The 96,471-nt window shown below is 57.3% G+C and carries 93 protein-coding genes, 1 tRNA gene and 10 pseudogenes; 64 read left to right on the top strand and 40 right to left on the bottom strand.

Annotated elements, in window-relative coordinates; genetic code table 11:
- The 4 genes from FGL94_RS16515 to FGL94_RS16500 all read left to right on the top strand — a co-directional run.
- The coding region (locus tag FGL94_RS16515) for a heavy metal translocating P-type ATPase (RefSeq protein ID WP_144927651.1) at positions 1-1,089 on the top strand (1,089 nt) is incomplete at its 5' end.
- A 174-nt stretch (positions 1,090-1,263) separates the two neighbouring features.
- Positions 1,264-4,080 (top strand): aconitate hydratase, encoded by a 2,817-nt coding sequence (locus FGL94_RS16510; RefSeq protein WP_092635704.1) that lies wholly within the window; start codon positions 1,264-1,266, stop codon positions 4,078-4,080.
- Positions 4,081-4,440: 360 nt separating this feature from the next.
- Complete coding sequence (locus tag FGL94_RS16505) at positions 4,441-4,932, top strand: hypothetical protein (RefSeq protein ID WP_092635773.1); 492 nt, start codon at positions 4,441-4,443, stop codon at positions 4,930-4,932.
- A gap of 3 nt (positions 4,933-4,935) precedes the next feature.
- Positions 4,936-5,301, top strand: coding sequence for a DUF7568 family protein (locus FGL94_RS16500; RefSeq protein ID WP_092635706.1), 366 nt, complete (start codon positions 4,936-4,938; stop codon positions 5,299-5,301).
- A gap of 24 nt (positions 5,302-5,325) precedes the next feature.
- Here FGL94_RS16500 and FGL94_RS16495 read toward each other — a convergent pair whose 3' ends face one another.
- Both FGL94_RS16495 and FGL94_RS18855 read right to left on the bottom strand, forming a co-directional pair.
- Positions 5,326-5,751, bottom strand: a complete 426-nt coding sequence (locus FGL94_RS16495) for a hypothetical protein (RefSeq protein WP_144800164.1) — start codon at positions 5,749-5,751, stop codon at positions 5,326-5,328.
- Positions 5,752-5,792: 41 nt separating this feature from the next.
- Positions 5,793-5,915, bottom strand: a complete 123-nt coding sequence (locus FGL94_RS18855) for a hypothetical protein (protein WP_255409719.1) — start codon at positions 5,913-5,915, stop codon at positions 5,793-5,795.
- Positions 5,916-6,046: 131 nt separating this feature from the next.
- Between FGL94_RS18855 and FGL94_RS16490 the strand changes: the two genes are divergently transcribed.
- From FGL94_RS16490 to FGL94_RS16445, 11 genes are all read left to right on the top strand, one after another.
- Entirely contained in the window at positions 6,047-6,442 is a 396-nt protein-coding gene (locus FGL94_RS16490; protein ID WP_092635708.1) for a DUF7567 family protein, read from the top strand.
- Positions 6,443-6,521: 79 nt separating this feature from the next.
- Positions 6,522-6,923 carry a DUF6166 domain-containing protein gene (locus FGL94_RS16485; protein ID WP_092635710.1) on the top strand — a complete coding sequence of 134 codons (402 nt, stop codon included), beginning with the start codon at positions 6,522-6,524 and terminating at the stop codon, positions 6,921-6,923.
- Positions 6,924-6,946: 23 nt separating this feature from the next.
- On the top strand, positions 6,947-7,225 hold the full coding sequence (locus FGL94_RS16480) for a DUF7389 domain-containing protein (RefSeq protein ID WP_092635712.1): 279 nt from the start codon (positions 6,947-6,949) through the stop codon (positions 7,223-7,225).
- Between the two features lie 49 nt (positions 7,226-7,274).
- The gene (locus tag FGL94_RS16475) at positions 7,275-7,496 is read left to right on the top strand and encodes a hypothetical protein (RefSeq protein WP_092635714.1); all 222 of its coding nucleotides are present in this window, start codon (positions 7,275-7,277) and stop codon (positions 7,494-7,496) included.
- A gap of 53 nt (positions 7,497-7,549) precedes the next feature.
- Positions 7,550-7,849, top strand: a complete 300-nt coding sequence (locus FGL94_RS16470; RefSeq protein WP_144800163.1) for a hypothetical protein — start codon at positions 7,550-7,552, stop codon at positions 7,847-7,849.
- Between the two features lie 157 nt (positions 7,850-8,006).
- Positions 8,007-8,693: a DUF6166 domain-containing protein gene (locus tag FGL94_RS16465; RefSeq protein ID WP_144800189.1), complete on the top strand. Its 687-nt coding sequence runs from the start codon at positions 8,007-8,009 to the stop codon at positions 8,691-8,693.
- Positions 8,693-8,848, top strand: coding sequence for a hypothetical protein (locus FGL94_RS18450; RefSeq protein ID WP_186311048.1), 156 nt, complete (start codon positions 8,693-8,695; stop codon positions 8,846-8,848). Before FGL94_RS16465 ends, FGL94_RS18450 begins: the two co-directional genes overlap by 1 nt.
- Complete coding sequence (locus FGL94_RS16460) at positions 8,845-9,375, top strand: hypothetical protein (RefSeq protein ID WP_144800162.1); 531 nt, start codon at positions 8,845-8,847, stop codon at positions 9,373-9,375. Before FGL94_RS18450 ends, FGL94_RS16460 begins: the two co-directional genes overlap by 4 nt.
- An 81-nt stretch (positions 9,376-9,456) precedes the next feature.
- Positions 9,457-9,846, top strand: a complete 390-nt coding sequence (locus FGL94_RS16455) for a hypothetical protein (protein ID WP_144800161.1) — start codon at positions 9,457-9,459, stop codon at positions 9,844-9,846.
- Between the two features lie 197 nt (positions 9,847-10,043).
- Positions 10,044-11,204 (top strand): hypothetical protein, encoded by a 1,161-nt coding sequence (locus FGL94_RS16450; protein WP_144800160.1) that lies wholly within the window; start codon positions 10,044-10,046, stop codon positions 11,202-11,204.
- 97 nt (positions 11,205-11,301) lie between these two features.
- Positions 11,302-11,613 (top strand): hypothetical protein, encoded by a 312-nt coding sequence (locus FGL94_RS16445; RefSeq protein WP_144800159.1) that lies wholly within the window; start codon positions 11,302-11,304, stop codon positions 11,611-11,613.
- A gap of 54 nt (positions 11,614-11,667) precedes the next feature.
- Here the strand turns inward: FGL94_RS16445 and FGL94_RS16440 are convergent, their stop codons facing one another.
- Positions 11,668-12,021, bottom strand: a complete 354-nt coding sequence (locus tag FGL94_RS16440; RefSeq protein ID WP_144800158.1) for a winged helix-turn-helix transcriptional regulator — start codon at positions 12,019-12,021, stop codon at positions 11,668-11,670.
- A 78-nt stretch (positions 12,022-12,099) separates the two neighbouring features.
- Between FGL94_RS16440 and merA the strand changes: the two genes are divergently transcribed.
- Positions 12,100-13,554: a mercury(II) reductase gene (gene merA / locus FGL94_RS16435; RefSeq protein ID WP_144800157.1), complete on the top strand. Its 1,455-nt coding sequence runs from the start codon at positions 12,100-12,102 to the stop codon at positions 13,552-13,554.
- A 117-nt stretch (positions 13,555-13,671) separates the two neighbouring features.
- Positions 13,672-15,048: a dihydrolipoyl dehydrogenase gene (gene lpdA, locus FGL94_RS16430; protein ID WP_144800156.1), complete on the top strand. Its 1,377-nt coding sequence runs from the start codon at positions 13,672-13,674 to the stop codon at positions 15,046-15,048.
- A 58-nt stretch (positions 15,049-15,106) separates the two neighbouring features.
- On the opposite strand, the gene FGL94_RS16425 is transcribed toward lpdA, so the two are convergent.
- Positions 15,107-15,661, bottom strand: a complete 555-nt coding sequence (locus FGL94_RS16425) for an ArsR/SmtB family transcription factor (RefSeq protein WP_144800155.1) — start codon at positions 15,659-15,661, stop codon at positions 15,107-15,109.
- A 131-nt stretch (positions 15,662-15,792) separates the two neighbouring features.
- On the opposite strand from FGL94_RS16425, the pseudogene FGL94_RS16420 reads away from it, so the two are divergent.
- The 3 genes and pseudogenes from FGL94_RS16420 to FGL94_RS16410 all read left to right on the top strand — a co-directional run.
- Positions 15,793-17,205, top strand: a pseudogene (locus FGL94_RS16420) (heavy metal translocating P-type ATPase); the annotation flags it as partial.
- A 173-nt stretch (positions 17,206-17,378) separates the two neighbouring features.
- Positions 17,379-17,567 carry a hypothetical protein gene (locus tag FGL94_RS16415; RefSeq protein WP_143114505.1) on the top strand — a complete coding sequence of 63 codons (189 nt, stop codon included), beginning with the start codon at positions 17,379-17,381 and terminating at the stop codon, positions 17,565-17,567.
- Between the two features lie 159 nt (positions 17,568-17,726).
- Positions 17,727-18,602 (top strand): annotated as a pseudogene (locus FGL94_RS16410) (heavy metal translocating P-type ATPase); the annotation flags it as partial.
- Here FGL94_RS16410 and FGL94_RS16405 read toward each other — a convergent pair.
- The gene (locus tag FGL94_RS16405; RefSeq protein ID WP_144800153.1) at positions 18,599-18,805 is read right to left on the bottom strand and encodes a heavy-metal-associated domain-containing protein; all 207 of its coding nucleotides are present in this window, start codon (positions 18,803-18,805) and stop codon (positions 18,599-18,601) included. The pseudogene FGL94_RS16410 and the gene FGL94_RS16405 sit on opposite strands and share 4 nt — an antisense overlap.
- Positions 18,806-18,937: 132 nt before the next feature.
- Between FGL94_RS16405 and FGL94_RS16400 the strand changes: the two genes are divergently transcribed.
- From FGL94_RS16400 to FGL94_RS16380, 5 genes are all read left to right on the top strand, one after another.
- Positions 18,938-19,153: a hypothetical protein gene (locus FGL94_RS16400; protein WP_144800152.1), complete on the top strand. Its 216-nt coding sequence runs from the start codon at positions 18,938-18,940 to the stop codon at positions 19,151-19,153.
- 226 nt (positions 19,154-19,379) lie between these two features.
- Positions 19,380-20,597 carry a homing endonuclease associated repeat-containing protein gene (locus FGL94_RS16395; protein ID WP_144800151.1) on the top strand — a complete coding sequence of 406 codons (1,218 nt, stop codon included), beginning with the start codon at positions 19,380-19,382 and terminating at the stop codon, positions 20,595-20,597.
- Between the two features lie 139 nt (positions 20,598-20,736).
- Complete coding sequence (locus tag FGL94_RS16390) at positions 20,737-21,084, top strand: hypothetical protein (RefSeq protein WP_115821801.1); 348 nt, start codon at positions 20,737-20,739, stop codon at positions 21,082-21,084.
- Positions 21,085-21,171: 87 nt separating this feature from the next.
- Positions 21,172-22,119 (top strand): ArdC-like ssDNA-binding domain-containing protein, encoded by a 948-nt coding sequence (locus tag FGL94_RS16385; protein WP_144800150.1) that lies wholly within the window; start codon positions 21,172-21,174, stop codon positions 22,117-22,119.
- Positions 22,120-22,209: 90 nt separating this feature from the next.
- Positions 22,210-23,025: a hypothetical protein gene (locus FGL94_RS16380; protein WP_144800149.1), complete on the top strand. Its 816-nt coding sequence runs from the start codon at positions 22,210-22,212 to the stop codon at positions 23,023-23,025.
- An 11-nt stretch (positions 23,026-23,036) separates the two neighbouring features.
- On the opposite strand, the gene FGL94_RS16375 is transcribed toward FGL94_RS16380, so the two are convergent.
- Positions 23,037-23,840 (bottom strand): DUF6036 family nucleotidyltransferase, encoded by an 804-nt coding sequence (locus tag FGL94_RS16375; protein WP_144800148.1) that lies wholly within the window; start codon positions 23,838-23,840, stop codon positions 23,037-23,039.
- A complete protein-coding gene (locus FGL94_RS16370) occupies positions 23,837-24,763 on the bottom strand; it encodes a helix-turn-helix transcriptional regulator (RefSeq protein WP_144800147.1) in 927 nt (308 codons plus the stop codon). The genes FGL94_RS16375 and FGL94_RS16370 overlap by 4 nt, the downstream gene beginning before the upstream one ends.
- Positions 24,764-24,901: 138 nt before the next feature.
- Between FGL94_RS16370 and FGL94_RS16365 the strand changes: the two genes are divergently transcribed.
- Both FGL94_RS16365 and orc4 read left to right on the top strand, forming a co-directional pair.
- Complete coding sequence (locus FGL94_RS16365; RefSeq protein WP_092893735.1) at positions 24,902-25,225, top strand: hypothetical protein; 324 nt, start codon at positions 24,902-24,904, stop codon at positions 25,223-25,225.
- A 630-nt stretch (positions 25,226-25,855) separates the two neighbouring features.
- Entirely contained in the window at positions 25,856-27,088 is a 1,233-nt protein-coding gene (orc4, locus tag FGL94_RS16360) for a DNA replication protein Orc4 (RefSeq protein ID WP_049908454.1), read from the top strand.
- A 138-nt stretch (positions 27,089-27,226) separates the two neighbouring features.
- Here orc4 and FGL94_RS16355 read toward each other — a convergent pair whose 3' ends face one another.
- From FGL94_RS16355 to FGL94_RS16340, 4 genes are all read right to left on the bottom strand, one after another.
- The gene (locus FGL94_RS16355) at positions 27,227-29,395 is read right to left on the bottom strand and encodes a type B DNA-directed DNA polymerase (RefSeq protein WP_144800146.1); all 2,169 of its coding nucleotides are present in this window, start codon (positions 29,393-29,395) and stop codon (positions 27,227-27,229) included.
- A gap of 269 nt (positions 29,396-29,664) precedes the next feature.
- Positions 29,665-30,042, bottom strand: a complete 378-nt coding sequence (locus tag FGL94_RS16350) for a hypothetical protein (RefSeq protein WP_144800145.1) — start codon at positions 30,040-30,042, stop codon at positions 29,665-29,667.
- A gap of 32 nt (positions 30,043-30,074) precedes the next feature.
- Positions 30,075-30,395, bottom strand: coding sequence for a hypothetical protein (locus FGL94_RS16345; protein WP_144800144.1), 321 nt, complete (start codon positions 30,393-30,395; stop codon positions 30,075-30,077).
- A gap of 2 nt (positions 30,396-30,397) precedes the next feature.
- Positions 30,398-31,342, bottom strand: coding sequence for a hypothetical protein (locus tag FGL94_RS16340; protein ID WP_144800143.1), 945 nt, complete (start codon positions 31,340-31,342; stop codon positions 30,398-30,400).
- Between the two features lie 278 nt (positions 31,343-31,620).
- Here FGL94_RS16340 and FGL94_RS16335 point away from each other — a divergent pair, with 278 nt between their 5' ends.
- Entirely contained in the window at positions 31,621-32,169 is a 549-nt protein-coding gene (locus FGL94_RS16335; RefSeq protein WP_144800142.1) for a hypothetical protein, read from the top strand.
- 69 nt (positions 32,170-32,238) lie between these two features.
- Positions 32,239-33,465 (top strand): hypothetical protein, encoded by a 1,227-nt coding sequence (locus FGL94_RS16330; RefSeq protein ID WP_144800141.1) that lies wholly within the window; start codon positions 32,239-32,241, stop codon positions 33,463-33,465.
- 249 nt (positions 33,466-33,714) lie between these two features.
- Here FGL94_RS16330 and FGL94_RS16325 read toward each other — a convergent pair whose 3' ends face one another.
- The 3 genes and pseudogenes from FGL94_RS16325 to FGL94_RS16320 form a co-directional block, all read right to left on the bottom strand.
- Complete coding sequence (locus FGL94_RS16325) at positions 33,715-35,115, bottom strand: hypothetical protein (RefSeq protein WP_144800140.1); 1,401 nt, start codon at positions 35,113-35,115, stop codon at positions 33,715-33,717.
- 21 nt (positions 35,116-35,136) lie between these two features.
- A complete protein-coding gene (locus FGL94_RS18850; protein WP_008528531.1) occupies positions 35,137-35,259 on the bottom strand; it encodes a hypothetical protein in 123 nt (40 codons plus the stop codon).
- An 87-nt stretch (positions 35,260-35,346) separates the two neighbouring features.
- Positions 35,347-36,375 (bottom strand): annotated as a pseudogene (locus tag FGL94_RS16320) (Cdc6/Cdc18 family protein).
- Between the two features lie 243 nt (positions 36,376-36,618).
- On the opposite strand from FGL94_RS16320, the gene FGL94_RS16315 reads away from it, so the two are divergent.
- From FGL94_RS16315 to FGL94_RS16275, 9 genes are all read left to right on the top strand, one after another.
- Positions 36,619-39,249: an ATP-binding protein gene (locus tag FGL94_RS16315; protein WP_144800139.1), complete on the top strand. Its 2,631-nt coding sequence runs from the start codon at positions 36,619-36,621 to the stop codon at positions 39,247-39,249.
- Between the two features lie 525 nt (positions 39,250-39,774).
- The gene (locus tag FGL94_RS16310) at positions 39,775-41,796 is read left to right on the top strand and encodes a DEAD/DEAH box helicase family protein (RefSeq protein ID WP_144800138.1); all 2,022 of its coding nucleotides are present in this window, start codon (positions 39,775-39,777) and stop codon (positions 41,794-41,796) included.
- A gap of 44 nt (positions 41,797-41,840) precedes the next feature.
- Positions 41,841-42,044 carry a hypothetical protein gene (locus FGL94_RS16305; protein WP_144800137.1) on the top strand — a complete coding sequence of 68 codons (204 nt, stop codon included), beginning with the start codon at positions 41,841-41,843 and terminating at the stop codon, positions 42,042-42,044.
- Positions 42,037-44,037 (top strand): AAA family ATPase, encoded by a 2,001-nt coding sequence (locus tag FGL94_RS16300; protein ID WP_144800136.1) that lies wholly within the window; start codon positions 42,037-42,039, stop codon positions 44,035-44,037. The genes FGL94_RS16305 and FGL94_RS16300 overlap by 8 nt, the downstream gene beginning before the upstream one ends.
- Positions 44,034-44,492: a hypothetical protein gene (locus FGL94_RS16295; RefSeq protein WP_121513343.1), complete on the top strand. Its 459-nt coding sequence runs from the start codon at positions 44,034-44,036 to the stop codon at positions 44,490-44,492. Before FGL94_RS16300 ends, FGL94_RS16295 begins: the two co-directional genes overlap by 4 nt.
- 96 nt (positions 44,493-44,588) lie before the next feature.
- Positions 44,589-45,953: a DNA-methyltransferase gene (locus FGL94_RS16290; RefSeq protein WP_144800135.1), complete on the top strand. Its 1,365-nt coding sequence runs from the start codon at positions 44,589-44,591 to the stop codon at positions 45,951-45,953.
- Positions 45,950-46,558 (top strand): hypothetical protein, encoded by a 609-nt coding sequence (locus tag FGL94_RS16285; protein ID WP_144800134.1) that lies wholly within the window; start codon positions 45,950-45,952, stop codon positions 46,556-46,558. Before FGL94_RS16290 ends, FGL94_RS16285 begins: the two co-directional genes overlap by 4 nt.
- Entirely contained in the window at positions 46,551-47,012 is a 462-nt protein-coding gene (locus FGL94_RS16280) for a hypothetical protein (protein ID WP_144800133.1), read from the top strand. Before FGL94_RS16285 ends, FGL94_RS16280 begins: the two co-directional genes overlap by 8 nt.
- 74 nt (positions 47,013-47,086) lie before the next feature.
- Entirely contained in the window at positions 47,087-47,521 is a 435-nt protein-coding gene (locus FGL94_RS16275) for a TRAM domain-containing protein (RefSeq protein WP_144800132.1), read from the top strand.
- 649 nt (positions 47,522-48,170) lie between these two features.
- Here the strand turns inward: FGL94_RS16275 and FGL94_RS16265 are convergent.
- The gene (locus tag FGL94_RS16265; protein ID WP_144800131.1) at positions 48,171-49,541 is read right to left on the bottom strand and encodes a hypothetical protein; all 1,371 of its coding nucleotides are present in this window, start codon (positions 49,539-49,541) and stop codon (positions 48,171-48,173) included.
- Positions 49,528-50,073: a hypothetical protein gene (locus FGL94_RS16260; protein ID WP_144800130.1), complete on the bottom strand. Its 546-nt coding sequence runs from the start codon at positions 50,071-50,073 to the stop codon at positions 49,528-49,530. Before FGL94_RS16260 ends, FGL94_RS16265 begins: the two co-directional genes overlap by 14 nt.
- A 126-nt stretch (positions 50,074-50,199) precedes the next feature.
- Here FGL94_RS16260 and FGL94_RS16255 point away from each other — a divergent pair, with 126 nt between their 5' ends.
- A complete protein-coding gene (locus FGL94_RS16255) occupies positions 50,200-51,384 on the top strand; it encodes a restriction endonuclease (RefSeq protein ID WP_144800129.1) in 1,185 nt (394 codons plus the stop codon).
- A gap of 65 nt (positions 51,385-51,449) precedes the next feature.
- Here the strand turns inward: FGL94_RS16255 and FGL94_RS16250 are convergent, their stop codons facing one another.
- A complete protein-coding gene (locus FGL94_RS16250) occupies positions 51,450-52,124 on the bottom strand; it encodes a helix-turn-helix domain-containing protein (RefSeq protein ID WP_144800128.1) in 675 nt (224 codons plus the stop codon).
- 493 nt (positions 52,125-52,617) lie between these two features.
- On the opposite strand from FGL94_RS16250, the gene FGL94_RS16245 reads away from it, so the two are divergent.
- The 5 genes from FGL94_RS16245 (at position 52,618) to FGL94_RS16220 (ending at position 56,674) form a co-directional block, all read left to right on the top strand.
- Positions 52,618-53,490, top strand: coding sequence for a ParA family protein (locus FGL94_RS16245; RefSeq protein ID WP_004594451.1), 873 nt, complete (start codon positions 52,618-52,620; stop codon positions 53,488-53,490).
- On the top strand, positions 53,483-53,968 hold the full coding sequence (locus FGL94_RS16240) for a hypothetical protein (RefSeq protein ID WP_004594450.1): 486 nt from the start codon (positions 53,483-53,485) through the stop codon (positions 53,966-53,968). Before FGL94_RS16245 ends, FGL94_RS16240 begins: the two co-directional genes overlap by 8 nt.
- A gap of 427 nt (positions 53,969-54,395) precedes the next feature.
- Positions 54,396-54,977 (top strand): DUF7342 family protein, encoded by a 582-nt coding sequence (locus tag FGL94_RS16230; RefSeq protein ID WP_058365912.1) that lies wholly within the window; start codon positions 54,396-54,398, stop codon positions 54,975-54,977.
- A gap of 3 nt (positions 54,978-54,980) precedes the next feature.
- Positions 54,981-55,439 (top strand): hypothetical protein, encoded by a 459-nt coding sequence (locus tag FGL94_RS16225; RefSeq protein WP_058365911.1) that lies wholly within the window; start codon positions 54,981-54,983, stop codon positions 55,437-55,439.
- Positions 55,436-56,674 carry a phage integrase SAM-like domain-containing protein gene (locus FGL94_RS16220; protein ID WP_144800126.1) on the top strand — a complete coding sequence of 413 codons (1,239 nt, stop codon included), beginning with the start codon at positions 55,436-55,438 and terminating at the stop codon, positions 56,672-56,674. The genes FGL94_RS16225 and FGL94_RS16220 overlap by 4 nt, the downstream gene beginning before the upstream one ends.
- A gap of 9 nt (positions 56,675-56,683) precedes the next feature.
- Here the strand turns inward: FGL94_RS16220 and FGL94_RS19015 are convergent, their stop codons facing one another.
- From FGL94_RS19015 to FGL94_RS16210, 3 genes and pseudogenes are all read right to left on the bottom strand, one after another.
- Positions 56,684-56,800: a DUF6293 family protein gene (locus FGL94_RS19015; protein ID WP_379765143.1), complete on the bottom strand. Its 117-nt coding sequence runs from the start codon at positions 56,798-56,800 to the stop codon at positions 56,684-56,686.
- A gap of 6 nt (positions 56,801-56,806) precedes the next feature.
- A pseudogene (locus FGL94_RS19010) lies at positions 56,807-57,087 on the bottom strand (IS6 family transposase); the annotation flags it as partial.
- 290 nt (positions 57,088-57,377) lie between these two features.
- Positions 57,378-58,157, bottom strand: coding sequence for a hypothetical protein (locus FGL94_RS16210; RefSeq protein ID WP_058365910.1), 780 nt, complete (start codon positions 58,155-58,157; stop codon positions 57,378-57,380).
- Positions 58,158-58,259: 102 nt separating this feature from the next.
- On the opposite strand from FGL94_RS16210, the gene FGL94_RS16205 reads away from it, so the two are divergent.
- A complete protein-coding gene (locus FGL94_RS16205) occupies positions 58,260-58,670 on the top strand; it encodes a CopG family ribbon-helix-helix protein (RefSeq protein WP_058365909.1) in 411 nt (136 codons plus the stop codon).
- Here the strand turns inward: FGL94_RS16205 and FGL94_RS16200 are convergent.
- The 4 genes and pseudogenes from FGL94_RS16200 to coxB all read right to left on the bottom strand — a co-directional run.
- A pseudogene (locus FGL94_RS16200) lies at positions 58,671-59,051 on the bottom strand (cation transporter dimerization domain-containing protein); the annotation flags it as partial.
- A 66-nt stretch (positions 59,052-59,117) separates the two neighbouring features.
- A pseudogene (locus FGL94_RS16195) lies at positions 59,118-59,948 on the bottom strand (IS5 family transposase).
- Between the two features lie 102 nt (positions 59,949-60,050).
- The gene (locus FGL94_RS16190) at positions 60,051-62,549 is read right to left on the bottom strand and encodes a cbb3-type cytochrome c oxidase subunit I (RefSeq protein WP_144800188.1); all 2,499 of its coding nucleotides are present in this window, start codon (positions 62,547-62,549) and stop codon (positions 60,051-60,053) included.
- On the bottom strand, positions 62,546-63,337 hold the full coding sequence (gene coxB / locus FGL94_RS16185; RefSeq protein WP_058365907.1) for a cytochrome c oxidase subunit II: 792 nt from the start codon (positions 63,335-63,337) through the stop codon (positions 62,546-62,548). The genes FGL94_RS16190 and coxB overlap by 4 nt, the downstream gene beginning before the upstream one ends.
- Positions 63,338-63,820: 483 nt before the next feature.
- On the opposite strand from coxB, the gene FGL94_RS16180 reads away from it, so the two are divergent.
- Positions 63,821-64,816, top strand: coding sequence for an arsenic resistance protein (locus FGL94_RS16180; RefSeq protein ID WP_144800187.1), 996 nt, complete (start codon positions 63,821-63,823; stop codon positions 64,814-64,816).
- A 66-nt stretch (positions 64,817-64,882) separates the two neighbouring features.
- On the opposite strand, the gene FGL94_RS16175 is transcribed toward FGL94_RS16180, so the two are convergent.
- Positions 64,883-65,704: an IS5 family transposase gene (locus FGL94_RS16175; RefSeq protein ID WP_080508277.1), complete on the bottom strand. Its 822-nt coding sequence runs from the start codon at positions 65,702-65,704 to the stop codon at positions 64,883-64,885.
- Positions 65,705-66,060: 356 nt separating this feature from the next.
- On the opposite strand from FGL94_RS16175, the pseudogene FGL94_RS16170 reads away from it, so the two are divergent.
- The 5 genes and pseudogenes from FGL94_RS16170 to FGL94_RS16155 form a co-directional block, all read left to right on the top strand.
- A pseudogene (locus FGL94_RS16170) lies at positions 66,061-66,393 on the top strand (arsenic resistance protein); the annotation flags it as partial.
- Between the two features lie 191 nt (positions 66,394-66,584).
- On the top strand, positions 66,585-69,089 hold the full coding sequence (locus tag FGL94_RS16165; RefSeq protein ID WP_058365062.1) for a heavy metal translocating P-type ATPase: 2,505 nt from the start codon (positions 66,585-66,587) through the stop codon (positions 69,087-69,089).
- 451 nt (positions 69,090-69,540) lie between these two features.
- On the top strand, positions 69,541-69,921 hold the full coding sequence (locus FGL94_RS18515) for a hypothetical protein (RefSeq protein ID WP_206664951.1): 381 nt from the start codon (positions 69,541-69,543) through the stop codon (positions 69,919-69,921).
- A gap of 41 nt (positions 69,922-69,962) precedes the next feature.
- Positions 69,963-71,069 carry a transposase gene (locus FGL94_RS18510; protein ID WP_206664950.1) on the top strand — a complete coding sequence of 369 codons (1,107 nt, stop codon included), beginning with the start codon at positions 69,963-69,965 and terminating at the stop codon, positions 71,067-71,069.
- 240 nt (positions 71,070-71,309) lie between these two features.
- Complete coding sequence (locus FGL94_RS16155; RefSeq protein WP_058365063.1) at positions 71,310-71,495, top strand: DUF7333 family protein; 186 nt, start codon at positions 71,310-71,312, stop codon at positions 71,493-71,495.
- Between the two features lie 159 nt (positions 71,496-71,654).
- Here the strand turns inward: FGL94_RS16155 and FGL94_RS16150 are convergent, their stop codons facing one another.
- The 6 genes from FGL94_RS16150 to FGL94_RS16125 form a co-directional block, all read right to left on the bottom strand.
- Positions 71,655-72,848 (bottom strand): hypothetical protein, encoded by a 1,194-nt coding sequence (locus tag FGL94_RS16150; RefSeq protein WP_241659220.1) that lies wholly within the window; start codon positions 72,846-72,848, stop codon positions 71,655-71,657.
- 145 nt (positions 72,849-72,993) lie between these two features.
- Complete coding sequence (locus FGL94_RS16145) at positions 72,994-74,148, bottom strand: multicopper oxidase domain-containing protein (RefSeq protein WP_058365064.1); 1,155 nt, start codon at positions 74,146-74,148, stop codon at positions 72,994-72,996.
- A 163-nt stretch (positions 74,149-74,311) separates the two neighbouring features.
- Positions 74,312-75,040 carry a CPBP family intramembrane glutamic endopeptidase gene (locus tag FGL94_RS16140; protein ID WP_080508278.1) on the bottom strand — a complete coding sequence of 243 codons (729 nt, stop codon included), beginning with the start codon at positions 75,038-75,040 and terminating at the stop codon, positions 74,312-74,314.
- Positions 75,037-75,552 carry a disulfide bond formation protein B gene (locus tag FGL94_RS16135; RefSeq protein ID WP_343771647.1) on the bottom strand — a complete coding sequence of 172 codons (516 nt, stop codon included), beginning with the start codon at positions 75,550-75,552 and terminating at the stop codon, positions 75,037-75,039. The genes FGL94_RS16140 and FGL94_RS16135 overlap by 4 nt, the downstream gene beginning before the upstream one ends.
- Positions 75,542-76,285, bottom strand: a complete 744-nt coding sequence (locus tag FGL94_RS16130) for a DsbA family protein (RefSeq protein ID WP_206664949.1) — start codon at positions 76,283-76,285, stop codon at positions 75,542-75,544. Before FGL94_RS16130 ends, FGL94_RS16135 begins: the two co-directional genes overlap by 11 nt.
- Entirely contained in the window at positions 76,282-76,833 is a 552-nt protein-coding gene (locus tag FGL94_RS16125) for a COX15/CtaA family protein (RefSeq protein ID WP_080508279.1), read from the bottom strand. The genes FGL94_RS16130 and FGL94_RS16125 overlap by 4 nt, the downstream gene beginning before the upstream one ends.
- Positions 76,834-77,012: 179 nt before the next feature.
- Here FGL94_RS16125 and FGL94_RS16120 point away from each other — a divergent pair, with 179 nt between their 5' ends.
- The 4 genes from FGL94_RS16120 (at position 77,013) to FGL94_RS16105 (ending at position 79,711) form a co-directional block, all read left to right on the top strand.
- Positions 77,013-77,972 (top strand): transcription initiation factor IIB, encoded by a 960-nt coding sequence (locus FGL94_RS16120; RefSeq protein WP_080508280.1) that lies wholly within the window; start codon positions 77,013-77,015, stop codon positions 77,970-77,972.
- 451 nt (positions 77,973-78,423) lie between these two features.
- Positions 78,424-78,801 (top strand): winged helix-turn-helix domain-containing protein, encoded by a 378-nt coding sequence (locus tag FGL94_RS16115; protein ID WP_080508281.1) that lies wholly within the window; start codon positions 78,424-78,426, stop codon positions 78,799-78,801.
- Positions 78,798-79,076, top strand: coding sequence for a DUF7521 family protein (locus FGL94_RS18680; RefSeq protein ID WP_080508282.1), 279 nt, complete (start codon positions 78,798-78,800; stop codon positions 79,074-79,076). Before FGL94_RS16115 ends, FGL94_RS18680 begins: the two co-directional genes overlap by 4 nt.
- 77 nt (positions 79,077-79,153) lie before the next feature.
- Positions 79,154-79,711, top strand: a complete 558-nt coding sequence (locus FGL94_RS16105; RefSeq protein ID WP_125919944.1) for a hypothetical protein — start codon at positions 79,154-79,156, stop codon at positions 79,709-79,711.
- A gap of 155 nt (positions 79,712-79,866) precedes the next feature.
- On the opposite strand, the gene FGL94_RS16100 is transcribed toward FGL94_RS16105, so the two are convergent.
- Positions 79,867-79,941: transfer RNA gene (locus FGL94_RS16100), tRNA-Glu, on the bottom strand.
- A 266-nt stretch (positions 79,942-80,207) separates the two neighbouring features.
- Between FGL94_RS16100 and FGL94_RS16095 the strand changes: the two are divergent.
- Positions 80,208-81,064: pseudogene (locus FGL94_RS16095) on the top strand (IS1595 family transposase).
- A 30-nt stretch (positions 81,065-81,094) separates the two neighbouring features.
- The gene (locus FGL94_RS16090; RefSeq protein WP_080508283.1) at positions 81,095-81,400 is read left to right on the top strand and encodes a CPBP family intramembrane glutamic endopeptidase; all 306 of its coding nucleotides are present in this window, start codon (positions 81,095-81,097) and stop codon (positions 81,398-81,400) included.
- Positions 81,401-81,438: 38 nt separating this feature from the next.
- Here the strand turns inward: FGL94_RS16090 and FGL94_RS16085 are convergent, their stop codons facing one another.
- A complete protein-coding gene (locus FGL94_RS16085) occupies positions 81,439-82,287 on the bottom strand; it encodes a cation diffusion facilitator family transporter (protein ID WP_280921423.1) in 849 nt (282 codons plus the stop codon).
- A 386-nt stretch (positions 82,288-82,673) separates the two neighbouring features.
- Positions 82,674-82,853, bottom strand: a complete 180-nt coding sequence (locus tag FGL94_RS16080; protein ID WP_058365068.1) for a hypothetical protein — start codon at positions 82,851-82,853, stop codon at positions 82,674-82,676.
- Positions 82,854-82,970: 117 nt separating this feature from the next.
- Here FGL94_RS16080 and FGL94_RS16075 point away from each other — a divergent pair, with 117 nt between their 5' ends.
- From FGL94_RS16075 to FGL94_RS16065, 3 genes are all read left to right on the top strand, one after another.
- Positions 82,971-84,407 (top strand): cytochrome ubiquinol oxidase subunit I, encoded by a 1,437-nt coding sequence (locus tag FGL94_RS16075; RefSeq protein ID WP_144800185.1) that lies wholly within the window; start codon positions 82,971-82,973, stop codon positions 84,405-84,407.
- A gap of 68 nt (positions 84,408-84,475) precedes the next feature.
- Positions 84,476-85,477, top strand: a complete 1,002-nt coding sequence (locus tag FGL94_RS16070) for a cytochrome d ubiquinol oxidase subunit II (RefSeq protein ID WP_144800184.1) — start codon at positions 84,476-84,478, stop codon at positions 85,475-85,477.
- A 2-nt stretch (positions 85,478-85,479) separates the two neighbouring features.
- Positions 85,480-85,758 carry a hypothetical protein gene (locus FGL94_RS16065; RefSeq protein WP_241659219.1) on the top strand — a complete coding sequence of 93 codons (279 nt, stop codon included), beginning with the start codon at positions 85,480-85,482 and terminating at the stop codon, positions 85,756-85,758.
- 21 nt (positions 85,759-85,779) lie between these two features.
- Here FGL94_RS16065 and FGL94_RS16060 read toward each other — a convergent pair whose 3' ends face one another.
- Complete coding sequence (locus FGL94_RS16060) at positions 85,780-86,016, bottom strand: hypothetical protein (protein ID WP_058365397.1); 237 nt, start codon at positions 86,014-86,016, stop codon at positions 85,780-85,782.
- Between the two features lie 315 nt (positions 86,017-86,331).
- Here FGL94_RS16060 and FGL94_RS16055 point away from each other — a divergent pair, with 315 nt between their 5' ends.
- Positions 86,332-88,926, top strand: coding sequence for a heavy metal translocating P-type ATPase (locus tag FGL94_RS16055; RefSeq protein WP_058365396.1), 2,595 nt, complete (start codon positions 86,332-86,334; stop codon positions 88,924-88,926).
- A 16-nt stretch (positions 88,927-88,942) separates the two neighbouring features.
- Here the strand turns inward: FGL94_RS16055 and FGL94_RS18930 are convergent.
- Positions 88,943-89,416: pseudogene (locus FGL94_RS18930) on the bottom strand (S49 family peptidase).
- A gap of 605 nt (positions 89,417-90,021) precedes the next feature.
- Positions 90,022-90,345 carry an archaeosortase A gene (gene artA, locus FGL94_RS16045; protein ID WP_241659218.1) on the bottom strand — a complete coding sequence of 108 codons (324 nt, stop codon included), beginning with the start codon at positions 90,343-90,345 and terminating at the stop codon, positions 90,022-90,024.
- Between the two features lie 495 nt (positions 90,346-90,840).
- On the opposite strand from artA, the gene FGL94_RS16040 reads away from it, so the two are divergent.
- The 3 genes from FGL94_RS16040 to FGL94_RS16030 are packed head-to-tail and all read left to right on the top strand — an operon-like array spanning position 90,841 to position 95,032.
- Complete coding sequence (locus FGL94_RS16040; RefSeq protein ID WP_058365394.1) at positions 90,841-91,170, top strand: hypothetical protein; 330 nt, start codon at positions 90,841-90,843, stop codon at positions 91,168-91,170.
- Positions 91,167-93,248, top strand: a complete 2,082-nt coding sequence (locus FGL94_RS16035; RefSeq protein WP_144800181.1) for a cation:proton antiporter — start codon at positions 91,167-91,169, stop codon at positions 93,246-93,248. The genes FGL94_RS16040 and FGL94_RS16035 overlap by 4 nt, the downstream gene beginning before the upstream one ends.
- Positions 93,245-95,032, top strand: a complete 1,788-nt coding sequence (locus FGL94_RS16030) for a Na(+)/H(+) antiporter subunit D (protein ID WP_058365967.1) — start codon at positions 93,245-93,247, stop codon at positions 95,030-95,032. Before FGL94_RS16035 ends, FGL94_RS16030 begins: the two co-directional genes overlap by 4 nt.
- 30 nt (positions 95,033-95,062) lie before the next feature.
- Here FGL94_RS16030 and FGL94_RS16025 read toward each other — a convergent pair whose 3' ends face one another.
- From FGL94_RS16025 to FGL94_RS19070, 3 genes and pseudogenes are all read right to left on the bottom strand, one after another.
- A complete protein-coding gene (locus tag FGL94_RS16025; protein WP_058365968.1) occupies positions 95,063-95,266 on the bottom strand; it encodes a hypothetical protein in 204 nt (67 codons plus the stop codon).
- Positions 95,267-95,588: 322 nt separating this feature from the next.
- Positions 95,589-95,849: pseudogene (locus FGL94_RS16020) on the bottom strand (HVO_A0114 family putative DNA-binding protein); the annotation flags it as partial.
- A 287-nt stretch (positions 95,850-96,136) separates the two neighbouring features.
- On the bottom strand, positions 96,137-96,343 hold the full coding sequence (locus FGL94_RS19070; RefSeq protein WP_449405033.1) for a DUF7333 family protein: 207 nt from the start codon (positions 96,341-96,343) through the stop codon (positions 96,137-96,139).
- Positions 96,344-96,471 lie beyond the last annotated feature (128 nt).

Raw genomic sequence — 96,471 nt, 5'->3', positions numbered from 1 at the left:
AACCACCTCGAAGCGATGGGCGAGGTGGACGCCATCGCCCTCGACAAGACTGGTACCCTCACCAAGGGCGAACTCGCGGTCACGGACGTCGTAGCGCTTGGCGGTACGAACGACGAGACGGTACTCCAGCACGCGGCTGCACTCGAGCAGCGAAGCGAACACCCAATCGCCGAGGCGATACTCGAACGCGCCGAAAAGGATGCCGGCGATGACGTGCCGAGTATCGAGAAATTCGAGAGCATCACCGGAAAGGGGATCAGCGCAGACATCGACGGCGAGACGTACTATGCAGGCAAGCCCGCCCTCTTCGAGGAGTTGGGTTTCGACCTGTCGCACGCCCACCTCCGTGCCGACGGCGGCGCAGTCGCCGAAGTGGCCCACGAGCAGTGCGAACGCGAGGACTGTGCCGACCTCGAGGACGGCGCGATCTCGCGGTTCGAGAATGAGGGGAAGACGGTCGTCCTCGTCGGCACGGATACCGAATTGATCGGCATTATCGCCATTGCCGACGAGGTGCGGCCGGCCGCCGAACGGGCGGTCGCACGGCTGCACGAACTCGGCGTCGCGCACGTCGTGATGCTGACCGGCGACAACGAGGGGACGGCCCGTGCGATCGCCGAACAGGTCGGCGTCGACGAGTATCGCGCAGAACTATTGCCCGACGAGAAGGTCGATGCCGTGGAGGCGTTACAGGCGGAGTACGGCGACGTGGCGATGGTCGGCGACGGCATCAACGACGCGCCCGCGCTGGCGACCGCTGAGGTCGGCATCGCGATGGGCGCGGCCGGAACGGACACCGCAATCGAGACCGCCGACATCGCGCTGATGGGCGACGACATCAGCAAGCTGCCGTATCTCTACGGGCTGTCGCACACGGCGAACGGCGTGATCCGCCAGAACATCTGGTCGAGCCTCGGCGTGAAGGCCCTGCTTGCACTCGGCGTCCCGCTGGGACTGGTGAGCGTCGCGGTCGCGGTCATCGTCGGCGACATGGGGATGAGCCTCGGCGTCACCGGGAACGCGATGCGGTTGTCACGAATCGCGCCTGAACGCATGGACAGTAAGACTGGCCAAGAAACGGGTGCCTGAACCCATGAACACTAGCGAGGAAGGCAGTGCCACCTTATGCAGAACTGTACCACTCGTCGAACGCGAGAGCAACGAGCTCTCTGAACCCCTTCGGGCAGGTCCAACTGCTCGAATCCCGTCTCCCGAGAACGGGGACAAGAATAACCGTTACTCCGTTTGAAGTATTCCACAATAATGAACCCCTTCAATGCGATCCGCGAGTTCGAAGCCGATGGAACGACCTACAAGATGGCCGACCTCACCGTCCTCGAAGAGGAAGGCCTCTGTGAACTTGATAAACTCCCGGTTAGCATCCGTGTCATGCTCGAATCCGTCCTCCGAAACGCCGATGGGGAGGACATTACCGAGGACGACATCCGTGACCTCGCTGGCTGGCAACCGGACGTTTCCGACGCCGACATTCCGTTCCAGCCGTCCCGGGTCATCCTCCAGGACCTCACAGGCGTCCCTGCCGTCGTAGACCTCGCGGCGCTCCGGTCGGCCGTCGACCGCAAGGACCGCGACCCAACTCTCGTCGAACCCGAGGTGCCCATCGACCTCGTGATCGACCACAGCGTCCAAGTGGACTACTTCGGTAGCGAGGACGCCTACGAGAAGAACGTCGAACTGGAGTACGAGCGCAACAGCGAACGGTACCGGGCACTGAAGTGGGCGCAAAACGCCTTCGACGACTTCAGCGTCGTCCCACCTGGAACGGGAATTGTTCACCAGGTGAACCTAGAGTATCTCGGGCAGGTCGTCCACGAACGCGAGCAGAACGGCGAGAACTGGCTGCTTCCGGACACGCTCGTCGGCACGGACAGTCACACGCCGATGATCGGCGGCATCGGCGTCGTCGGCTGGGGCGTCGGTGGCATCGAGGCCGAAGCCGCGATGCTCGGCCAGCCCATCACGATGAACCTCCCCGAAGTCGTCGGCGTCAAACTTACGGGTGAACTCCCCGAGGGTGCGACAGCGACCGACCTCGTACTGCACGTCACCGAACTGCTCCGGGACGTCGGCGTCGTCGACCGATTCGTCGAGTTCTACGGCCCCGCCGTGGAGACGCTGACCGTCCCTGACCGGGCGACCATCGCCAATATGGCCCCCGAGCAGGGCTCGACCATCAGCATGTTCCCCGTCGACGAGGCCACCCTCGACTACCTCGAACTGACGGGCCGCGACGAGAAACACATCGAACTCGTCCGGAACTACCTGGACGCCCAGGGGTTGTTCGGCGAGCAGAATCCCGAATACACCGAGACAGTCGAACTGGACCTCTCGACAGTCACTCCAAGCCTCGCCGGCCCCAAGAAGCCCCAGTCCCGCGTCGAGATGGGTGACATGCGGGGCCACTTCCGGGAGTTACTCCACGGCGAGTTCGAAGAAGCCCTCGATGAAATCGATGAGGAGGCGCTGGCCCGGTGGCTCGGAGAGGGCGGCAACACCCAGGCCGAGTTGACCGGAGAACCAACCGACGCCGAACGAACTGACGGCGGCGTTCAACAAGCGGGCGACACTGAAAAACAGAATCTGGGACCCCTCACGAAGCGCGCTACAGTGAACCTCGACGGCAACGAAATCGAGATCGGGCACGGGAGCGTCGTCGTTAGCGCCATCACCAGCTGTACGAACACGTCAAATCCGTCCGTGATGCTGGCAGCCGGGCTCCTGGCGAAGAACGCCGTCGAGCGCGGCCTCGACGTCCCGGACTACGTCAAGACCAGCCTCGCACCCGGCAGCCGCGTCGTCACCCAGTACCTCGAAGCATCGGGACTCTTGCCGTACCTCGAAGACCTGGGTTACAACGTCGTGGGCTACGGCTGTACGACCTGCATCGGAAACGCAGGGCCACTCCCCGAACCGATTGAGACCGCGATCGACGAACACGACCTCTGGACGACGAGCGTACTCTCCGGGAATCGGAACTTCGAGGCACGCATCCATCCAAAAGTGCGGGCGAACTACCTCGCCAGCCCACCGCTGGTGGTGGCATACGGGCTGGCCGGTCGGATGGACATCGATCTGGAGCACGACCCGCTGGGGTACGACGAGGACGGCAACCCGGTCTATCTGTCGGACCTCTGGCCGGACAGCGACGAGATCCACGAAGCCGTCCACGACTTCGTCGACCCGTCGATGTTCGAGGAGAAGTACGCCTCCGTGTTCGAGGGCGACGAACGATGGGAGGCGTTGGATGCGCCGACTGGCGAGGTCTACGAGTGGGACGAGGACTCGACGTACATCCGGGAACCGCCGTTTTTCAAGGACTTCCCACTGGAGAAACCTAGCGTCTCCAACGTCGAGGATGCACGGTGTCTGTTGACACTGGGTGATACGGTGACGACCGACCACATCAGCCCCGCAGGACCGTTCGGCTCGGACCTCCCCGCCGGGCAGTGGCTGATGGACCACGGTGTCGAGCCTCACGAGTTCAACACGTACGGTGCCCGCCGGGGCAACCACGAGGTGATGATGCGGGGGACGTTCGCCAACGTCCGCATCGAGAACCAGATGCTCGACGACGTCGAAGGCGGCTACACGATTCACCAGCCGACGGACGAGCAGACGACCGTGTTCGAGGCCAGCCAGCGCTACCACGAGGAGGGGACGCCCCTCGTCGTGATGGCGGGCGAGGAGTTCGGAACCGGCTCGAGTCGTGACTGGGCGGCGAAGGGAACCGACCTCCTCGGCGTTCGCGCAACCATCGCCGAGAGCTACGAGCGCATCTACCGGGACAATCTCGTCGGGATGGGCGTGCTGCCGTTGCAGTTCCAGGACGGCGACTCGTGTGAAGCGCTCGGACTAGACGGGTCAGAAGTCTTCGCTATCTACGGGTTGGACGACGGGCTGGAGCCGATGGCCGAGTTGACGGTGACTGCGGAGCGGTCGGACGGGTCGTCGGTCGAGTTCCCGGTGACGGCCCAGGTCGGGACGCCCGCCGGTGTGCGATATGTTGAACACGGCGGTATCCTGCACTACGTGCTTCGGCAACTTCTGACCGACTCGTGACGCGTTCCGGGTGAAATCGCGTAGGATCGACTGCTTTCAGGTATCTGGTTTTGTATTTGGAACTACTTAGAATCGAAAACAGCAGTACTGTGTTGAGGAGAAGTCCGATTTGGTTGCGATCCTCATTTCATTCCAAACACATTCAGCCGTAAAAGTTCCCTTCTGTTCTAATCAATCACACACCCAATATAGCTCAAGCCACTCATACTACGTTCAGCCATTCACACAGCCTCAGATGCCAATCATCAGTTATGAGTTCTCATGAGAGCCGTGTTTGTTATTGCACCGGCGATGGGTGCCGGCGCAGCAGGAGCGAGCGAGCAATCACTCCCGATGCGTCGGCGTTTCGAGGTGTTCGAGATGCATATGGTGATTTACGCACTGGTAGAGGCATCGACGCACGACGACGCGCTGGTCACCGGAAAGACGGTGTTCGATCGCCTGGTCGGCGCGGACCCACATGCCGGCGCCGTCTTCGACTACTATGTGACCTTCGACGAGGAGGACACGTCCGTTGCGGGGAAGGCACGATGGGGGGAGTTGCCGACGGCAGCCCCCGTCGACTCCGATGACGGCGAAGACCTGCTCGAGCGTGGCTGGGAGGCGACGAAGGAGGAATTCGAGCGTAATCTCGACCGGGTGAAAGAGGCCATCGAGGAGCTCTCCAACGAGGAGATCATGCGCGACGAAGATCTCGCTCGGCACGCGTTCCACCAGGTCGGTGCCTACGACGGGCCAACGATATTCCTGTACAACGAATATGGGAACGGTATCCGTCACCGTGACCACCTGGATCGAGTGCTGGAGGAGAGCGAGGAGCTCTGGATCGTGCCCGCCGACGTCCACTTCTAACAGATGTCCCGGATCACAAATTGGAAGCGCGAGAGCCGCACACCCACACTCGCATACCGGAATACCGAGACCGGCGCTCGGGCTGTCCTACACCGAGCCCCGGACTCGTACCGCTACAAGTGGCGTGGCGCAATCCTCGTCGACGGCTACCCAGTGTGGTCGCGGGGGTACGAGACGAAAGACGCGAACGCGTTCAGGAACGTTCTCCGCGACCAACCTGCTCCCGAGATGAGTTGTCGGGAGTGTCTGGACGGTGACGTGGTCGTCGGTGATAAATCGGCTGACGGTGCGAAGGTCCAGCGCTGGTTCGAGTGTCGGAACTGTGGGTACGAAGCGCCCTCAAGGATCGTGTACGGCGCCGAGCGCTGAGGGGACATCCCCGCCTTTACCGTGCTAAATATCGGTTTCGTCGAGAACTTTTCTATCGGAATTGTTCCGCTGGTCTTCCAGCCAAGTGCCGATATCTGAAGGAGACTTACTATCAAGTGTTCTATTTAATGACTTTGCACGAGAATTGAATGCCTTCTGTTGGAGATTGAACTTGTCCTCGTTATTCTTTTTGAACGTTACCAGCACAAGCGCGATGTTGTGTTCGTCACCGGCAAAGTACCCAGAAAACGCTCTCGCACCGCTACCATTTCTAGGAGACCATTTGAACTGCCATAAATCACTCTGCAGCGGTTTTGCAAAAGCGGCCTCAGGGCGCCAAGCATCAAGAAAATCCGTGATTTGGTTTTCCAGCCGTGTCGCCATATGATTCCCCATCGCATCAAGATTCGTCAGAGCTGGCTCAAAGAACACGACGTATCGTCGGCCCATCTATACGAACAGCAAGCAAACAGGAGTAATAAAGGCGAGTGTTAGAATTCGGCCTCAAACTCGTCTTCGTCAGGCAGCATCTCAAGTGCCTCCTCAGGAGAAACAGCTTCAGGAGACTCATTATCGGCTTCGTCTCCGGCTTCTCCGGCCGTGGGAGCGGACATACAAAACCATACACAGTGTGGTCTGATAAACCTTTGCCAGCAGTACAGCACCAATCGACATCCCTCACGGCGAATGACGTTTATTTGTGGGCCGGGATGGGTGGCCCGTCTCAAGCGGGCCAGATCCACAGATGAGTCTGGAAGTCATCGACCGCCACAGCGAAGCACTGTTCGAGTTCCTCTGGTGTCCGGTCTGCGGGCACGAGATATTCAGTCACATTCCCTTCGAGGGAGTGTTCTGCAAGAACTGCAACACGCAGGTCATCCTCCGGGAATCCAGAGAAGACCGTGGCTACGAGGAGGCTGTGCTCGCGTGCTTCGACACCGACTCGACGTGGAACCTTCACGTCGACGAGAAGTTCCGTCGTGACCTACCCGATGGATCGGCACGGGTGAAAATCCTCGGCGCACCGGGGGCCTACAAAGTCGACTGGTGGAGTCCAGCACCTGGGGAGGATTGGGAGCCGGTCGAGCGTGGTGAATTCGACGACGTGGAGGAACCAGCCGATATCTCCCATCTCGCGTAGGGGCAAGCAGTCCCTGTGACTGTTTTTCACCCCCTGAGCGGTGCGGGGGTGCTCGAACGAGTAGCTCCCGAACAGACCGATGAGTAGACCTAGCGACACACACTCGATTGAACAGACACGCCCAGCGAGCGGCTGCGACATCGTCTACGTCGGGTATCGGCAGAGCGGGCAGGCTATCGTTGAGAAACGTCCCGGCCAAGAACGGCTCACACCAGAACGGAGTCTCGCGCTGGTGAATCACAGTCCCTCGGGATTCGAATGGGGATATGGTGGTAGTGGTCCGGCACAACTCGCGCTCGCACTCCTCCTCGACTACACGGGAGACGAGGCGTTCGCCCTCGACCACTACCAGGCATTCAAAACCGAGGTCGTGAGCCAACTGGACTGTGCTGGGTCTGCTGGACGCTGGCGACTCACCGGGCCCGAGATCGACGCAGTCCTTCACGAAACACCCGGCGAGCCGGCCGCACCGTCCATCTAAATACCAATCACCGAAAGAAATCCATGTCAGAACATACCCAACCATCTCGTACGGATGGCGAATCGGCTGAATCGAGCGAACAGACGACACGAACGGAGTACGTCGAACGAAGTGACGTCGGCGTCTCCCTCACCGTAAAGCTCAAGCGTGGAACCGGTACCAGAGATCAGGACGAGGTAATCGCGAAAGCGAAAGGCAAGACCCTCGAAGACGCTCGCGAGGACATGGAAACCCTCAGAGAATACATCCACGATCTCGCGGAGGACGCTCGCCAGATCCAACCCGAGGAAGAAGACGGGTAACGGCGAGGGGAGTTTTTTGTCGCCTCAGCAGTGGCGGAGGCGATTATCAGTGAGCAATCCAGACGGTCAAACAACAGACGAAGGCGAGCTTTCGCCAGAACAACGGCTCGAGCCATCGAATACGCGACTCATCAACGCTGGTATCGTGACGATCAACGATATGGAGACGCTGCGAGCCTGCGTCGCCTACGAGAACGCGAATCAGCAACGGGTCCAAATCCTCCGCCGGCTTGAACAGCGGGCCAGCGAAATCCGCGCACAAGACGATTGACCCAACGCCCGGAGGTGTCTGTCGGAGCCTCGGTGGGTGGAGGCTCAATCCAGATGAGCGATCGACCAGAGATCGAGATTCAACGACAGACCGCATTCCGTGACGATGGCCAACTCGAAGTAACCGAAACAAGCGTTGAGACCTCGCTTGAGGACTTCGGCGCTGACGTGGATCATCGTGACCGGGATTCGCGTCTTGATCACCCCGAGGCGAGTGAGTTCGGCGTCGACGATCGACCCGAAGTTGAGCAAACATCCGAGGGAGATCAGTCAACACTCTTCGCTGATACGGACGAGGATCAGCAGACCCTCACTGGCGACGATGCAGCCGCTCGCTGTCTCTTCGAAGAATAGACTTGCCTCTATCGATTGATTGTCTGATGAATTGTTGTAGTCTGGACTATAATAGTCTGAATTCTAATTTTGAAGCGACGCTGAGGGACTAATAGCCGGTGGTGGTTTTTCGACCCCCAGCAGGGGCGCGGGGAATCCGAACGCCCGCATGCAACCGATGGAGATGAATTCGACTACCGACCCACGAGCAGTCGTACAGGATACGGATGAGCGATGTCAGGCGAGTACAGACCGCGTCGAGTACGTCGGGATGCGTGTCGACGGAACGCCAGTTGTCCTGAACCTCACCGCACACGAACGCCTCTCCCCCAATCGAAGTCTCGGTCTCGTGCGGCATAGCCCGGCGGGATTCGACTGGGGCTACGTTGGGAGCGGACCGGCACAGCTCGCCTGTGCGCTCCTCCTCGATTACACCGACAACGAAACCGTCGCCCAGCAACACTACATCCAGTTCCGCAACGACGTAGTCAGTCAGTTGGTGTGTGATGGCCCGGCCGACTGCTGGCACCTCACCGGGAAGGATATCGAGGCGGCACTCGCCGAATTCGAAGAGTACCGAGTACTCACGCCAGATGGTGGGACGCCGTCATCGTCACTGCCGGCAAACTGGAGTGCGGTGAGCCGGACAGATCGGACAGTCTTCCAACGTCGGGAGATCGACCACTACGTCGTCCTCGCCGAAGGGAGCGAAGAGTGGTTGATCATACTTTGTGCGCAGGGGGATCGGGCGTATCCCACCCCGCTTGACCATCGAACGCTTCCGGTCGAGAACGATCCTGCTTCAGCCGTTCAGGCACTCGTCGCTGAGAGTAACGACCTCGTCGAGCCAGAGGAGGAGACCTAATGGAAAACATCCGACTCTCGCGGGCCACATACCAACTCATCGAACGCGCCGTCACGGCGCTGGAGTGCATCGGCCGAGAACTCGAGCGATACAACGACCGGCACGAGCGAACAGATGGGAAAGACACAGACGAGACGAATCCCAGCGAATCATGACTGACGAAGCGACGCTTGACGATTTCGAGATCGAGGATTCGGCCGGAGAGTCCCGCTCGCTCACGCTGGAAGAGCGACTCCTCTCACCCATCTCCCGGTCCATCGGTCTGCGGGTGATTGCCGGACGCGGCGATCCGCTCTATCTCCAAAATCAGGGAGCAGAACGGTATCTCTTCCGCGACGATCATGACCGGTGGTTCATCCTTCAACCCTCGGCGAAGGACTCAGAGAAGGCGTTCGTCCGGTGGGTGTATCTCCCAGCAGACCGGCCCGAACGGCTGGCGCAGTCGGCGCTTCGTCGACGGACAGTGATCGGCTATGATTACGTTCAGCGGTCGGCTGCACCAGATCCAGTCAGGTCGACGGTGACAGCGATGTTCGTCACGGAACGCTGGCCCGAGACCGCCTACGAGTGTGGGTCGTGTGAGGCGCTGTTCGACACGCCACGAGAGCACGCCCTTCACTGCTGGGACGCCCATCCGTGGGTACCGAATCCTGAGCAGGTGCGCCGTAGGCGGAGAGATTGAAGGACAGAAGGGACAATAATCGATACGGCGATGTTATTTCTTTGCCCTACACCTATGATGAAAGAGACACGAGTTGCTAATATGGCGACAAGGATGGCCACTCGGCTCGAGAACTTCTTCGAACAACGAACTGACGGGAATCTCCGGAGTATCGTGAAATACGAGGAAGGCACGTACGAAATCGTCCATCTCAGGGATGACGTCGCTGAGCAATATACGACAGATGAGCTCGAATCTGCAATCGACGAATCCCGAATGGAGTCGTTAACGGCACCAATCTACGAAAACACCTTCTCAGAAGACCACGGACAGCTCACGTGCCTGGTTCAGTGCTTCGAGAACGTTATCGAGATGAATTTCGTTCTCGAAGACGGGATTGGAGCCGCAGTCGCACTTGATGCGGAAGCGATGGTTGATGCCCACGGGCTTGTAGCTGAAGCAAGGCGGATCGTCCTCGAAGAACGGGAATAGTCGCGGTCAGAAGGCCATCCTACCGCCTTTTGAAAGGTACTTCTCGTCCATCAGCAAAACCTGATTAACCAACTAGTTCCGGCGATCGAGGTCAGTGTTGGTTAACGTGGTGTTGTTGTTGCGCCCGGGAGAGGGGCGCAGGGCGCGAGACGATGCAGGCGTCCGTCGACGAGGATTCCTGAAGTGAGGTGACTGAGATGAAAGATCCAGAGTCCAGAACCATCTTCGCTGGCGTCGATGGACGTACCGACACCGAACTGCCCGAGTGGTACCGAGAGCGTCACGGGGATGCAGACCCCGTGACATTCGCCGAGGCGGTCCGCGATCTTCCGCAGGCCGTCGAGACGACCGTGGCGTACCAAAATCCGTACACCGACGAGTGGGTCGAGACGGAGCGGTTCAATGCGCTCGTCGAGCCGAGTCAAGCTCGGGAGCAGGCCCGAGATGAGGACGCGGAGACGGACCCGTTGTTCCACGTTCCCACAGACAGTTACGCGATCATCAACCCGGTCGACATCTACGGGCCGCTGGAGGAGGTCCTCCGGGAGGAGACCATCGACGGGACGCCGCTGGGCGAGGTGATGTTCGGCGAGATTCGACGCTACCGGGGCGGCGGCGAGGTCCACATGGACGTGATGTTCGACGGCCTTGAGGTGCGCCTGCCCGGTCGGTCGGACCCGATTACGATGGGCGTCACGTCGGGCTACGACTTCTTCGGCGAGCACGCCGTCTACGTGGAGGGGTTCGCCCAGGATGGCTACTGCTCGAACACGATGCGCTCGCTCACCGACAAGGAGGTTATCAAGCACGTCGGCGACGGGAGGAACTTCCGCACCTGGTGGGAGGAACTCCTCGCACAGGTCGAACTCGTCGCCGCCGACCTCTTCGAGTTCATCCGAGACGCCCAGGATATCGACCTCGACTTCTCGGAGCTCCCGTTCACCGTCACGGAGTTCTACACCCTGCTGGGCTTCCCGGACTACCTGGCCAAGCGTGCCGCCGGCGATGCAGAAGCCAATGCGGCGTCCCCCTTCGAGATCGATATGTGGACGCTGCATTCCGGCGCGACGTACGCGCTCACCCACTTCTTCCAGGGGAAAGAGGGGGCGTCCCTCGATCAGTACGTTCGGATTGCCAACGACATCCTGTTCAACCCGGAAAGCACGATCGAGCGCGTCGAGCAGGCCTACGAGCAGCAGCTAGAGGCAGACGGTGACGACGGGTCACAGGCCTCATTGGCCGGCGAACGAGCGCTGGCGAGCATCGAACGGGTCAGCGACGACCTGCAGGAGAAAGTCGAGCAGTTCGAAGAACGCGAGGACGCGCTGCGTGAGCGGTTCCAAGAGGCAATGGGCTAAGAGCAATCGGAGAGAAGATTCGCCAGGCGTGCTTCCGTTCTAGCGGCTGGAATCCACTGCTGACAGTATTAAGTGAGTAGGGGCGCACCCAGAGACCATGTCTATTGAGCATAATCCGACTCTCGACGCGCGAGAGCCACAGCAGGGGGATATAGAGACCTTTGAAGAGTTGGAGCCTGGTGACTCGGTCAAATTCTTTGAATGGCCCGTCGAGCCGTTGACCGTCATCGGCTGGGAAGAAGACGATAATGTCGGGAAGCGGGTGAGAGTAGAAGCAGAAGGCAGCGAGTCGTTTCTCTACCAGGTAAACGGCCACCTCTGGCATTACGTCCCTGAGGACGAGTTCGCCGGAGAAAGCAATCCCTTCCCAGTCCAGAATCTCACAGTACTCGAATCCCCAGAGGCCTAACCAGACTTGAGGGGAGTCCGTGGAGAATTGGTTTCTCTTTTGGAATGGCTCGGTTTACGCATTTCCGCTATTTTCTGTCGCCCACTCGAGTAACGGTTCCAGTCGTGTTCGAACCTCGTCGCCATCCTCTGTCAACGCATATTCGACACGCGGTGGGATTTCGTTGTACTGCGTCCGTGAGACGAGCCCTGCCTCCTCGAATTCGTTCAGGCGTTTCGAGATTGTCGACGTGCTCGCTGTCGGGAGGTGGTCTTCGATCTCCGCGAACCGCAGTGAGTCATGTGCGCCGATGATGCTAACGAGTTGCATCGCGTATTTTCGGCTCAACGTGTCGATAACTCCTGTGAGCGGACAGTAGCACGTCCCCTCAACATCGCACGTTGGCGCCGGTGAAGTAGTATCTGCCATAGCTTCGTAGCCTCCAACCTACTCTATAGCTTCGGACTCTGGAGCATAAGAACTTCCCGTCGTAAAGTATAGGCACTGATGACCCACACCTCCGACTATGATCTCGTGATTCTCGGCGGTGGCGCCGCAGCGTTCGCCGCGATCACTGAAGCGAGCCGGCGGGACCTCTCGACTGCGATGGTGAACACAGGCTTGCCGATTGGCGGGACCTGCGTGAACGTCGGCTGTGTCCCGAGTAAGCATCTTCTCGCCGTCGCCGAGAGCGGCGCTGCAGCGTCGGAGAATCCCTTCGACGCCGTTCGATACTCCGAGGAGCCGACCGTCGACTGGGCCGACGCACTCGACGGCACCGACGAACTCGTCGAACGGTTCCGGCAGGAGAACTACGTCGATATCGCCGAGCACTTCGAGACCGACATCTACGAGGGCTACGGCCAGCTGGTCGGCGACACGACTATCGAGGTCGTCGACGGCGCTGACGAGGGCGCGCGCATCACTGGGCAGAAGGCGCTCGTCGCGACCGGAAGTTCGCCCTGGGCGCCGCCCATCGACGGCCTCGGCGGCGTTGACTACTACACGAGCGAGACCATCCTCGAGGAGCGCGACCTCCCCGAGAGCATCGTGATGCTTGGTGGCGGATACATCGCGCTGGAGTGGGGCCAGATCCTCCACCGCGTCGGCGTCGACGTGACCATCCTCCAGCGCTCCGACCACGTCCTCTCGGACATGGAAAGCCAACTGGGTCGCGAGATGCAGCGCACGTTCGAGGAGGACGGCATCGAGGTAATGACCGGCAACGACTTCCAGCGCGTCCGCAGGCGAGCAGCCGACGGTGGAACCGAAGCGGTTCAGTCAATCGTCGCCGTCGAAACAGTCGTCGACGGCACCGAGCGGACAGTTACAAGGGACGCGCTGTTCGTCGCGACCGGCATCCAGCCGAACAGCGAGGGCATCGGCCTGGAAACGGTAGGGGTCGAAACAAACGACGACGGGACGATTCGTGTCGACGAACATTTCCAGACGACCAATCCCGACATCTACGCGGCGGGCGACGTGATCGGCGAACCCGAACTGGAGACGGTCGCCGCCAAGGAAGGCAATCAAGCCGTCAAGAACGCCTTCGGCGACGAGGGCGTCAGCATCGACTACGACGCAGTCCCGGCAGTCGTCTTCACCAGTCCCGAAGTCGCCGCAGTCGGCACGACCGAACTGGAGTACATGGACGAGCACGGCACCTGCTCGTGCCGAACCGTCCAGATGGAGGATGTCCCGCGGGCGAAGGCAGTCAAGAACACAGATGGCCTCGTCCAGGTCGTCAAACACCACGAGACTGACGAGATCGTCGGCGTCCACATGGTCGGCCCCCGTGCCGCTGACATGATCATGGAAGCGACGCTGGCGGTGAAGTTCAGCCTCACCGTCGATGACATCATCGACACCGTCCACCCGTTCCCGACGTTCTCCGAGGCGTTCAAACAGGCCTGTCAGGCGTTTCGGCGGGACACGTCGACGATGAGCTGCTGCGTTGAGTAATCCCCACCAGCATTATCCGAATTATGACCGTATCCAAGAATACAGTGATTCTCGTTCAATGTACCACCCGAGAAGCAACGGCAGACCACAATACAATCCAGATCGGGAGCCAGAGCGATGAGTAACGGATACGACTACGATCTGCTCGTGCTCGGGGGTGGGATGGCCGGCCTCCCCGTCGCGATGAAGTGTGCCTATTCGGGCATGGAGACGGCCCTTGTCGAGGAGGATCTCCTCGGTGGAACGTGTCTCAATCGCGGGTGTATCCCAACAAAGACTATGCTCCGGAGCGCGGAGGTCGCGAATCTCGCCCGCCGCAGCGAGGAGTTCGGCATCGACATCGACAGCGCAATCGAGGCCGACATGGAAGCGATTCTCGATCGCAAAGACGACATCGTCGAGAGCATCCGTGAGGGCGCCTATGAAAATGTCGAGGAAAACGAGAACATCGATTTCATCGAAGGCCACGGCGTCTTCACGTCACAAGACGAAGTCCAGGTCGACGACCAGACACTCTCGGCCGACCGGGTCATTATCAATACGGGGGCACGCCCGGCGAAGCCGCCGATCGACGGTCTCGACGCCGTCGAGGTCCACGACAGTACAGATTTGCTCGAGCTTGACGCAGTTCCCGATTCGCTTGCCGTCATCGGCGGGGGGTACGTCGGCTGCGAGTATGCCCAGATGTACAGCCGATTCGGCGCTGATGTCACCGTCTTCCAGCGCGGTGACCACCTCCTCCCGAACGAGGACCCCGAGGTGAGCGAGGTTATCGAGAGCGCCTTCGAAGACGAAGGAATCACCGTCCAGGCAGACGCGCCCGTGACGGCACTGTCGGAGACTGATTCCGGCATCCGAGTCGATGCCGATGGTGCCGGCGCCGTCACCGTCTCAGACGTCGCGCTCGCCGCCGGGCGGACGCCGAATACGGACGGTCTCCGCCTCGAAGATGTCGACGTGTCGCTCGATGAGCGAGGATTCGTCGAGACCGACGACAGCTTCGAAACGACTGCCGACGGTATCTACGCCATCGGCGACGTGAGCGGGCCACCGATGTTCACTCACTCCGCGCGCGACGACGCCGACCTCCTGTATCGACACCTCGCGAAAGACGAAACGATCAGCACCGAGGACCGAACCGTCCCGTGGGCTGTGTTCACCGACCCGCAGGTCGGCCACGTCGGACTGACCGAACAGGAAGCACGAGACGAAGGGTACGAGGTGGGCATCGGCCGCCAGGACTTCGCCGACCAGGGCAAGCCGAAGGCACTCGGTGAGACCGAGGGATTCGTCAAACTGGTCACCGACGCCGACACCGACGAACTCCTTGGTGCCCACGTCGTCGGCGAACAAGGGGCTGAAATCGTCCACGAACTCATCCTCGCCATCGAACTCGGCGCGACCGCCGACCAGATCGCCGACACGATGCACATCCACCCCACGCTCCCCGAGAGCATCAACTCAGCCGCCGGAGGTGTTCACAAACCCTCGTAACGCGTCTTGAAGCGAGTTATTACGTCACAGAGCAGGCGATATTTCACCGCGGAATCGGTCACTCAGCTGTCGATAAGAGTTCGTCGAGCTCCCCAGTTTCGCCGAGGTCGATGAGCGCGCGATTGAGCAGTTCTCGAACGACGAACTCCTTGTAGTGCTGGGATTCGCAGTATTCACACGGTTTCATCTCCTTGGCTACGGCCTCGATCTCGTCGCCGTGTTGCTCGGCGAGGGTCTCGATCAGCGCAGCTAGCTCTTCACGAGTCGTGTCCTGCGCCGGAGCAAGTTGCTCTCCGCTGCTTTCTGGAAGGTCGTACGAGAAGACCCGTGTGTTCGACTTGTAGTACTTCCGTGTCCCACCACCAGCTTCCTCGAGCCGCGCGATTTCGACCATCCCGGCGTCCTTTAGGACGTTCACATGGTGGCGGACCGTTGTTTCCGCCTTCTCCTCGCCGCGACGATGCAGTTCGTCGTGAATCTCCTCGATCGTCATCTCCTCGGTCGCGAGCATATCGAGGATCTTCGCCCGGACATCGTTCTCCAGCGCCTTCGCTTTCTCCGGGTCGGTGGTTACGACTTCCCGGATCGGTACGTCAGATTCAAGGAGCGCCATTCTTGTGAGGAGGTAGACGGACAACGACAGTAAGAGTAACGCCACTCACCCCACAGTGGTAGTATAACATCGAGACCGCTATAACTATCGTCGTAATGGTTATCCGCGTCGCACGGTAACCACCATCCACGATGGGAACGACACACGAACAATTCAACGTCGGGGGAATGTCCTGCTCGTTCTGTGCCGAGAGCATCAAGAAGGCCTACAGCCGAACCGATGGTGTCGAGGACGTCGACGTGAGTCTCGCCCACGAGGAAGTTCTCGTCGAATACGACAACGACCTGCTGAGTGAGGTCGAGGTGAAGGACACGCTCCGGGATCTCGGGTACACCATCCGCGACCCGGACAAAGCGAAGCGGTACGAGCAACAGCAGGCCGAACTCGCCGACGGCAAGCGCCGCCTCCTCCTCGCAGGTGGCGCATCTATCGTGGTCGCTGCCCTGATGGGGTGGATGATTCTCGTGATGGGACGCTTCGAGTCATCATCTCTTGTGATGGATCTGGTGACACTGGGGCTGGCGCTCGGGACGATGTTCGGTTCTGGACGGTACATCAAAGAGAAAGCCTACCAGAGCCTGCGCCGGGGGATCTTCAATCAGCACGTTCTCTTGGAAGCAGGTGCATTCGCAGGGTTACTTGGTGGGCTGCTCGGCCTGTTCGTGTTCCCTGGCTTCCCGACCGTCCACTTCTTCGCCGTTTCCGTGTTCATCACCACCTATCACATCCTTTCGGAGTACACCAGCCTCATCGTCCGCACGCGAGCTTCCCAAGCCGTCCAAGGCCTTCTCGACCTCCAGCCCGACACGGCACGCCGCGTCAGTGATGACGGTGATGTCGAGGAGGTTCCTGTCGACGACCTCGACATCGGTGATCGCGTCCGGGTCAAGCCCGGCGAGAACATCCCCGTCGACGGCGAAGTCGTCGAGGGTGAGTCTACAGTCGACGAATCGGTCGCCACCGGGGAGTCCATTCCCGAGGAGAAAACGGGCGGCGACACGGTGATCGGTGGCAGCGTCAACGAGACCGGGGCGCTGCTCATCGAGGTAACTGCAACCGGGGAGGACGCGTTCCTAAACCAGATCGCCCGCGAGATCGAGGAGGCGCGGGCGATGAAGCCCGGCATCATCCAGCTCGCCGACCGCGTGCTCAAGTATTTCGTCCCCGGCGTCTTGACGATCGCTGGGTTGTCGTTCCTCTTCTGGGTGGTCGCCCCCCTCGCGTGGGGAGCAGCCCCAAACGTCCAGCGCGGGGCGTTCGCGGCGCTGGCGGTCCTCGTGCTCGGCTATCCGTGTGCGCTCGGGATGGCGACACCGCTGGCCCTGATCCGGGGCGGCGGGAAGGCCGCGAACCGTGGCATCCTGATGCGCTCCGGTGACGCCTTCCAGATATTTCCCGACGTCGACCACATCGTGTTGGACAAGACCGGCACCATCACCGTCGGCGAACCCGCCGTTAGTGAGGTCGTCGCGTTCGGTGCCGACGAGGTGGATGTACTCACGACTGCGGCCAGTGCGGAGGCCTTCTCCGAACACCCGCTCGCCATTCGTCTTTAGTTAAGGAATCGCAAGACAGCAGCACGATTGCTTCGCTGTGCAAGTAGCAGCTGAGATCTATTATGACAATCTTTTGATCTAAATTGGAATGAGACGATAAGCTTACCGTGCACCTAGTGCACGTATTTTTGAGAACGTCTAAGATTATGACTCGAACCAAAATGGGCGTCTCCGTCCGAACTGAACTCGTTGAAGAGCTCGATACACTTGTCGATGAGTGCTCAGATCTCGGAGCAAGCCGCTCCGAGATCGTTGAAGCGATCCTCGCAGCATATTTGCAGAATGATGAAGAGAGAATAGAAAAGACCCGAGAGCTGGTTATCCGCAATAGGAAACGATCTAACTCGTAGAGAAGTCCGTGCACCAAGTGCACGGACTTCTTAGAGCGTTATTTGAAATCACAAATTGACTGTGTTCATATCGACACCGTCTTAGACGAATAGAAGACTACTCTCTGCCATCTGATCCCGTCGCTGTACCGCGATTTTGCTCTTAACTAAAGACGAATGCACCCGCTCGCTGATGCGATCCTCGAGGCCGCCGACGAGCAGGGCGGCGAGTACGCGGATCCTGACGCCTTTGACTCGGTGACCGGCAAGGGCGTCCGAGCGACCGTGGCCAGCGACGACGTGCTGGTCGGGAAAACGGGATGGCTCAGCGACGAGGGGATCGACCTGTCGAAGGAGAGCGACGACATTGAACGACTTCAGGGCCGCGGCCTCACCGTCGCCGGCGTTGTCCGTGACGGTGACCTGATCGGCTTGATCTGCATCGGCGACGAAATCAAAGCCGACGCCGCGGAGACCATCCGGCGGATGCGCGACGCCGGTATCACACCCATGATGCTCACCGGCGACAACGAACGCACCGCGCAGGCTGTCGCCGAGGAGGTCGGCATCGATCGCGTTATGGCCGACGTCCTGCCCGACGAGAAACGTGAAGAGATCGGTCACCTGCAGGAAGCCGGCCACCGCGTAGCGATGGTCGGCGACGGCATCAACGACGCCCCCGCACTCACGCAGGCGGACATCGGGATCGCGATCGGCGCAGGGACCGACATCGCCATCGAATCGGCGGACATCGTCCTGATGGGTGACCGGCTCGGCGGCGTGATGGACGCCTACGACATCGGGACCGAAAGCTACCGGAAGACCCGCCAGAATCTCGCGACGGCGTTCGCCTTCAACGGCATCGGCGTCGCCGCTGCGACCACCGGGCTCGTTCACCCGGTGTTCGCGATGCTCGCGATGGTGCTGTCGGTCTCGGCCGTCCTCGCCAACAGCTTCGCTGGTCAACTCCTCTCGGGCGAGGGTGTCAACACCGAGTTCGCCCTCGACGAACGCACGGACGATAACGTGAGCGACGGCCGAGCGGCGGCCGATTAGGCCACGACGTCGTAGCCAGCCTGTTCGATTGCCGCGTTCACATCGTCATCTGAGACCTCATCCTCGAGGACCACGTCGACCGTGTCAGCTTTGTGGTCGGCCTCGACCCGAGTCACACTATCGAGGTTTCGCAGGGCGGTCTCCACGTTCTGTTCGCACCCGTTGCACGACATCCCGGTGACTGAGATCGTCTTTCGCTCCATACGGGACTGTAAACACTCGCGGGGGATGGCCATTACGGTAACTGTTGTATCGGTTTTACCCTATGAGAGGTGGGGCGTTATCGTCCGGAGAGTTGTTTGTGTCGGCCCCAACGGGGGTGGAGGCTCTTTGAGATGGGGTCCACTGACGAGCAAGAGAGTAACGAATTCTCGCCAGAGAAGCGGCTTGAAGCATCGAACACGCGCCTGATCAAGGCAGGAATCGCGACGATTCCGGATATGGAAACCCTCCAAGAGTGTGTTGCCTACGAGAACGCCAACCAGAATCGAACGCAGATCCTGCGCCGGCTCAAGTGGAAGGCTGAAGAGCTACGTGAGGGCGAAGAGTAAGCTCTATCCTTAACCAACACACTCCACGTGGGTTTCCCCATTGTTGGTTAACAGGGTGTGCCTCAGTTTTTCGGCCCCCTCGATGGGTGCGAGGCAGCCAGCAGCGGCCTCGCGGGATCGAATAGAAGCTCAGTCAGCATCAACAGGTAACGACTCACAAACACGAGAACTGACATTCAAATACCAAGCCGGGACCAAACTGAGTGATTCAATCACATCACAAATCATGGGCAAGAAGCTGTACTCAGACGAAGAACTCCTCAATCGTCTCCGGGAATTCGCGTCGGAACTCGGGCGGCCCCCGTCGCAGAATGAGATGAACGAGTCCGGCACTCATGCCGCAAAGACCTACGCGGACCGTTTCGGGTCGTGGAATGAAGCGCTCAAGACTGCCGACCTTGAGACGGGAACAAACGAACCAAACGGAAGACCAGCGACACCGAAAGCCGATCTTCTTGTGGACCTCAAATCAGTCGCTGAAATCGTAGGAGAGGCACCTTCAGAGCGAACCTACAGAAGTTACGGGAAGTACTCGGTGAAAACGTACTGCAAGCGATTCGGCGGGTGGAACTCAGCTCTACGGGCAGCTGGGTTGGAGCCCAACGTTGAACTGAATCTCTCCGAAGAAGCACTTATTGCTGCTCTACAGGAGTTCGCTGAGGAACTTGGCCGCCCACCCACGACAGACGAGATGGATCAAGATGGTCCGTACACCTCGGATCCGTACAAACGGGCCTTCGGAAATTGGAATCAGGCTCTTCAGAGGGCTGGCTTAGAAATAAACTATACACGAAACGTGAGTGAAGACACTCTGCTGTCTGAACTCAAGAGACTCAGCGAAGAGTTGGGACACATTCCGCGCAAAGAGGAGATGCAGGACCAGGGAAAATGGAGCGGATCGGTCTACCAGAAGCGGTTCGGTTCTTGGAACGAGGCGCTTACAGCCGCTGGCTTCGAGCCAAATACCCGGTGGCGAATTCCACGTGAGGGTTTATTGACCGAATTGCGAGAGCTCGCCGAAGAGTTGGGTCATCCGCCGACAACGGGTGAGATGATTAAACACGGGGAATTCACGACCCAGCCGTATCGGCGCGTATTCGGATCATGGCGAACAGCCCTACAGGCGGCCGATCCAGACTATTTAGACGACTACCGCCAGTCAAATACCGAGACAGTACCGTTCGGCTCGAACTGGCCACAGATTCGTGAGGAAATCATTACCCGTGACAATGAATCCTGTCTGCGCTGCGGTATGGGCCGCGAAGCTCACCGCGATAAATTCGGACGTGATCTCCCGGTTCATCATAGGATCCCTCGACGCCGGTTCTACAACGACCCAGACCGGTCGGTCGACGATGCAGATGTACCGAGTAACCTGTTGACTCTCTGTATCCCGTGCCACCGCCGCCTCGAACGGCTTCCAGTCCAACCAGTGGTTGACTAACAAGCGAAGTTCCACGTTCAGCACGATAGTCTGCCGGCGAGCAGAGCGTCTACCTCCCGCCGGCGTGACTTCGCGACCTGTTTTTCGTGCCCCCAGAGAGGGCGAGGGCTCCTTCGAGAGCCCTCAGAGGTGACTTCCAGTGAGTCAACAACAGCGTCCTGACAACGTCTCGATCGACGAGATCCCGGTCGACATCGACAACACGCAATCAGCGGAGGTCGATTCCGCCGATGTCCCCGACGAAATCGAGTCCATCACCCGTGGGCTCGCCGGTGAGCAGCCGCCGACGAATCCCATAGTGGTTCTCAAGGCGGCCCGGTGGTGGTACATTCACGGCAAGGGCGGCACGGATCCCGCCTTCCAGTGGGCCATCGAGTGGGCGCGTCATCTTGCGACCGACACGCCCAGTGACGTCGAGCGGTTCGACGAGTTCCTCGAGTACCTCGTCACGGTCGGCTTTGCGGACGAACGCCACGAGCTCCGCTGACCGACAGAGCGGTTTTTTGAACGCCCCTGAGGGGTGCGGCGCGGTCTGAACAGACGCAGTCGCCGTGAACTTGATTCGGTGAACACGATGTCCACGATCAGAGACTCGTCGGTCTCCTTCGACCAGACCGACACACGATCCGACGAGATGAACAGTACCATCGAACAGTGGATCGACGACCTCGTCGCCGGCGTCGACAACGCGCAGGCCAGCGTGGAGTTCCAAGAGTGGCTCGACGTCCAGAGTCGCTTCCACGACTACTCCTACCGGAACACGCTCCTCATCAAGCGGCAGTGTCCCGAGGCGAGCCGGGTGGCGGGCTACCGGACGTGGCAGGAGGAGTTCGACCGCCACGTCAAGGAGGGTGAGTCGGCCATCTGGATCTGGGCGCCGATCATCACCAAGCAGTGCCCGGAGTGCGAGAATTCGCCGAGCTACCACGAGGACAGTGATTGTGAGTACGACGAGACGCCGCCCGAGGAGTGGTCCGAGGGCCTGGTCGGGTTCAAACCCGCACCGGTGTTCGACATCTCCCAGACCGAGGGCGAGCCGCTTCCCGACCTGGACACGGAAGCGACCGGCGACGCCGGCGACCTCGTCGAACAGTTGACTGGCGCCGCTGACGACCTCGGCGTGACGGTGCAGATCGTTCCAGCCGAGGAGTGGACCCACGGCGAGGCAAAGGGCATCTGCGAGCAGCTGAGCCTCGTCGACGTTCAGCCGCTCGTCGAGGTGCGTGATCGGGAGAACGAGGCCGACCTCGCGCGGACGCTAATTCACGAGTACGCCCACGCTCTGCTCCACTTCGACGTCGACGACGACACCGAGCGGGCGAAACGCGAGGTCGAGGCCGAAGCCGTCGCATATGTCGTCGGGCGGTACTGTGGGTTGGACACTAGCGGGTCGGCGTTCTACCTCGCTGCGTGGGAGTCGGACGATCCCGAGGTCGTTCGCGAGCGGCTCGGACGGATCAGTTCTACAGCAGAAGAGCTCATCGACGTGCTCGAAGGAGACTCCTCGTCCCAACATAGTTAACCAACAGAGTGATGGATTCCTTCCGTTCTGTTGGTTAAGTTTTTCAGCGCCCGCCGAGGGGCGGAGGCGCATTCAGACCTCCGTCGAATGATGACTGAACCCAATCTCACGACGGTCCTCGAGGAAGCCGAGCACGTTGCCGAGCAGCACGACCAGGTCGCTCGTACGACAGACAACCAAGCCCACGAGTACCTCCGATACGCCGTTCTTCGGGTGCTTGAAGGCGAGGCGGACCACCTCCCAGCAGACTGGACGCCGACCGACGGCGTGACCGTCGGCTACGGGAGCGATGAGGCGATGTTCGATAGCTGGGGCTCCAGCGAAGACTGGTGGGAGACCGTCCCGCCGCGAGAAGCGTGTACCCGCTTCCGGGTGTTCTTCCCGGACGACCACCAGGCAGTTCCTCGCGCCATTGTCGACGTGATGGCCGCGCTCGGTGCCTGGCGCGTCTGGACTGGGAGCGCAGCCGCGTGCGGCTCCTACGACCATCGCGAGCGTCGCGAGGTCCACTACCTCTGGCCGGAAGGCCATCCGGTGGAGGAAGTGCTTCACGAGCGGCTCAGTGGCCCTGCGGAAGCCGTCGCTCCCGACGGTGGCCGAACAGGCGACGTTCGCGACCGACTGGTCGTCGACGAGAACGCACAGTCGGAGGACGATCTTGAGCCCCGCACGAAGCGTGCCGTCGCCGAAGCGATGGACGTCTCACTCCTCTCGAAGGGTGGCCGCTACGAGGTACAGTCTGCGTCAGGGAACCGGTACGAAGTCGACGTCATCGACGAATCGTGTACCTGTCCCGACTGGCAGCAACGTTCACCCGAGGGCGGCTGCAAGCACCTGCGCCGCGTCGATCACGAGATTAAACGGGGCCGCGTTCCCCGACCAGACGGCCGCCTTCCCTCCCCGTAGTCGTGGCCAGACTACTCCACGGGACGGACTGTGTCGCCATCCCGACGGACCCGGTCGAACGTTGAGAGATACGCGATCCGGTCGTGAACCTCCTCGTCATCCAGCTCCAGTTCCGCGGCCAGTTCGTCGACGGTCATCGGTTCATCGAGTGCCTGGAGGACTTCGAGCCCCCGGTAGTACCTATTCGTCAGTTCCTGAACGCGCCCCTCGATCGGCGTGGTTACTCCGTACCGCTCCTCGAGTTCGACCAGGGCCTCGTTCGCGAACGTGGCGAACTGATCGTCCCCCAGGCGTTCGATCTGGGCTTCGAGTTCAGTCCGGACGACGTCGTAATCGAGACCGGCCTGTACGAGCATATTCATGTCCTCGATGTCGTCGTCGCGGCCTGCGATCGCCTTGAACAGGAAGATATCTTCGTTGCTGACCAGCCGGACCGTCAGTTGATCTGTGTCGAGGAACGGCTCGCTGCGCTCTTGCATCCCGTCGGTGAGCACGAGCTTGTTCGCGACCTGCTGGTTGAAGATGTCAAGGCGACACCCGTCGTCGTTCTCAACGCAGCTCGTTGCCCCCAGCGCCCGATAATCTGGATCCAGCGATTGAACCTCCGCATACCCGAGGTCCATCAAGACGGCCCACAGCTGACCGTACGCGTCGCCATCCGGGACGACCAGGTCGATATCTTTCGTCGCCCCCTTGAGGTCGCGCAGCGACATCGCGCCACCACCGATCAGGTAGACCGCGAGCGGGGCTGAGAGGCCATCCACGATCCGCTGGAATTCGTTCTCGATGTACTCGCGTCCGAATGTTGGTCTCATTTTGGTAATGGCACCTCGTAGTCAGCCGCCAGCTCCTGGAACTCGTCCCACTCCGGGAGTCGGTCGTCGTCTACCTCGCCGTGCGTCTCGAGGTAGCGGAGCAAGGCGTCGATATCGTCTTCGAGGCCATACTTCGCCGCCTGCTCTCGGAGGGCCGCCTCGTCGACGTCGACGTGGCTGAGCAGGAGGAGACAGTACGAGCGGTGGCGGCTGCCGTCGTCGATCAGCAGCGTGTGACAGCAAAGTTCCGCCGGCGAGACTGCGTCGAGATCCTCGGAGTAGACGTAGTAGCGGTGGCCGGTGAGCAGGAACTGGAGGTCGAAGGCTGCGAACCGAGCGAGGCCGGTTTCGTGGAACGCCGCCGCGTCGATCTCCGTCTCTGCCTGCGCGAGGAATTCGTCGTAGTCCTCCCAGAGAATCGTCCCCTTCGGGGCAACGGCTTCGAGACGCTGGCGATGTAGATGATGTACGAGTTCCCGGGCGAACTCGTGGAGGCGGTCGAAGTCAGCGTTGAACTCGTAGTGGCCGTCGGCCGTCCCGACGAGACCACGGTCACGAAACCGCTTGAGGACGCGGTTAACCGTGTTGCGGTAGTTGTCGCTCCGGTCGGCGATTTCGGAGACGGTTCGCGGCTGGTCGAGGTAGTACAGCACTTCGAGTGCCTTGCCCGTCAGCAGTTCGGGGAAGTCGATATGGGAGTGCTGGCGGACGAGGTCCCGGTAGAGTTCGACGGCGCGAGCATCCGACGGAACGACTCGTTTTCGCCGCCCGTCGCGTTCCGTGAAGACGAGTCCCTTTTCGACGAGGTCGGCGACGGCACGAGAGAGGTAGCTCTCGCTGTGGTTGAGCTTCGTCGCGAGTTCGGAGATCGTGTCGCCGCGGTCGACCGTGGCGAGGACCTCGAGTTCGATACGCCGGAGCACGGTGTAACATAGTACGAAACTGCCATATAAAGAAGTTTCGAGTAGTGTTACATCCAGCAAGCACGGGAGCCGTCTCCATCGTCTTAACCAACAAAACTATGGATTCGTGGGCCGTGTTGGTTAACACGAGAGTCGCCGATGTCCTACGAACCCCCGACCCCACCGGCGAACCTCCCGACGGAGATCGTCAACACGCTCAACGAGTCGGACCCGGAGCAGCTCCGAGACGTTGCGACGTACGCTGAGGCGCTCGCCGAGCACAAGGAACGAGAGGCCCGTCTCGAGGAGTCGGCAGATCAAGAAGAGGTCGAAGAACGGCCAGACGATCTTCCGGACGACGTCCCGGCCAAAGCAACGATCACGATCAAGGAAATCAACGACAATCGCTACTACTACTGGCAGTGGCGGGAGGGAGAGAAGATTCGTTCTCAGTACAAGGGTCCGGTCAACCCGGACGAGTAAAACTCGATGATGGAGGACACCCACCCCACGTTTCCGTCGTAACTGGATGTTGGTGGAGGGGGTGGCGCTGATTTCGAAGGGACCACACCCCCCGCGTTTCCGTCGTTTCTCCACGACGGCATAGGGAGAGGCTACGATAGCGCTATGCAGCCACTAATTCTGTTGACCTAGAACCAATCTAGAGAAGAACTAACTTCTCCAACACATAGATTAAAGTAGTATAGCTGAGAAACGCTCATTAAGTGTACTTCAACCAAGGAGGGGGCGAAGTACTTCGCCCCCTCAGATGAAACGATCCTTTCCAGCTGCTTCTGTAGGCGGCCAGTATTGGACGGCTAGGCCGCTCTCGTCTTTGGTATCCCGTCGTGGATGTCTTCTTCGAGTCCCCTCCCCACCTGTTCGGTGATTACGACGGAAACGTGGGGTGTGTGGGTTCGGGATTCGACAACAACGCGCCGCTTCCGTCTACGGGTTTCCTCTCTCACGTCGGAAACGCGGCTATATTGTCAGCAATCCAATTCCACCGAATAACGGCATTTTCCCGCTGATATCGGACAAGGAACGTCGGAAACGTGGGGTGGCGTTCTCCACTAGATTTATACTCCCCCCGCCCACACCGTGTGATATTCAATGACGCCCGACTCTTCACCCAGTTCTGTCGACGATCCACTCTTTGAATCCGGGCATCGCATCTTCGCGAACAAGGATCTCCTGAAAATCGGCCACGTTCCGGAGGCTGACCGGATCGTCGGTCGCGACGAGGAAATCTCGAAGCTCGCGAAACGTCTCAACGGTGCTGTCCACGGGTACTCCCCAGAAAACGTGATGATCTACGGGAAAACGGGGACTGGTAAATCTCTCGTTTCGAAACACGTCTGCCAACGAGCTCAGAATGCCGCTCAGGATGGCGTCGAGATTGGAACCGCGTATATCGACTGTGCTGAAGACAACACGGAGACTCAAGCAATCTCCTCACTGGCCGCGAAGCTGAACGATGAATCTTCGACTGGAATCTCCGTCCCCCATACCGGCCTCAGTACGTCGAAATACTACAAACTCCTCTGGAAGACGCTCGACGCTCAATTCGATTCTGTGATCATCATCCTCGACGAGATCGATCTGATGAACGACGACAGCGTGCTGATGAAGCTCTCGCGCGCTGAGGAGGCGGGAAAAATCGACTGTAGCGTCGGTGTCATCGCGATCAGCAACAAGATCCAGTACGTCGACAACGTGAACGAGCGCGTGAAAAGCAGCTTCCAGCACAAGGAGCTGTTCTTCAAGCCATACGACGCCAACCAGTTACGGGAGATTATGTTCAACCGTGAGGACGCCTTCCAGGACGGCGTCCTTTCCGAGGACGTGATTCCGCTCTCGGCGGCCTTCGCCGCGCAGGAGCACGGTGACGCTCGGAAGGCGATCGACATTCTTCGCCACGCCGGGGAGGTCGCCTACGAGGCCGGAGCAGAGCAGGTGACGGAGGAACACGTCCGCCAGGCACAGCAGCACGCCGAAAAGGACCGGTTCAGAGAACTCGTGAACGGCGCACCCACGCAGGCGAAGGCGGCGTTGCTGGCGCTCACGGAGCTGAGTGTCAACAGCAACGACGATGCGTTCCTCACGAGTCGGGTGTACGACCAGTACGAACGCATCTGCAACCATCTCGATATGGATATCCTCTCCGTCCGCCGGTTTCGCGACATCCTGAAAGAGCAAGCCTTCCTCGGGGTTGTCGAAATCGAGAAGATCAACAAGGGGAGTGCGGGCGGCATCCACCTCCAGAACCGACTCATCGAAGATCCCCAGGTCGTCCGCGAAACGATCCTCGAGGACAGCCGGATGCAGGACTGGACTCGCGAGTAGTGACCCCCTACTACTGAGTGAGTGCGGACGACGGAAATCCGGGGTGGGGCGTGAGGAAACGACGGAAACGAGGGGGTCGAAAATTACGTCGGAAACGTGGGGTTGGATCGAAACGACGGAAACCAGGGGTGGGGTCCACTACGACAGTTCGTTGGAGGCTCCGAACGAGCTCAAAACGGCGTCCCTCTCACCGGAGAGCTCTCGGCGAATATTGGTTCGGTCCCACCTGAGCGGTGAAAGCACGCTTTCGACCGCTCTGATCAGCTGCGTCTCGTAGTACGAGGCGTCGTAGGTCTCGATCTCCTCGTGGGCGAGGGCGACCCGGTCTCGCGAGGATTTCTCCTCGTCGACGACCACGTACTCGATATCTTGGCCCGGGTGGACTGCCAGGTCCTGCTCGCGGGCCCGTTTCAAGGCGGCCACGTTCTGGGTATTCTGTGAGTAGCTTTCCAGGGGCTTGGAGACACGGTTCCGCTCGACGAGCCGCTCTACTGCTACGTTGCCCGCCTGCAGTTCGTCGATTGCTCGTTCGAGCCGGCCGAGCACCGCGTCCGGTGACCGCGTAGCATCGAGCCGGTCAAGACAGTCCCGCTGGACGTCCACGATGAACGGCGGAGTCGAACGCTGTCGGGCTTCGATACCTCTGATTTTGAAGTCGTCGCCGCCGGCGACCTTCCCGAAGTATTTCGTCAACGCACCAGCGTCGCTCTCGCGCTGCGGGACGAACGCCACCCAGTCGTAGTGGGCTTCGTGTTCGAACCGAATCTCGACCTCTTCCGTGATTGCCGTCGCGAGCGTCCCGAGGTCCTCTCGGTCATCGTCGTCGACGTCGGGGTCGGGCGTCACCCAGATGGAGTCGACGATTCCGTGGACGACGCGCCAGCCGCCAGCTTCCAGCCGCTGTTTCGCCGTCAGCAGAATCTCACGAGCGAATGCATTAATCGCCTCGTGACACTCGATGCGGCCGAATTTCGCGTTGCTGAACCCTTGATAGCCGAAGCAGGCGACGAGGATCCACTTCAGCGCCCCCGACCGCCCTTCGAGTTCGTCGAGGCGCTCCTCATCAGGCTCGTCACGCTCTTGTTCGCGACGGATGGCGGCTTTGATCTCGTCGCGCGCATCGATGATCGGCTGGAGGACGTCGACGAGGTAGCCCCGGTCGTCACAGATCGAGTACCCGAGTCCGGGGACGTCCTCGCGGTCGCGATGGCACTCGCAGCGAATCACGTCCGGCGAGACGTTGTGCGTGCAGATGATGTTCGGATACAACGAGGAGAAATCGAGTTCGTGGACATCCTCGTGGAGTCCGACCTCAGGTGCGAAGATGAACCCACCACGATCGGCATCGTGGAGCACCCCTGTTGATTTGAATTTCTCGTGGCGCCAGGAGTGCCACGGGACGAGGACGCCGCGTTCGTGGGCTTCACAGATCTGGATGGCTGTGAGGATGTTGCCGATCGACGCCCAGGCTGCCTCCTGTATCGGCTTGCGCGACCGCGAGACCAGGTCGAGGACGCCGTCGATGTTGGTCTCGCCAAAGAAGAACGTGTTCGATCGGTCGATGATTGCTCTTCCGGGCACGTTGTAGCGCGCCGGCGAGTGCCCGACGCGGCCGTAGCTCGCGTAGGTCGAGCGGCTCGCGAGCTGCTGGAAATCGCCCTCTGGGGTCCGGCTCAACGAGAAATTGTCGGCGCCATTGCTGGCAGCCATCTCGTACAGGGTCGGGACGATCTCGCTCGTCGAGCAGACGAGGACGTCCGGATCGTGGTCGTCAAGCGCAGCTTGGACTGTCGTCAGGATATCTGCTGGCGGGCCCGTGACCGTCTCGCCGCCGACGGCAAGTTCGGTATACGCATCGCCTGTTGTCTCTGTGAGTGGGACGTCGAGTCGCAGCGTCGAGAGATCGCTCGTTGGCGTCGGATCTACATCGTTCTCGAGACAGTACCGAAACTCCCGCGAGAGATCGACATTGAAGCAGGCGAGATCCCCCACAGGGTACTCGGACAGCTGGCGTGCCTGTCGAGCCAGCGAGGTGATCCGATCGATGTGGACAACGTCGACGGCGAGGACGTCCTCGTCGTCGCGACGGAAGCCTGGCCGCCGGGCGACGATATCGGTCGCGACGACGTCCGGGTGCCGTTCGTACACGCTGCGGAGTCTCGTGAGGTCGATCTCGTCATCTGGTGCGCGGGATGCGACGTAGAAGCGCGGCGAGTAGTCTTCGCGTTCGGTCGCGACGGCGCCGTCAGCCGTCGTCTCCCATTCGAGGACACGGCCATCATCAAGGAAATCGAATGTGAATGGCATTTTCTATCTATCGTCCTCCAGCATAGGCACGCCAACGTACGCTCACCCGATAATCGGCAGTGTGTTGCTTCCGGAGTTCAGGGAATCTGTGTGACACGGCTGCGAAGGGCGTGGAACGCGAATTTGGGGCTTTCCATCCATTTTCCACAAACACTTCCGGGGCGCTGATCCCCTTCTCCGTCCATCTTAACCAACAAAACCCACGCTTGCTACGGGATGTTGGTTAAGTCTACTAATTACGGTACTGAGGCGCTGTATTCGATACAAATTCATTCGAGAACCTCGAGATCCTCGAGTCCCAGGGCATGGAGAGTATAGTGACCGGGACTATCTTCGATCAGCTGTTTGAATGTCAGCCGAAGTGTGTTCTCCTGCTCCATCCGATGTGCAGTTTTCAACACGATGCGATCAGGCGGCACGATCTCGTCAGGTGCATCGAGACGCATTGTCCGATGAAATTCGATATGTCGGACCTCATCTCCCTTCCGGGGGTCCTTTCTCTCTTCGTGTACGCTTCCGACGGAGGTCTCCCACGGATTCTGAAACGTCACACCGCCAGCCTCAACCGGACCGTCTCCGGTAAGGTGGATTCGAATTCGATCACCTGATTCCAAGTCGTTGATTCTCTGAAAACGATCCGTTGCCATACGAACGGTCTAGTACCCCGTACTAAAAACCATCAGTACAATCCGTCCTCCGTTGTACCTGCCTCGGAGTGTTGTTGCCGATCGTCCGCCTCGTTGAGTGCGTTTTCGAGTTCAGCGAGGCGGTCTTCGTGTTCATCGAGTCGGGCTTCCTGTTCGAGATCGATGCTGATCAGCGCCGGCAACAGCGGGTTTTGGTGGTTCAACAGGCCACTCGCGTCGGCGTGCTCGCGAGCGTACTCGAACAGCTGGTCGAAGCGCGGTTGGTCGCGACGACGGAGCGCCCGACGGAAATCCGTCCATCGCTCCTCGATAGTTCGCAGCGCATCCCGATACGTCGGATTGGTGCGCCCCATTACTATCGCCCTCCAGCACTCGTCCAGGCATCGAGTAGTGGGTTCGCAGTGAGTGATGCGGTCGTTCCGTTGGCCGTCATCCCCGTTCCGACGCCGTCGGAGGTCGTGGTCGGGGTGGAGGGCAAGGCCGGTTCCAGCCCGACCTGTTCGGCACGTGCGCCGAGTACCTGACGCCAGTAGGTAAACGTCGTCTGGTAGTATGCCCCATCGTCGACGGGATAGACGAGCGTCTCGAACTCCTCACCCGTGAACCGTGGCCCCATCCGGGTCTGCTCGCACTCGAGACGGCGATCAGCGGCTGTCGCGACCGGCGCCGCGAACTCGTCCGCTTTGCTGCGAGTAACGAGCACCGGCACCTCGTACCCATCCGCGTAGGTCGCCAGTCGAGCGAGCGTTCGCGCTTGGAGTGTCCCGGCGTGGGCGTCTCCGAGCGTGTCGTCAGTGCGGTACTGCGCATCGACTGCCGGGGCGACGATGAGCGACGGGGTGTGCGAGGACGCGTCCTCGTTGCGAGCCGTCGACTGTCGACTGCTCGTCCCGGTGTCTGCGGTAGATCTCCGGATAGATTGGTTCACCGCCGTCGGGAGATCGCAGACGGTGCCGTAGTGCTGGTAGGCGGTGAACCCGCGCGCGACGTGGATCCGGTTGAGCAACCGCTGGCTGGGGGCGATTTGGGCGAGCGTGGTCGTCGTCGCGTGGCCGTTCGCGTCGACCCAGAAGGCGGGCCCGTCGTGCAAAAGGAGATGGTCGAGCACGAGCGATTGCAAGATTGGGACGCCGCGGCCTCCCTCGACGTCGAGCAGCGTGATGCCGTCCTCAAGTGACGGCAACAGCATCTTCTCCGTGGTTGGGTCGGCTTGATCGGCAAGGGTTCGATTGCGGTTAGCGTCCCGGGTCGGTTGATCCACCGCTAATTGGTTTGATATCGATGTAGAGTGCTTGGGCATACTCGACTAGATGGCCATATTCCCGATAAGCTGCGGCGTGTCGCTTCCGCGTTTCCGGGAAGGTTTGGGACAAATTTAGAACCGGCTCCGTCACCGGATTTCTACTATGTTTCGTCTGTTTCTGGGAATGTTTCCAGAACGGTCTTTCAACCCTCAAGTAGTGATCGACCTTTGGCTGTACTGAATACACAGCGCGCATCTCGAATATTGATGGATGAGATCAACATGTTCCGGTAATTCGACACATCTAACCATACTGGTATGTAATCAGTTATCAAATGGAAATTTCGGTCGACGAAATCGTAACCGCGGCGGCCGCAATCCTCATCGCCTCCCTACTCCAGCCACTTCTCCCAAAGACCATTACTGATATCGACCCTCTCACTTTCCTGAACAACCCGTATCTCCGGGTCGTGCTGATCGCCATAATTGCGTTCGCTCTGCTCTGGTGGCTCCTGTCCTGGGCCCGGAACACGTTCGGTAACAGTGGTAGTAGTGGCCGGTCCGCCGCATTCGTCGCCACGGCTCGAGGGAAGCCTCGGCGCGATGTCTCCGAGTGGGAGGTCGATAAGTTCGGCGTGAAATGGCGAGTGCTGCACGGCCGCCAGCGCAGTCTTGGTGACGCCTACGCGTATGCTGACTCACCGGTCTGTCCGGAGTGCGGTACCGATCTGATGACAGACACGAAATCGCGGCGATTCCGGGATGACAAGCCGATCTGGAAGTGTCCCGGCTGCGGGTTCACGCAGGGGCGGCCATCACGGTTCTTGTATGAGGAGTCGGATGCGGTAGAGCGCGAGGTCGAACGGGAAGCCCGTAGTTCGTGATCCTGTGATACAACCGGTCTACTAGTTGATCCGGTATTTTATGACAGATCACGGCCCAACTACGTGGTAATGAGACGGCGACAATCAGTTGACCATCTCTTCTCCGACCAATCAATCCACGAGTACAGGCGGGAGCAAGAGACAGCGCTGAAGGACGAAATCAAGGGACTGTCCAACGACGAGCTGCAGGACAGCACCGACCTCCTGACCCTGATATTCACGTCAAGATACATACCGTCCCCGATCCAGCTCAACGACTACGATTTGGAACAGGTCGGCGAGGTCGAGAAAGAGGTCCCGCGTGGCCAAGGCCTGCCCGGCCTCAATCAGCGCGGTCGGCCTACTAAAACGTACCAGCGGATCCGTGTGAAGCTGCCGTTCGACGGCGACAGCGACCTCCTGCAGATCAATCCTAGCTCCTCAAAGCTGAACAAACCGCGCTACAATGAATTGAACCGGAACGAGGTCGTCTACCACGTTGACTACACAATCGGGAATAAGGATGCGGAACAGGTCCAAGCCGAAATTCAGTCAGAGGTTGACGAATGGGTGGATAAGGTGGCGTGGTTCGTGGAACAGCTTGAGGATGATATCGCGGAGATGGAGGAGCAGCTGCGGCGAACCGCCCGCCGCTCGATTGAGGAACGGCGGGAGATCGTTGATACAAACCATGCGGTGATGGCCGAACTGGGTGTCGACACCGGTGACACCGCGGAACCTGGATATGTAGTGCCGGAGAAAAAGCGAGAGATTGAGCTACCGTCACCGGCTGCGGACAGTGATGACGAGGTGCTCCAGGACCGGACCTTTATCGAGGTCTTGGATCTGCTTGACGACTTAGGACGTGATCTGGAACGATCCGCCACGCCGGTCCGGGGTCTGGATGAGGAGTCGCTACGGGATATTTTCCTGATGGGGATTAATTCGCATTACTCCGGGTTCGCGACCGGAGAAACGTTCAACCGCGGTGGGAAGACGGATATCCTGCTCCGGTATGATAACGAGAACCTGTTCATCGCGGAGTGCAAATTCTGGGATGGACCATCTGTGTATACGGACGCGGTTGACCAGCTCCTAAACAACCTGACTGTCCGGGATTCACACGCTGCACTCTTGATCTTCTCACGGCGCCAGGACTTCGGGACGGTTGAAGACCGGATACGGGAGGCGACGATGGCGCACGACCGGTACGTTTCTGAGGTGCCGGAGATTGCAGATCACGGCGTATATCGACTGGAGTCGGAGAGTGGGTATCCGGTCCGTGTCGCGGTGAAAGCATTCGATGTCCGGGAATAGGCATAGTACGGCTGAGCCACTGGAGCACGAGCAATCGGGCCTCGGCGAGTTCAGTGCCTGATTGGTGGCGGCGTCACGGTCGCTGCATCGGCGACGTAGCTACCGAATCGACGAGCGAGTACTCTCGATCCCGGATGGTACCTTCTGCCGTGAGGCGGTCTTCGAGATGCTTACGCTCGGTCTTATCCGAGTGTGCCTTCCGCTGAGAGAGCATACGTACTATGCGAGGATGACCCGTCTGTTATCGGGCTAGCACCCATCCTGTTCATCTGATTCCGTGTCCGATGGCCATGTTGGGCCCTCTGGGCGGGGGATCTCATCTACCAAATCCTTCTCGAACTGCGAAGCTCTCCAGGCTATCACGTTCTCCTTCCGCTGGACGTACTTTTCGTCGGTATCCAGCCACCGGGCAATCTCCTCGTACCTGTGACCAGCACAGAGCAGCACCATCAACGCGAAATCGAAGCGATCGAGATTGCTCTCGTTTGCATCAGCATCAATCCGGTCGAGGAACGCCTTTGAGGCATCACCGACGAACTCCATCAGTATCTCATACCGCTCTTCGTCATCAAATCCATCAAATGTGAATCCCTCCGTGATGTTGTTCCTAGGGTCACTCTCTTCGGTATCCCAGCGAATTTCTTCGAGGGTTGCTCTTTCACAGTCGTGAAGTCTCGATAGGCGCTCTGGATTCTCCTGTTCCCAGGTTGTGATTGTGTCGGCTACTGCTTCAGATTGAGCGTGTTCGATATAGGGCTCACACCCTCGCTTCGCGATGACTGACTCGATGTTCTTTCCCGAGATCGTCAGTAGGACGGACGCACATCGATCAGTCTGTTCGAGGATCTGTGCGACTTCACGACGCGATTCGAGTTCGTCAAGGCCTGCACGTTTCTGCGCGTCGTGGACGAGGTTGTTTCTGCGTTCTTTGACCTCGACAAGCGATCCGTGGTCACCTCCGGTCAGTATTTGGATATCACAGAGTTTCTCTAATCGCTTCGCGTGCCCCATACTCCGAACGTGCTCGGTGATGCTGTCGAGACGAGCTTCCTCGCGAAAGAGTTCGTTGAGGACCGTTTCTGTCGTCAGCTCTTCGATGAGTGCCGAGGCGAGGAGGAGATACGAAAAGAATGACCGCTCAACGTCGCTGTCGATCTCGTCGGTGGACCGGAGTTTTTCAGCGATTTCAGCACGCTGTTCGAGATAATACTCGAGGACGTTGTCTGCGTGCCCGACGAGAGAGTTTTGGCGTTCTACGTAGGCAACTTGGAGGAGTAATTCCTTCTCGAAAGGGGTGCTCTCACTCAGCTTCTGGCACTTCTGGAGCGAACTTGTGGGGAGATGGCGAGTCAAATAATCGATGTCGTCGTAGACGAGCGGCGTATTCGTCGGGCAATTGTCTACGATTGACTGAAAGTCGTCGTTGTCAGCGAGCTCGCTGAGTGCAGCACGTATCTCGTCGACACTAAGTTCCCGAACATCTTCTGACGCCTCTGAGTCTTCACCGACCGGAACAACGCGGTACGACGCATCTCCAACGATGACGACCGGCCCTTCCAGATCGAGAACCTGATATTCACCGATAGGGCTCAGAGAGACTGTCTCTGCGTCTATTTCGAACGATACGTCGAGATCAGTGTCGTCGCCCACGCGTCAAAACTGCAAAGGGCTCTATTCGACCTGGGCTTCGTACTCGTCCCAAAGCGTGTCGATGTCCGTGCCGGTCTCCTCAGAGATATGGCGCAGCAACTGCGCCCTGTTCTCGAACCGACGGAGCTGGCCCTTTGCGCTCATAGTAGGACATAATCGCTCCTGCAGTAATAAATCACGGGGGTGCATTCTCTCGGTCAACAAAACAAGACCGATCAGTTCCTTAGCCACCTACTCAGCGAGCGTAGGAGATGGTTGGTCGATGGCTGTGTATTCACGATCTCGGCTGGATCCGTCTGCTTTGAGGAGATTGTATTGAGTCATCTTTGACAGATACGCCCGAACGGTTCGCTTGGTCCGTGGATCATCGACGTCCTGCGAATAGCGTTCGTGAATCTCGCTGGGTCCGAGCGGTCCGTGTTCGCGAACGATGTCGTAGACGACCCGCTGGTGAGGGGTGAGTGAATCGATGCTCTTCTGTTTAATCTGGGCCCGGGCATCCTCGGCGGCGTCCAGGAGGATATCGTCGGTGATGCGCTCGTGGTTCTCACGATCGGCTTTGCCGGCGGCTGTTCGGAGGATGCCGATTGCGAGGCGGGCGTCGCCAGCGGCGGCGTCGGCGATCCGGTAGAGCTGGTTGTCGGTGATGCCGTCCTCGTCGAGCCCCCACTTCGCGCGAGCACTCAGGATGTCGTACAGCTGCTCGTCGTGGTACTTGTCCATCCGGACGTGTTCGCTCGAACGGAGCCGACTCACGAGGCGGTCGTCGACGCGGCTGAACAGTTCCTCTTCCGTGTTCGCGATGCAGATGATCGCATACTGCGCGAGGCTGTGGAGGTCGTAGATGACGCTGGGGTCTTCGAGCTGGTCGACCTCGTCGAGGATGACGACCGTTCGGGGGCCGTCATGCTGCTGGAGGCGGTCGACGAGTTCGTCGTGCGGCGTCGACTGCCGGTGGATGTCGATGGTGGCGCCGAGGTCGTCGAGGATCTAGTAGAGCGTCCGGAATCGGGTGTAGTTGCGCCAGCAGTTGACGTAGGTGGTCTCGACGTCGAGGACCTCTTCGCGGAGCCGTTCGGTGACGAACTTCGAGATGCAGGTCTTGCCGGCGCCGCTGGGTCCAGTGACGATGGCCGTGTCGGCGGGTTCACCGTTCGTGAGGGGCTCAAGAACGCTGGAGAGGTGGTTGACTTCGGCGTCGCGATGCTCAACTTCCCGAGGGACGAACCCGGCGCGGAGAACGCGAGCATCGCGAATCATTTGTTTCTGACAGTCTGATTTTCGGGCAAGTCATAAAAGCGTATCCGGGTCGCTTCCGGGAAGACGTTATTATGGTACCGAGAGCTGTTTTCGACCGAGCGCTGTCAGTTGATTCCTGTTCTCGGAAACCGCCTACTTCCGGAATCATGATATAATTAAAATATCTATCAGAGACTCTTTCGGTTCGGATGAGGAACAGACGGGCGAGTTTTAAGGCAACCCGCCAACATCGTCGAGTCAACTATGGCCCAAACAGATCCCTCCTCATCCGACGCGGACGGGGATCACCGCGGTCTCGACGATTTCTTTTCTGACGCCACCCAGGAACACGAGTTCTCCATTCAGATCAGCTACGACATCCTCCGCCAGGTCTCGTCCCAGCTCTACACGAATCCGCGACGCGCCATCGAGGAACTCGTATGCAACAGCTACGACGCCGCGGCAACGGAGTGCTACGTCTCCACACCGAAGAAGTCCGACGACGTGCTCCAAGTCCTCGATAACGGCGTCTCGATGGACAAGGACGAGCTCGAGATCCTGTGGGAAGTCGCGGGAGGTTCAAAAAAGAAACTTGCCGAACAGGGCGAGGATCGGAAGATCGACGCCGACGACGTCAAGGGCCGGCGACAGATCGGCCGTTTCGGCGTCGGCAAGCTCGCGGCATTCGCGCTTGGGAACCAGCTCACCCACGTCGCAACGAAGGACGGCGTCACGCGCATCGTCTCCGTGTCGCAGCAGGAGATCGAGGGCCACGACATGTCCGACCCGCCCAATGCAGAGGTTTATCGGATGGATGAAGACGAGGCCCGCGAATACCTCGGATCCTACCTGAAGGACGTTCCGGACCCGTGGGACAAAGACTGGGACAGCTGGACCTTGGCCGTTGTTGACGACATCGACGAGGAAAGCACAGGCCGCGACTTGAAACCGGAGTACCTGGACCGGATGATCAGAACCGCCATTCCCCGATCCGCGAACTTCATCATCCACAAGAACGGGCGAGAGATCGATCAACGCGATTACCCGGACGAGACCTACGCCTCGATTGACAACCTTGCGGACGACGAGGACGCCCGCGAAAAGGTTCAGCAGGCGTTGAAGGAATTCTGGGTCGGCTGGAGCGACGATTACGACGACGGTGACGACGTCCCGGAAGAGAAGTACAAGCTCGAAACGGTCTATCTCAACCCGTACGAGGAAACCAGCGACGAACCAGAAGAGGACGAGGAAGTAGAATCAGCATCGGAAGAGGGAGACGAGGAAGCGGACATCGACGAGGAGGAAGAATCGGAAGACGAATCGTCGAACGAGATAGCAGCAGTCGAAGTCGACGAACTCGGCCCGGTCATCGCCCAGGGTTCGATCTACAAGGAACTGCTGACCAGCGACAAACTCCAGGACAGGAACCTCCACGACTACGGGTTCAAGGTCACCGTCCGCGGCAAGTTGTTAAACCGTGGTGACCCGCACTTCGGAACCGCGGACAAGGTGTACAAGTGGTTCTACCGGTTCGCCGGCGAGTTCGAAATCCCGGAACTCGACGAGGACATCCTCGTCCAGCGCGACTCCGTCCGCGAAGGACTGCGCCCCGAACTCAGCCGTGCGTTGATGGAGAGCTTCTTCAGCGTCCTCCGTGGCCGTGCCGTCGACGCCGAGGAGAAAGACGAGTACGACCCCGAAGAGTTCGGCCACCGTCTCCACTCGATCTCGCCGCACATGGCGCCGCAAGCACTGGAAGGTCTTGCGAACCGGGATGACACCGACTACCCGGCTAGCGGGTGGAAGGACGTTGATGTCCATCTCGCGGAGCACGGGCGGAAAGGGAACGCGGTGGACTACCACGACGGAACCATCTACGTGAACGAGGACCACCCGTTGTTCCAGTCTCTGAAGGCGAAGGACCTGCCGAACGATCTGGTGAAGGTGATAGGCGAGGCGTTAGCCGGGAACCTAATCTCCTCGGGATTTCTCTCATACAAGAACGTCCGCGACGACCTGGTGGACAGCAGTATCGACATTTCGGAGGACGCGCTGCGGACGGCCTCACGGTTCCTCGAAGACCCGATGGAGTACCACAAGGAACAGATCGAGAAGATGTCCTACGAGGGCGACGACGACTTCGAGCAGGCCATCGTCGACGCCTGCAACCACATCGGACTGGAGGCCGAGCACTTCGGGGCGTCCGGAGACTCCGACGCTATCATCACGTTCGGCGTGCAGGCGGACGACCCGTTCAAGGTCTCGATGGAAGCGAAGGGGAAAGGAGAGGACAAGGGCCCGGTCGACCACTCCGACGCAGAGTTCGCGACCGCACTTGAGCACATGGAGACCGACGAATGCGACCATACACTGTTCGTCGCACGCGAGTTCCAGCTGAACGGGCCGCCGGGAGAGGACGAGAGCAAATTGTTGAAGCAGTTCAAGATGCACGACGAGCTCACCTTGCTGACCGTCGACGCCGTGAAGGAGATCCTCGACAGGCACGCGGCCCAAGGATTCAGCCACCAGCACATCAAGGAAATCATGACGACGGACGCCGAGCCGCGGAACGAGCGATTGCTGGAGGTGATCGATGAGGAATGGAGCAAGATGCCCGAAGAAACGGGGATCGTCCGCACGGTATTGGAAGAGGCGCGGAACCAGTACATGAGCGAGACGGACGATAAACCGGACGTCGGGATGGTCCGTGCAACCCTCCGCGCAGAGGGGAAGAACTCGATCACGAAGGATAAGATCCGTAGCGTCCTGGTCGTTGCCGAGGCCAGCACGGGTATGGTCAGTTTCGACCCAGATGACGGTACGTTCTCGGTCCACCAGTTGCCTGATCAGATTCTCGAGTCGATGAAGGGGCCGGCGGACGACGGCGGCGATTAATCCGGGAGGGCGTCGTCTTCATACCGATTCAGAGATTGTTGGCCGTCATCGAGTATGGCGTACGGCATCTTCGGCCGGTCACTCTTCACGGCCTTGTTCAGCCACCCTTGCTGTTCACCTACCCCGCTGTCTGGTGGAACGGGTATCGGACCGTGATATCCTCCTGCTTATTGAGCGTACGGCGTAGGCTGTACCCGTCCGCGTTCTCGGCATTCAGGTGGGACTTGCCGACCAGGATCCAGACTTCTCCCTCTCGGCCGTCGAGTGCCGAACCGATATTGTCCGATACCTCAGCCAACTATTCGTTAATGTCCATATCCTCTATCGACGTACGCTCTTGTGTAGCATATTGTTGATGGAGAGCCGTCCAGTGATCCCGTGGTGAATCGAGCAGAGTGAGAACACACGACTCAGCAGTTTTGACTGTCAGCTACTGAATGATATACGTAACGAGAGGCTGTATCAACAATCTCCTACGGAAGAGCGTATACGCTTTTGACCCTCTGCCTCATTATTTGTTTTAAGATGGATCCCGAGAGCGATTTCACAGATTTGGAACTCCCCCGGGTCATCGATACTTCTTCTGATGACCTAATGGAGGATTTCTATGTCCCCCTTCTCTCACGAGCTAAGATCTATCGACGTGGTGTCGGATATTTCACTACGAATTGGGTTCGATCTGCAGCTCGCGGAATAGCAGAGCTTGCCGAAAATGGTGGCACTGCGCAGTGGATAATGAGCCCTATTTTAGAAGAAGATGACTGGGAGGCTCTAAAGAAGGGGAATCGTGCTAAAACAGATGAGGTACTCCGGGAATCGTTAGATAGCACGATTTCTGATCTCCGGTATGACCTCGAGTATGAAACTCGTAATGCGATCGCGTGGATGATCGCCGATGGTCTACTCGAAATTAAGCTGGCTGTCCCCTCAAAGAACCTCTCTGGGGATTTCCACGATAAATTTGGCGTATTTTATGACTGGAATGGGAATAGAGTCGCCTTCCATGGCTCCCAGAACGATAGCGAACAGGCTCTCCGGAATTACGAAGCATATACCATCGACTGCGATTGGATAAGCGACCGCGATAATGAGGGGGTGAATATGCAAGAAAAGCGGTTTGAGAATCTTTGGAAAGACCGAGATGAGAATGTCGGGGTCCATACAATCCCTGAGGGGGTTAAGGAGGGAATCGCTGAACTCCGAGATAATAACAATCGACCTTATGAACCGCCAGAACCAGTCCCTACAACCGAATCTGAAATTGTTCTCCGAGATTATCAACGGAACGCTGTCGATGCTTGGTTCGAGAATGACAACAGAGGCCTATTCCAGATGGCAACTGGAACAGGCAAGACGTTCACAGCTCTAGCGGCGCTTGATGAATACACAGATACCGTAGATGATCCACTTCTTTGTGTAATTGCTGTCCCTCAGAAACACCTTGCGCGGCAGTGGGCCCAGGAGATGGATACGTTCGGGCTTGACCAACCAAAATTTGTCTATCACTCAGCTAATCCCGACTGGAAAAACGATCTCTCCCGAGCGGTTTCTAATTTAGAACTCGGAATCAAGAATTACGAATGCCTGATTACAACTCATCAAACATTCTCTGGAGAGCACTTTCGAGAGAAAGTGAGTCAGCTTTCTCGGGATACAATCCTCATCGGGGACGAAGTACACGGCCTTGGTTCTGAGGGTAGGCGAAAAGGGCTTCTTGATTCCTATGATGCGAGGATTGGGCTATCAGCAACACCGGAGCGCTATTATGATGAAGAAGGTTCTAACCATCTGCTTGACTATTTTGACGGGGTCATATACGAATACCCGTTAGAAGACGCCATTCCGCAGTATCTGACCCCATATCGGTATCATCCCATTGTTGTTGAAATGGATGAAGACGAGCTGGAGGACTATCGTCAAATGACTCAGTCTGTAGTCGCATCAAGATATTCTGAAGATGCGGATGAGGAGACAACAAATATTCTCCAATCACAACGCGCAGAAATCGTTAAAGAAGCGATCAATAAGTACGATGTCCTCCGAGACATCCTTCGAGGTTTAGATGATATCAAGCACCTTCTAGTCTATACGAATCCAGAACAGATAGACACAGTCGGGTCGATTCTGAACGAATTTGGGGTTATGCATCACCGGTTTACTCATGAGGAGGGTGATGACTTGCGTGAGGAGTTGCTCACCCGGTTTGGGGAGGGTGAATACGAAGCGCTTGTGGCAATGCGGTGTCTAGACGAAGGTGTTGACGTTCCAGCTACTAGGACAGCAATCTTGATGGCTAATACTGGGAACCCGATGCAATTTATCCAGCGTCGAGGTAGGGTTCTTCGGCAAGCCCCCGGTAAGGATCGTGCGGATATCTATGACTTACTTGTTGTTCCCACTCTTGAGCCAGATGAAGATATTGCGACGTCTGAACAATACATTCTAGAGAAGGAACTCCGTCGGTTCGAGGAATTTGCTGAAACAGCTGAAAATGAATATGAAGCCCGCAACAAGATCGAAGACGTTCGTATCGCATATGGTATCTGAGAAGATACATTGATATGCGTTTGTAGATATGGTTGCAGTATCGCATGAACGACTCCGAGGTACATTCGTTAATCCTTGACCGTGTTGACGGGGTTGAGGATGACGATCTTCGGGCCTTCTTACGCGGGGTTTTGGAGCATGAACGGGACATTCTGAAAGAGCCGCGAGCCGAGTACGCTGAGCAGTATAAAGAACTCGTGGACAACTTTGTCGGGAACGAATCACTGCAAGAATTCGACAATGAATAACGTTCAGATATTCGAACTCGAAATAGAGGATTACCGGCAATATGAAGGAAATCAAACTATCCCCTTAGAGACCACAGCAGAGAAGCACATCAACGTGATTGAGGGGCAGAATGGATCTGGCAAGTCAAACATTCTGAACGCGATTACACTGTGTTTCTATGGGGAAGAAACCCATACTGATTCGAACGATGACGAGGGCCTCGAGTCGGACCCGCTTGTCAACAAGAAACGGCTGAAGGAATTGGAACCTGGTGAATCGATTCAGGGGCACATCGAGATCAAGCTGGGTAAAGGCGAACCCGAGTACGCCTTCCGACGAACTTTCTCGACAGCTCGTCAAGAAGATGATACAGAAGGAGACCGCGAGGAACGACAATTTAACAGCTCTATAGGTGACCTTCGGCTACGCCAGCGGTTTGGGGGGAATGACTGGCGACCGAACCCGAACCCTGAAAATATTCTTCGCGAGATTCTCCCAACCCACGTCCACGAATATTTCTTGTTCGATGGTGAGCAGCTAGATGAGTTCTTCCAAACTGGATATACCGACCACGTACGGGCAGCGGTGCTCGATGTATCTCATATTGAACTTCTGAATAGTGCTGTTAGTCATTTAGGGAAGGTACAGCGGGACTTTGAGAGTGAATCCTCCGAGCTCGGCGGTGATATACAAGAACTCCAAGAACGGAAGGAGGAAGCCTCACAAGAGCTAGAACGGCTCAAACAAAAGCGGGATAACTTAGAGGACGAGATCGACACTGCTGAGGGCAAAATAGATGACATCTACGATGAGCTTGCGGGCAGTGCAGACGACGACGTTCGGGAGATGCAGCAGCGCCGTGTCTATCTGGAAGAACGCTTGGATGAACAGGAAGAGGAGCTTGTAGATGCGAAAGAGGCTGTAGGGGCATCACTCGCCCGATCGGGCGGGATTGCATACAACGCTGATGCCCTCCGATATGCTGTTTCTGAACTGGAAGAGTACGAATCGTCACAAAACGGTGTCCCTGGGCTAACAGAGGAATTACTACGAGGGATTCTTTCTCGGGATACGTGTGTTTGTGGGACTGACTTGGCCGAATGTGACTCTTCACGAGAACACATTGAGGACCTGTTGGAAGAGCAAACTAGTGAAAGCCAAGACGCAATTGAGGGTCGACTCCGGATGGAGCGAGCACTCCGCGATGGCGAATCGCTTATTGAGGATCTCCTGGCTGACCTCAGCGAGCTAGAGGATACACGGACAGCTATCGACGAGAACGAGACAGAACTGGCCAACATCTCTGCCCAGCTTGAAGACGAAGATATCATCGATAATGAACGCGCCCAGGAACTAGAGCAACGCCGTCGGGATATCCAAGGCCGGATCAGTAAGATGGAACGTGAAGTTGGGGAGCTGAACGGGAAAATTGAACAACAGGAAGATGTCGTTGATGAGCGCCGAGAGGAGTGGAAACAGGCAATGCGAGAGCAGGACGAACATGACCTGCTTGTGAGACAGAGTGAATTCATCGACAGTGCTACTGACAAGCTCTCTGAGATCAAAGGAGAGATTCTGGAGCAGGTTCGAACGGAAACTGAACAACGGCTCGAACGATACTATAACGATCTTATTTGGAAAGATGAAGACTATGAGGTAGTCCTCACTGAAGAGTATGAGGTGCGCCTCTACGGTCCGGACGGTCGGAAGAATCTGGGTTCACTTTCTGCTGGCGAACGACAAGTGCTTGCTCTCTCGTTCATGGCTGCACTTTCCAAAATCAGCGGATTCTCCGCCCCTGTTGTCATCGATACACCCTTGGGACGGATATCTAGCGAGCCGAAACAGCTTATCGCGCAGAATGTACCTGACTACCTGAATGATACCCAGGTCACGTTCCTCATGACTGACGTCGAGTATAGTGAAGACGTCAGGGCGTACATTTCCAACGAGGTTGCGAATGAGTACCATCTTGAATTCCAAAACGGTGTAACACAGGTGACCGACCGATGAGTCAAGATACCGAAGACAGCTACGAGGAGCGTGAACCCCGGCGTGACGTTCATATAGATAGCGAACGGCGAGAAATGTTTGAGGCGTTGCAGGAATCTGAGGATTCTCCCTTCTATCAGGCTGAGAATCACGATCTGTTCATGTTTGCACTTGGATATGGGAGAGAGAACACAATGCCTGAAACGATAAAGAACGAAAAGGGTGCGTTTTTCGGGCGTGCGAGTCTCTCGGAACGCCAGCAGGCTGTTATCGAGGCTGTGGCAGTGAGTGAAGAGAGAGATGTTCGAGTTCTTCGTGACCAGCGGATGGTCTATGAGATCGCCGAAGAGTACGCTAATGCGGGGATCGAATTGCTACACGGTCGAGTATTTGGTCCGGCAGATGACGAACCACGGCGGGAACTGGCTCTCGAGGTCAAGGAGCAGTATCAGCCGGAGGAGGACGACGAACCGTGAGTCGTCGTCGAATATTATTGCGAAGTCCACTAGTAGCACCCCGAGAAACAAGCGTAACAACGATGCAACCCCCACTCTGTCGGAGGGATCTGATTCATGGATGAGAATCTATCTGAGGTTGACGAGGAAGTTCGAGGTGTAATAGAAATTATAGCTCAGCACATCAGTCATCAAAACAATTCTACCTCTCTTACGGACTTCGTGGACGAAGTCGGGGAGGCTCGTAATATTGATGACCTATATGATTACCTCCTTGACAACCCGAAAGCTGCGGTCAATCTAGTCGGTGATCTAGAGGAGTACTTCGATCACCCTGCTCCTGACTTGGAGAAACTGAAAGAAGGACAAGGGGAATTCCCCGCTGATACTGAGCCTTGGTGGAATGTCGTTGAGGCCGACGCAGCGAAAATCCATCCCAAAGACGGTGGCAGTGAAAACCAAGAGAATGCGATCGATCTCTGTAAGAATTCAGTAGATCTCATCGTCACCTCTCCCCCTTATTGGCAAAAGAGGGACTATGGGACCGAAGACCAGCTGGGACAGGAGCCTGATCCGGATACCTATATCGAGAACCTGATCGATGCACTAGAGCACTGGAAAGTGTTTCTTCGGCCTACTGGGTCTGTGTTCCTTAACATCGGCGACACATACCATAATAAAAGCCTTCAGGGAATCCCTGGTCGGTTTGCAAGAGCTGCTCAAGAGGCGGGATGGACTATCCGGAACGAAATTCAGTGGGCTAAGGATAATGGAATCCCGTCTTCAGCCCAAGACCGGCTTGTTCCACGGCATGAGCCAATATTCCATCTAGTCCAAGACAAAGATAATTATTTCTACGACTTGCACGGCTACTCAGAGTTATACGGAAATGGATCGAACCCGGGAGACGTATGGCGCATCTCTCATGATCGGAATACTGGAGATCACCTTGCTCCGTTCCCACGAGACCTAGTGCGGAGGGCAATCACGCTTGCATGTCCCCCTTCAATCTGTTCCGAGTGTAATGAGCCTAGACGTCGGGATACGAAGCGAGGATTAACAGAGCTCAATACGGATCGTCCGCAGGCAGAGCGGGCATTGGAAATTTACCATAATCACGACGAGTTGACAGAGGACCATATCCGAGCCATTCAGGCCGTCGGGATTTCTGACGTGGGGAAAGCAGAGGAATTCCAAGTTGGTGCTGGAGCAAACGATGAAGATGTTCAGCGTCGTGCTAAGAAGGCAAAAGAAATTCTAGGTGGTTACTTCCGTGAATTCACTTTCCCTGAGTGGACTACTGTCGGGTGGACCAGCTGTGAGTGTGAGGATCCTGATTGGACTAGGGGAACTGTCTTTGACCCATTTGCTGGCTCTGGAACCACCATCCAAGTGGCGAACAGTCTCGGATATAATGGGTTTGGGACAGACTTAGATACTTCCAACTTCCAACAGGACCAAGCACTGTCCACATACAAATGACGAGATACGTCCTGAAACCTGAAGTCGTACGAGATTGTCTCCACCGGTTAATCGATGCCCCTATCCACCGGATGTTTCCTGGATATCTTTGTCTCCAGCAACAATCCGGACTCGATAATCGGAACACTGGACTCTCCTTTCCCTATAACGAATTTTTCGACGATTACCTCCGTGTCGGGGAGGATGATTCGGCCAAGCCCTATTTTGTCCCCTTCAATCAATCAACAAATCCGTCGCTGAGTTCTCTCTGGTATAATAAGAACGTCGCCGGTACATATGCTCCTTCCTCCCTTCGATCAACTGCCCCACTTATGCAAATAGCCGAAGTTGAGGAAGGAGGACATAATTCGAAATGGGGAATTGAAGATCGTCATTGGCAGCTTGCCCGACACCATCTTTGTGATGACAATCAAATTCCCGCAGAATCTTTGTCTGCGTATCTGTTCCGCGACTATGGATTTGAGGTGGACGATCCTTCTGCTTATACTCTTGTTGAGACATTCATTGAGGAATTTGGCTACGAGTTTGGTGGAGAAGCTTTCTCCCACTTGTACAGAACTAGTGATTCAGAAATAACGGAGGAGTCATTCGTCACCTATGACTGAGCACACCCAAACACAGCTGGGAATTAGAAACACCCACCGTACACCGACTAAAATACGACGACTAACCCCTGATCAGCTCGGTATCCCTTCAAGTGGGGATGAACAAGATGAAGAAACACGCTGGGAGTCTCTGCGGGAAAAAGCGTTTGAGGCCAAAGATGAGTCAGATGTTGGGGTAGCAGTCCGAACTGAGGATGGTTCCGTCTGGGCTGGAACTCGACTAACGAAAGGGATGTCTCATGATGTACATCCTCTCGAACTTGCAGTTTGGAAAGGGTTTGACAGCACTAAGCAACAAATTGTAGATGTCGCAGTCGCGAGTGACGAGTTGTCGCCCCCCTGTGGACGCTGTCTTCAGGTTCTCAGAGATTATTCATCTGAAGATGAAGTGATCATACACATTACTGACGGTGAGCAGGTCGAAGAGACCGCTCTCGCTGATTTACTTCCCTAATGTCTCCCGATCTGGACCAGAAGTCGGTGGTCATCACAGAAGCTAATTATCACCGTGTGTTCATATAGTTAGAAATGATTGAAATCCCCAACTCCCTTCGCTCTCTGTTCAGTGCTCCAATCGAAGAACAAGATGGGACATACATAGTAGAGGTTCCTTCCAGAGAAGTCGGTTCTGAAGCGTTGTCGGCTGACGAGACGTATCGCGTAGCGATTCTGGAATCTCCTGACTCGACGGAGTCGTCAGTACAACGGGAGTCACGGAGAACCCCCTCTCGGGAGACTGCGGGCCATTCTCCCTCTGGACCCCCCGTTGAGGAAGGCGAAGTACGTGATGTGACCATTGAGACAGTCGGCGATCAGGGCGACGGTATTGCGAAAGTCGAACGTGGGTACGTCGTGATCGTTCCTGGCGCTCAACCCGGCGACGAGCCAACAGTCGAAATCGAACAAGTTCAGGAGAACGTCGCGTTTGCGAGGATCATCGATAGCGACCCGCGAGCGCTCTAACCCGCTGTACTTCTGTGGCTCGGTCTTCTCCTCGGTAAATCATCGGTGTGAGAAAGCTCCATTCGAGCTGGTTTGATGGAGGTGGTTCTGAAAGGCAATTCACGCTTTCTCCGCCCGTTCGCGATGGCACAACCTTCCAAGGCCGAACTTCAATCTATGACAAAGGAACCGATCGAGGTGCTTGACGACCTAGCCGACCAAGTCGCCGATGAGTTTTAGGCGTACAGACAGCCGGACTAGTTCAAAGATGTCTCCCTCGTCATTGAAAATAGCGACGCGGAGCATCCGACGTTGGTCGTTCACGTCGATGGAGAGAATGCGGATTCCCTTACTGATCGTATTGATAAGTTCTTCCACGAGCACGGTGCCCGTACTGAACGGGAACGACATTCAGCAACGGACATCCGCGTATTAGCGACGGTCGAGTTGGTCGTGTTCATGGCGTTGCGGACGGTGTGGATCAGGTCGTAGCCGCGACCGTGCACGCCGAAGAAGGAGAGATATCGGTGTGCGGCGCATGCCGCAGTTACTGGCCGAGTACGGATCTGACGGCCTCGTGGTGCGCGGAGCCGTCGACGATGAGCAAGCGTTCAAGGCGTCAATCACTGCCCTCCTGCCGAACGAACTGTAGACCAGCGATTATTCGTCGTCAGTCGGCTTTCAGATACTCGACTTCCATGTACTCTGTGACATCGAACGTGTCCAGCTCCGCTTTCACCGACTCTCTGGTTTCTCCGTCGATCAATGCGTCACCCAGCGGAAGTCCTTGGTCAAGCAGTGACGTGTAGGTGTCGAGCCAGTAGAAGACGTATATCGCGGCGCGGAGAATCGCCCACAACCACGCCTCCAGTTCGCTTGGTTCACGGTCGGGCTTCCCGCCGTGAGCCCACTGGTTCCGGAGTTCGTAACCGCTGCTGATGTAGTCGGCGACGGTGATCGGGTCGAACATGTCTACGGCGTTCCCGATGAGAAAACCGGCGTATCGTGGTACGTCTCTGCTCGGGGTTTCGCCAGCGGTGTGCTGAATGAACAGTGATTCTAGGCCGAGAATCGTGAACGTGACCGTGTTATCCGGGATGCTCCACGTGTTGATCGCCCTGCCGTAGTGGCTGATAGCGAGGTTTCCTGGACCACTGAAATTGTAGAAGGCTGCGTACGGCGTCTCGTACGGTTCCGAGGACAACTCGAAGTACGGTTCCAGCAGGTCCAAGGTGGCCTGTATCTGCGGACCGTTCTTCTCGGTGATTTCAACTCCGAACCCGGTGGGCTGGCCGGATGACATCTTCCGCCCCCACTTGTGCATGCTGTACGTTACAGGACTGATGTAGGTACGAAGGTCGCGCACCAACCCGCCGAGCGATAGGCTGATCGCTAACGTGTATAGGTTGATCGCCTGCATCGGCACCTTTGCCAGTAAGTCATTCTCTGTGAACTCAATGCGGAGGTAGGAGTCGTTGTACACACGGTGCCGGCCGCCGAACGTATCGGACACAAGTGGGAGGGAGTCCTCGCCCAGGACCACGCCGTCCTCGTAGTCGCGGACCTCGACCCCGTCCCGAATGCGCACCCGGTCGGTTTCGATGTCCAATCCTTCCAAGGGGGCGATCAGCTCAGCCTTCCCCTGGCCGTGGACGTCTGCGATGATGTTCTTGGTTATCCGGTCTTCTTGCTCCTGGTACGAATCGAGGTGCTGTCCGGCTCGGCCGAACGAGTCTTTGAACAGGTTAGTCAGGTAATGCTGGTCGATGGAATAGTCGTACTCCTCGCTAAGATGGTCCGCAAAGTCGATGGCTTCATCAACGTCGTCTAACCACTCAACGTCTCGAACAACCGGGCCGAGGCTGGGGCGTTCGATCCGGACGTGCTTGGCTTCGCCGCCCGTTCCCTGTAGTTCGGAAACCTGCGTCCGCGGCAGGTCGACGTCGACGAGGATGTCCGCAGTCGCGTCGAGCAGGTCGTGCACCAGTTCCTCAAGCTGGTCGTCAGAATCCGCCACATCGGCGAAGTCAGAGATATCCATTCAGTCCCTCATCGCCGTTCCCGATCACACTGAACATGGCCTTCAAAGCTGTCTGGGCCTCTTCCTTCATCAAATCGAATGGCGCGGTATCTTGGTTGATTGCGCGAGCCTCCAGTGAATCATCGTCCACGCCCAGACGGAAATGGGCAGTCGGGTTCCGGACCTTCCGCACCCGATGTAGGACCTGTTTCTGTTCCGGTGTTATGAGGTGGCGCGATGCGGCTTCGTCGATCGCTGCGGCAGCACCCTTCTCCTTGATCTCGTCATCTCCCGCCCCATATAGGATGCCGATCAGTTCCTGTTCGACCACTGAGAGAGCGCTGATCATACTGGTTTGGAACAGGCCGAAGAGGTAGGCCTGCTGTGCTTCTTCGTAGAGATTGGAGGATGAGAAGCCGCCGTGAAAGGCCCGGTACCCATCCGTGTTTGGGTGGTGTTTATCGATCCACTCCATCCGCTCAATCTGATGTTCTCGGTCCTTCTCGTGGAACTCGTCAATCCACTCCGTGAACTTGTCGTCTTCCCCGGTCATCCGTTGAATGACCGAACCTCGGACCTCCTGCTAGTTAAGTGATAGCGAAGAATACAATCATCTTCCTCTAAAACAGCGGTGCTGGTTGAGCAAACGGTTATTTATCAACCGCAGTGAAAACAGGGCATGGATAAACTCGAGTGGGCCGTCGACACCGTCGACGGAACAACCTTCGAGAAGATCGCCGGCGAGGTACTGCGGAACGAAGGTTACGACGTTCACGAAAGCGGTGTGATCGGAACCGACGGCGGCTGGGATGCTCGCATCGAGATCAACGGCCGAAAGGGAATCGGCCATGCCAGCGTCGACAACAACTGGAGAGGGAAGCTCCGCGACGACGCCGAAAGCGTGGAGGAACTCGAGGAGGCGCAGAGCGAGTCCTTCGACCTCCTGGTGTTCGTGACGAACCAGCGCGTCACCGGACAGCAGGAACTGGATATGGAGGCAGAGATCGAAGAAGCGTATGGATGGGATCTGAAAATCCTGCACCGGCGGCATATCATCGGGATTACCGGTCATGAACGACCGGACCTCGCGGAGCGGCACTTCGGATTCAACCCGAAGCGGAACGACGACCATCTGGACCAGATCATCGATCTACGGGACGAACGCCTTGACCTGATTTCCAACCGGGAAGGCGTGGCCAGCGACTTGGAGGAAGGCCCGACAGCGGTCGTCCACCTGATTCCGAACGGCGTTTTCAGCGGGAACTACGTCCAACAATCCGACGGTCTCCCCGGACTTCCCCGGATGGGCAAGCTGAACGTCCATCCCGGCACCGAGACCGTGGGGAAGGGGAAGCTGAACGCGGGCGGACGGATGGGACAGCCGTACAAGTCCTACACGTACCTGCAGAAAGACGGGTTGTACGAGGCGGTGGATACGTGGGTGTTCCGTGAGGACGAGCAGGACGGTCTCCTGTTGAATAACGCCCGGGACACCGACAAGTCGCTGGACTGCAAGGCGGGCATCGCGGTGCAGGACGGGATCCGCGCATTGAAGGAGATGGGTGTGACCGGAACCGTGTTCTGCTTTATCAGCCTGCTGGACGCCAAGGGCGCGACCATCGCATACGAAACCCGGATATCGGGACCGGCGGTGCAGCAGCCATTGCGGACGGACCGGTACACGACCGACCTGGCTGAAATCCCGCTGGCCGAGGCCGACGTCACCGACTCGCTACGCAACCCGCTCACGGAGATCTGGCAGGAACTCGGCTGGAACGTCAACCTCCATTACGACGAAGACGGGAACTGGATGGGACCGACAGTCCGGTTCGAGGATATTGGTCAGTTCCCTTCTGGGGGCTGAACGGCCGACTTAGAAATCACTGTGAACCGTAGGAGTTCGATGGGTGCCACTCCGATTGCCGAAACTTATGACTGCACTCGCTCAGTCTTCCTGTCGGTGATACCGAGTTCGAGGTCTTCGTACATCCGGTTGAGCATTGCCAGTGCCGACTGGAATTGGGCGTAGTTCTCGCACATATACTCGATCGTCTCGTCTCTCGGGATCACCGGGTACCCCTCGATGTGTTCAATGTCGAGTGAGGGGCGTGGCTCGAGGACGATTTGCAGCGGTCCGTCCAGTTCGCCTCCCGGCTGTCGCTCAAATGCAGTGGGGAGGCCGAACGACTCGAAAAACGCCTCCCAGGCGTCGACGTCCTGCTCACGAACAGCGAGGAACAGTGGATAGTCGTCGGGCTTGCGACCGACCTGGTAGCCGCCCTGAGTCCACACGTAGACGGCGTCGATCCGCGTGAACGCGAACGGCCAGTCACTGAACTGTGGGATGACGTACGTTTCCTCGATGGAGGGTGGACTGACGCCGGCGCTGGCAGCGACGAGATCGAGCGCTGCGTCGCATACGCGCTCGTCGACTACAGTGAGGCCGTCGTCATAGGAAACGTAGCCTGCCTCTTCCAGCCGATTGACGGCCTGTCTCACTGTCTCGTAGGGCGTGTGGAGGTGTTGGGCGACACGGCGGATGGAGTCACCACTCTCGATGGTGAGGATGACCTGCGCCGCGGTGTCGTCGAGAACCTCATACATCTGGTGATTACCAATAATCCGGTAACAGTTAAAAGCCTTACTAGAGTACGGGGTAGAACTGCTCTGTCTGAGTTCTATCACTCAGGACTTTCAATTGAATAACCGAAGAATGTAGATCTCATAGCCAATCTGCATAATGTGGATAATGTAGATAATGCAAATTGGACTTCTTCAATTGGTTCGTGTGGGTGGCAAAGATTGCGATAAATACGTATGAAATGCTTATAATCTAAATTATGTAGATTGCGTAGGGTCGACGGTGATTATGCCAATTAAGATTGTGCCAACAATCTACGTAATGTACAAAATGTAGATTGTGTAGATGGCGTGCGCAATCTGTCTGACACAGAATTAAGATGGACGAGCTTCACTAACCGCGTATGACCAGTGCGAAACTTACATTATCGACAAAACTCGCGCAACCTTCAACATCTACCCAATGTACATTACCTACAAAATGTACAAAATCCTCTTCTTATGGGGGTGCTGAGCTATGAGTGCTGACGAGTTTGAAGGGCTCCCCGGAGCAGCTGTCTCGTTGCTCAAGGGAGGGGTAGGGAAATCCACGATCGCGCTCAACATCGCTGATCGACTCGCTGCTCGTGGCCATGAGACGGTACTATTGGATCTGGATAAGGACGGGCACATGACGACCCAGTTGGGATACGACGATGCGTACGACCGAGATGCGAACCTCGGTGACGCCCTTATCGATGGTGAGGACCCCGAAGACCTGCTTATCGAGACGGACTTCGGCGTTCACCTACTCCCGTCGAGTAACGAACTCGAGAACGTCGAGACGAGGCTGAAGGACGAACGGTTCGCAGACGTGAAGCTTCGACGGAACGTTGTCGATCCGCTCATACAAAACGGATACGACTACGTGATAATTGATGCCGCAGGCGGCCGTGGGAAACTCTCCGATAACGCCCTCATCGCCGTCCAGCGCGTCATAATCCCGCTAATCCCGCGTGCTGGCTCGATCAACGGCCTCAATAAGATGATTGAACGCCAGATCTCCCCAATCCGGCAGAATATCGGGTTGGATATCCTCGCAGTCACTCCGAATATGATTCGCGAAACAATGGGACAACGCAACGAGCATCGGACTCTCGTTGAAAATCTCAACCGGGAGTTCGGTTCATTCGTCCCCGAGTACGCTCGTGTGGACCCGGAGATCTTCGATGCCCTCGATGATTCGGGACGCACCATCGATAGTATTCCGAAGCCAGGGATTCGCGAACGGACCGCAATTTCCCGCGCGTTCAAGCAAGGAATGCCGGTCTCGGAGTTCGACGAAGATTGTGACCAGATCCCGAATTTCGACCACTTAGCGGACCTCGTGGAGGAACACAGCCATGCCTAATGAGGACGACCGTTTCGGGGACGTCGCTGAACAGCTCAAACAAACGGAGGAAGGAGCCGAATCGGATGACGACGAACGTACTGACACCCAGGATGAACCGCAACCGGATGAAGAGATAATTCCTGAGGACACAGAGTCGGAGACTGAGTCCATTCCTGAGCAGGATGAGGAGGATGTGGACGAATCCACCGGTGGACCGGCCTTCTCCTTTGATGAGACCGATATGCACGGCTTCTATGTCCGGGAAGACACGTGGAATGGCGTCACCCGGATGCGATCATCGGTAACTGCTGCGTGCTCTATGTTTGATGTTCCCGAATTTGAGGGAAGAGAATTTCAAGATGCGTGTCTCCGGGTAATTGCAGACCACGGTGATGAGGTCGCCCTCCAGATCCTCCGGGAGCGTGGTATCGAAGCCGATGAGGAACGTGTTCAGGAAGTTGTGGAGATGCTGAGCGAGCAAGCTACGAACGACTAACATTAGATTTGGGCGATTTCCCTCATCATTCAGATTTCGTGCGCATTGTACATTATGCAGATTGTGTAGCAAGCCATCTGCTTGCAGTCTCGCGATTATTCTCGGAACCGGGTCCGAACGGCGGTCGCGGTTTTGGTATAGCGGTATATGATTTATACCGTTGGCCAACTCCGAATTTCGGGCGATAGAACTCCTCTATCATCGGAAAAATGGTTATGAGACTTCTGTCACTGGTGGTCCTGATTATGTGGGTAATCACGACCACTTTGAAGTACCACGCCGCCGTCGGTGAAGCACGAATGCTGCAACCGCCTCACGACGGCGCTTCCCCCGGGGTAGAACTGCCAAGAACGGGGTTTGAGATTTCTCTGACTCTCCTCAGCCGAGGTCGAGGCGATGGCGAAGAAACGCATTCGATATAGAACTAATGACCTCAACCTATATTAAGATAAAGCGCGAACGGTGTTGTATGTCCGAAGACGAATCGAACTCCGAGGGCCTGATGGAACGCCAGACCACGGGTGAAGACCGCGTGAGGATGACCGCCCGGCAGCTTTCGGAGCCTCAGACGGCGAACTGGATCGCCTCGGAAGCGGGCTGGTCACACGAGCCGACCAAACGCGTCCTCGATCGGCTCGTCGACGATGGCATCCTCCACCGTGACGAAAGCGGGACTCACACCACGTATTACCCTGATTACCGCCGCCAAGCAATGCAGGAGGCGATGCGGCTTCGAGACAGCGGGCACACTGTCGAGGAACTCACGGACCGTCTCGCCGATATGAAGACGCAGATTCGCGACTGGGAGAATGAATTCGAGGTCGAGTCACCGAACCAGCTTCGCGGGACGCTCGCTGACGAGTCTCTTGACGCTGAGGAGGAAGATCGTCGCCGTGAGATTGCCCGCGAGTGGGAGCACCTTCAGCGGCGTATCCAGATCGTTGGCTTCGCCATCCGCGAATGGGACTTCCTCGCTCCGACGACAGAGCCCGCTGAGGCCAGCAGCTAACGAATGTCGGTCCCGCATCCAGGTGGTGATCCGAACGCGAACCTCTACACCCAATTGAAGCGGGACGTCCTCGACCGTGTTCCCCAGATCACGGCCGTCGAGTACGTTCCTGACGATATCGAGGCCAAGCAGCTGCGGGCGATTTTCGATCCGGCCCGTCTGGATCCCCCGACAGGCCCTGATTCGCCGGAGCTGACCGTCAAGTGGTATCGGCAGGACCCTCACGATTGGTTCCGTATCAACTACACCGACCCGAACACGGGCTTTCACGCCGGCTGGCACCAGGACGAGGACCATCCCGATCTCGGACGGGCGCATTTCCAGTACTCAGTCGCCGATACGGAGGATCGCTGGGAGATTACATTCGAACACGAGACCCCTTCCCTGGTTCTCTGGGAAATCGTCGAAGAGCTCCTCGAGGACGTCCGTCCGACCTACCAGTACGCGAACGAGGAACCATGACACCCCGAGAACGCGCCGATCAGTCACTCAAGAATTTCTTCGAGCGCTACCTCCAGGATAAGGGGAAAGGCCGCGGTGGCGACGGCGGGAACTACCGACGTAACGCTGCACGCGAGCTCGAGCGGTTCGCCGAGTGGGCCGCCGGCGACCGCGGCGCCGACGACTGGACCGGGATCGTATCCGACGACGTCGACCAGGAGCCCACCTTCGAAGACCTCGATGAACGCGTCTTCCGGGAGTACGCCCGGCATCTCGCCGGCGATCGCGGGCTCAAACAGAATACCGTACAAACCTATTATCGCTATATCTCCGCGTGGTGCGGGTGGTGCGTCAACGAGGGATATCTCGAAGCCCATTACGCGCAGCGGGCGAGTGCGATGGCGCCGCTGCCGGAGGACGACGGTCGCAAGCCCGGTGATCAGCAGGCCTGGACGTCCGAGCAGCGCCACGCCCTGACCCGGTACGTCGACGAGCGAGCCCGTGACGCCATCGAGACGTTCACCACACTCCCGGGGGATACTGACCCTCTTGACAGACAGCGAGCGCGCTACGCGGCGCTGAAGGCGGCTCGTGACCGGGCGCTGGTGTTCGTTCTCGCGTACACCGCTGTCCGCGTCGGGGAACTGCTCCGGGATCCGAACGACCCACGCCGGCGCGGCGTCCGGTGGGAGGAAATTTCGCTCGACGACGGTAGTATGGATGTCTACCGGAAGAAGCAGCAATGGGACGCCGCCAGTCTCCCCGACCCAGTAATCTCTCCACTGCGGAGCTATCGAAGGCTGATGGACCCACCGACGGAACGCTGGCCGGTGTTCCCGACGTTCGACCAACGGACGCTCGCAGGACTCATCCAGGATGAGCTAGCCGAACGAGGGGAACTCCCGGAAGCAATTACTGAGCGCCGTGAAGAATACGCTCGCGATCTACTGCTGGCGCTCGATGAGGACATTCGGCCGCCGTCGATTACGACGGACGGCGCACGGACGATTCTCCAACGGCTCTCGGAGGCCGCAGAGGTCGATATCGACCACCCGAAACACGATTATCTCGCGCCCCACGGTGGTCGACGTGGAATGGGCGAGGTACTTGTCCGCGCGTTTGGGTACACGGTGGCGGCCCGGTATCTCGATAACTCCGAAGAGATGGTTCGAGAACGGTATTCACATATCGAGGCAGGGGAGTTAGGTGATGTTGCTACAGAAGCTCTGGAAGAGGTCGATTCGACTGAGCGCTAACTATACTAATCACTTTTCGATGAGATGCCTAAACGCGGAGAGTGTATTTTTCCCCTCCTCGGTAAGATCTACGTCCGTCCTTCGCCCCACGTCTTTGGTTTCAACGAAGCCCTTCTCGGTTATCATTCAGTGGATCACAGTCTCGTCGACCGCAACGTGATCCGGATTTACCCCATCGAGCGACTGGAGATCTGTCTTCAGTACCCAGTTGTGGATGGTTGACGGACAACGGTTGACCTCACCGTATGTTGTATAAAAACAATTTCCTATATTCACTTAAGCTAAATAGGGCACATACCGAGCTTCATCGCAGGTTTGGGTATTGCCTCGCGCTCCAGAAAATCTAACTCGAAGCAGTCGCTATCTCCTCGAGGCGTGCGATTTCGAGGAACCCGTAATCTCGGCAGGTTCATCATGGAAGACAGGGCTAACCAGCTGGATGAGAAACGTCGGTGCGAGGAACGTCGAAAGGAGTACTGTCACGTCTACAGCTCTGTTCGCGACGATCACCACGCGCAGTATTAGGAGGATCCACTCAGGGGCAACCCCGGAGCTCTCCTGTGCTTTCTCAAGTGTCTTTCGGACATCCACTCTTCGTATCACTTTCCGGAATTTCACTGCCAATTCTTTGGTGGACAGTGTCCGACCGACCGTCTACATAACCCTGCGATAGGCGCATCGTGGAAGTATAGATTCAGTCCTTTCAAAAGACCCCGAGGATGAACCCGATCCCCATCACGATGAGGATCGCTGCCGTAAATGTAGGGAGGTACTCGACATATCCTTCGAGCCGCTCTTCGTACCGCTCATAGCCGGCCACAAGCAGGAGAGTCACTCCGACGAGGGAGACGATGACGGCGAGCGAGTAGAGAAGCATCAACTCGAGACAGTATGCCGAGCCGGTACAGATGGCAATAATGTCAAACTCTTCGTTGTGTGTGAAGCCAAGCGCAAACGCGAGTGCAACCATCCCGTAGAGGCCACGCTCGGGCGTTTCGTCGACGCGACCGTGCGAGTGGTCGTGGCTGGACTCACCGACGAATGGGAGGGCGCGTCGAATGCGAGCCCCCCACGTGGACGTCTCTTCAGTGCGATGTGTGTGCTCGTGGTCGTCCGCGTGATCATGGGCGTGCTTATCTTCCTCTTCTTCTCCGTCGTGATTAAATCCAGTACCGTGGTCATGCCCGTTGAAATACTGCCAGATTCCGAGCCCGATAAGTAGCGCGCCCGCCACGTAATTCATCCAGCTGAGTTGTGTGAGCCCGAAGTACGAAAGCGCCCAGAAGTAGACCACCACCATCGCTATACTACTGATGAGGTGGCCGATCCCGAGGATGAGACTCGATGCAGCGCCGTAGAACCACTTGTTCGGTTTGTCGAGTGCATAGCTCGCCGCGATTGCCCACCCGTGGCCCGGGGCGAGCCCGTGAGAGAGCCCGAGCACACTCGCCCCGAGTGCAAGACCAAGTACTCCAGTCACCATATAGAAGAATACGAGACTGACGGACTGATAGGGGTTGTTATGGCCGATTCGGGGATCCCGTAATAATGAGTTTCATAGGCGTCCCCGGCTAACATTCCCTTAATGCGAACCAGCCTGAATATTCCCGGAGAAATTCTCGAGTCGTTCGACGAAACGTGGCAAGACGAAGGACTCGAATCGCGCTCGCGTGCTGTTCGGGAGGCGATCCAAGAGTATATAGAGCGTCATACCACCCTCGAAGGGCTTGACGGGACCGCAGTCGCTGCGCTCGCCTTCGACTACGAGCACACGCTCGTCATCGGGGATCTCCACACTGTCCAACACGAGTTTGATGATATCATCGGGACGACTCAGCATATGCATCATGGCGAGTGGTGTCTCGAAACAATCTTCTGTGAGGGGTCAGCTGGACGGATTCGCGAACTCGTCTACCAGCTTCGCGATTTCGACGCTGTGGGGAGAGTCAACGTAATGTTCCTTCAGCCGGACCACGATAATCAGACGGCCGACTGATTACACACCAGGAGTGTGGCGTATCTCTGTATTCGTGCGTTGGTCGTGGAGCTGGTCTCCGGATCCGTCAGACTCGACGGGTGAGCCGTCCTCGTCGGCGTCCTTCCACTCGTCCGTTCCTGCCGGATCAAGATGGACGTGTGCGTCGCCGACGGCGGGGAGATCTCGAAGCCTGTCGATAAGCACTGTTTCGATTTCGTGGGCAGTGCGAAGTGTGTAGTCTCCGGGAACCTCGACGTGGAGTTCAACTTCGAGATTAGCCCCCATATAGTAGACGGCAGTGTCGTGGACACCTTCGACGGCAGGGTGTTCACGAACGCAGTCTTCGACGCACTGTTGGACGCCGGCTGGCGGGGCTGCGCCAGACAGATACGTGACGTTCGCCCAGCAGATGACGGTCGTGTTAACTTAGACAGGCTGTGTTGAATCGCTGTAAGGCGTAGTGATTCACTGTTTAACGAAGCGCTTGATGTTATAGACGACACACATCAGAGCGATTTCTCGGAACTCACGAAACTACGTCTGCGCTCGCACGGCGAAGCCGAGCGAGCGCTTCACAGCCGAGTTCACGGTTTCGGTCATAGAGCGCTGATTGTAGCTGTTATCGTCAATTCTGGCGTTGTGTGCGTGGTCGTACGGAGCGAAGATACGGTGCTTGATCAGCGGTCTGATCCCGAGGTCGCGTAATCCTTCACGAAGCGATTGCTTGTCATAGCCTTTATCGGCCGCAAGAGACCGCAGATCGCCCGCGTTCCGGCGGGCGATCTGCTCAGCAAGGTCTGCGTCGCTTCCTTCCCGGTTCGTTGAGCAGTGAACGTCAAGGACGGCTTAAGACGCTGTATCGACTAATTTCGTGACTTTGAGCTTTTGAACGCGGTAGCTAATTCGCTGGCAGTAGTGGCGGCTCGCTGCTGAGCGTTCGTAGAACGTGGCGTCGATCGCGGCGTGTTCAGAGAGATCGTGCAGCTGCGCCGACTGGCGCAGCAGCACTCGACACACGCTCATACTGATCCGGTCGAACGCCTTACACAACGTGGACGGCGCTGGGAGATCGGCCGCGTTGAGGCCGATCTCTCCGGTTATTTGTGGCATTTCTTTGAGCAGGTCGATCGTAATGCGGTACGATGAATCGAGGTAAATCCGCAGACAGTGAAGGGAAACGAGTGCATAGTCGGCGAATCCGCCGCCGCCTTCCGGGGCGGCAGATTCGCCTCCATCGCCAGTAACTCTTTGAGCAACCGGCACAACTTCCCCGATGAAGCGGGAGATTTGTGTCACAGGCAACCGGATCTTCCCGCTTCAACTCCTTTGATTTAGTGGCCTACCCCGCTGCTGTATGGTGATTCAACACAGTCAAATACGGTGACTCCGCCGCTGTCCTCAGAAGAGGTAGAACAGCGGGAAGATGAACACCCAGACGATGTCGACGAAGTGCCAGTAGAGGCCGAAGTACTCGATCGGCCGCTCGTCCTCTAAGTAGTGCCCCTGATACGCCCTGACGAACAGGAAGATGGCGATCACGAGGCCGATAACTACGTGGATCCCGTGGAGCCCCGTCGTCACGTAATAGATCGACGCCTGGATTGGGTCACCGTGGGCGTTCGCCGAAATCGTCACGCCCCGCTCGAAGATCTCTTTGTTCCACTCCCAGAGCTTGATACCCAGGAATGTGAACCCAAGCACTATCGTTGCGCCGAGTGACGCAAGCAGGCCCTGCCGGCTCTTCCGGCGAGCAGCGACCAGCGCCAAGATCACGGTGAACGATGAGGTGAGCAGCACGAACGTGTTGATCAGTCCCGGTAGTGGTTCGGCCAGTGGCTCCCACGTCATCCAGCCGGCGTTGTACCGGACGAAGATGGCCGCGGAGAGGAACGCGCCAAAGACGATCACGTCCGACGCGATGAAGAACCACATCCCCAGCTTGACTTTCTCGACACCTTCGAACGGCCACCGTTCGGCGAACTCGGTCGGTGGGGCATAGAAGTCCTCGAGGCTCCACTTCACCCCGGTCCAGACGAGTCCGACCAATCCGACAACGATGAGTATCGGGTATACCGGATTCGAGATCGTCACGCTCGTCGATGCGAGCGACTCGCCGACCTCGAAGACAACGTTATCGCGGAATCCGGTAAGCCCGAGGAACAACACACCAACTGCAAACGAGAGTGTGAGCGGCCATATGCTTGCGTGGCTCGGGTGCTTGTCCCAGTACGGGTACTCCTTGATGTGCTCGGAGTGGGTGTCACCACCGTCAGTCGCCCCGTTCCCGTTGGCGTCGGTCTTCACTGCCGGACCTCTGTCGGGCACATAATCCTTCACGAATTCGAGCTTGCCGGACGCGTAGGACGGCCGGTTTGGCCAGTTCTGGAGCGGCGGCGGTGAAGAGATGGCCCACTCGGCAGTCCGCGAGTAGTCCCACGGGTTGTCGCCGGCGGGCTCGCCGGAAACGTACGACTTCGCGAAGTTGTAGAACATGATGAAGAAGGAGAATCCGAGTACGAATGCACCGATCGTCCCGAACTGGTGATAGATCTGGAGTTCGGGGTTGTACTCGAAGACACGGCGCGGCGTCTCCCAGCCGAGGAACATCGAGAAGTAGACGGCGTTAAACCCGATGAAGAACAGCACGAAATGGATCTTCCCGAGGAGTTCATCGTACATCTTCCCGGTTATTTTCGGGAACCAGTAGTACGCAGCGCCGATCAGGGCTGTCGCCCCCCCGAACATCACGTAGTGGAAGTGCGCGACCACCCAGTAGGTGCCACGGAACTCGTAGTCGAGGACGATGGCGCCGAGGAACACTCCGGTGATGCCGCCGAGGATGAACAATAGTAGCGCCCCGAACGCGAAGAGGAACGGTGTCGTGAACTGTATTCGTCCCTTGATGAGCGTGTAGATCAGCGAGAACACGATCAGGTCGAAGGGTAAGGAGATCCCGATAGTGGTCGCCATCATCAGCGTCTTGATCTCCAGGTTGATCGTCGTCAGGAACATGTGATGCATCCATACGAGGAACGACTGGACGGAGACAAGACAGATGGCGATGATCACCCACTTCCGTCCGACGAGCCGGCGCCCTGAGAACGTCTGGAACAGCTCCAACATCGCACCGAGAGCCGGGAAGAAGACGATGTACACCTCCGGATGGCCGAAGAACCAGAACAGGTGGCCCCATAGCAGGGACCCGCCCTCTGTTGCGGAGAAGTACACCGACCCAAGCACGCGGTCGGACGCGAGGATGAGTCCCGCAGCGAGCAATGCAGCGAACGCGAACAGCATCATCCACACGGTCGCGAGGATGGTCCAGGTAAACATCGGCATATCCATGATCCCCATTCCTTCGGCACGCGAGTGATGAATAGACACGAGGAAATTCACCGACGAGGCGGTGACTCCGATGGTGAACATCGCGAGTGCCAGTATCGCTCCCGTTGAGCCGATACTCGGTGTGTACGCGGGTATGTTGAGCGGAGCGTATATCGTCCAGCCAGCGCTCAGCGTGCCGCCCTGGAAGAAGCTGATTGACAACAGTACGCCGGAGAACAGGTACATCCAATAGGAGAGCGCGTTAAGCCGTGGGAACGCAAGGTCGTCGGCACCGATCTGGAGCGGCACGAAGTAGTTTGCAAAGCCGAAGGCAAACGGGGAGAGGAACCAGAACACCATTATCAGTCCGTGGGCCGTGACGGCCTCGTTGTACGCGAGCCCAGACAGGATCTGATTCATCGGGTCCCAGAGCTGGACACGGATCAGCAGCGCAAGGACACCGCCGAACAGTAGGAAGAACAGGGCAGTAATCGTGTATAGGATGCCGATGTCCTTGTGGTTGGTCGTGACGAGCCATCGTTTGACGGAAGTCGTTGGCGGGAGTTCGCTCATGCGGGGGCACCTCGAATGACTGCGTTGTCAACGCTGGAGGCATTTCCGGCGCCAGCGCTGTCGACACTAGAAGTGTTTTCACCTTGGGTTCCAGCATACCATTCTTCCCACTCGTCTTGCGGGAGCACCGTGATTTGACCAGTCATCGCAGAGTGGCCCGCGCCGCAGAGTTCGAAGCACTCGACTCGGTAAGTTGCTTCGCCACCCTGTGCTTCAACGTCCTCGGAACTCACGGAGAACCAGGTACTACTGTACTCTCCGGGGATGGCGTCGGATTTTATCCGTAACTCCGACGAGCCGAAGTTGTGCCACACGTCGCGTGAAGTCACGTTGAGGTCGATCCGCTGATCGGCCGGAACGATCATCTCGCCCCTCGTGGAGTAACCGTTCGGATAGATGTACTCCCAACCGAACTGGTACCCCTCGACGGTGATTTCGATATTCCCCGCGTCGCTCGTGTCTGGACCCTCTTCGACGTAGAGGAGGAGTCCGTACGCGTACACGACAAGGCTGATGACGACGATCGCGCTCAATCCGAACGACAGGAAGAGCTTCTTCGCTTTCGGACCGCCCTGTCCGGTCGGGAGTTCACCGACGATCGGCGCGTCAAAGTCCTCCTTCGGTTCACTGCCGTCGTCGCGATATTTGAACACGTTCCACAGCGTGTACGCGACGACGATTGTGCCGACGAGCGTACCGAGCGCGAGGAAGACGAAGAAGATCTCGTCGAAGACCTCCGCCTGCGCGCGCCAGTCGCTCCCCTGTTGCAGGATAATTGGATCTATCATGTTTGCCTTTCGACTCTTGCGCGCCCCTTCACGAGGGTACACTTATTATTTTGTATCGTCCGGCTAGAATGGCCGCACCGAACTCTCGGACGAGACGTTACGGCGACGCCGACAGAGCAAGATTGTAACAGACGATTTGCGCAATCAGACACGCATCCGAAACCGAGACAGATACCCTTCCGTCGCGCGTTCGATATGACTGTATTCCAGCTCATGAACGACGTTCCAACTGTATCAACGACCACCATTTCGACGCGGTCGCCATCGACGAGAGCCTCCACGTGTCTCCTTCTCTCCCCCTCGGTTTTGCGCTCGTGGGATCTTCTGCAGTTGAGACTAATTCACTCGCTACATATGGACCAGAAATGGCCAGTGACTGTCTCACGTTGTCACAAAATTGTCTATTGTATTCCCAATCTATCTCTTTAGTGTCATTACAATAAGCAACATCCTTAGGATGGCTCCCGACACAGACGCAACAGAATGGATTTCGTCGAGAAGTACCAGAGTGTATTCGTTATTATTGCGATTCTGAGTGGGTTAGTGCTCGGTCAGATCGCTGGTGTTCCGCCGATTGCGGACTCACTCATTCTCCCGTTCTTGATGGTGATGCTGTTCGCCGCGTTCACCGGAATCCCACTCTCTCGCCTCCGGGCAGCGTTCGGAAATCGTCGTGTAGTCGGGTCTAGTCTTCTGGTCAATTTCATCTGGAGTCCGCTGTTAGCGGTGGCACTCGGCGCGGTTTTCCTTCGAGATCACCCTGCCCTGTGGGTCGGACTCATCATGCTGATGGTGACACCATGTACGGATTGGTATCTCATTTTCACCGATATTGCGGACGGAGATGTTCCGCTGGCTACCTCTATTCTCCCGTACAACCTCGTTCTCCAGTTGATACTGCTTCCACTCTACTTGTACGTCTTCGCGGGCGAACTGGTCGCGTTACCGATGGAGCTGCTGATCGAAAGCGTCGTTCTCGTACTCGTCGTCCCGCTTGTGGTTGGTGGACTTGCTCGGTGGGCATTGACCCGACAAAAGGGGACGCAGTGGTTCAAGCAGCACTTCCTGCCGAAATTGAGTCCGCTCCAGATTATTTTCCTCAGTCTCGCCATCGGCGCAATGTTCGCTTCGCAGGGGGAGCTAATCCTCGAAAACCCCGGATTACTTGCTCTTCTCGCGGTTCCCGTTCTCGTCTTCTATGCGATCAATCTCGGCATCGGGTTTGGCGTCGGACAAGTACTCTCGTTCTCCTACAAGGAGATGGTCTGTTTCAACAACACGATCCTCTCACGGAACTCACCGACGGCCCTCGCAATTGCCGTCGTCGCGTTCCCGAACGAGCCGCTCATCCCGCTCGCACTGGTTATTGGGCCGCTGTTGGAACTTCCGCTGTTAGGCTTCATTGCACAAATCCATTTGGCGATCCGAAACCGCGAGTGGTGGCCGTTTGATCCAGCAACGGTGTTTAGCAGAGACTGAATGAAGACTGGCAAGAATCATTACTCCCTGATCCTGAGCGGTCTGTGAATCATATGTCTTGACCACTCAGAGTGATCGGTCGATGTTGTGACTGAGACAAGCGATGGTGAGTTCACGGAACTGCTTCCACCATCGTCGTGAGCGGACGAACGCACCGTACTTCCGCTTGAGCGTAGAGTTGACTGTCTCGGATTGACTCCGCTGGCCATAGAGATCAGCATCTAAGCGCGCGTTCCATGCCTTATGGAGCGATGTGAACTCACGATGCTTGATCAGTGGACGAACCTCGTGTTGACGAGCAAGCCGCCTGATCTTCTGGTCGTCGTAGCCCTTGTCACCGAGCAGAATGTCGATATTCTCGGGATTGCGTTTGATCAGTGACGGCGCAACCTGGCTATCGTGTTTCCGGGTCGTCGTCACGTGTAAATCTAGGATTGCGTTCACCTTCGCATCGACCAGCAGCGTCACTTTGAGCTGCTGAATCGTGAGCTCGGCGCGTTTCGTGTAGTGTTTCGAAGCGTGACTGCGGTCGAACCCTGATGCATCAACTCCAACAACTCCGCTCGTCGGAAGTAGCGTCGCTGAGAGAGTCAATATGATACGCCATACGGTCATATCAAGTCGATTGAACGCCTTACAGAGCGTTGAAGGAGTAGGAAGTTCAGCTAATCCAAGAGCTCGACGGATGCGTGGCATCTCGATCAGTTCGTCAAGCAAGCCACGGTAGGTTGTGTTCTTTTGAACTTTGAGACACAACAGAACAACGTGTTGGGGAAGTGTATAGCGGTGTTTAGAAAATTTCGAGGAGTATCGGGAGACCGCTCGACGCGCCAGATGGATCGCCTTCTCAGCAAAACGGAGAATCTGCGACTTCGGGAGGGCCTTCATTTCGTCGAATTACAGGCTAAACATGTAACTCTTTGAGGATTTCAACAGAGCCGCGGCGCTGTATCCCCTCCTTACTCGCTCCCTTCGGTCGCTCGTTGAGGAAGGGGCCATTCGTCTTTAGTTAAGCCCAGTAGTAATACTTGAGTTTAAATTATGTCTAAGAGTATTAGATGTAGTAGAAATCACGGCTGAGATTCTGTTGTTGCTGATATCGAACGACAAGCAACCCTCAAAACCGCCATTTTCCACCTATTGCCGGCACGAACGTGTCGAATCTGGATCGAATATGAAGCTACTAAGTATTACTAAGAGTATTAACTAAAGACGAATGAGGAAGGGGCCTTAGCGCCTCAATTCAGGTAATCGTCGAGAATCCGCGACTGCTCGCTGTGATGGCGATTCCCGTGATCGCCTTTTACGTGATCAACCTCGGTGTCGGATTCGCTATTGGTCGTATGCTTGATTTCTCGTACGAGGAACTCGTGTGTTTCAACAACACTATCCTGTCGCGAAACTCACCGACTGCACTCGCGATCGCCGTCGTCGCGTTCCCGAATGAACCACTCATTCCGTTGGCGCTTGTGATCGGTCCGCTCTTGGAACTGCCCCTGTTGGGGATCATCGCTCAAGTACACATAGCGATCAGCGAGCGAGGGTGGTGGTCGCATATTTCCGAGGATGCTACGTAGGTGTGGATACGACTGATTGACACAGATCCACCACAGAGAGTATCAACAACCACATAAACACGACCCACTTACCGAATCATAAGCGACAGACACCCTATCATCCGAATACGTTCTATAAAAAACATGGTTCATAGTGTCCATTCAGACCGGTGTGCTCTCAGACAGACAGCATGAACCACTCCCACTAATATATGACTGAAAAATGTTATTTGTGTGGTCGAGAGATTCAGTCTTCCACGTTCGAGGCTGATGGTGAACGCTCGTTCTGTTCGAGCGGGTGCCACGATGTACACACGACGCTTGGGGCTCCCGATTCTCTCGATGTCACCCAGACCACAACTGAGAACAAGATTGATGAGGGAGACGACACTGTTCCTCCCGATCAGTATCGTTCTCGGACGTTCCTCCGGATTGACGGCATGTACTCCGCGACGTGTGAGGCGTATCTTGAATCTCTCGCTGAGAAACAAGAGGGAGTGATCAGTGCCGAGGCGAGTTACGTCACCGAGACGATCCGAGTTGAACACGACCCAGACACTGTTTCGAAGGAGTCGCTGCGTGATGTATTGAGTACCCTCGGGTATACGGCGTATCTCCGTGAGGATGCCTCGTCAGACGTGAGCGAAACCGGTGGGACGACGCGCCGAGCACGAGAGATGGGTGGAATTCGAAAGCGTCGAGACGACCAGCTGTTGGGAATGCGATACTCCGTCGGATTCCTCTTCGGTGCGTTTCTGTTGGTCCCGTACGTCGCAATTATCTATCCCGCTCACCTTGCGTCAATATTTGACTGGCAAGCGCTCGAAATATTCGAGGGTGCCTTCCGTCTAGATAGCGAGGGAGCGTTCGTCTTCCTCCGGCTGTATTTCGTGATGACCGGCATTATTCTCCTCTTCACCGGTCTCCCGGTGTTGCGCGGCGCATACCTCAGTCTCAAAATGCGACGCCCGAACACCGACCTGTTGGTCGCGATCACCGCGATCAGCGCGTACACGTACAGTACGGCCGCTGTCATCCTCGGACAAAACGACATTTTCTACGACCTCGCGATCGTCGTCACGGCCGCAGTCACCGCGATGGTGTTCTACGAGTCGTCGATCAAGCAGCGCGCCCTTGATCGCCTCACCGAACTCACGATATCACAAGTCGAGCGCGCACGAACGTATGACTCGGACGGGAAGACTGAGGAAGTTCGCGTGGAGGACCTCAATTCAGGGGATGTCGTGCTCGTTCGACAGGGTGAACGAGTCCCAGTAGACGGTGAACTGGTCGAAGACAGCTGTACCGTCGACGAAGCGATCGTCACTGGCGAGTCGCTTCCGGTGCTAAAACGCGCCGGCAACGAGATCATTGGTGGATCGATCGTCACGGACGGCGCGGCCTTGGTTCGTGTCGGCACGGACGTGACGAGCAGTATCGATCGGATAACCACAGCCGTGTGGGACCTCCAGAGCGCGACTCACGGCGTCCAACGCCACGCCGACCAACTCGCGTCGTACGCGGTACTTCTCGTTGTCGGAGCCGCCGTTGCGATCGGTGGTGCCAGTGTAATCGCGTTCGACATGAGCATCCCGGACGCGATCCTCCTCGCACTGCTGGTCCTCCTCGCCGGTTCGCCGTGGGCCCTCGGACTTGCGACGCCGCTCTCGGTCGCGAAGAGCCTCGCAAGTGCACTCCGTCGGGGGATCATTATCTTCGACGAGACGGTGTTCGAACGACTCCGAGACATCGATACCGTTGTTTTCGACAAGACGGGGACCCTCACGACCGGAGAGATGGAGGTGATCGAAGCGGACGCTCCTGCGGACCTCCTTGACGCCGTCGCAGCGCTCGAACAACGAGCATCACATCCCGCTGCAAACGCCATCACAACGGCTTTCGCCCACAGGAATGCGACCGACCAAGGCCTTGACGATCAATCGAACTCGGACAATAACGGTAATGAGACAGAGAAAACAGGCCAGATAAGCGAGTTCACGAATCACCAGTCCGGTATCGAAGGGGTGATCGATGGAACTCCGTATCTTGTCGGAAACCTCGATCTCTTCGCGGAACAGGGGTGGACCGTGGACGACGACATCCGGTCTCGTGTCGCCGACGCTCGGGGCTTCGGTCAGCTTTCGGTCGTCGTCGGTCGCGACGGGACAGCAGAGGGGCTGATCGTCGTGGGCGATGAGCCGCGGGACGGCTGGGACGACACCATCTCTCGGCTCGGAGCACGAGACACGGACATCGTCGTCTTGACCGGTGACGACGAGGAAGCGACGGACTTCTTCAAGCAGCACGAAGCCGTGACGCACGTCTTCGCGAAGGTTCCACCGGAAGGAAAGACGGCGACGATCCGGCGACTCAAATCAGACGGTCAGGTCGCGATGATCGGGGACGGTACCAACGACGCCCCGGCACTCGCAGCCGCCGACCTCGGTATTTCGTTGGGCGGCGGCACGGCGTTAGCTGCTGACGCCGCCGATATCGCTATCGTCGACAACGACATCCGCTCCGTCGAAACCGCCTTCGACCTAGCGGGTGCGGCTCGTCGTCGCGTGAAACAGAACAACCTCCTCGCGTTCTCCTACAACGGAATCGCTCTCTTGGCGTTGGCCGTCGGGTTCTTCAATCCGCTGTCAGCAGCGATCGCAGTCATTGCCGGCGGCGGTCTAGTCGCTGTGAACACCCGACGAAAGTTGCTTCAGTAGCATGTACGAGCCAAGACGAGAACAGAGTTGAGTCGCTCGGTTGAAATCCTCAGGAGTTGATAGATTTTTCGTGCTAAATTCAGAGGATGACGGCACCGTAGAAAGGTGTATTGATGAGTTACCTGAGTTTTCTATGTGACTTCAATTGAGGTGTCTAAAATAATATTTGTAAGTTATTTACATCAGAGTTTCGTTAAGTCAATAAATTGGGTAATAACGTGTTTAGAGAAAATACTGAACATGAGCAAGAGATGCTCTTTTCGCCTTTGAAAGACCTTTCAGGCAGGATACGAAAGAAACTGCAGAATCACTGGTCTACTCACTTCTGCGAACATGTTTTCACCCAAATTGATGAAACAAAGTTCGAACGGCTATACCACGACGGGTATAGCCGTCCGAACAAGCCAGTCAACGAGCTTGTCTCCTTGGAGATTATCTAACACCTGCCGGTATGTCCGACAAAGAGCTCGAACACGCCTACGTCTTCGACTTTCGCGTCAGGAACGTATTAGGAAAGGAGACACTCGGAGACAATATTTGTGAGAAGACACTCACCAATTTCCGCCGTCGGTTGATGGAATACGAAGAAGAGACCGGTCACGACCTGCTAAACGAGGTTTTCGAGAATCACCGTACCTACTTTCAGGGTGAATTTGAGATTGATGCGAGTACTCAACGGATGGATTCGACGTTCATTGAGGCCAACATCAAGCAACTGTCTCGTGTCGATCTCCTCGCTAAAGTGCTTCACAATTTCCTGTGCGATCTCCTTCGGGAGATCGCACAGGAACTTCCTGCTGGAATGACGAGTTCGCCGACATCGAGAACTTAGAGCTGTCCTATCATCTTGAACCGGGCGAAATTCCCGCAACGATGGAAACGCTCGCCGAGCATACTGCGTGGCTTGTTGATCGATTCGGAGACGAGGATGAATACGCCGGGTTGAACAGCTTCGCTCATCTACAGCGTGTCCTCGACGAACAATGCTATCGCATTCCTGATCTCGAAGACGATGACGATAATCAGGATTCTGCTGATCAGGGCCATCCCGGTGACGAGTCACCGGGCTGGCAGCCACTCCAAACGTACACCTCTTCAAGTGACTCTACAGAGACTGCCGAAGATGAACCCGACTCCGAGTCGTTAGAAAGAGACGCCGAAGACAGACACGATCACATCGGACTGGAAGAGTCCGACGAGATCGACAGCAGCTCACTGCAAAACCCTCACGACGACGAAGCGACGTATCGTTCCAAGGACGCGGAAGATTACTTCGGCTACAAGTCGAATATCGCTGAGACATGCGATGGTGAAAATCCGTTTCGTCTAATTACGGCGGTTCGAGTCGATACGAACAACACGGATGATGGAGACCTCTTGGCCGAAGACGCGAGGAATCTCGCCGAGGAAACGGGATTACGTGACCTGCTCGTAGATGGTGGGTACACGCACAAGGAAGTAGAAAAGTGCTGCCGTGATCAGGAGATCACGCAGCACTTCACAGGAATCACGGGTCAACGGCCTGCGGCGGAGAAGATGTCGCTTGCCGCCCCAGAGTGGGATGGGACGAGAATGGTTGCGTGTCCTGCCGGACACGAACCATTCGAGCAGAACCATTACGAGACCGGCCGTATCTCGGGGAAGATGGACAAGAAGTTCTGTGATGGCTGCCAGCACCAAGAGAACTGTTTCGTCGAGGAACAGCAAGAACACTATAGCTACGGGTTCAGGGAACGGCGGGTAGAAGTGGCTCAGCGACGGAGGCGGTTGGATGATCCAGCGGAACAGGAGTTCCTGAACTTACGTGCCGGAGTTGAGTCATTGATGAACGAGATGTATCACAAAGACGGTGAGAAAACGAAGTTCACGGGGAAAATCAAGGTGAAAAACGCCTCGATAGCGAAAGCAATGGGGAGAAACCTGAAGCGAGCCTCCAGATTCCTGGAATCGGAGGCGAAGCAAGAGAAATCGACAGGATAGCCGGGCAAGAAGTGTCGTTTGTCGCTGTCAGCTGGTCCCTGTGTGGTGACGGCTCCGTTTTGATGAGAGAATCACCGGTGATCGGGCCGGGGTGTTCTCGTCAGAACACCCCTTTCTACGGTGCCATCAGAGGATCTATGTAGCACTCGGCCAGTGTGATTTCACGGCGATAATTGTAAATCAGTTGATCATCAGATTTGCTTTCTTAAACACTTTGTTTGTCCAGCCACCATTCCTGATATGGAATTCGACTTCACGCGCTCGGTGATTCCACTTGCTGTGATCGTCGCCGTCGCAACAGTCGCGCTAACGGTTATGATGACCCCCTCGACGGTCTTCATGATGGTCCTCCCCTCAATGATCGTCTTCTCGGTCATCGCGTTCTTCTTCGGGATGAAGCACGGTGAGTTCCGCGCTAGTCCGTAGTGGTACAGCCCAGTCCGTGAGATTCACAGGGTCGAGATCCATGCTCGCCCTGCGTTGTCTCTATCCGATTGATATTGCTGATCAATACGCTCTTTATTTCAACAAGACCTCGGTGAACAATCACCGACAGAGGATATCAACAGATGTAGTTGAGTCTATCTAATCCGCACTAACCTCAAACACGTCTTTTCGGGTAGGTGTAGCGGAATCGATCGAATAGATGAGCGTCCCGGTGAATAGCGCGATGCTACCCAAGAGGAATATCGAGTTGAGCGGCGACGCCGAATCGACGAAGATCCAGTATATCGGCGCCGCAATCGTGGGACCCGCGGCGATTACTGCGACTTGGGAGACGAGCGGCCCACAGCATCCACACGTACACGCACCGACGACCGTCGCCGTCCCGGCGGTGCCCTGTGTCGCTCCTGCCTCACGATTGAGACGCCAAGAGTGAGCAACGGCGGCCGCATTCAGGCCCACGAGAACGCCAAGCGATCCGAGTACCAGTAGTACTCCCGGAGAGATAGCGATGAAGAACGGAACGTCCGGAAGGAGTATTTCGAGTGTGGGCCACCGTACGATCTGATACAGTACGGATAAGACGGCCACAGTTGTCTCTTCGGGGGCACCTTCCTCACTGAAGAACGACAGATACCCCGATGTCGCCATAAAAAAGATACTCACCATGGCTCCGATACCGAATCCGAACCGACGTGCTACCGGATCCTGAAGAATCACGGACAGCGTCGGGCCCACATCTTTCCAGAGAATATATCCAACGAGCAGTGGTGTTGCGAGGACAATCCCGTAACCTATCGGATTCGTGTAGCCGCTAAAACCCGGAAGTAGGTACGGATACAGTATCCATCCTCCAAGTATCATTCCGAGAACCATGTACCGGGGACATGTTGTCCAACGCACGACCCCGACGATGAAACTCACAACCACGACCGAAAGACCCGTTACGATCGCGAGCGGCTGATACCACGACCGGGGGAACGGCATCGAACTGGCCTGATACGTCGGGTCCGGGGCCAGCCCCTCGAACAGAATCGCTCCGGCGACAGTAATCCCGATGCCGACCGCAATCCCGTACAGAGCGGCTGTCGGAGAGATTCGCCCGCTTCGTTTGAGCAGTACGAGAGTACCGACTGACAGGACGCCGATCAGAACGATCGCCAGTCCGTGCGATTGCGAGAGGCCTGACGCTTCGGAGCCACCGTGAGCGGCCACGGTCGGGATCAGAGAGAGGAGGATAACCCCGACTGAAAACAGGATACATAAGCGGGAGAACCTTCGATGAGAGCCCTCTCTGTCACCGTCTGTATCCTGTTGGCGTCCTCTCGGAAGCATTACCCAAGTTTAGCGATCCGCATACAATTATCTGTCTCTTTCGGCCCTCACGAAATCGTTGAAGTGACTCCGCGGAAATTTCCGTCCGGGCAAAACGTTTTGGAGAGAGCCCGATCAGGTTGTTTTGTGAAAATGTCCGATCTTATCAGTTCGGTTCGTATCCGGCGTACTCCATGAGCTGGCTGAAGATGTCCGAATCCATGACGGAGCGATACACGACTCCGGTAAGCATCCCGCCGGGATAGAACGTCCCATTCATGACGTGGTTGACCTTGTGGCAGTGCATGAGGTAGATGCCGGGGTCCGCGTCGGCCGTGAACTCGATCGTGTGCCGCTCGGCGGGGGCAATGTTCGTGACGTCGATGTCGTGTCGGGCTGCTTCCGGGACGACTCCACCGTCCTTTTCGACGCGCTGGAAGCGGTGGTTGTGGATGTGCATCGGGTGGGACATGTACCCGCCGTTGACGAGGTGAATTCTGACTAAATCTCCCTTATCGACGATGATCGGAGAGCCCTGTTCGGGATGGAGGGTTCGGGGTGCGCTCTTCCCGTTGACGGTGAAGACGTCCGGATTGCGCGAGGCCGTGTCGTACGTGAAGTCCGCTTCACCGGCCCACTTCTTCGGGACCCGCGAGTCCCAGTCTTTGATCGTCATGAAGTATTCCCGGTCCGCCGGTTCGTAGCCTTCGGGGTCGACCCGGAAGATCCCGTACATCCCCATATCGATGTGGCGGTGGGTCTGGAGGTGACAGTGGTACAAGTGCGTCCCCGGAACGTTCGCCGGGATCTCGTACGTGTGTTTCTCGCCTGCCGGGACTTGGATGCCGGTCGACGTCGGAACGCCGTCATTCTTCCACGTCTTCGTGACGCCGTGGAAGTGGATCGTGTGCGGCCGGCGTCCGTTCGTGTTGTCGAGCGTCACTTCCATGTCGTTACCTTCGGTCGTTCGGAGGATCGGGCCCGGAACGCTCGGGTCGTTGTCGTCGGCCTGCCACGCCCAGACGCGCGGGAACTCGACCGGGCCACCCATTGAATCGAGCGGGTGGACGGCGTGTCGCGCCGGCTGCGTCCCCATCGTTACGGAACCTCCCTGCTCGTCGACGTTGACCACCGTTGGAGGACTGGTGTAGGGAAGGTCAGACGACGTCTGTCCTTCGTTCGGGGCGTTCGCGGCCGCCGTCGGCGCGTTAATTGTTTTTGATGAACAGCCTGCCAACGCCGATACACCCGTCACGCCGGTTGCAGCGAGAAATTCCCGCCGGGACAGTCCAGTTCCAGGGGCACCGAAAGATCGGGTCATGGTCCATTTGGACGTTGTGCTGTCGCGATAAAGGGAGACTGCAGAATCTCTGTCTGTGAGAGGGCACGCTAACATGTTCGGTAACAGCCGGACGGATCCGGCAAGCAAACGCTTAGTTCTCCGTCACGAGAGCTAGTATCCGGGGTCAACGGGTAGCAAACAGTTACATTCCACCTGTGGCCGTCAAATATGCGCTCGTAAACTGTATCGCATTATACGCACCGTGAATCAGAGCCGGAACAACGAGGTTATCGGTGTACTCGTAGGTCGCACCGAGTACTAGAGCTAGCACGAATGCGATACCGACGTACACAAGCTTTCCTTCTCCACTCAACGAGAAGAGATGGATCGACGCGAAGAGGGCACTCGCAAGAACGATTGCACGGGTTGGATGTAGCGTTTCTCGAAGTGTTCCCTGAACCAGTCCTCGGTATAACAGCTCTTCGCCCGGACCGACTAGCAGAAACGATAGAGGGATGAGAATCAGAAACGCTGTCGGATTCTGCTGGCCAACTGTTACTACCTGGTTTTCCGCCGATTCCAGTCCGAGTGAGGAGATAACGCGTGATGCGACAATGAGCAATCCGAGAAGTGTACCTATTCCCCCGATGATTACAGCAATATCCCGCCTGTCCGGAATCGAAAGCGAAACGAATTCGAAGTCGAGATCGCGAAATCTGAGATAGAGGATTGAGAGCCCTCCGAATGTTACCCCCTGTAATAGGATCGTGCTCATTACGAGGCGCAACGATGGACGAGCGGTTACATCGACCCCGAATGCGCCCAGCAGTGCGGCAGCGATGGTGACAATTATCGACCCGATAACCGTTGAGCCGTACGTGAGCCCAACTGCACTCCCGACAGACTGAATCCGTGTCGTTGATTCTGTCATTTGAAAATACTGGTCACTGATCGATCTGTGAAAGCGATACGTCGAGTTCTGATACTGGGTTGTGCTTGTAAATTGGGTTTGATCATTGGTTGCGTGGTTTTGTCTTCGTTTGTCTCACAGATACAATTATACAGATAGCTCCTGCGGCTGTAATGAGCGTGAATGCCAGAAGTGAGAGATTCAGAATTGTCATCTTTTCTACAGGAACTGCTATTGTACAGCGGCACACGGTCCTTTGAGGGAGCAGGTGGTTGTCGCGCTTGCAACACTGTGTGATACGTTGCGATCACTCCACCCAGAACTGACAAGGGAATACTAGTCCGCCAAACAGTAGGGCGAGCTTCGATCGCTGCGACACCCATAACCATTACTAGTGGGTACATCAGAATTCGTTGGTACCAACAGAGGTCACACGGTACCAGTCCGAGGCTAAACCAGAGACTCCCAGCTGTTGCGATCCCGGCGATGAGGGTTGCACTACCCAATACGAGCCAGATCCGATCACGATCCATCTGCGAGTTGTTCGATAAGGGTACGAGTTCGTTGTTCGTCACTCAGCGGGTTGACTGTTTCACCATCGATCACAAGGGCGGGGGTTCCCGAAACGCCGGCGTCGGCTGCTGCCTGACTCGTCTCTCGAACCGGTGATTCGTAGGCTTGTTCCTGAATTTTTGTCCGGAGCTGTTCCGTCTCCGTTACTCCAGCCTCCTCAGCGAATGACACGAGTTTGTTAGTGGTTGCCCATTCCTCACCCTCCGGTGGTTGATTGGCGAAGACGTATTCGTGGTATCGCCAGTAGGTTTCAGGAGCTACATTCCAGACACCGAGACCACCTTGAGCGGCACGAGGGGCATCAGAGGCGAGGAATGGCTCACCGTCGATGTAGGCCAACGCACGGAATTGTAGGCTGATGTCTCCGGGCTCGACGTAGTCTGTGACTATATTGCCGAGAAAATCTGTGCTGAAGTCTGCACAGTACGGACATTTCCAGTTCCCATAGTAGGTCACCGTTGGTCGGTCGGCCGCTCCCGCTCTTGCGTATGTGGATGATGTGGGGTCGTCTGGGTCCGGCGCGTTAGCTACCGCATCATCAACAGCAGCATTTGTTGATTCATTATTTTCGCCACCGAGACATCCACTGAGCGCCAATACTCCACTTGTCGCGAGGAACTGACGTCTCGTTAACAGTCTATGTCCTCCACCAGATGATGTGAGCATAGTCGAGATGCGTTCGCTATCGGTCATGCTTCTCCCCATATTTTGGATTTATCGACTCGTGTGTCACGAAGATAGGTCGTAAGGACGGTCATGAGCAGGCTGAGGAGAATGAGAATAGCGACTCCGAGGTGCGTCGTGACTATTATTGGTTCGAGGTTCTCTGTGACAGTCAGTCGTCCGAGTACGACCTGAATTGGAAGCAAGATGAGTGCCGTTGTTGCGGACCACTTGACTAACGTATCGTCTGGGTAGAAAATCCACGCACCAACTGCTGTCCCCGCGATGAAGAGGCCAGCAGTCATCGCAAGTCCCCGGTGGGCCCATTCGGCGAATATCTGCAGGGCAGAGTACGGTGAATTTGCGATGATATCGGGTTGGAAGAAGGGTACCCAGGTACCGTAGCAGCTCGGCCAGTCGGGGCAAGAGAGTCCAGCACCGATTGCACTCGTATAGGCGCCGAGAAGCATCACGATGTACGTCAGAACCAGCGTCAGGCCGGCGATGTGCTCGAACTTAACTGGACCCTCTGAAATCGTCTTTCGAAGGTAGTTTGAGTTCGCTGAATTTTGGGCCATATCTCGATTGATGGGATGCCTCCCAATTACGATAAGGCTGTTAAAGGCATGATGACAAAGGTATAGGTCGGATTCCCCCTAAGTGGGATTCCGCCACTTGTTCATTGCGGAGCCACCCCTCCGAATTGTCAAGAAGACCCACGATTTGGAGGTGCAAACCTGTCCATAATATTATCATTATGTGTCAAAAACAAAGCAACGAACAGTCGTTAGATAGTCGCAAGCGGGTCTCGGAGTGTATCGAGAGCAATGTGTGTCCTGAGTGTCAAGGCCAAATCATTCAGAAGGGCAATGGAGGTGAATCGGCTTGTGAAGGTTGTGGGTTAATTTTCAAGGAAAGCCGAGTCGATCACGGCCCGGAATGGCGTGCGTTCACGTCGGAAGAACGTGATGAAAAGAGTCGTGTTGGTTCCCCGACGACGCATCTGATGCACGATAAGGGATTGAGTACTACCATTGGTTGGCGGGATAAGGATGCCTACGGACAAGCAGTTCCTGATCGCAAACGCGCTCAACTACAGCGCCTTCGGATGTGGGATGAGCGGTTTCGGGCGAAAGATTCCTATGAGCGAAATCTCAAACAAGCACTCGGTGAGATCAACCGCATGGCGTCTGCTCTCGGTCTTCCGAAATCAGTCCGAGAAACTGCCGGCATCCTGTATAAGCGTGCTGTAGAGAAGGACCTGCTACCTGGCCGATCGATTGAGGGGATGTCAACGGCTTCGTTGTATGCGGCTGCTCGACAGCATGGGACGCCACGTCCACTGACTGAATTCTCCGACGTAAGTCGTGTCAAAAAAATCAGAGTCCAGCGAGCATACCGATATCTCTCCCGTGAACTCGGGTTGGAGATCGAGCCGCAAAATCCGACTCAATATCTTCCACAATTCGCGTCATCGCTTGATGTGAGCGATGAAGCAGAACGACGTTCTAGAGAACTTCTTGAGGTGGCAACAGATAATGGTGTCCACAGTGGGAAAAACCCGGCAGGATTGGCGGCCGCCGCGCTGTATGCTGCGACCCATCTCACGAACGAACAGCTCACACAGGAGACTGTAAGTGAAATCGCCCACGTCAGCCAAGTAACGATCCAAAACCGATATCAGGAACTTCTCGAGGTGTATGAGAAGCATGCCTGAATGGGTGGGTCTGTTCGGACAGCAAACAGCTCTTCATTCACTCACAGCCGTAATTCTAATATGAGCAAATTTCAGATAGAGACCAAGATTGATCGAGATACAACAGTTAGTAGCCAGCCACCTTCTTACGTAATAGATATTGTTAATTCAGTTGACAAACATTTGATTGCTGTCGAACAAACATGTACCCACTTTCATAATGACGAGTTCATCAGTTCGCTCGGGCGAGGCTTCTCCGAAATCATTGAAGAAACGGCACAACGATCCGAAACTCAGTATAGGTTATAACACCCCGCTATTAGTATCACTATGTCGACTCTCATCTCGCGATTCTTTCGACAACTTACCTGTTATGAGCTGGATATCGCAACCGGTCTTAGATCCGAACCATCAGGAGCATTCCCGAAGAACAATTGGACCCCATATTCCGCCCAACATATTTAATAGAACAATGCGAGACAATTCAGCGTCATCTGAGGACACACCGGCGTTACAAGATGTCCTCGATGCGTTGGACGATCCTGAGTGTCGATCCATTCTCCGCGAAACCATTGAACCTATGACTGCAAACGAATTGAGCGATGTCTGTGACATCCCCAAGTCGACGTTGTATCGCAAATTAGAACTTCTCAGCTCCGCTGCTCTCGTACGAAAGTGGGATACGATCAATCCCGGTGGCGGACGTGTCACTCACTACGAGCGGTCATTCAATGACGTAATGATTTCCCTGGATGACACGGGTGAGTTTTCGGTGAATATCGAGCGGCTATCACAGTCTACCGACGAGCGACTTGCTGACATCTGGACAATGATGGGGGACGAAATATGAAGGAAGTTGTACCCGCAATTGCGATAGTTAAGTTTGTAATCCTGATTCTCGGGGGTGGAATTACTTATATCGCGTTCAAAGCTTATCGGCGAACTGGTGAGAATTCTCTCCGCGTTCTGGGTATCGGATTTGGTGTCCTCACGCTCGGAGCACTGTTGACAGGTGTAGCTAATCAGTTCTTCTCTGTCTCATTGGCATATGTTGTCCTCATAAATAGTATGTTCGTCGCTTTCGCACTCGCGATTATTATGTATTCTTTGTATATTCAGAAATAGCTCTGATCTTGCCGAGAGCGAATGTACGGTCGAGAAAGCAGTCACGGCGGGTGAATCACCTTCCAGCCCTGAAGCGAGTGGGCGACAATCTCGTCGGCGGAGCGGTCGTCACAAACGGGGCTGCTGTGTTCACGGTGAGTGACAGTGTATCCAGCAGAGTTGACGGCTCATCACGTGGGTCTGAGGTCACCAGAGTGGAGACCACGGCATCCAGCGATGGGTCGATCGATCCGGGTCGTCCGGTCTTTCAGTCGTCGTGGGCGGAGCGGTATTGCTGGCGGCTGGTCGCTCGTGATGGGGGCTGGCGTCTCGATCGCCGTCCTGACGGCGTTGTCAGTGTCTTGATCGGGTGTCCATGGGTACTCGAGTTCGCGACACCATTCTCCGTCGCAACGAGTATCGAGGAAACAGTGATCCGCGGTATCATCGTGTTCGACGAAATCGTCTTCGAGTGTCTCCGAAACGGCGACGTTGTCGTCGGCGAATCACAATTGGGTAGAGATGACACGCTCACGCAGCTGAGCAACCGTGATACGAAGATCATCGTTCTGATCGGCGATGACGAGGATGCCACTGGCTTTCTTGACATCTACCTGCCGTCGACAACGTGCTTGAAGGAGTTCCGCCTACGGTAAATACGACCGTCGCGGTAGCAAAAGCAACCAGACATAGGCTGGTGATTGCAACTAGTTCTACGGAGGTATACCTGCCCAACACGCGATTCTGTGAAGCTAGTCGTGTAGTGGGCAGATATGAGGTCGGCCTATAGAGGGTCGAAGCGGGTTGGAGATGCTCCATCGAGGATTTGAACCTCGGTCCTCGGCGTGAGATACCGAGATGATTGGCCGAGCTACACCAACGGAGCATATTGATCTCACTGGCGAATCCAGTTAAGCCTAATCACTTTACGAAACAGAATTCGACATCCGTAGACGACTCATGGTGTCTACATAACGAGTCCGTGGTCACTCCGACTTTGCGAGTTCGGTACGTCAAATGAGGTCGGTGTCCTACGTATTGGGTATCCTCCTTTGCCTCTTACGCTCTTCGGAAGTAGATTGTTGGTCAGGTAGAGCTGTCGCTGTGGAAGCGTAGCGGGCAAGGGTGACGCGAACGCGTCACCCGAACGCAATGTTCCCATTTGAATTGCTGAGTTCAGAGGCGAGCGCCGCGAGGGCCTCTGTTGCCCCCGCTGCCGGTCTGAGTCAGTGATCAAACACGGCAGCTATCGAGAGTATCAACGGTATCTCTGTAAGGATTGCGACCGCACGTTCAACGACAAGACTGGCACGATCTTCGCGCACGCGAAGATCGGCCTCGACAAGCTCTTGTTCGCGTTCTACTCGTTCCTCCGATTCAACACGAGTATCCGCCAGTTAGATGCTGAAATTGACGTTTCGTATCGTTCACTTCGCCGGCGCGTCGAGCAGTTCGCCAGAACGCTCGACGCGCCAGACATCTCTCTCGTTGGCCCGGTCGAGATTGACGAGTTCTACGTCTCTTCCGGCTTGAAAGGCCGCGAGCGCGACCGCTGGTCGCGCTCTCGCGGCCTCTCTCGACGCGGACGCGGAACGTATGATCAAGACAAACCACCCGTGTTCGTCCTCGTGGATCGCGGCAGCGGTCAGCGATACGTCATTCCGGCGAAATCCGCCGACGAAGCGACGGTGCGACTCCTTCTCGGCAACCACGAGAAGGAGTCGCTGACCGTGTATACTGACGGATTTCGGGCCTACGATCCACTCGACGATGACGAGAACTTCCACCGAGAAGCAGTAATTCACGATGACGGCGAGTACGCTGATGGAGACGCGCACGTGAACACGTGCGAGAGCCACGCGTCGCTGGCGCGACGGTGGCTCTCGCCGCATCGAGGCGTCTCAAAGGACAAACTGACAGCGTATCTCAGACCGCTCCAGCTTCGGCGACGAATCCTCCATAAACCGGGTCGAGAGGCACTGAAAGAGATTGTCCAAGCAGTTCTCTGACTCACCAACAATCTACGTCACAAGAGCGTAGTGCCATTCTCACTACTGCTCGTTGGTCCTGGCGAAGAATTCTTATTCCGAGGGCTTATCCAGGGAACACTACGACAAACCTTCCGGCCAGGGAGTGCAGTCGTTATTGCGAGTGCGATCTTCGCTGTGAGTCACACGACAGCTCTCAGTGGTGATGGCCAACTCACCTACATGGCCGTCGTGTTCGTTCTCGCACTCGTCCTCGGCGCCACCTACGAATATGCGGAGAACCTCGTAACCCCAGCTGTGATCCATGGTGTGTATAATGCCGTATTGCTCTCCGCCCTCTACTTGCAGGTAACGTGAAGTGCTCAGAGAAACCGTGAGTCCCACGCCGTCATCGCTTACTGATGCTCTGGCACCTGTGCATATTCGTTCGATTCACTAGCCATGTCGATAGTCGCGTGGTCAACGTCGAATTCGTCGTGAAGAACGTCGACAGCCTGTGTTTTGAGTTTCTCCCGCTCCTCGAGTGACTGGACATCGTCTTTCAGATGCATCGACGCGACGCGGATCGTACTCGATAACTGCCAAACGTGTACATCATCGACTGCCACGACGCCCTCGAGTTGTTTTAACCGGGTTTCGACTTCGTCGACGGAAACCGGACTCCGCTGGAAGAATATTTTGCCGCTCTCACGGAGTAGTTTCACAGCCGACCAGATAATGATGACCGCGATCAACACTGCCGTGATTGGGTCAGCGAGTGTCGATCCAGTGAACTCAACAACGAGCATCGAAACGATGACAGCGACGGACGCGCCGGTATCCCCGATAAGATGGTAGTACGCACCCTTCTCGTTGAGGTTCATTTCGCCGCCCTGTAAGTAGTACACGGACGCGAAGTTCACGACCAGTCCGCCCGTAGCGAGTCCTGCTGTCATCAACGGATCGATCTCGACGGGTTTGAGGAATCGCTGATAGGACTCCCAGACGAGGTATCCCACCATCGGAACGAGGAGGACACCGTTCAGAAACGCAGTGAACGGCTCGACACGGTCCAGTCCGTATGACCAGTACTCGCCTGGTTCAGTACGTCGTGAGACGTAGGCGGCACCGAAGGCGAGAACGTACGCGAGCGCGTCGAACAGCATGTGGAAGGCGTCGCCGATCAGGGCTACGGAACCGAAGAGGAGACCACCAGCAAGTTCGATCACGAAGCCGACGAGGTTGATCAGGGCGACCACGCCCAATTTCCGGATGCTCCGTTCGCCACTATCATGGCCGTGTCCGCTGTCGTGGCTCTGAGTAGTTCCCAAACGAAATCACCTACATTGTGATTCTTAATCTAGTAGATTAAACACACAGGTTTGGGTTCTGCCGTACGAAGGAAACACTCCAGTGCATCATCTGTAGAAGGAGAAGAGCCTGGAGGACGGATATGAAAGACTAGATCCTTGGACAGAGAACACCTCGTCACAGTAACTATTCCGTTATCAACCTGGATTTCGTACGTCAACGGAGGATTACCCTGATATCTTAATAATTCTATCCGTTGTGGCTCTCCGCTAACTCGATGTGACCTGCCGATTGTGGACCGTGTTGAGTGTTGATGAATCACCGAACGCTACGTCAATTATTACCCGATCTCATCCCATCGACGGACAAGTGCGATCCCGAAGATGAAGACGATCGCCCCCACACCGAGCTGTCGCCCGACCGTGCCGAACTCCACGTTCTGGAGCGCGACAAACCCTCTGATAGCCATGATCGCCGTCACCAGACAGACGAGCACAAGAACGACACGCCGGGTATCCATACGGCGGCGTTATCGGTCGACATAATAAACGGTTCGCCGCTTCCCGGCGAGAAGGAGGTGCGGATATGTTTAACATGATATGTTCTTTAGAATCGGCTGTTAGCCACTCCTTCAGCCATGGTCGATCCACTTATCGCTAGCCGGCTCCAGTTCGCCCTCACCACAATCGTCCATATCATCTTTCCGGTGATGAGCATGGGGTTAGCCCCGTTTCTTATCTATTTTACATGGAAGGACATTCGAACTGGCGAGCCGGTGTACGAACAGTTGCGTCGCTTCTGGACCAAGATCTTCGCCATCTCCTTTGTTGTCGGCACCGTTACTGGAATCGTCCTCGAATTCGAGTTCGGGACGAACTTCGCGGCGTTTTCGATTGCCGCCGGCGAACTGTTTGGTGGCCCGCTAGCCGTTGAGGGGATGATGGCGTTCATGCTAGAGGCGACGTTCCTCGGGATCTTCGTTTTCGGCCGTGAGCGCGTCGATGACACGCTCTACTTCATTTCAAGCGTCGCTGTCGGTCTTGGCACGTGGCTCTCAGCCGTGTGGATTCTCATCGCGAACTCATGGATGCAAACCCCGCGTGGCTATGAACTAGTCACCGAGGGCGGCCAGACGGTCGTTAAGCTCGTCGATCCGCTTGCAGCGTATTTTAACCCCCGATTCGGCTACATGTTTGTCCACATGCAGAACGCGGCCGTCGAATCGGTCGCGCTCTTCATGGCCGGCATCGCCGCCTACTACGTGTTCAAACACCACGTTCGTGGGATCGATGTCGACAACGTGAATTTCTGGGAGATGACCCTGAAGATCGCCCTCGTCGCTCTGCTGATCACGGCCCCGTTTCAAGTCTATCAGGGCGACATGTACGCCCGCTCGGTCGCCGAAACCCAACCGCAGAAGTTTGCCGCAATGGAGGCCGTCTGGGAGACCGACTCCTACGTGCCTGAGTATCTTATCGCCGTCCCGACGAACCTCGATTCGATCACCGACCCACGGGCGAAGGAACTGTTCGGCATCGGGATACCCGGTGGCGCGTCGTGGCTCGCCAGCGGGGGTGATCCGACCGCCGAGATACGTGGATTGAACACCTTTGAGAGCCAGGCGCCGCCGGTCGCCATCGTCTTCTGGGCTTTCCGTGCGATGGTCGGTCTGGGATTTTGGTTCATCCTGTTATCGTTCTGGGGTGGCTACCGATGGTACAAGGGCCAGCTACTGAATGATGGTCTGTTACACAAGGCACTGATGGGCTCGTCACTGCTGGGCATCCTCGCGGTCGAACTCGGCTGGATCGTCACCGAGGTCGGCAGACAGCCGTGGGTCATTCAGGATGTGATGAAGACCAGTGAAGCGGTCTCACCCGGGTTAACGGGAACTGAAGCGACGATCTCACTCGTTGGCTTCGCCGTGGTGTACCTTGCGTTGCTCGGGCTGTATACCTACGTTATCACTCGGGTCATCCGCAACGGCCCGCCCGGTCGCGAACAGCTTCGCGAGCGTCCCGACCGCACACCTATGCTAGACACGTCGGCCGCGGGAGGTACCGACGATGACTGACGTGCCGACGGTCATGGGGAGGTCGACGCAGATTGATACTGCTAGCGGACAGCCGAGAGGTATCATCAATGATTAGCGTCGAGTCGCTCAGTGCTGGACCGCTGTTCGGCCTCCCGCTCTCTGAGATGTGGTTCGGTCTCATCTTCACGCTGCTAGCGACGTTCCTGTTTCTCGATGGGTTCGATTTCGGGGCAGGGGCGATTTACGGTCTGCTCAACACCGACCGGGAACATGAGGCTGTCCTCGCTGCCGTCGGTCCGTTCTGGGACGGCAACGAGGTCTGGCTGGTCGTCTTTGGCGGCACACTCTTTGCCGCCTTTCCCGCGGCCTACGCGAACCTGTTCAGCCGGCACTACCTGCTGATGTTCGGGATTTTGGGTGCGCTCATCCTTCGTGGGCTGGCGCCTGAGATGTACGAACAGCGTCATGACGAGCGCTGGCAGCGGGCGTGGAGTGTCGCCTTCGTTGCTGGGAGCGTCCTCGCGCCGTTCCTGCTCGGTGTCTTCGCCGGCAACTGGCTCGTCGGCAACGAGAGCTCCGTCTCGCTCATCGGCGTCGTCGTCGGCTTCACGCTGACGCTGCTGACGGTCGTCTCCGGGGCGGCGTTCCTCCGGCTGAAAGCGCCACTCGATCTGCCCGAGCGGGTGTCGACGTACGGTCAGTTCGCGGTCGTCGGCTACTTGGTGGCGGTGGTGGCAACGCTAGCGATCCTCGCCGTGCGACTGCCCAGTGGGCTGTTGACACTGCTACATCCGGCCATCGTCGTGTTAGTGGTGACTTCGATCGGCCTCACCGCGGGATACATCGTCGCCATGCGGCGCGGTGAGAGTCTACTGGCACTCGGGGCGGCAGCGGTCCTCACGTACGGGCTGATCGCCGTTGTGGGGATTATTATGTATCCTGCCATCGACCCAGCAACTGGAGCAACGATCAGCGAAACCATTGTCTCGACGCTCCCGCTGAATCTGATGTCAATAGCCGCCGCACTGTTGTTGCCGCTGGTGGCAAGCTACTTTGTCGTGCTCTACTCGGCGTTCAGTGGTCCCATATCCCCCGAGGAGGCTTACTGACAGTGGTCGACGCCAACGTTCCTGACGACGGGGAAGGGCTCACCGTCGCGTCGGACGAGCAATCGATTGATGCCGACCGAACGTGGCTATTGTCGCGCATTCTGCTGACGTGGGCTGAGCTCATCGTTGTTGGACTCGGTGGCGCGGCCCTCGGTGGAACGGTTTCCGGACCACCCGGATTGATCGTCTATCTGGGAACCGTCCTCGCCTCGGTCAGCGTGCTCCTGTACAACGTCGATCAGATGATACAGCAGCGGCTCACGCTTGTCAAAACGAACTAAGAGAAATGTGTCGGAAGGGCGTTACTCCGGGTTGGATCCCGATGGCGATAGATTGCCGATCAATCCTTGTTCTCGGAGCCCGATGCCGAGGAGGACAACCGCATTCGGCAGAAACAGGAGTGCACCGAGTGCCGCCACCGTGTCTTCGGTCTGGACGCCGTAGGTAACGGCGAGCCCAGCGATGACGAACCCCGAGACGCCGAGGAAGTACATCCGATACTCATAGACCCTCGCAAGCGCCTGTTTGAGTAACGTCATGGTTATATTCCTGTATATGAATTCAGATCATATATACAAACGGATCTCTGACGTCGATCTCATTTTCTCCCAGAAGCAGAGTCCGTAATTAGGAACGATGGGAACTACCGATAGTGGATGAGCATATATCAGATAGACTACTGTTAGTGTAGGCACCAATGAGTAGGTTCGAATCAAGTCTCCGAGTGCGTCCCTTGGCTGGCTGTAAATCATCCGCTTTTATTATTCTACACTACAGAATTTAATAAGAATTGTTAATATTGGGGGGTATTATAGCAGCCAGGTTAATAAGTTTGAGAGCATTCGTTTCACATAATGACATCACCACCAGAAGAAGGTGGTCACGACCACGAACACGACCATGACACTAACGGACAGGACACTGATAGCGTATCCTCGACCTCGTCAAATCGGGACGATGTTGCCCAGTTCTCGGTGCCCGAGATGGATTGCCCATCTTGTGCGGGGAAGGTGAAAAATAGTGTCAGAAAACTTGATGGTATTACCACTGTTGACCCACAGGTGACGACTGGAACACTCTCTGTTTCTTATGAGAGAAGCCAAACATCTCCGGACGAAATCGCCGACCGCGTCAAAAAAGCGGGCTATACGGTTGAGTACCAGGGCGAGACAACCGCGGCGTTCACTGTCCCCGAAATGGACTGTCCATCCTGTGCGGGAAAAATTGAGAACGCCCTTGATGATCTCCCGGGGCTCTCGAGTTACGAGACACAACCGACTACTGGGAAAGTAGTGACGACCTACGATGACGACTCCACTTCGCCATCGAAGATCACTGATGCGATCGAGAGTGCTGGCTACGAAGTGACCGACTCGACTGCGAACGACGCAAACACTGCCGAGAGTTCGACTGACGAACGGGAGAACGTTTGGACAAGTTCGCGGGCGATAAAAACGTGGATTAGCGGGGGGCTCGTCGCACTTGGGCTCCTCTTTGAGTTCTTCCTTACGGGCCAGAACGTCCTTGTGGCCGAGCTCGTCGGGCGCGAGTTACTTGTCGCCGACATCCTGTTCCTCGGCGCGGTTGGGATCGCTGGCCAGATCATTTTCCGCAACGGCTACTACTCTGCGTTGAACCGGAATCTCGACATCGACCTGTTGATGAGTATTGCCATCAGCGGCGCCATCATCGCCAGCCTCGTCTTCGGGGAAGCGCTCTACTTTGAGGCCGCCACACTCACGTTCCTGTTCAGTATTGCAGAGCTGCTTGAACGCTATTCGATGGATCGCGCCCGGAACTCACTCCAAGAGTTGATGGATCTATCGCCGGACGAGGCGACCGTAAAACGCGATGGCGAAGAGGTAACCGTTCCTGTCGATAACGTGGCTGTCGGCGATGTCGTCGTCGTGCGTCCGGGTGAAAAAATCCCGATGGACGGCGAGGTTCTTGACGGAGAGAGTGCTGTCAACCAGGCCCCCATCACAGGCGAGAGCGTGCCAGTGGACAAGACACCGGGTGACGAGGTGTACGCTGGCACAATCAACGAACAGGGCTATCTCGAAATCGAGGTCACCTCCGAAGCGGGCGATAACACACTCTCGCGCATCGTCCAGATGGTCGAAGACGCACAGTCCAACAAAACCGAACGCGAGCAGTTCGTCGAGCGGTTCTCATCATACTACACCCCCGTCGTCGTCGGCTTTGCGGTCCTGGTTGCAGTTGTCCCGCCGCTCCTATTCGGGGCATCGTGGCCGACGTTCATCGTCTACGGCCTCACGCTGCTTGTGCTTGCATGTCCCTGTGCGTTCGTTATTTCCACACCCGTCTCGGTGGTGTCGGGGATCACCAGCGCCGCGAAGAATGGTGTCCTCATCAAGGGCGGCAACCATCTCGAGGCGATGGGCGCGGTGGACGCCATTGCAATGGACAAGACCGGCACGATCACCAAAGGCGAACTCACCGTCACCGACGTCGTCCCGTTGAACGACAACAGTGAGGACGATGTTCTCCGCTGTGCCCGCGGGCTGGAATCACGGTCGGAACACCCCATCGGCGATGCAATCATCGAATTCGCCGAGGAGAGTGATATCGGAGCGCCGACAGTCGATGATTTCGATAGTATCACCGGGAAAGGCGTCGAAGCCTCTCTCGACGGCAAGAAACACTACGCAGGGAAACCGGGATTCTTCGAGGAACTCGGGTTCAATCTCGAACACGTCCACGCGACGACCGACGGCGGTGTCGTCACGACGAAGAGTCAGCAGATGTGTGAGCGCAACAACTGTCTCGACCTTCTTGAGGGGACGGTCCCCGAACTCCAATCACAAGGGAAGACTGTCGTCTTAGTCGGGACTGAGGACGAGATTGAGGGCGTGATCGCCGTGGCCGACGAGATTCGACCCGGAGCGAAGGCAGCGATCCAGCGGCTCCACGATCTCGGCGTTGAGCACATCGTTATGCTTACCGGTGACAACGAACGTACGGCCCGGGCGATTGCCGAGGAGGTCGGCGTCGACGAGTTCCGCGCAGAACTCCTGCCCGACGAGAAGGTCGAGGCGATCAAAGAGCTCGACGAACAGTACGACGGGGTCGCTATGATCGGCGACGGCGTTAACGACGCACCCGCGCTTGCGACGGCGACCGTGGGTATTGCGATGGGTGCCGCTGGAACGGATACTGCTCTCGAAACAGCAGACATCGCACTGATGAGCGACGACCTATCGAAGCTACCGTACCTCTACGAACTCTCGCACGACGCGAACAGCGTCATCCGGCAGAACATCTGGACGAGTCTGGGTGCGAAAGGACTCCTCGCACTCGGTGTGCCCTTCGGACTCGTCCCGATCTGGGCAGCTGTCCTTATCGGCGATGCTGGTATGACTCTTGGTGTCACCGGCAACGCGATGCGGCTCTCCAGAATCAAGCCAGATTCGTTACTGAACGAGTAATTAGCTTTATTGGTTATTAACATTCACCAGTTGGGGGGATGAAGCGCAGGTTTGGCGTCGTCGAGCGGTAAGCAACCGAATATTCGTCGAGCTCTGCCGCCTCTGCCGCGGCAGCTATAGCCGTCTCCCTATCTCCGATCCCGTCAGCCAAGCTGTTCTCGACGGCGGCAGCACCAGAGTAGACCTTCGCGTTGCTCAGATCAGTTCGAGACAGTGAGAGCCGAGAGCCACGCTCTGCGTACACGCTATCGATGAACGAGCGCTTGAGCGTCTCTACTTAGGCCCGGATGTCGTCACTAGTGAGGCCACCGACTTTATCAGGACCGATCGCCATAGGCAAGGGTACTCCGTCAGGTTGGGGGACTAGCGCGCGTACGCCGACGCTCCCGACGAGGCTTCCAGGTGTCACGTAGATCTCGTCGCTCGGCAGCACCGTGTAGTAACCTCCCGAGGCTGCGATGCTGCGGACGCTGGTAATGACTGGCTTCACGCGGGCAAGTCGCTTGACCGCCCGGTACTGTGATTCGCTTGCCGCGACGGCCCACCGCCGCTGTTGATGGGCAACACGACTGGATCAATCGAGCTGTTCTGCCGGACTGTACGTAGTTCGTGAGTCACATCGTCCGCGGAATTGCCGCTGATCGGCCCTTCAATCGTTACCACTGCGACGGTCCCACGATCGTCGTCCTCAAACAACGCCAATGAGGCTGTCGGACCGACCGCAGCACCGATCAGAAGAGCGGCAACAATAATAACTGTGTACGAGGTCAACAGCGTCTCGACTCGTTGATCAATCGGATTCGCCACGAGTTTAGATATCGAGTCACACAAGTAAAAAAACCGTGGCAACTCCAGAAATATGGGATTTGATAGATTCTATGTACGTTGCACTAGGAGACTGGCGCAGGGTTAAGGATCGATGGTGCCGATCACAGATCTCCGGCTAACGTCCAATATTAATCCCGTAGACGGTGGCAATACTGAAAATAGTCTTCACATCGTTGGCAAGCAGGAAACGATTACGGCTGTGGTCACCGATAAGGTCGTGGCAGCAATGCGATCATACATCCCGGATCGTGGGTGATTGGGAGGATCTCAGTCACTTTTCGTCGCCGCTTCTGGCTGTTCGACCGCGGGCTCACGCGGGAGATCGAGAGTGGCTTGGAGGTCATGATCCTCACCTGTGAGCAAGTAGAGTATATCCTCTAGGATGGTCAACGGTTCCGGGAGCTCGCGGACGACGAGGTAGGTGATCGCCATGAGCGCGACGACCGCCCCGAGTTGGCTGATGATGCGGTCGGAGATCAGAAACGACATCCGATGAGGGTCGGTTTCGCCGAACACAAACAGGATCGCCTCCGAGAACCAGTCCATCAACTGATTGCCGGTGACGATCGAAATGAAGGCGGTTCGAAACACGTTGATGCTTCTGATTACCGTGTTGGCCTTGGGGCTCGGTTCGGGCACGCGGGACATGCTCCGCGTGACCTTTGATATTTAAGCAGAAGATCGGTGTTCAGTCGTTCGATTGTAATGAATCACTCTTCAGTTACGGCCAATATGACGATTGGTGCGACTCGATTGGCGTCGTTTGTATGCCAACCAGTACGAGATCAGAAGCGTCACGACGAGGATCACGAGCTTCGCTTGCAGATGAGTGCATACTTCCGGAGGAGGCGGCCGGCTCGAAGGACTGCACCGCCGGGCAGATTGCCGACCGATTCGTGGTATCGTTCGAGCGAGTGGAGGAGGCGTAGGATCCTTGTCTCGGCTGCGACATCAGTGACGGCGCTTTCGTCGTTCTGTTCGTATCGACTGGGATACAAACCGTTTAGGGACGGTAGGAAAAGTATCCGAGTAGGGATACCCATGTACACAGAGACGGTGGATCCTAAACCCGTCGGAGGTGTGTGGGTGACTGACACCGACGACGCAGACGAGCCCGTCACGAACGCTACCGGTGACGCCGGCTCGGATCCGCGATTGACGATCGTCGTCCCCGTCGAGCCGTTGCCGACCCTCCGTGCGACAGTCGTGCACATCGTGGAGGCTGTCGTCGAAGGAAGTGAAGCCGACGGCGACGTCCCCCGTCGCGCCCGTGAGGGCACGCCGCGTCCCTCGCTGGTTCTCTATCGGGTGCCGCCCGCGTTACTGGCGATGTTCCTCGTCGCGGTCGCGCTCGGCTTCGGCGGCTACGCGCTGTTCAAGTGGTTCGACCCGGTCCTCATGGAGGTGTTCGCATGACTGACGTACCCATAACCGATCTACGCCCCCTACTGGCCGTCCTCGTCTCGTTCGTCGCGGCGTTCTTCATCGCCGCGTCGCACCGCTCCCCGAACGTCCGCGAGGGGTGGACGATCGCGGCGGCGGTCACGAAGTTCGCGATCGTCGCCTCGATGCTGCCGGCGGTCCTCGACGGCGCGGTGTTCGAGTGGTCGCTCGGCGCGTTCCTGCCCGGCGGCATCGAGTTCGTCCTGCGCGCCGACGCGCTCGGGATGCTATTCGCGTTCCTCGCGAGCGGGCTGTGGATCGTCACCTCCTTCTACAGCATCGGCTACATGCGCGGGAACGACGAGGTGAACCAGACCCGGTACTTCGCCGCGTTCGCGGTGTCGCTGTCGGCGACGATGGGGATCGCGTTCGCGGGCAACCTCGTGACGATCTTCGTCTTCTACGAGCTCCTCTCGATCGCGACGTACCCGCTCGTCGCCCACGACGAGACCGACGAGGCCCGCGCGGCCGGCCGGAAGTACCTCGCGTACACGATGTTCGGCGGCGGCGTGCTCGTCCTCGCCGGGACCGCCCTCGTCTACCTCATCGCCGGCAACGTCTCGTTCACGGCCGGCGGCATCGAGGAACTGGCGAACGCCGACCCCGGCCTCGCGATGCTCGCCTTCTTCCTGCTCGCGATCGGGTTCGGCGTGAAGGCCGGGATCATGCCGCTCCACCAGTGGCTCCCCGAGGCGATGGTCGCACCGACGCCCGTTTCCGGGCTGCTGCATGCGGTCGCGGTCGTCAAGTCCGGGGCGTTCGGCGTCTCGCGGGTCGTCCTCGACGTGTTCGGCCCAGAACTCGTCTTCGACCTCTCGCTCCCGTTCGGCTTCTCGGCCGGACTCGTCCTCTCGACCATCGGAGCGATCACGCTGACGGCGGCCTCGATCATCGCCCTGCGGAAGGACCACCTGAAACAGCGGCTCGCCTACTCGACGGTGAGCCAGCTGAGCTACATCATCCTCGGACTCGGCCTGTACGGCTGGTACGGGCTCGTCGGCGCGCTGCTGCACATCCCGGCGCACGCGTTCATGAAGCTCACCCTGTTCTTCTGTGCCGGGAACCTCCACGTCTCGACGCACACCGATTACATCTCCGAGATGGCGGGGATCGGCAAGCGGATGCCCCTGACGATGGGGGCCTTTACGGTCGCCTCGCTCGGGATGGCCGGAATCCCGCTGCTGGCCGGGTTCGTCAGCAAGTACTACATGCTGATCGGCGGGATTCGGATGGGCGCTCGGCTGACCCCGGTCGCCTACTACCTCGTCGGCGCGCTGCTGCTCTCCGGCGTGCTCAACATCGCGTACTTCTGGCCGGTGATCTACACGGCCTTCTTCGAGGCGGAGGACGCCCACGACGCGAAGCCGCTCGTCGACTTCCGGATGGGCGGCGAGACGCGGTCGACGCTGCCGGCGACCGATGGGGGCCGTCCGAAGGATGCCGACGACGACGTTGACGCTTGTAACGACGACGACCCCGACGTCGACGAGGTCGTCGAGAGTGCCGAGGGCGACTCGGCAATCGATGCCGAGGGAGCGGAGTCCACGGGCGACGACGCCGATGTCCCGGACGACTCGGACATCCCCGACGCGGAGATGGACGACCTCCCGACCGACGAAGACGGCGTGGTATGCCCGGACTTCGACACGAGCGACCGGGACTTCTCCGAGCCCGCAGAGCGCGTCGACACCGGCGATTACGCGGTCGACCAGCGCCCCTCCGACGCCGACGTTCCGTTTGGCGTGGGGCGCGGCGACGGCGATGACGGAGGCGATGAGACAGGGCATGATGCCCACGACACGAGCCATGACGATCACGCAGACCACGACAACCACGGCCACGCGGGCGGGCCGCCCGCGAGCGACTGGGAGCACATCGCGGGGCTCGACGCCCTCTGCGGGGGCGAGTCCACGTGGTTCACACTCGGGCCGATCCTCACCGCGATGAGCCTCGCGGTGCTGCTCGGCGTGATACCCTACGAGATGGGCTTCCTGGAGCTGATCGAGCTCATCGTCGACACGCGACTCCCCGAGGGGATGATGCGGCCGTGAACCCGATTCTCACCTCGGTGCCTCCGTACGTGCTGCTCGCCTTCGCCGCCCTCGCCGTGCTCGCGCTCCCGCGCCGGTCCGGTCACGCAGTGGCCGCGCTGGCGACGGCGTTCACCTTCGCGCAGGCCGTCCTGCTCGGCGACGGCGGCGCGGGGACGTACCTCGCGACACAGTTCCTCGGCTTCGACGTGGTCTTCTTCAACGTCGATCAGTTCTCGCTTTTGATGGGGGTCGTCGTCGGCTTCCTCGCGACCGCGGCGGTGCTGTACGCGTACGGCACCGAGGCGCCCACGTGGGTGACTGCGTTCGCGCTCATCTACGTCGCCTCGACGATCGGGACGATCTACGCCGGCGACTGGCTCACCCTGATCTTCTTCTGGGAGCTGATGGCCGTCACCTCGACGCTGCTGGTGTGGCAGTACGGCGGGGAAGCGGTGCGGGCCGGCTACCGCTACGCGCTGTTCCACGGCATCGGCGGGACATTCTTCCTCGGCGCGGTCGTCGTCCACGGCGCGGCGATGCTCGGGAGCGTGCCGGCCGGCGAGATATTCCTGTTCTCGTCGACGACCGGGATCCACGCCTCCGCGACGCTACTCGCCGCGATCGGGATCGGCGTCAACTGCGGGTTCATCTTCCTGCACACGTGGCTGCCGGACACCTACCCGCGCCCGCACGTCGCGGCGTCGGTGTTCCTCTCGGTGTTCACGACGAAGACCGCGGTGTACGTGATGTACCGTGCGTTCCCGGAGGGCGGGATGTGGCTCGCGTATCTCGGCGGGTTCATGGCCGTCTACGGCGCGTTCTTCGCGCTGCTGCAGTACGATCCGCGTCGCCTGCTGTCGTACCACATCCAGGCGCAGGTCGGCTACATGCTCGCCGGACTCGGGCTCGCGACTGCTGTCGGCGAGTTCGCCGTCACCGGCGGGTTCGCGCACCTGTTCAACAACGTCCTCTACAAGAGCCTCCTGTTCATGGCAGTCGGTGTCGTCGTCTACCGTACCGGCGTCGAGGACATCAGGGACATGGGCGGACTCTGGCGGGAGATGCCGATCACCTTTCTCGTCTACCTCGTGGGTGCGGCCTCGATTACCGCCGTTCCGGGGTTCAACGGGTTCATTTCGAAGGGGATGGTGATCTCCTCCGCCCACGAGGTCCACAACTTCGAGCTGCTGTTCGGCCAAGGGCTGCTGTGGTGGCTGCTGATCCTCGGCGGCGTGGGGACGTTCATGTCGTTCATCAAGCTCGGCTACTATATGTTCTTTCACGGGTCGGCGACGCTATCGCCGAAAGACGCGACGCCGTTCCAGACGGCGGGGATGCTCCTGGCGGGCGGCGCCTGTGTCTTCTTCGGCACGCCGCTCACCTACGGTTACCTCGTCGAACTGATGCCGTTCACTGCCGCGGTCGCGCCGGAACTGCACCCGTACAGCGCGAGCCACCTGACGGAGAGCGCGGCGCTACTCGTGACCGGCTTCGTCGGCTTCTTCGCGCTGAAGCGCCCGCTCGGCTGGCTCGCCCACCATATGCGCGACGTCGACGCGGTGACGTACCCGGCCGCATTCTACCTGAGCCGGGGAACAGTCTGGGGCGTCACGGAGCTGTGGGCTGCCGTCGACCGCGTCGTGATGCGGCTGGTCGCCGGCGTCAAGCGGACCGCGACGCACCCGCGAGCGGCCGTCTCGGCGCTCGGCGCCGACGTCGAGATCCGGGCGGGCATCGGTCGGAGCGTCCTCTTCTTGACGCTCGCGGCTGGTGTCGCGCTGCTCGTGTTCCTGCTCGGGTAGCGAGAGAGTTGAGCCGCCGGTTCGTGCATCTCACTCGTCCTCTTCGACAATTCGCCGATCCTGTTCGCTGAGCGAGAGGAAGACGATCACGCTGATGAACGGAACCACGAATCCGAACATTTCGCCGCTCTCTGCGCTGGTGTAGCGCATGAACAAAACCGAGGTCATACTCACGCAGAAAACGCCGACGTAGACCAGCGAATTGGCATCGGTGGCGTCGTTGTCAGAGCACATACGTCCCGGAAATTCTCGTAGCTCGTCTTGTTCCGTGATCGGTTGTCGTAGATCCGCGTCACTTGCTGTAGCATACGGTCTTCCATACCGTATGCCGCATATCTAGTCTGTTTGAATTCTGACTGCCTGCCATCATCTTCTGGTAGGTGACTTTCGCCGCCACTGATACATATACTCGTGTCCTCCCTTCGTATATAGAGCGTGACTGTAATGGCCGCGAGTGGGTCAACAGTATTACTCGCAGCATGTTTCAACGAAGCCGATATAAGGGTTATTCGAATTTCAAATTGCAACTTTCGATATGGTATAAACTCGCCGGGCCTTACGGTGCGACGGTTGCGGTGTCACCGGCTTCCGGATCAAACGGGAGGTTGATGACGAGTTCGTCAAACCAGACGACCGGACGTTTACTCTGGCCGTCTTCTTCAAAGAAGATGATGCCCAACTGGGCGAGCCGACTGAGTTCCTCGTGGACGTTCTTCACGTCCCGGTTGACAACCCGTGCGGTCTCGTTGATGCTGGATGGCTCTTCCCGACGGATGGCTTCGATGAGATCGAGGACGCGCGGGGTCAGCGTCCCCATGTTCGAGCGGTGGGAAACCGTTTTTGACGCCCCGTTCTGCGTGTTGAGCGTGCTCGGATCGGCATGGTCGTGGTCATGCCTGTGACTAGGCTCGTGAGACCCCTCTTCGTGTTCAGGGGTATGATCTATTGATTCACCACTTCCTGTCGTGGGAATCGTCGTCAGGTGAGATCATCACTAGCCGCTACAAGTTTATTAACTCGGCTGCTATAAATCGCTCATTCACTACCAATGTTTAATATACATACAAAGTTGAACTCTGTGTTTCCCCCATCTCAAACGCAGACCTAGGTACGGTTTGCTCGATACTCACCGTGTTTGGTCCCGAGAAGAGGTGTAAGGACTCCGAACACGATGAGGCCGACACTCGCCATCATGACTATACTGGTGGTCATCGGATACATAATCGTCTCATCAATAATGATGGCGAGCAGGGCCACGAACGTGATCACCGTTTTCGTTGTATTGAATTCCTTCTCCAGTTTGTTACTCAAACTCAATCACAGGTTGTTTCCGATGTCTCGGCTGTCGACATTTTAGGACGGGTAGAGCGTGTCATAGAATCCAACTCATAGCATCTCACAGCCCGGTTCGTTTCCTCGCTCGTAGTTGGTGATTGCAA

This window comes from Halorubrum salsamenti, assembly GCF_007671685.1.
Lineage (GTDB): Archaea > Halobacteriota > Halobacteria > Halobacteriales > Haloferacaceae > Halorubrum > Halorubrum salsamenti.
The sequence above is the reverse complement of the archived record's forward strand: the minus strand, read 5'-3'. Positions and strand labels throughout refer to the sequence as shown.

Excerpts from the sequence above, each read along its gene's own strand:
- FGL94_RS16265 (WP_144800131.1), bottom strand. The coding sequence starts at position 49,541 with ATGGATATCTCTGACTTCGCCGATGTGGCGGATTCTGACGACCAGCTT.
- FGL94_RS16385 (WP_144800150.1), top strand. The coding sequence starts at position 21,172 with ATGTCCACGATCAGAGACTCGTCGGTCTCCTTCGACCAGACCGACACA.
- FGL94_RS16510 (WP_092635704.1), top strand. The coding sequence starts at position 1,264 with ATGAACCCCTTCAATGCGATCCGCGAGTTCGAAGCCGATGGAACGACC.
- FGL94_RS18510 (WP_206664950.1), top strand. The coding sequence starts at position 69,963 with ATGGAAACGCTCGCCGAGCATACTGCGTGGCTTGTTGATCGATTCGGA.
- FGL94_RS16230 (WP_058365912.1), top strand. The coding sequence starts at position 54,396 with ATGACCTCAACCTATATTAAGATAAAGCGCGAACGGTGTTGTATGTCC.
- FGL94_RS16460 (WP_144800162.1), top strand. The coding sequence starts at position 8,845 with ATGACTGACGAAGCGACGCTTGACGATTTCGAGATCGAGGATTCGGCC.
- FGL94_RS16155 (WP_058365063.1), top strand. The coding sequence starts at position 71,310 with ATGGAATTCGACTTCACGCGCTCGGTGATTCCACTTGCTGTGATCGTC.
- FGL94_RS16205 (WP_058365909.1), top strand. The coding sequence starts at position 58,260 with ATGCGAACCAGCCTGAATATTCCCGGAGAAATTCTCGAGTCGTTCGAC.
- FGL94_RS16135 (WP_343771647.1), bottom strand. The coding sequence starts at position 75,552 with ATGGATCGTGATCGGATCTGGCTCGTATTGGGTAGTGCAACCCTCATC.
- coxB (WP_058365907.1), bottom strand. The coding sequence starts at position 63,337 with ATGATAGATCCAATTATCCTGCAACAGGGGAGCGACTGGCGCGCGCAG.
- FGL94_RS16335 (WP_144800142.1), top strand. The coding sequence starts at position 31,621 with ATGGAAATTTCGGTCGACGAAATCGTAACCGCGGCGGCCGCAATCCTC.
- FGL94_RS16495 (WP_144800164.1), bottom strand. The coding sequence starts at position 5,751 with ATGGGCCGACGATACGTCGTGTTCTTTGAGCCAGCTCTGACGAATCTT.
- FGL94_RS16300 (WP_144800136.1), top strand. The coding sequence starts at position 42,037 with ATGAATAACGTTCAGATATTCGAACTCGAAATAGAGGATTACCGGCAA.
- FGL94_RS16130 (WP_206664949.1), bottom strand. The coding sequence starts at position 76,285 with ATGACCGATAGCGAACGCATCTCGACTATGCTCACATCATCTGGTGGA.
- FGL94_RS16225 (WP_058365911.1), top strand. The coding sequence starts at position 54,981 with ATGTCGGTCCCGCATCCAGGTGGTGATCCGAACGCGAACCTCTACACC.
- FGL94_RS16025 (WP_058365968.1), bottom strand. The coding sequence starts at position 95,266 with ATGTGCTCTGACAACGACGCCACCGATGCCAATTCGCTGGTCTACGTC.
- FGL94_RS16365 (WP_092893735.1), top strand. The coding sequence starts at position 24,902 with ATGTCCTACGAACCCCCGACCCCACCGGCGAACCTCCCGACGGAGATC.
- FGL94_RS16350 (WP_144800145.1), bottom strand. The coding sequence starts at position 30,042 with ATGGCAACGGATCGTTTTCAGAGAATCAACGACTTGGAATCAGGTGAT.
- FGL94_RS16405 (WP_144800153.1), bottom strand. The coding sequence starts at position 18,805 with ATGGAGCGAAAGACGATCTCAGTCACCGGGATGTCGTGCAACGGGTGC.
- FGL94_RS16490 (WP_092635708.1), top strand. The coding sequence starts at position 6,047 with ATGAGTCTGGAAGTCATCGACCGCCACAGCGAAGCACTGTTCGAGTTC.
- FGL94_RS16115 (WP_080508281.1), top strand. The coding sequence starts at position 78,424 with ATGCGAGACAATTCAGCGTCATCTGAGGACACACCGGCGTTACAAGAT.
- FGL94_RS16455 (WP_144800161.1), top strand. The coding sequence starts at position 9,457 with ATGGCGACAAGGATGGCCACTCGGCTCGAGAACTTCTTCGAACAACGA.
- FGL94_RS16140 (WP_080508278.1), bottom strand. The coding sequence starts at position 75,040 with ATGACAGAATCAACGACACGGATTCAGTCTGTCGGGAGTGCAGTTGGG.
- FGL94_RS16120 (WP_080508280.1), top strand. The coding sequence starts at position 77,013 with ATGTGTCAAAAACAAAGCAACGAACAGTCGTTAGATAGTCGCAAGCGG.
- lpdA (WP_144800156.1), top strand. The coding sequence starts at position 13,672 with ATGAGTAACGGATACGACTACGATCTGCTCGTGCTCGGGGGTGGGATG.
- FGL94_RS16240 (WP_004594450.1), top strand. The coding sequence starts at position 53,483 with ATGCCTAATGAGGACGACCGTTTCGGGGACGTCGCTGAACAGCTCAAA.
- FGL94_RS16425 (WP_144800155.1), bottom strand. The coding sequence starts at position 15,661 with ATGGCGCTCCTTGAATCTGACGTACCGATCCGGGAAGTCGTAACCACC.
- FGL94_RS18450 (WP_186311048.1), top strand. The coding sequence starts at position 8,693 with ATGGAAAACATCCGACTCTCGCGGGCCACATACCAACTCATCGAACGC.
- FGL94_RS16305 (WP_144800137.1), top strand. The coding sequence starts at position 41,841 with ATGAACGACTCCGAGGTACATTCGTTAATCCTTGACCGTGTTGACGGG.
- orc4 (WP_049908454.1), top strand. The coding sequence starts at position 25,856 with ATGACGCCCGACTCTTCACCCAGTTCTGTCGACGATCCACTCTTTGAA.
- FGL94_RS16380 (WP_144800149.1), top strand. The coding sequence starts at position 22,210 with ATGACTGAACCCAATCTCACGACGGTCCTCGAGGAAGCCGAGCACGTT.
- FGL94_RS16150 (WP_241659220.1), bottom strand. The coding sequence starts at position 72,848 with ATGCTTCCGAGAGGACGCCAACAGGATACAGACGGTGACAGAGAGGGC.
- FGL94_RS16285 (WP_144800134.1), top strand. The coding sequence starts at position 45,950 with ATGACGAGATACGTCCTGAAACCTGAAGTCGTACGAGATTGTCTCCAC.
- FGL94_RS16145 (WP_058365064.1), bottom strand. The coding sequence starts at position 74,148 with ATGACCCGATCTTTCGGTGCCCCTGGAACTGGACTGTCCCGGCGGGAA.
- FGL94_RS16295 (WP_121513343.1), top strand. The coding sequence starts at position 44,034 with ATGAGTCAAGATACCGAAGACAGCTACGAGGAGCGTGAACCCCGGCGT.
- FGL94_RS18515 (WP_206664951.1), top strand. The coding sequence starts at position 69,541 with ATGTCCGACAAAGAGCTCGAACACGCCTACGTCTTCGACTTTCGCGTC.
- FGL94_RS16310 (WP_144800138.1), top strand. The coding sequence starts at position 39,775 with ATGGATCCCGAGAGCGATTTCACAGATTTGGAACTCCCCCGGGTCATC.
- FGL94_RS16480 (WP_092635712.1), top strand. The coding sequence starts at position 6,947 with ATGTCAGAACATACCCAACCATCTCGTACGGATGGCGAATCGGCTGAA.
- FGL94_RS16035 (WP_144800181.1), top strand. The coding sequence starts at position 91,167 with ATGACTGACGTACCCATAACCGATCTACGCCCCCTACTGGCCGTCCTC.
- FGL94_RS16180 (WP_144800187.1), top strand. The coding sequence starts at position 63,821 with ATGGATTTCGTCGAGAAGTACCAGAGTGTATTCGTTATTATTGCGATT.
- FGL94_RS16330 (WP_144800141.1), top strand. The coding sequence starts at position 32,239 with ATGAGACGGCGACAATCAGTTGACCATCTCTTCTCCGACCAATCAATC.
- FGL94_RS16175 (WP_080508277.1), bottom strand. The coding sequence starts at position 65,704 with ATGAAGGCCCTCCCGAAGTCGCAGATTCTCCGTTTTGCTGAGAAGGCG.
- FGL94_RS16375 (WP_144800148.1), bottom strand. The coding sequence starts at position 23,840 with ATGAGACCAACATTCGGACGCGAGTACATCGAGAACGAATTCCAGCGG.
- FGL94_RS16395 (WP_144800151.1), top strand. The coding sequence starts at position 19,380 with ATGGGCAAGAAGCTGTACTCAGACGAAGAACTCCTCAATCGTCTCCGG.
- FGL94_RS16415 (WP_143114505.1), top strand. The coding sequence starts at position 17,379 with ATGGGCGTCTCCGTCCGAACTGAACTCGTTGAAGAGCTCGATACACTT.
- FGL94_RS16290 (WP_144800135.1), top strand. The coding sequence starts at position 44,589 with ATGGATGAGAATCTATCTGAGGTTGACGAGGAAGTTCGAGGTGTAATA.
- FGL94_RS16500 (WP_092635706.1), top strand. The coding sequence starts at position 4,936 with ATGTCCCGGATCACAAATTGGAAGCGCGAGAGCCGCACACCCACACTC.
- FGL94_RS16505 (WP_092635773.1), top strand. The coding sequence starts at position 4,441 with ATGCATATGGTGATTTACGCACTGGTAGAGGCATCGACGCACGACGAC.
- FGL94_RS16055 (WP_058365396.1), top strand. The coding sequence starts at position 86,332 with ATGACATCACCACCAGAAGAAGGTGGTCACGACCACGAACACGACCAT.
- FGL94_RS16470 (WP_144800163.1), top strand. The coding sequence starts at position 7,550 with ATGAGCGATCGACCAGAGATCGAGATTCAACGACAGACCGCATTCCGT.
- FGL94_RS16485 (WP_092635710.1), top strand. The coding sequence starts at position 6,522 with ATGAGTAGACCTAGCGACACACACTCGATTGAACAGACACGCCCAGCG.
- merA (WP_144800157.1), top strand. The coding sequence starts at position 12,100 with ATGACCCACACCTCCGACTATGATCTCGTGATTCTCGGCGGTGGCGCC.
- FGL94_RS16210 (WP_058365910.1), bottom strand. The coding sequence starts at position 58,157 with ATGGTGACTGGAGTACTTGGTCTTGCACTCGGGGCGAGTGTGCTCGGG.
- FGL94_RS16070 (WP_144800184.1), top strand. The coding sequence starts at position 84,476 with ATGATTAGCGTCGAGTCGCTCAGTGCTGGACCGCTGTTCGGCCTCCCG.
- FGL94_RS16315 (WP_144800139.1), top strand. The coding sequence starts at position 36,619 with ATGGCCCAAACAGATCCCTCCTCATCCGACGCGGACGGGGATCACCGC.
- FGL94_RS16125 (WP_080508279.1), bottom strand. The coding sequence starts at position 76,833 with ATGGCCCAAAATTCAGCGAACTCAAACTACCTTCGAAAGACGATTTCA.
- FGL94_RS16250 (WP_144800128.1), bottom strand. The coding sequence starts at position 52,124 with ATGTATGAGGTTCTCGACGACACCGCGGCGCAGGTCATCCTCACCATC.
- FGL94_RS16345 (WP_144800144.1), bottom strand. The coding sequence starts at position 30,395 with ATGGGGCGCACCAATCCGACGTATCGGGATGCGCTGCGAACTATCGAG.
- FGL94_RS16440 (WP_144800158.1), bottom strand. The coding sequence starts at position 12,021 with ATGGCAGATACTACTTCACCGGCGCCAACGTGCGATGTTGAGGGGACG.
- FGL94_RS16245 (WP_004594451.1), top strand. The coding sequence starts at position 52,618 with ATGAGTGCTGACGAGTTTGAAGGGCTCCCCGGAGCAGCTGTCTCGTTG.
- FGL94_RS16340 (WP_144800143.1), bottom strand. The coding sequence starts at position 31,342 with ATGCCCAAGCACTCTACATCGATATCAAACCAATTAGCGGTGGATCAA.
- FGL94_RS16165 (WP_058365062.1), top strand. The coding sequence starts at position 66,585 with ATGACTGAAAAATGTTATTTGTGTGGTCGAGAGATTCAGTCTTCCACG.
- FGL94_RS18680 (WP_080508282.1), top strand. The coding sequence starts at position 78,798 with ATGAAGGAAGTTGTACCCGCAATTGCGATAGTTAAGTTTGTAATCCTG.
- FGL94_RS16190 (WP_144800188.1), bottom strand. The coding sequence starts at position 62,549 with ATGAGCGAACTCCCGCCAACGACTTCCGTCAAACGATGGCTCGTCACG.
- FGL94_RS16255 (WP_144800129.1), top strand. The coding sequence starts at position 50,200 with ATGGATAAACTCGAGTGGGCCGTCGACACCGTCGACGGAACAACCTTC.
- FGL94_RS16445 (WP_144800159.1), top strand. The coding sequence starts at position 11,302 with ATGTCTATTGAGCATAATCCGACTCTCGACGCGCGAGAGCCACAGCAG.
- FGL94_RS16075 (WP_144800185.1), top strand. The coding sequence starts at position 82,971 with ATGGTCGATCCACTTATCGCTAGCCGGCTCCAGTTCGCCCTCACCACA.
- FGL94_RS16080 (WP_058365068.1), bottom strand. The coding sequence starts at position 82,853 with ATGGATACCCGGCGTGTCGTTCTTGTGCTCGTCTGTCTGGTGACGGCG.
- FGL94_RS16275 (WP_144800132.1), top strand. The coding sequence starts at position 47,087 with ATGATTGAAATCCCCAACTCCCTTCGCTCTCTGTTCAGTGCTCCAATC.
- FGL94_RS16400 (WP_144800152.1), top strand. The coding sequence starts at position 18,938 with ATGGGGTCCACTGACGAGCAAGAGAGTAACGAATTCTCGCCAGAGAAG.
- FGL94_RS18855 (WP_255409719.1), bottom strand. The coding sequence starts at position 5,915 with ATGTCCGCTCCCACGGCCGGAGAAGCCGGAGACGAAGCCGATAATGAG.
- FGL94_RS16450 (WP_144800160.1), top strand. The coding sequence starts at position 10,044 with ATGAAAGATCCAGAGTCCAGAACCATCTTCGCTGGCGTCGATGGACGT.
- FGL94_RS16280 (WP_144800133.1), top strand. The coding sequence starts at position 46,551 with ATGACTGAGCACACCCAAACACAGCTGGGAATTAGAAACACCCACCGT.
- FGL94_RS16220 (WP_144800126.1), top strand. The coding sequence starts at position 55,436 with ATGACACCCCGAGAACGCGCCGATCAGTCACTCAAGAATTTCTTCGAG.
- FGL94_RS16060 (WP_058365397.1), bottom strand. The coding sequence starts at position 86,016 with ATGACGTTACTCAAACAGGCGCTTGCGAGGGTCTATGAGTATCGGATG.
- FGL94_RS19015 (WP_379765143.1), bottom strand. The coding sequence starts at position 56,800 with ATGATAACCGAGAAGGGCTTCGTTGAAACCAAAGACGTGGGGCGAAGG.
- FGL94_RS16355 (WP_144800146.1), bottom strand. The coding sequence starts at position 29,395 with ATGCCATTCACATTCGATTTCCTTGATGATGGCCGTGTCCTCGAATGG.
- FGL94_RS16465 (WP_144800189.1), top strand. The coding sequence starts at position 8,007 with ATGGAGATGAATTCGACTACCGACCCACGAGCAGTCGTACAGGATACG.
- FGL94_RS16260 (WP_144800130.1), bottom strand. The coding sequence starts at position 50,073 with ATGACCGGGGAAGACGACAAGTTCACGGAGTGGATTGACGAGTTCCAC.
- FGL94_RS18850 (WP_008528531.1), bottom strand. The coding sequence starts at position 35,259 with ATGAGCGCAAAGGGCCAGCTCCGTCGGTTCGAGAACAGGGCGCAGTTG.